General features: G+C 43.7%; 90 protein-coding genes, 2 rRNA genes and 1 other annotated feature. Of the genes, 70 read left to right on the top strand and 22 right to left on the bottom strand.

Annotated elements, in window-relative coordinates:
- Nucleotides 1–126: ribosomal RNA gene (locus tag ABVF09_RS06345) — 23S ribosomal RNA — on the top strand; the annotation flags it as partial.
- A gap of 389 nt (nucleotides 127–515) precedes the next feature.
- Nucleotides 516–631: ribosomal RNA gene (rrf, locus tag ABVF09_RS06340) — 5S ribosomal RNA — on the top strand.
- Nucleotides 632–858: 227 nt separating this feature from the next.
- On the opposite strand, the gene ABVF09_RS06335 is transcribed toward rrf, so the two are convergent.
- The gene (locus tag ABVF09_RS06335) at nucleotides 859–2,121 is read right to left on the bottom strand and encodes a BaiN/RdsA family NAD(P)/FAD-dependent oxidoreductase (protein WP_371068793.1); all 1,263 of its coding nucleotides are present in this window, start codon (nucleotides 2,119–2,121) and stop codon (nucleotides 859–861) included.
- A 281-nt stretch (nucleotides 2,122–2,402) separates the two neighbouring features.
- Here ABVF09_RS06335 and ABVF09_RS06330 point away from each other — a divergent pair, with 281 nt between their 5' ends.
- Both ABVF09_RS06330 and ABVF09_RS06325 read left to right on the top strand, forming a co-directional pair.
- Nucleotides 2,403–4,028, top strand: coding sequence for a putative polysaccharide biosynthesis protein (locus ABVF09_RS06330; protein WP_371068783.1), 1,626 nt, complete (start codon nucleotides 2,403–2,405; stop codon nucleotides 4,026–4,028).
- Nucleotides 4,029–4,044: 16 nt separating this feature from the next.
- On the top strand, nucleotides 4,045–4,770 hold the full coding sequence (locus tag ABVF09_RS06325) for a pseudouridine synthase (protein ID WP_371068782.1): 726 nt from the start codon (nucleotides 4,045–4,047) through the stop codon (nucleotides 4,768–4,770).
- A gap of 44 nt (nucleotides 4,771–4,814) precedes the next feature.
- Here the strand turns inward: ABVF09_RS06325 and ABVF09_RS06320 are convergent, their stop codons facing one another.
- Nucleotides 4,815–5,033 (bottom strand): DeoR family transcriptional regulator, encoded by a 219-nt coding sequence (locus ABVF09_RS06320; RefSeq protein ID WP_026569649.1) that lies wholly within the window; start codon nucleotides 5,031–5,033, stop codon nucleotides 4,815–4,817.
- Between the two features lie 150 nt (nucleotides 5,034–5,183).
- On the opposite strand from ABVF09_RS06320, the gene ABVF09_RS06315 reads away from it, so the two are divergent.
- From ABVF09_RS06315 to ABVF09_RS06290, 6 genes are all read left to right on the top strand, one after another.
- Nucleotides 5,184–6,209, top strand: a complete 1,026-nt coding sequence (locus tag ABVF09_RS06315) for an ion channel (RefSeq protein WP_237648697.1) — start codon at nucleotides 5,184–5,186, stop codon at nucleotides 6,207–6,209.
- 30 nt (nucleotides 6,210–6,239) lie between these two features.
- Complete coding sequence (locus tag ABVF09_RS06310) at nucleotides 6,240–7,418, top strand: MFS transporter (RefSeq protein ID WP_026569651.1); 1,179 nt, start codon at nucleotides 6,240–6,242, stop codon at nucleotides 7,416–7,418.
- Nucleotides 7,419–7,423: 5 nt separating this feature from the next.
- Nucleotides 7,424–7,975 (top strand): RNA 2',3'-cyclic phosphodiesterase, encoded by a 552-nt coding sequence (gene thpR, locus ABVF09_RS06305; protein ID WP_161993107.1) that lies wholly within the window; start codon nucleotides 7,424–7,426, stop codon nucleotides 7,973–7,975.
- Nucleotides 7,976–7,984: 9 nt separating this feature from the next.
- The gene (locus ABVF09_RS06300) at nucleotides 7,985–8,902 is read left to right on the top strand and encodes an NERD domain-containing protein (RefSeq protein ID WP_371068781.1); all 918 of its coding nucleotides are present in this window, start codon (nucleotides 7,985–7,987) and stop codon (nucleotides 8,900–8,902) included.
- Between the two features lie 275 nt (nucleotides 8,903–9,177).
- Nucleotides 9,178–10,125 (top strand): diacylglycerol/lipid kinase family protein, encoded by a 948-nt coding sequence (locus ABVF09_RS06295; protein WP_371068780.1) that lies wholly within the window; start codon nucleotides 9,178–9,180, stop codon nucleotides 10,123–10,125.
- A gap of 222 nt (nucleotides 10,126–10,347) precedes the next feature.
- Entirely contained in the window at nucleotides 10,348–11,142 is a 795-nt protein-coding gene (locus tag ABVF09_RS06290) for a phosphotransferase (protein ID WP_371068792.1), read from the top strand.
- Here ABVF09_RS06290 and ABVF09_RS06285 read toward each other — a convergent pair.
- The 3 genes from ABVF09_RS06285 to ABVF09_RS06275 form a co-directional block, all read right to left on the bottom strand.
- Nucleotides 11,132–11,419 (bottom strand): YtzH-like family protein, encoded by a 288-nt coding sequence (locus tag ABVF09_RS06285; protein WP_026569656.1) that lies wholly within the window; start codon nucleotides 11,417–11,419, stop codon nucleotides 11,132–11,134. The genes ABVF09_RS06290 and ABVF09_RS06285 overlap by 11 nt on opposite strands.
- A 217-nt stretch (nucleotides 11,420–11,636) precedes the next feature.
- Nucleotides 11,637–11,861: a transposase gene (locus ABVF09_RS06280; protein ID WP_371068791.1), complete on the bottom strand. Its 225-nt coding sequence runs from the start codon at nucleotides 11,859–11,861 to the stop codon at nucleotides 11,637–11,639.
- Nucleotides 11,862–12,408: 547 nt separating this feature from the next.
- A complete protein-coding gene (locus tag ABVF09_RS06275) occupies nucleotides 12,409–12,576 on the bottom strand; it encodes a hypothetical protein (RefSeq protein WP_155911856.1) in 168 nt (55 codons plus the stop codon).
- 263 nt (nucleotides 12,577–12,839) lie between these two features.
- Between ABVF09_RS06275 and trmB the strand changes: the two genes are divergently transcribed.
- Both trmB and ABVF09_RS06265 read left to right on the top strand, forming a co-directional pair.
- Nucleotides 12,840–13,481 carry a tRNA (guanosine(46)-N7)-methyltransferase TrmB gene (gene trmB, locus ABVF09_RS06270; RefSeq protein WP_026771045.1) on the top strand — a complete coding sequence of 214 codons (642 nt, stop codon included), beginning with the start codon at nucleotides 12,840–12,842 and terminating at the stop codon, nucleotides 13,479–13,481.
- Nucleotides 13,482–13,501: 20 nt separating this feature from the next.
- Nucleotides 13,502–14,371 carry a YtnP family quorum-quenching lactonase gene (locus ABVF09_RS06265; protein WP_026569659.1) on the top strand — a complete coding sequence of 290 codons (870 nt, stop codon included), beginning with the start codon at nucleotides 13,502–13,504 and terminating at the stop codon, nucleotides 14,369–14,371.
- A 175-nt stretch (nucleotides 14,372–14,546) separates the two neighbouring features.
- On the opposite strand, the gene ABVF09_RS06260 is transcribed toward ABVF09_RS06265, so the two are convergent.
- Entirely contained in the window at nucleotides 14,547–14,861 is a 315-nt protein-coding gene (locus tag ABVF09_RS06260; RefSeq protein WP_026569660.1) for a PepSY domain-containing protein, read from the bottom strand.
- A 182-nt stretch (nucleotides 14,862–15,043) separates the two neighbouring features.
- Between ABVF09_RS06260 and ABVF09_RS06255 the strand changes: the two genes are divergently transcribed.
- Both ABVF09_RS06255 and ABVF09_RS06250 read left to right on the top strand, forming a co-directional pair.
- Complete coding sequence (locus ABVF09_RS06255) at nucleotides 15,044–16,111, top strand: M42 family metallopeptidase (RefSeq protein ID WP_153464840.1); 1,068 nt, start codon at nucleotides 15,044–15,046, stop codon at nucleotides 16,109–16,111.
- Nucleotides 16,112–16,178: 67 nt separating this feature from the next.
- The gene (locus ABVF09_RS06250) at nucleotides 16,179–16,682 is read left to right on the top strand and encodes a DUF84 family protein (RefSeq protein WP_371068779.1); all 504 of its coding nucleotides are present in this window, start codon (nucleotides 16,179–16,181) and stop codon (nucleotides 16,680–16,682) included.
- Between the two features lie 296 nt (nucleotides 16,683–16,978).
- On the opposite strand, the gene ABVF09_RS06245 is transcribed toward ABVF09_RS06250, so the two are convergent.
- Entirely contained in the window at nucleotides 16,979–17,419 is a 441-nt protein-coding gene (locus tag ABVF09_RS06245) for a YtoQ family protein (RefSeq protein WP_026569663.1), read from the bottom strand.
- Nucleotides 17,420–17,614: 195 nt separating this feature from the next.
- Here ABVF09_RS06245 and ABVF09_RS06240 point away from each other — a divergent pair, with 195 nt between their 5' ends.
- Complete coding sequence (locus ABVF09_RS06240; protein WP_026569664.1) at nucleotides 17,615–18,124, top strand: hypothetical protein; 510 nt, start codon at nucleotides 17,615–17,617, stop codon at nucleotides 18,122–18,124.
- A gap of 78 nt (nucleotides 18,125–18,202) precedes the next feature.
- Here ABVF09_RS06240 and ABVF09_RS06235 read toward each other — a convergent pair whose 3' ends face one another.
- Nucleotides 18,203–20,458, bottom strand: coding sequence for a methyl-accepting chemotaxis protein (locus ABVF09_RS06235; RefSeq protein WP_371068778.1), 2,256 nt, complete (start codon nucleotides 20,456–20,458; stop codon nucleotides 18,203–18,205).
- 217 nt (nucleotides 20,459–20,675) lie between these two features.
- On the opposite strand from ABVF09_RS06235, the gene ABVF09_RS06230 reads away from it, so the two are divergent.
- The 9 genes from ABVF09_RS06230 (at nucleotide 20,676) to ABVF09_RS06190 (ending at nucleotide 30,460) form a co-directional block, all read left to right on the top strand.
- Nucleotides 20,676–21,692: a PTS sugar transporter subunit IIC gene (locus tag ABVF09_RS06230; protein WP_371068777.1), complete on the top strand. Its 1,017-nt coding sequence runs from the start codon at nucleotides 20,676–20,678 to the stop codon at nucleotides 21,690–21,692.
- A gap of 35 nt (nucleotides 21,693–21,727) precedes the next feature.
- Nucleotides 21,728–22,048, top strand: a complete 321-nt coding sequence (locus ABVF09_RS06225; RefSeq protein ID WP_026569667.1) for a thioredoxin family protein — start codon at nucleotides 21,728–21,730, stop codon at nucleotides 22,046–22,048.
- 165 nt (nucleotides 22,049–22,213) lie between these two features.
- Nucleotides 22,214–23,041: a DUF1444 domain-containing protein gene (locus tag ABVF09_RS06220; RefSeq protein ID WP_026569668.1), complete on the top strand. Its 828-nt coding sequence runs from the start codon at nucleotides 22,214–22,216 to the stop codon at nucleotides 23,039–23,041.
- 4 nt (nucleotides 23,042–23,045) lie between these two features.
- Complete coding sequence (gene ytpR / locus ABVF09_RS06215; protein ID WP_026569669.1) at nucleotides 23,046–23,651, top strand: YtpR family tRNA-binding protein; 606 nt, start codon at nucleotides 23,046–23,048, stop codon at nucleotides 23,649–23,651.
- 271 nt (nucleotides 23,652–23,922) lie between these two features.
- Complete coding sequence (locus ABVF09_RS06210) at nucleotides 23,923–26,364, top strand: DNA translocase FtsK (protein WP_371068776.1); 2,442 nt, start codon at nucleotides 23,923–23,925, stop codon at nucleotides 26,362–26,364.
- 285 nt (nucleotides 26,365–26,649) lie between these two features.
- Entirely contained in the window at nucleotides 26,650–27,765 is a 1,116-nt protein-coding gene (locus ABVF09_RS06205; protein ID WP_035426657.1) for a nicotinate phosphoribosyltransferase, read from the top strand.
- A gap of 126 nt (nucleotides 27,766–27,891) precedes the next feature.
- Nucleotides 27,892–29,199: a UDP-N-acetylmuramate--L-alanine ligase gene (gene murC / locus ABVF09_RS06200; RefSeq protein ID WP_026569672.1), complete on the top strand. Its 1,308-nt coding sequence runs from the start codon at nucleotides 27,892–27,894 to the stop codon at nucleotides 29,197–29,199.
- Nucleotides 29,200–29,633: 434 nt separating this feature from the next.
- Nucleotides 29,634–30,050, top strand: a complete 417-nt coding sequence (locus ABVF09_RS06195; protein WP_026569673.1) for a DUF948 domain-containing protein — start codon at nucleotides 29,634–29,636, stop codon at nucleotides 30,048–30,050.
- Between the two features lie 14 nt (nucleotides 30,051–30,064).
- On the top strand, nucleotides 30,065–30,460 hold the full coding sequence (locus ABVF09_RS06190; protein WP_081704478.1) for a YtxH domain-containing protein: 396 nt from the start codon (nucleotides 30,065–30,067) through the stop codon (nucleotides 30,458–30,460).
- 144 nt (nucleotides 30,461–30,604) lie between these two features.
- Here the strand turns inward: ABVF09_RS06190 and ABVF09_RS06185 are convergent, their stop codons facing one another.
- The gene (locus ABVF09_RS06185; RefSeq protein ID WP_371068775.1) at nucleotides 30,605–32,737 is read right to left on the bottom strand and encodes a cell division protein FtsA; all 2,133 of its coding nucleotides are present in this window, start codon (nucleotides 32,735–32,737) and stop codon (nucleotides 30,605–30,607) included.
- A gap of 170 nt (nucleotides 32,738–32,907) precedes the next feature.
- Between ABVF09_RS06185 and ABVF09_RS06180 the strand changes: the two genes are divergently transcribed.
- From ABVF09_RS06180 to motS, 4 genes are all read left to right on the top strand, one after another.
- Nucleotides 32,908–33,966 carry a bifunctional 3-deoxy-7-phosphoheptulonate synthase/chorismate mutase gene (locus ABVF09_RS06180; RefSeq protein ID WP_026569676.1) on the top strand — a complete coding sequence of 353 codons (1,059 nt, stop codon included), beginning with the start codon at nucleotides 32,908–32,910 and terminating at the stop codon, nucleotides 33,964–33,966.
- Nucleotides 33,967–34,174: 208 nt separating this feature from the next.
- Entirely contained in the window at nucleotides 34,175–35,176 is a 1,002-nt protein-coding gene (gene ccpA / locus ABVF09_RS06175) for a catabolite control protein A (protein ID WP_153464827.1), read from the top strand.
- 105 nt (nucleotides 35,177–35,281) lie between these two features.
- Nucleotides 35,282–36,106, top strand: a complete 825-nt coding sequence (gene motP, locus ABVF09_RS06170; protein ID WP_026569678.1) for a flagellar motor protein MotP — start codon at nucleotides 35,282–35,284, stop codon at nucleotides 36,104–36,106.
- Nucleotides 36,096–36,854 (top strand): flagellar motor protein MotS, encoded by a 759-nt coding sequence (gene motS, locus ABVF09_RS06165; protein WP_153464823.1) that lies wholly within the window; start codon nucleotides 36,096–36,098, stop codon nucleotides 36,852–36,854. Before motP ends, motS begins: the two co-directional genes overlap by 11 nt.
- 776 nt (nucleotides 36,855–37,630) lie before the next feature.
- Here motS and ABVF09_RS06160 read toward each other — a convergent pair.
- From ABVF09_RS06160 to ABVF09_RS06145, 4 genes are all read right to left on the bottom strand, one after another.
- Nucleotides 37,631–38,803, bottom strand: coding sequence for an acetoin utilization protein AcuC (locus ABVF09_RS06160; RefSeq protein WP_153464821.1), 1,173 nt, complete (start codon nucleotides 38,801–38,803; stop codon nucleotides 37,631–37,633).
- Nucleotides 38,800–39,447, bottom strand: a complete 648-nt coding sequence (locus ABVF09_RS06155) for an acetoin utilization AcuB family protein (RefSeq protein ID WP_026771060.1) — start codon at nucleotides 39,445–39,447, stop codon at nucleotides 38,800–38,802. The genes ABVF09_RS06160 and ABVF09_RS06155 overlap by 4 nt, the downstream gene beginning before the upstream one ends.
- A 1-nt stretch (nucleotide 39,448) precedes the next feature.
- Nucleotides 39,449–40,102 carry a GNAT family N-acetyltransferase gene (locus ABVF09_RS06150; protein WP_026771061.1) on the bottom strand — a complete coding sequence of 218 codons (654 nt, stop codon included), beginning with the start codon at nucleotides 40,100–40,102 and terminating at the stop codon, nucleotides 39,449–39,451.
- A 314-nt stretch (nucleotides 40,103–40,416) separates the two neighbouring features.
- On the bottom strand, nucleotides 40,417–43,434 hold the full coding sequence (locus ABVF09_RS06145; protein ID WP_371068774.1) for a transglycosylase domain-containing protein: 3,018 nt from the start codon (nucleotides 43,432–43,434) through the stop codon (nucleotides 40,417–40,419).
- 150 nt (nucleotides 43,435–43,584) lie between these two features.
- Nucleotides 43,585–43,793, top strand: a binding site (T-box leader).
- A 76-nt stretch (nucleotides 43,794–43,869) separates the two neighbouring features.
- Between ABVF09_RS06145 and tyrS the strand changes: the two genes are divergently transcribed.
- Nucleotides 43,870–45,141: a tyrosine--tRNA ligase gene (tyrS, locus tag ABVF09_RS06140; RefSeq protein WP_153464817.1), complete on the top strand. Its 1,272-nt coding sequence runs from the start codon at nucleotides 43,870–43,872 to the stop codon at nucleotides 45,139–45,141.
- A 902-nt stretch (nucleotides 45,142–46,043) separates the two neighbouring features.
- Here tyrS and rpsD read toward each other — a convergent pair.
- On the bottom strand, nucleotides 46,044–46,646 hold the full coding sequence (gene rpsD, locus ABVF09_RS06135) for a 30S ribosomal protein S4 (protein WP_026569685.1): 603 nt from the start codon (nucleotides 46,644–46,646) through the stop codon (nucleotides 46,044–46,046).
- Nucleotides 46,647–47,089: 443 nt separating this feature from the next.
- On the opposite strand from rpsD, the gene ABVF09_RS06130 reads away from it, so the two are divergent.
- The gene (locus ABVF09_RS06130) at nucleotides 47,090–48,964 is read left to right on the top strand and encodes a sensor domain-containing diguanylate cyclase (protein WP_371068773.1); all 1,875 of its coding nucleotides are present in this window, start codon (nucleotides 47,090–47,092) and stop codon (nucleotides 48,962–48,964) included.
- 296 nt (nucleotides 48,965–49,260) lie between these two features.
- Here the strand turns inward: ABVF09_RS06130 and ABVF09_RS06125 are convergent, their stop codons facing one another.
- On the bottom strand, nucleotides 49,261–49,740 hold the full coding sequence (locus ABVF09_RS06125) for a GAF domain-containing protein (protein WP_371068772.1): 480 nt from the start codon (nucleotides 49,738–49,740) through the stop codon (nucleotides 49,261–49,263).
- A gap of 164 nt (nucleotides 49,741–49,904) precedes the next feature.
- Between ABVF09_RS06125 and refZ the strand changes: the two genes are divergently transcribed.
- From refZ to ABVF09_RS06090, 7 genes are all read left to right on the top strand, one after another.
- Entirely contained in the window at nucleotides 49,905–50,552 is a 648-nt protein-coding gene (gene refZ / locus ABVF09_RS06120; protein WP_026569687.1) for a forespore capture DNA-binding protein RefZ, read from the top strand.
- Nucleotides 50,553–50,872: 320 nt separating this feature from the next.
- Nucleotides 50,873–52,564, top strand: a complete 1,692-nt coding sequence (gene ezrA / locus ABVF09_RS06115) for a septation ring formation regulator EzrA (RefSeq protein WP_371068771.1) — start codon at nucleotides 50,873–50,875, stop codon at nucleotides 52,562–52,564.
- A gap of 8 nt (nucleotides 52,565–52,572) precedes the next feature.
- Nucleotides 52,573–52,851, top strand: a complete 279-nt coding sequence (locus ABVF09_RS06110; protein WP_026771066.1) for a hypothetical protein — start codon at nucleotides 52,573–52,575, stop codon at nucleotides 52,849–52,851.
- An 84-nt stretch (nucleotides 52,852–52,935) separates the two neighbouring features.
- Nucleotides 52,936–54,075 (top strand): cysteine desulfurase family protein, encoded by a 1,140-nt coding sequence (locus ABVF09_RS06105; RefSeq protein WP_371068770.1) that lies wholly within the window; start codon nucleotides 52,936–52,938, stop codon nucleotides 54,073–54,075.
- Between the two features lie 5 nt (nucleotides 54,076–54,080).
- Entirely contained in the window at nucleotides 54,081–55,280 is a 1,200-nt protein-coding gene (thiI, locus tag ABVF09_RS06100) for a tRNA uracil 4-sulfurtransferase ThiI (protein WP_371068769.1), read from the top strand.
- A 744-nt stretch (nucleotides 55,281–56,024) separates the two neighbouring features.
- Nucleotides 56,025–56,219: an alpha/beta-type small acid-soluble spore protein gene (locus tag ABVF09_RS06095; protein WP_026569693.1), complete on the top strand. Its 195-nt coding sequence runs from the start codon at nucleotides 56,025–56,027 to the stop codon at nucleotides 56,217–56,219.
- A gap of 170 nt (nucleotides 56,220–56,389) precedes the next feature.
- On the top strand, nucleotides 56,390–58,003 hold the full coding sequence (locus ABVF09_RS06090) for an amidohydrolase (protein ID WP_371068768.1): 1,614 nt from the start codon (nucleotides 56,390–56,392) through the stop codon (nucleotides 58,001–58,003).
- 362 nt (nucleotides 58,004–58,365) lie between these two features.
- Here ABVF09_RS06090 and ABVF09_RS06085 read toward each other — a convergent pair whose 3' ends face one another.
- Nucleotides 58,366–59,166 carry an NAD kinase gene (locus ABVF09_RS06085; RefSeq protein WP_026569695.1) on the bottom strand — a complete coding sequence of 267 codons (801 nt, stop codon included), beginning with the start codon at nucleotides 59,164–59,166 and terminating at the stop codon, nucleotides 58,366–58,368.
- Nucleotides 59,167–59,438: 272 nt separating this feature from the next.
- Between ABVF09_RS06085 and ABVF09_RS06080 the strand changes: the two genes are divergently transcribed.
- The 6 genes from ABVF09_RS06080 to ABVF09_RS06055 all read left to right on the top strand — a co-directional run bounded on the left by ABVF09_RS06080 (nucleotide 59,439) and on the right by ABVF09_RS06055 (nucleotide 64,869).
- Entirely contained in the window at nucleotides 59,439–59,993 is a 555-nt protein-coding gene (locus ABVF09_RS06080; protein ID WP_371068767.1) for a DUF2953 domain-containing protein, read from the top strand.
- 15 nt (nucleotides 59,994–60,008) lie between these two features.
- Nucleotides 60,009–60,554: a GerW family sporulation protein gene (gene ytfJ / locus ABVF09_RS06075; protein ID WP_026569697.1), complete on the top strand. Its 546-nt coding sequence runs from the start codon at nucleotides 60,009–60,011 to the stop codon at nucleotides 60,552–60,554.
- An 80-nt stretch (nucleotides 60,555–60,634) separates the two neighbouring features.
- On the top strand, nucleotides 60,635–61,135 hold the full coding sequence (gene tpx, locus ABVF09_RS06070; RefSeq protein WP_371068766.1) for a thiol peroxidase: 501 nt from the start codon (nucleotides 60,635–60,637) through the stop codon (nucleotides 61,133–61,135).
- Between the two features lie 223 nt (nucleotides 61,136–61,358).
- The gene (locus tag ABVF09_RS06065) at nucleotides 61,359–62,345 is read left to right on the top strand and encodes a class I SAM-dependent methyltransferase (protein ID WP_371068765.1); all 987 of its coding nucleotides are present in this window, start codon (nucleotides 61,359–61,361) and stop codon (nucleotides 62,343–62,345) included.
- A gap of 145 nt (nucleotides 62,346–62,490) precedes the next feature.
- Nucleotides 62,491–63,675, top strand: coding sequence for an acetate kinase (locus tag ABVF09_RS06060; protein WP_026771071.1), 1,185 nt, complete (start codon nucleotides 62,491–62,493; stop codon nucleotides 63,673–63,675).
- Nucleotides 63,676–64,062: 387 nt separating this feature from the next.
- Nucleotides 64,063–64,869: an EcsC family protein gene (locus ABVF09_RS06055; protein WP_371068764.1), complete on the top strand. Its 807-nt coding sequence runs from the start codon at nucleotides 64,063–64,065 to the stop codon at nucleotides 64,867–64,869.
- Between the two features lie 46 nt (nucleotides 64,870–64,915).
- Here ABVF09_RS06055 and ABVF09_RS06050 read toward each other — a convergent pair whose 3' ends face one another.
- Nucleotides 64,916–65,356: a universal stress protein gene (locus tag ABVF09_RS06050; RefSeq protein WP_026569702.1), complete on the bottom strand. Its 441-nt coding sequence runs from the start codon at nucleotides 65,354–65,356 to the stop codon at nucleotides 64,916–64,918.
- A 155-nt stretch (nucleotides 65,357–65,511) separates the two neighbouring features.
- On the opposite strand from ABVF09_RS06050, the gene ABVF09_RS06045 reads away from it, so the two are divergent.
- The 3 genes from ABVF09_RS06045 (at nucleotide 65,512) to ABVF09_RS06035 (ending at nucleotide 68,222) form a co-directional block, all read left to right on the top strand.
- The gene (locus tag ABVF09_RS06045) at nucleotides 65,512–66,264 is read left to right on the top strand and encodes an SDR family oxidoreductase (protein ID WP_026569703.1); all 753 of its coding nucleotides are present in this window, start codon (nucleotides 65,512–65,514) and stop codon (nucleotides 66,262–66,264) included.
- 66 nt (nucleotides 66,265–66,330) lie between these two features.
- Nucleotides 66,331–67,452 carry an alanine dehydrogenase gene (ald, locus tag ABVF09_RS06040; RefSeq protein WP_371068763.1) on the top strand — a complete coding sequence of 374 codons (1,122 nt, stop codon included), beginning with the start codon at nucleotides 66,331–66,333 and terminating at the stop codon, nucleotides 67,450–67,452.
- A 218-nt stretch (nucleotides 67,453–67,670) separates the two neighbouring features.
- A complete protein-coding gene (locus tag ABVF09_RS06035; RefSeq protein ID WP_371068762.1) occupies nucleotides 67,671–68,222 on the top strand; it encodes a DinB family protein in 552 nt (183 codons plus the stop codon).
- Between the two features lie 188 nt (nucleotides 68,223–68,410).
- On the opposite strand, the gene ABVF09_RS06030 is transcribed toward ABVF09_RS06035, so the two are convergent.
- Nucleotides 68,411–69,505, bottom strand: a complete 1,095-nt coding sequence (locus ABVF09_RS06030) for a M24 family metallopeptidase (protein WP_153464768.1) — start codon at nucleotides 69,503–69,505, stop codon at nucleotides 68,411–68,413.
- Between the two features lie 222 nt (nucleotides 69,506–69,727).
- On the opposite strand from ABVF09_RS06030, the gene ABVF09_RS06025 reads away from it, so the two are divergent.
- The 8 genes from ABVF09_RS06025 to ABVF09_RS05990 all read left to right on the top strand — a co-directional run bounded on the left by ABVF09_RS06025 (nucleotide 69,728) and on the right by ABVF09_RS05990 (nucleotide 76,786).
- Nucleotides 69,728–70,237 carry a DUF4178 domain-containing protein gene (locus tag ABVF09_RS06025; protein ID WP_026569706.1) on the top strand — a complete coding sequence of 170 codons (510 nt, stop codon included), beginning with the start codon at nucleotides 69,728–69,730 and terminating at the stop codon, nucleotides 70,235–70,237.
- 17 nt (nucleotides 70,238–70,254) lie between these two features.
- Nucleotides 70,255–70,923: a PspA/IM30 family protein gene (locus ABVF09_RS06020; protein WP_026569707.1), complete on the top strand. Its 669-nt coding sequence runs from the start codon at nucleotides 70,255–70,257 to the stop codon at nucleotides 70,921–70,923.
- 130 nt (nucleotides 70,924–71,053) lie between these two features.
- Entirely contained in the window at nucleotides 71,054–71,707 is a 654-nt protein-coding gene (locus tag ABVF09_RS06015; RefSeq protein WP_026569708.1) for a DUF4247 domain-containing protein, read from the top strand.
- 26 nt (nucleotides 71,708–71,733) lie between these two features.
- Nucleotides 71,734–72,129: a DUF350 domain-containing protein gene (locus ABVF09_RS06010; protein ID WP_026569709.1), complete on the top strand. Its 396-nt coding sequence runs from the start codon at nucleotides 71,734–71,736 to the stop codon at nucleotides 72,127–72,129.
- A 96-nt stretch (nucleotides 72,130–72,225) separates the two neighbouring features.
- Nucleotides 72,226–73,782 (top strand): polyamine aminopropyltransferase, encoded by a 1,557-nt coding sequence (locus tag ABVF09_RS06005; RefSeq protein ID WP_026569710.1) that lies wholly within the window; start codon nucleotides 72,226–72,228, stop codon nucleotides 73,780–73,782.
- Nucleotides 73,783–73,868: 86 nt separating this feature from the next.
- Nucleotides 73,869–74,549, top strand: a complete 681-nt coding sequence (locus ABVF09_RS06000) for a metal-dependent hydrolase (RefSeq protein ID WP_026569711.1) — start codon at nucleotides 73,869–73,871, stop codon at nucleotides 74,547–74,549.
- 622 nt (nucleotides 74,550–75,171) lie between these two features.
- Nucleotides 75,172–75,399 carry a hypothetical protein gene (locus tag ABVF09_RS05995; RefSeq protein ID WP_026569712.1) on the top strand — a complete coding sequence of 76 codons (228 nt, stop codon included), beginning with the start codon at nucleotides 75,172–75,174 and terminating at the stop codon, nucleotides 75,397–75,399.
- A 73-nt stretch (nucleotides 75,400–75,472) separates the two neighbouring features.
- Nucleotides 75,473–76,786: a DRTGG domain-containing protein gene (locus tag ABVF09_RS05990; RefSeq protein ID WP_026569713.1), complete on the top strand. Its 1,314-nt coding sequence runs from the start codon at nucleotides 75,473–75,475 to the stop codon at nucleotides 76,784–76,786.
- A gap of 65 nt (nucleotides 76,787–76,851) precedes the next feature.
- Here ABVF09_RS05990 and ABVF09_RS05985 read toward each other — a convergent pair whose 3' ends face one another.
- Nucleotides 76,852–77,142 (bottom strand): YtpI family protein, encoded by a 291-nt coding sequence (locus ABVF09_RS05985; RefSeq protein WP_026569714.1) that lies wholly within the window; start codon nucleotides 77,140–77,142, stop codon nucleotides 76,852–76,854.
- A 102-nt stretch (nucleotides 77,143–77,244) separates the two neighbouring features.
- Between ABVF09_RS05985 and ABVF09_RS05980 the strand changes: the two genes are divergently transcribed.
- A complete protein-coding gene (locus tag ABVF09_RS05980; protein ID WP_026569715.1) occupies nucleotides 77,245–78,195 on the top strand; it encodes a DHH family phosphoesterase in 951 nt (316 codons plus the stop codon).
- A 64-nt stretch (nucleotides 78,196–78,259) separates the two neighbouring features.
- Here the strand turns inward: ABVF09_RS05980 and ytrI are convergent, their stop codons facing one another.
- Both ytrI and ytrH read right to left on the bottom strand, forming a co-directional pair.
- The gene (ytrI, locus tag ABVF09_RS05975; RefSeq protein ID WP_026569716.1) at nucleotides 78,260–78,763 is read right to left on the bottom strand and encodes a sporulation membrane protein YtrI; all 504 of its coding nucleotides are present in this window, start codon (nucleotides 78,761–78,763) and stop codon (nucleotides 78,260–78,262) included.
- Nucleotides 78,764–79,096 (bottom strand): sporulation membrane protein YtrH, encoded by a 333-nt coding sequence (gene ytrH, locus ABVF09_RS05970; RefSeq protein WP_026569717.1) that lies wholly within the window; start codon nucleotides 79,094–79,096, stop codon nucleotides 78,764–78,766.
- A 166-nt stretch (nucleotides 79,097–79,262) separates the two neighbouring features.
- Here ytrH and dnaE point away from each other — a divergent pair, with 166 nt between their 5' ends.
- The 8 genes from dnaE (at nucleotide 79,263) to ABVF09_RS05930 (ending at nucleotide 90,073) form a co-directional block, all read left to right on the top strand.
- The gene (gene dnaE, locus ABVF09_RS05965) at nucleotides 79,263–82,586 is read left to right on the top strand and encodes a DNA polymerase III subunit alpha (RefSeq protein ID WP_026569718.1); all 3,324 of its coding nucleotides are present in this window, start codon (nucleotides 79,263–79,265) and stop codon (nucleotides 82,584–82,586) included.
- A 144-nt stretch (nucleotides 82,587–82,730) separates the two neighbouring features.
- The gene (gene ystJ, locus ABVF09_RS05960; RefSeq protein WP_026569719.1) at nucleotides 82,731–83,969 is read left to right on the top strand and encodes an NADP-dependent malic enzyme; all 1,239 of its coding nucleotides are present in this window, start codon (nucleotides 82,731–82,733) and stop codon (nucleotides 83,967–83,969) included.
- Between the two features lie 177 nt (nucleotides 83,970–84,146).
- Nucleotides 84,147–84,764, top strand: a complete 618-nt coding sequence (locus ABVF09_RS05955) for a FadR/GntR family transcriptional regulator (protein ID WP_037328997.1) — start codon at nucleotides 84,147–84,149, stop codon at nucleotides 84,762–84,764.
- Nucleotides 84,765–84,811: 47 nt separating this feature from the next.
- A complete protein-coding gene (gene accD, locus ABVF09_RS05950; RefSeq protein ID WP_153464762.1) occupies nucleotides 84,812–85,672 on the top strand; it encodes an acetyl-CoA carboxylase, carboxyltransferase subunit beta in 861 nt (286 codons plus the stop codon).
- Entirely contained in the window at nucleotides 85,669–86,634 is a 966-nt protein-coding gene (gene accA / locus ABVF09_RS05945; RefSeq protein ID WP_026569722.1) for an acetyl-CoA carboxylase carboxyl transferase subunit alpha, read from the top strand. The genes accD and accA overlap by 4 nt, the downstream gene beginning before the upstream one ends.
- Nucleotides 86,635–86,825: 191 nt before the next feature.
- A complete protein-coding gene (pfkA, locus tag ABVF09_RS05940; RefSeq protein WP_026569723.1) occupies nucleotides 86,826–87,785 on the top strand; it encodes a 6-phosphofructokinase in 960 nt (319 codons plus the stop codon).
- A 40-nt stretch (nucleotides 87,786–87,825) separates the two neighbouring features.
- The gene (gene pyk / locus ABVF09_RS05935) at nucleotides 87,826–89,586 is read left to right on the top strand and encodes a pyruvate kinase (protein ID WP_026569724.1); all 1,761 of its coding nucleotides are present in this window, start codon (nucleotides 87,826–87,828) and stop codon (nucleotides 89,584–89,586) included.
- Nucleotides 89,587–89,680: 94 nt separating this feature from the next.
- A complete protein-coding gene (locus tag ABVF09_RS05930) occupies nucleotides 89,681–90,073 on the top strand; it encodes an FxsA family protein (RefSeq protein WP_026569725.1) in 393 nt (130 codons plus the stop codon).
- A gap of 210 nt (nucleotides 90,074–90,283) precedes the next feature.
- On the opposite strand, the gene ytvI is transcribed toward ABVF09_RS05930, so the two are convergent.
- Entirely contained in the window at nucleotides 90,284–91,390 is a 1,107-nt protein-coding gene (gene ytvI, locus ABVF09_RS05925) for a sporulation integral membrane protein YtvI (RefSeq protein ID WP_026771078.1), read from the bottom strand.
- A gap of 145 nt (nucleotides 91,391–91,535) precedes the next feature.
- Between ytvI and ABVF09_RS05920 the strand changes: the two genes are divergently transcribed.
- The 7 genes from ABVF09_RS05920 to pnpS all read left to right on the top strand — a co-directional run bounded on the left by ABVF09_RS05920 (nucleotide 91,536) and on the right by pnpS (nucleotide 99,249).
- On the top strand, nucleotides 91,536–92,006 hold the full coding sequence (locus ABVF09_RS05920) for a DUF441 domain-containing protein (RefSeq protein WP_026569727.1): 471 nt from the start codon (nucleotides 91,536–91,538) through the stop codon (nucleotides 92,004–92,006).
- Nucleotides 92,007–92,744: 738 nt separating this feature from the next.
- Nucleotides 92,745–93,860, top strand: a complete 1,116-nt coding sequence (gene citZ / locus ABVF09_RS05915; protein WP_026569729.1) for a citrate synthase — start codon at nucleotides 92,745–92,747, stop codon at nucleotides 93,858–93,860.
- Between the two features lie 114 nt (nucleotides 93,861–93,974).
- Nucleotides 93,975–95,246, top strand: a complete 1,272-nt coding sequence (gene icd, locus ABVF09_RS05910) for an NADP-dependent isocitrate dehydrogenase (protein ID WP_026569730.1) — start codon at nucleotides 93,975–93,977, stop codon at nucleotides 95,244–95,246.
- 25 nt (nucleotides 95,247–95,271) lie between these two features.
- Complete coding sequence (gene mdh, locus ABVF09_RS05905) at nucleotides 95,272–96,210, top strand: malate dehydrogenase (RefSeq protein WP_026569731.1); 939 nt, start codon at nucleotides 95,272–95,274, stop codon at nucleotides 96,208–96,210.
- 323 nt (nucleotides 96,211–96,533) lie between these two features.
- Complete coding sequence (locus tag ABVF09_RS05900) at nucleotides 96,534–97,010, top strand: MaoC/PaaZ C-terminal domain-containing protein (RefSeq protein WP_026569732.1); 477 nt, start codon at nucleotides 96,534–96,536, stop codon at nucleotides 97,008–97,010.
- 156 nt (nucleotides 97,011–97,166) lie between these two features.
- Nucleotides 97,167–97,874 (top strand): response regulator, encoded by a 708-nt coding sequence (locus tag ABVF09_RS05895; RefSeq protein WP_026569733.1) that lies wholly within the window; start codon nucleotides 97,167–97,169, stop codon nucleotides 97,872–97,874.
- Nucleotides 97,861–99,249 carry a two-component system histidine kinase PnpS gene (gene pnpS, locus ABVF09_RS05890; protein WP_153464748.1) on the top strand — a complete coding sequence of 463 codons (1,389 nt, stop codon included), beginning with the start codon at nucleotides 97,861–97,863 and terminating at the stop codon, nucleotides 99,247–99,249. The genes ABVF09_RS05895 and pnpS overlap by 14 nt, the downstream gene beginning before the upstream one ends.
- Nucleotides 99,250–99,401 lie beyond the last annotated feature (152 nt).

Raw genomic sequence — 99,401 nt, 5'->3', positions numbered from 1 at the left:
TAGATGAGACTTCCCATCATTTTAAATGAGTAAGATCCCTCAGAGACGATGAGGTTGATAGGTCCGAGGTGGAAGCGTGGTGACACGTGCAGCTGACGGATACTAATCGATCGAGGACTTAACTTAAAACAAAAAGCGTCGCGGGCTTGGTCAGATGCGACACGCATAAGCCAGTCACCGAAAAGCCCTGCTTTATGGGCTTGTAGGGGAATGACTTATGACGCGAGCATCTAGCCCGCAGAGCTGGATTAAAACAAAAAGCGGAGACGACCGTTAAGGTCCGACTGGATAAGTAAGACCGCGAAAAGGCTGGTTTTCAGCCTTGTAGAGGAATTGCTTATACAGCGAGGACCTGGGAGTCGGAGCTGGATTAAAGCACTAGCACGTGTGAAGTTCGTTGATGTCTTCCTTCTTATCTAGTTTTGAAGGTACACTTTTCTTAATTAATCACCAAGGAAGTTCTGTTAAGCCCGTTCACGCCTGTGAACAACACAGAACGACCTGCATCCTGCAGGCCTGGTGGCAATAGCGGAGAGGCCACACCTGTTCCCATGCCGAACACAGCAGTTAAGCTCTCCAGCGCCCATGGTAGTTGGGGCTTTGCCCCTGCGAGAGTAGGACGCCGCCAGGCAAACCAAACACCCATTAATGAGCTCATCCTCATTAATGGGTGTTTTCTTTGCTTCTATCACAATTTGATTTCTCTTAAGTTGTCTATCCACTGTAATACGCAAATACCTTTAAAAGGAGGAGGAAAACCAATGTTTTGCCCCTGCATTTTGGGATTCATTTTGGGATTCCACCATCCTTTAGCTATTCCTGATCTCAGCTACATCAAGACGGACAGAAGAGGAGGCATTACTTGGCCAATGCTTCCCATGCTGCATTCATTCCGGCTACTCTTCCTGTTACCATAGCAGACGTAATATTGTAGCCGCCTGTGTAACCATGGATATCCAGAATTTCACCGCTGAAATAAAGACCATGCATGAACTTAGACTGCAGGGTATTAGGTATCACCTCTTTAGTGGAGACCCCTCCGCCTGTAACAAACGCCTTCTCAATAGGCTGGGAGCCGTTTACGCTAAATCGGAATTGCTTAAGATCACTTATAAAGCGGGAAAACTTTTCCCGGGAAATATTTGCTGCACGATCTTCTAAAGAAATGTCATTCTTTTGAATTAAATAATCAAGAAAACGTTCAGGAACCAGTCCTTTGCTAACATTTTTTACAGTCTTTTTCGGATTCTCCTCCAAGTGTTTATTATAATCATCCAGCAAAATTTGAAAAGATTGATCAGGTAAAGAATCAATTTCCAATGTTACTTCCTTGTTTCCTTTTTTTAATTCCTTCACTACAAATTGCGAACATCTCAAAACCGCAGGACCGGAGACACCGAAATGCGTAAACAGCATGTCCATCCGGTGGGTGATGATCGGTTTGTTTTTATCATTCAACACAGATAAATCTACATCGCGTAATGCGAGACCTTGCAGCTTTTTCTCCTTGATAAACTTCTCGGAAGAAAGAAGGGGCACCTCTGTAGGATAGATATCGGTAATTGTGTGTCCGGCTTTCTTTGCCCATGCATAACCGTCCCCAGTACTTCCGGTATGGGGAACGGCTTTTCCTCCAACTGCTACGATGACAGCACCAGCTGTGATTTTTTCCTTGTTTTTAAGGATGATGGTGTGCTGGTTTTCGCCGTAATCAATTGCTTCCACCGGAGTGTTCGTCCTGATGGTAACGTCCAACTCCGCCAGCCGGTTGAGTAAGGCATTTACAACACTTTTAGCGGAATTGCTGACAGGGAACATGCGGCCATGGTCTTCTTCTTTCAATTTGACGCCGAGGTCTTCAAAAAAATCAATGATATCATAATTGTCAAAAACGGAAAAAGCACTGTATAAAAAACGGCCGTTCCCTGGAATATGTTTGATTACTTCTTCTTGTGGCAACCGGTTTGTGACATTGCATCGACCGCCTCCTGAAATGGCTAGCTTTTTTCCTAGTTTATTTCCTTTATCGATCAAAAGCGTGCGTGCACCGTTTTCGGCAGCAGCGATTGCAGCCATCAATCCAGACGGCCCTCCACCGATCACGACTACTTGGTAAGTCAAAATCACTTCATTCCTTCCTGTTATCTGTCTGGGTATATAGGGTAGGATTCCTTATATAGTCTTTCCCTACTATAGCATAGCATGTCGTCAGTATACGCAAAAAGTTGCTGGGTTTCCGACAGATCTGTTTTCCGGATTAACAGTAACTGCAAAGGAGGCAGCTTCATTCTGAAAACCGCTAGATTATAATAGAATGCAAAATAAAACCGCAAAATTCTGTTAGAAACCGAACGATATGATAAAATAGACTGGTTAGATAAAGGAGATGCAGGTGAATTATCATGGCTGTTAATAATATAGTACGCGGCACAATGCTTCTGACTGCCGCCACATTTATATCGAAATTTCTAGGGATGATATATGTCATCCCATTTAATGAAATTGTAGGTGCTGAAGGAGGGGCGTTATACCAGTATGCGTACATACCATATAACATCCTGATCAGCATATCGACGGTCGGTGTACCTTTGGCCGTTTCTAAATTCGTGTCGAAATACAATTCGCTCGGCGATTATCAAACTGGAAGGAAAATGTTCAAAGCAGGATTCAGCCTAATGGCGATAACTGGTTTCATCGCTTTTTTGATCATGTTCCTGGGCGCTGGAATATTGGCTAATATTTATATACCTGATGATTCAGAAGGGATTGCGGCAGCAGATGTGGCAATGGTTATCCGGATGGTGAGTTTCGCCCTGTTGGTCATCCCGGCAATGAGTATTGTCAGGGGATTTTTCCAAGGGTATGAATCAATGGGTCCTACGGCTGTATCCCAAGTAGTAGAGCAAATCGTGCGCATTATATTTTTGTTGGTGGCCGTATACTTAGTAATCGATGTGTTTGGCGGAACGACCAGATTGGCAGTTGGTTTTGCCACATTTGCAGCCTTTGTAGGGGCGATTGCGTCCTGTCTTGTTTTATGGATGTTCTGGAGAAAAAGAAAGCGTCACTTGGACAGGCAGGTTCAACAACAAGTGGAAAGCTATAATTTGCCGATGAGCAGCTTGTTTAAAGAGTTGTTCCGTTACGCTGGTCCATTTGTATTGGTAGGAATTGCAACACCGCTTTATCAATTTGTCGATTCGGTTACATTCAAACGTGGGATGGCAGCGATCGGACAAAGCGATATAGCCGATGTCGCCTTGTCGAACATCAACTTGTACGGGCATAAGCTGGTGATTATACCTGTGACACTAGCGACTGGTATGTCCTTGGCTGCCTTGCCTGCAATAACGAAGTCATTTACGGAAAAGAACCGGCAACGCATGTATCAGCAAATCAATCAATCCTTGCAAACGATCATGTTGCTGATCCTCCCTTCGATTGTTGGATTGTCTATCCTCTCTAATGAAGCATATCAGTCTTTTTATGGTACCTTCGAAATCGATTTAAATGGTTCATTGTTAGGGTGGTATGCACCGGTAGCGCTCGCTTTTGGTTTTTTCACCGTCAGTTCTTCGATATTGCAGGGGATCAACCAACAACGCTTTGCCGTAATCAGTCTTACTGCTGGATTAATGGTCAAAGTCTTTTTGAACCTCCCGTTCATCCATACGTTTGGTGCAAAAGGCGCCGTAATAGCCACCATGCTGGCAGTGGTTACTGCTGTCCTTCTCAATCTATGGAGGGTAAAACAAGCAGTGGCATTTCCGTTTAAGCAATTTATCAAACGTTCCATACTAATAGCGATCTTTACAACCATTATGGGAACAACTGTCTGGCTGGTTAAATGGGTACTGGGATTTTCTATTTCCTATCAGGATGGCCGGGCAGAGGGAGTGTTGGTGCTGATTCTTGGTGTGATTGCCGGAGCAATGGTCTATTTGTGGCTTTGTTATGAATCCACTTTACTGGAACGTGTGTTAGGGAGCAGAGTACGGGTAATTGATAAATTTTTGAAACGAAAGTAATAAAGGAGGAAACAGGATGAGGATCGACAAGCTGCTATCCAATATGGGGTATGGAAGCAGAAAAGAAGTAAAAGATCTACTGAAAAAAGGGAATGTCCGCTGTGATGATAAAGTGGTAAAGTCCCCTCAGACTCATATAGATCCGGAAAAAAGTGTGATCAGCGTATTCGGAGAAATAGTGGAATACAAAGAAGTGGTTTATTTAATGATGAATAAGCCGCCGGGTTACGTATCTGCCACAGAGGACCAACGTGATTTGACAGTGGTCGATTTATTGGAGCCGGAAGATGCTGTTTTGAATCCTTTTCCAGTAGGCAGGCTGGATAAAGATACCGAAGGGCTTTTGCTGATCACCAATGACGGCAAGCTCGCCCATCAATTGCTCTCCCCTAAAAAACATGTAGGGAAAACGTATTATGCAACCATCGAAGGGAGGGTCACAGAAGAGGATATAAAAGCTTTCCAAAAAGGGGTGACTTTGGATGATGACTATGTCACACAGCCGGCTAATCTAAACATTCTCTCCCGTGGTGAGCTATCCGAAATCGAACTAACCATCACTGAAGGCAAATACCATCAGGTTAAACGCATGTTCGAGTCGGTTGGAAAACGGGTCACCTATTTGAAACGGCTCTCGATGGGGAGCCTGATGCTTGATCCTGATTTGCAGACAGGAGAATATCGGGAACTTACGGATCAAGAATTGGCTTACTTACAAAATGAGCACATTAAAAAAAATTGACTGACGATAAAAGGTCAGCCATTTGTTTATATATCAACAATGTTTCACGAAATTTTGACTTTCTTTCTAGTGATTTTCCATCTTCCCCGATTTGGGCTCACTACCAGGCCATTGTGCTCTAGTACATGAAGGTCTCGTTGTACAGTACGATCGGTGATTCCAAATTCTTCAGCTAATTCGGTTGTGGAGACTGTCCCGTTTTCTCTTATATACAGATAAACAGCCTTTACCCGAGTCAGCATCCGGGTTGTTGATTGATTCAAAAAACCACTCCTTAACGTTCAAGTCATTAGAATTGTGGTGCAAGTGAACCTTTGAAGTTATCATAATTTTACACCTTTTTAAGTAAAAACGCTAGAATTTCAGGCCATTTTACTGATAATTCACGATATTTTCACAAAGGGGGCGATTGTTTGCTTAGAAAAATAATCTTGAAAGTCGTTGCCATCAGCAATACCATGCTGTTTGTTTCTAGTGCGTTGTTGATTCTGCTTGCTTCTGTCTTGATTGTGGTGGTGGAACCGGAAACCTTTCCGACTGTATTTGATGGTTTCTGGTGGACGATGACCACAGTAACCACTGTCGGATATGGGGACTACTCCCCTGCAACTTTTGGCGGCAGGTTGATCGCTTTGGTTTTATACATATTGGGCATCGGACTTATCGGCGTTGTCATTGGCAAAGTATTGGATGGACTTGGAAAATTCAGAAAAAACCGTGAGGAGGGTAATATCATGTTTTATGAAAAAGGGCATTATATTATCATTGGCTGGTCTCATAAAGCAAAGGCAGCTATTAAAGAAATGCGGGAAACCAATAAAGACGTAGAAATAGTAATCGTGGATGACTTGGAAAAGGCCCCGATGCTGGCGGAAAATATCCATTACATAAGAGGGAACGTATCAGGAAGCGATGTCCTGGAAAAAGCAAACATAACGGAGGCAGAGGCAGTATTGATTTTTGCAGATGAACGGGTACAAGACAAGCAGCTTGGTGACGGTAGAACGCTTTTGATTGCCACGGCCGTTGAGGCTGTCGCGCCGAATGTGCATACCATCGTAGAAGTCATGGAAGAAGCACATATCAAGAACTTTGAACACATCCAGGTAGATGAGTTTATCATTTCGCATGAGACGATTTCTTCCTTGTTTGTCCGATCTGCGTTTCGAAAAGGTATTTCGAGTGTGTATAATCAACTTCTACGCAGATCGTTTGGGGACGATTTGTTCCATGTGCCCAAGCAAAAGCACTGGAAAACATTTCGTGACGCTTTTAATGAACTACTGGAAGATGGAGCAACTCTGATTGCAGATCATACCAATTTGAGTGTCAACCGGATGCTGGATGAACAGTTACCTGAAGATGCAGAATTATATGTGATCTGCGATTTAGAAACATATGAACGAATACAACAAAAGTATTCTGGGAATAGACACTAAATAGAAAATAAATAATAGAGAGGGGATAGAATGGTACAACACGAAAAAACATATCGTTTTTTACAAGTATTCTATTTTTTCACCTTTTTTTCTAATGGTGCTTTATTTCCATTACTCGCCGTTTTCCTTGAAGAGGAAAAGGGATTGAATCATACGCAGATTGGCGTTATCGTTTCAGCAATACCTTTGGTTACTGTATTTCTCCAGCCTATTTGGGGAGCAATCAGTGACTTCACGAAAAACCCAAGAAAATTGCTATTGATTTCGGGACTTGCAGCAGGTCTGCTCGGTTTCGGATATCCGTGGTTGAATGGATATTACCCGCTAGTCTTCGGGATTATCATCATTGCTATATTCCAGTGTGCGATTATCCCGTTATCAGACAGTTTGACGCTGAATTACGTGCAAACCCATAATAAAGATTATGGGAACATCCGGTTAATGGGATCTGTCGGATTTGCTGTAGCAGCGTTCTTGCTCGGACGTTTGACGGATATGACAGATTCTATCAATTGGATTTTTTATGCCTTTTCGTTGGCAATATTGTTGGCTCTGTTAACCTTGTTTGATTTTCCGAAACGAGGACAAGGTGTGACAGTTTCTTTTCGGACAGGGCTTACCAGCTTATTTAAGCAAAAAGAGTTCAGTTTATTTTTGCTGGCCAACTTTTTAGTCTTCGGTCCCGTATTAGCCAATAATTTCTACTTCAGTACCTTTGTGCTCACTGCAGGCGGGACACTTGCAGGTGTAGGAGTCGCTTTCTTGTTGGCTGCCGGGAGCGAGGCGCCGTTTATGCGTTTTACACAGACAGTGATCAATAAAGTGGGTATTATGAATGTGCTATTGATAAGTGGCGGTGTTTCAAGTGCAAGATGGCTACTGTACTTCTTTGAGCCGCCTACCAGTGTCGTTTATGGTACGACTATCGTCCAAGGTATTTCTGTCGGCCTTTATGTACCGGCTGCGTTGATTTTTATCAGGGATATTGCCCCGACTGCCCTGCAGGCCACCGCTGTCGGTGTTTATTCTGCTGTTGGCAATGGGGTGGGGAATGCATTTTTTACATTTCTTGGTGGCATAATGATAGACGCGGGAACCATCTTCATTATGTATGGTTTTTTCTCGCTGATTACACTATTTGGACTCGGATTGCTTGTCTATATACAGCGGCTGGTCAAAACCGAGGATCTGCTTACCGTAGGAGGATGAGGTTGATGGCTGTGTCACACTATTTTATCGGAATTCCAGTGGATGATAAAATACAACAACAACTGGAGACTGTGCAAGACAGACTAAGAAGTTATCCAGATTTAGCGTATAAAAGTTGGACGAATCCGCATGACATGCACATTACCCTTAAATTTCTCGGCTCCACAGCCGATAGTACTATTGAAGAAATAAAAGACAGTTTGCAGCAAATCAAACAAAACGACTGTTTCTCCCTTGAGGTAAAAGGGATCGGTCATTTTGGAAATCCTAAAAAGCCAAGAGTTGTCTGGGCTGGTGTGGAAAAAACCAGCCCACTGGCAGCTTTGCAAAAACAGGTTGAGGAACTTTGCCAAACTTTTGGATGGTCGATGGAAAACAGACCATACCGTCCGCATATCACGCTTGCGAAAAAATGGGCGGGAACAGATAATGTAAAAAAACCTATATTAGAGGAAATCCATTTTGGAATCCTGACAGTAGAACAGGTTCATCTGTACCGAATTCATCCATCCCAAACTCCAAAATATGAAGCGATTGAAATGGTCAGCTTAAAATGAGGTGAGCGATTGGCGCAACTGGTTAAATTACAGAATTATATTTCACGTTATGAGAAGGATATTTTTCATTATCCGGGACAGTTTAGCAGGATGAAAAAGGAAAAATGGAACAAAACGTTGAACCAGTGGGAAGAAGAACGTTTTTCTTATGAACAGGAAGTAGAAAGAATCCAGCATACCGAGAAAACTTCAAAGCCGAAGTGGCGTTCTTTGTTTACCAGAAAAAACAAGCAGGAAGAAGCTTGGCCCGTGGAGAATGATAAACCGGGGCTGCCATCTACAAAAGAAGATTTGAAACACCAATTCCTCGATCGGCTGATCGCTTTTCAATTAAAGTGGGCCTCTTCTACTGTAAGTCAAATGTCATTTTTGGACAGAACTTTTTTACATGATCCCATATTGAAGTTTTTCTTGCAGCGTTTTCCTGATACTTACTTATTCATGTACGAACCTGTTTTCACGTTGAAAAATAGCACGATGGAGGGCGACGTGGTCCTTATAAAACCTCAGGGCATAGAGATTATCAATCTAGTGGAAAACCCTTCAGCAGACACAATATTTGTCAACGAAGAGCGGATGTGGGAAATCACCATTCGAGGAAACAAAGAACGAATCCTTAGCCCGATGCTATCTTTGAGAAGGACCGAACAGATTATCAAAAGCATTTTGGATTTGCACCACATCGATTTTCCCATACAAAAGACTGTGCTTTCCCGCACCAACTCGATGCTTTTTGAAAGAGAACCTTATCGTACTAGATTTATAGACAAGCACCGGTACGATGAATGGCTGCAACAACATCGACAAGAGGTTTCTCCGCTGAAGCATAAGCAATTGATAGTTTGTGATGCGCTGTTGAACCATTGCCAAACAATAGCAGTCAGGCGGAGGGAGTGGGAGGAGGACGATGGCTCCCAGCCACTATAATGTGGATAAGCAGGCTGTGGTTTGTTCTCCGATAGAATAGTTTGCTTTCCGCTTGTTTGCTGACAGTGTGATTAGTTTTTGTTATATTGCGATTGCTCATTTAAACTGAAATCCACCGAATGCAATAACTGATTATTTATGCAGCTTTGAAGTAGAATATCCAAGAAGTTGAATCATTGTTCCTATTGAAATGGAGCATTTATAAGAATCAATCCACCCGGACAAAAACAAGAACGGGTCCGTTGATTTTCAGAAAACCGAATAGGGGATAGGTAATGTATATATTTATTGTAAACACGGTATCAGCAAATGGGCGAGGACTGAAGATACTTAAGAAGCTGGAAACAGATCCGTTATTTCAGTCAAGTTATTGTAGAACATTCCGGACGGAGTACAAGGGACACGCAGAAAAGCTGGCTCAGCAGGTTGCCGAGATACATAAAGAACAAATCGAATGCGTGGTAGTCATCGGAGGGGATGGCACCTTGCATGAGGTGGTCAATGGACTCAAACATTTTAATTGGATACCCATTGGTTTCATTCCGGCGGGGAGCGGAAACGACTTTGGAAGAGGAGTGGGGATGGTTCGCGATCCACTAGCCATCTTCCGGTCGATTGTTTCAAAAAAACGCCACAAACTTTATTGGCCAGGGGTATATTTGACTGATAATCGCACACAAAAGTATTACCGCCATTTCATGAACAATATAGGATTTGGTCTGGAAGCCGAAGTTTCAGCAGCGGCCGAACAAATAAAATCAAAGAAATGGTTCTCTCTGTTAAAACTCTCAAAACTGAGCTATCCGCTCGGATTGTTTGCGGTAATCAAGAATTTTAAACCGTTACAGATAACCTTGAACTTAGAGGGAGAGAGAAAACAGTTGGACAATGTCTGGATGATGACAGTCTCGAACCATCCTTATTTCGGAGGCGGCATGAAAATCAATCCCACTGCTAAAATACAGCCCGATTCCTTATCTTTACTGACGGTGCAGAACATCACACGATGGAAACTGTTACTTTTATCTATGAGTGTCTATTGGGGAAAGCATATAAAACTAAAGGAAGTTTCCCATTTCCAGGTATCCTCTTTGACGATAGATTCAGAAATCCCCATTCATTTCCAGACAGATGGACAAGTCGGCAAGTGTAAGAGCTGCCGGATCAGCAAGGAAACCGAAACCAGGAAAATATTTGGTGCTTTTACGAAATTAACTTCTTGAAATTCACCCATTAAATGAGTTAATCTAAAATATGTCTGCTATTTAGTGTGGTTGTTGTTCAGCTTTGCATTTTACGAGCTTCTTTACGCAATCGGCGGAAGGATGACATCGGAAATAATGCTTGGCTGGAACAATGCTTTATCAATTAAACCAGCATATATACAACAATGCTTTCTGGATGGAAAAAACCAAGACGGATTTGAGGAATTGAAGGTGAAGTGGTTGGATAACATATTAGGCGATGATTGGACGATAACTCCTGCTGGCGGTTCTTCAGGAGAAGCGTATTATGCACATAGTGAACGAAAACGGCTCTTTCTGAAGCGTAACTCATCACCGTTTTTAGCAGTCTTGTCTGCAGAAGGAATCGTACCAAAACTTGTTTGGACAAAACGCATGGAAAATGGCGATGTTATCACGGCTCAGCAATGGCTGGACAGCCGGGAATTGACCCCTGAAGAAATGCAGCACCCCCGGGTTGCGAAGTTATTAAGCAGAATCCATCACTCTTCAGAATTGCTGGACATGCTCATGCGGATCGGAAAGCGTCCGATCAAGCCGGAAGATATTTTGTATGATGTCAAATCCAATATTCGGATCCATGAAGAAACGGCTACACAAATCGAGATTCATAAAGCGATGAAACATCTCGAAACCATGCTTCCTCGTGTCCAACATTTTAAGCAAGTGGTTTGTCATTGCGACATGAACCATAATAATTGGTTACTGTCTGGAGATGGCCAGCTTTATCTAATCGATTGGGATAACGCCAAAGTGGCGGATCCTGCTATGGACATAGGGATGATTTTATACTGGTACATACCCGAACATGATTGGGATGATTGGTTATCCCGTTATGGATCGGCACGGGACAACCAGTTGATAGAACGAATGTACTGGTATTTGATTGCACAGTCTGTAAGTTACATTTTATGGCACAAAGATCGAGGGGAAACTAAAAAGGCCGATCAGCGCCTACAGGAGCTTGAACGTTTGCTTAAGCGTGTCAACCAATAGTAGGTGGGTTGATGGCGTTTACCCATTGCTGCAGATTTTCCCGGTTGCTTTCAATATGGTCATCTAAATTCTGGACGAGTTCACCTTGTCTGCTGTAATCATAAATGGCAGGCAGATGTCCTTGTAAAGCGGAGTCAGTCACAGACTCTTCTGCTATCATGGATTTCACCAGACGTTGAATTTGCTGGCATTCGGCTACACTTCCGCAACATTCCTCCGAATGCTCGCTTAAGATATCGTAAAGCAAGTCCAGCTGATTTTGGACATTTTTGGTCATTGCAAGTCCCCCTTTTACTGCTATTATTTCTCGATATTTTTTATATTATGCATAACGCAAGCATGGGCAACGAAAGCAAAACCGGGCGAATTCCAAACGTTGATTGAATTCACCCGGTTTTTTTGGCTCGCTTGTTTCCTCTGCTCCGCTATTTCGTTCTATAGAGCCTTTTAAACTGCTTGCTGCCATAAAATTTTATCGGTCAAAGTCTTTGATTCTAAAGGAATCCCGTTTTAAGACTTTTACCCGATATACCCATTATGAAATGGATACATGAATGACTGTTAAATCTCTTGAACAGCTTCTTGCTTCGCTTCATGTGAATACGTGTCTTCTTATATACCTCTCGTTGAACTTCCCGGCGAGCTTCTTCCAATCCCCAATAAATCTGCCGCATAAAATGAAATCGGTCGACAATGATTAATGGATCTCCTAGTACCATGCGGACTGCCTGCTTAAATGATTTCGATAGATCCATTACGAAGATTTCCACTTTGCTGTATCACAGGAACGTAAGTGCTTTTCAATTGTCTACTTTTCAATAATCTCTTTATCCTCCATGTCCATCGTCCACCACTTTGGTTTGGAACCTTTCTCCTCCTGGATCTCCTTTGCCTCTTCTATAGCTATTGTCCGAGGAAGAAGCTTTCTTGTTTTTAGCTGTTGTTGATCAAACAATGAGTGTATTTTTTGCACAATGCAGAAATACTCATCACGACAGGGGATACCACCACATTCAGTATAGAGCCCATAAGGAGCTTATCAAGGAATACAAAAAACGGAACGAATTCTGATCCCAATCGAATTCGTTCCGTTTTTACATTGATGGCTAAGCTTTTATCCCGGCCTTGTCCTTTTAATAGCATAAGGATAATGGTGCATAGAGCTATAATCCAAAGCCTTTTTAAGAAAATCATTGTAAAAAGATAGCGCCGATCCGCACTTATCTGTCAATCCTGGTAAAGAGCAATGAACCGTTAATCGAGTGTTCAGGCTTTGTTCATCTGCGGGGAATATTTCACTTGCTTGGCTTTTACTTCCCGGTTTGCTTTTTCGTTCAATTTTTCGAAAGGGTAAATAAATAGTGCATATCCGGCAAACATGACGGAAAATACAGCCAGCACAATCGTTTCAATCATCGTGGTAAAAAATTTCAATTTTATTCACTCCTGTTAGTCCGATTAATCTCACATGTCTAATATCATATACTTGAAAGCGTTGCCAATCCAACATCTGTTTTAGTGAGTAAGGTTGGATATAACCTGCTCTGGGTCCGTCAGTAAAATTTATCTCCTAAACGATGATATATAGACTTTATTGGTTAGATTTCCTTACATATACGCAAAATTTGCGATAATCTTTCGTTTTTGTTGAAATAATGGTAAGGTTTATACGGTATAAATAGAGAGGGGTTACGACTTTGCGTTTAAGACATAAACCATGGGCAGATGATTATTTAAAAGAAAATGAAGATATTGTGGTTCATAATCCATTTGAGCAGAAAGGAAATTGGAATTCGCTTTTTCCCGACGACCAGCCGCTTCATATCGAAATCGGCACTGGCAAGGGTCAGTTTATCGCCGGCATGGCTGCTCAGCATTCAGACATAAATTTTATCGGAATTGAAAGGGCGAAAAGCATTGTTGTCAGCGCAGTGGAGAAAGTGAAGCAGGCGGAAGTGGCGAATGCAAAATTACTGAATGAAAATGCCCAGGATTTACGTGAGTTGTTTGCGGAAAATGAGGTGGACAAGATTTATTTGAACTTTTCAGATCCTTGGCCAAAAACGAAACATGAAAAAAGAAGGCTTACTTACCACACTTTTTTACAACAATATAAAGGAATTCTGAAACCTGATGGAGAAATCGTTTTAAAGACGGACAACCGCAAATTATTTGAATACTCTTTGGTGAGTTTCTCCAAGTTCGGCATGATACTGGATGAAGTTTTATTGGACTTGCATGATTATAATGATCCAGACAACGTTCAGACAGAATACGAGGAAAAGTTTTCTGGAAAAGGACAGCCGATTTATCGCTGTAAAGCATATTTTGCTTCGTGAAAAAGGGGAGTGAGAGAAAAATGGAGTCGTTGACAGTTGGGAGAGCAACATTGACATGGCTGAACGGAGGAGTCAATCACTTGGATGGCGGAGCTATGTTTGGTGTAGTTCCGAAAGCGTTATGGAGTAAAAAGTATCCTTGCAATGAAAAAAATCAAATTGAATTAAGAACAGATCCACTATTGCTCGAATTGGATGGCAAGCGTTACTTGATAGACTCTGGTATTGGCAATGGGAAATTGACAGACAAACAAATTCGCAACTTCGGCGTTGCAGAACAATCCAAGCTGGAAACTTCGCTTCATGAGTTGGGATTGTCTGTCTCCGATATAGATGCTGTTTTAATGACACACTTGCATTTTGACCACGCTTGCGGCTTGACGAAGTGGAAGGAAGACACGTTGACAGCTGTCATTCCTGACGTGCCGATATATGTCAATCATACGGAATGGGAGGAAATGAGAAATCCCAATATCCGTTCGGTAAATACTTATTGGACAGACAATTGGAAGCCAATAGAAAACCAGTTTGTCAGCTTCGAACAGAAGATAAGCATTGCTCCCGGATTGGAGATGATCCATACGGGGGGCCACAGTGACGGCCATTCGATCCTAGTATTTGAAGATGGAGAGGACATATTCATCCATATGGCTGATTTAATGCCTACCCATGCTCATCAAAACAAGCTTTGGGCACTTGCCTATGATGATTATCCGGTAACTTCTGTTCATGAGAAACAAAAATGGATGGAATATGGAATAGCGAATAACGCATGGTACACCTTTTATCACGATGCTTACTTCCGGGCACTTAGATTTGACGAGGATGGTAACCTGCAAGGTAAAGTCGAGCGGGAACGATACCCTTACCCAGGGCTTTCATTTAATTGACCTGCTAGGTATAGGACTAACACGAGGGAAATATAGAGTGTTTGTCTATGGCTTTATTCTTTGCCAAGTAATTCGTCGATTGCTATAACAAAAAAACCGAACGAGTTCGAATGCGTAGGAATTCGAATTATCGTTCGGTTCATTGACTATCACCGGCACCTTTTATATAAACGGTTTAGGCAGATTGCAACACGTCCAAAATGGAACCGGTCTCTGCGTCTACTTTAAATTCATACTGCGTACTTTCTCCATCGACAGTTCTTGTAATCCCGCCGCGATATACGGTATAAGTAAGTCCGTTCTTCTCCATTTCCTCAGGCTTCATATAAATCCATGAACCACTTATTGGACCCTGCTGTTTAAACGCTTCTTTAGCGGATTTCAAAGCTTTCTCTGGTGTAACCTTGCGTTGTTTTTCGTATTGTTGTAAAGCAAAATATCCTGCCACTGCTCCGATTCCAGCTCCGACTGCGATTCTTTTCCAATTCATAGTTAGTCACCTCAGGTTAAGATTTTAATTGTAGTATACCTGAAACAGTGAAAAATAGAAAATATTATGAAGTGATTGTCCTGTCAAAATGATTCTCTCCGTCAGCAAAGGGGTTTATCTGGAAACGATGCAAAAGTTCAGCTACAATAATCGTAGGAACTAAAAGTTGGAGGGAATACATAATGAATAATGAAACAAAGCAGTTGTTTCGCGAATTGACGGAATTGCAAGGTGCTCCTGGCAATGAACACTTGGTAAGAAAATTTATGAAACAGCAATTAGAAACATATGCGGATGAAGTCATACAAGATCGCCTGGGCGGTGTATTCGGTGTCAGGAATGGAGAAGGCCCTAAAGTGATGGTGGCTGGTCATATGGATGAGGTAGGTTTTATGGTTACCCAAATCACCAAAAACGGGATGATTCGTTTTCAAACGCTCGGTGGATGGTGGTCCCAGGTGTTGCTAGCCCAGCGAGTGCAAATCATGACGGATAACGGACCTGTTATCGGTGTGATCGGTTCGATTCCGCCACACAATTTAACGGAAGCACAGCGTAAAAAGCCGATGGAGTTGAAAAACATGCTGATAGACATCGGTGCCGATGACGAAGAGGATGTTAAACGGATTGGTGTGAAGCCCGGCCAGCAGGTTGTTCCGGTCACTCCTTTCACCCCGATGGCCAACGAAAAGAAAATCCTGGCAAAAGCATGGGATAACAGGTATGGATGCGGTTTGTCCATTGAGCTTTTGAAGGAATTGCAAGGCGAAAAATTGCCAAACCAGTTGTTTTCTGGTGCTACCGTACAGGAGGAGGTAGGTTTGCGTGGTGCTCAAGTTGCGGCAAACATGATTCAGCCCGATGTTTTTTATGCGCTTGATGCCTCTCCTGCAAATGACATGTCGGGTGATGAGAAGGAATTCGGCCAGCTTGGAAAAGGCGCGCTGTTACGGATTTTCGACCGCTCCATGATCACCCATCATGGTATGAGGGATTTTGTGCTGGATACTGCTGAGTCAAACGATATTCCTTATCAATATTTCATTTCCCAAGGTGGAACCGATGCCGGCCGTGTTCATATATCCAATGAGGGAATTCCCTCTGCAGTGGTGGGGATTTGTTCACGCTACATCCATACACATGCTTCCATCATTCATGTGGATGACTATGCAGCAGCAAAAGAATTAATCGTTAAGCTGGTAAAAACAACGGATAAAGCTGCTGTTGAACAGATTCATAAACAAGGCTGAAATTTGAGTTTGTCGCTATACAGCTGGTTATAAAGCCGCTGCGCGATTTGGAAAAGGATGACCGTTAATGAAAATGTATATAGGTTCTATGAACCCTGCAAAAATAAAAGCCGTCAAAAATGCATTTCCAGAGGCTGAAGTGGTCGAAATCGATGTAGCTTCCAAGGTTTCGCTGCAGCCCTTCTCGGATGAGGAAACAATGGAAGGGGCGGTAAACAGGGCCAGAGAATGCGCCTCCTTAAATCCTGACAGTGTCGGGATTGGCCTCGAAGGTGGAGTCATGGAGCTAAGTGGGGAGTTATTTTTATGCAATTGGGGAGCGCTGATAAACGAGAAAGGCCATACATTTCTTGCCAGCGGTGCGAGGATTCCCCTCCCGGAAGAAGTGGCTGCCCAGCTCGAAAAGGGCATCGAACTCGGGGAAGTAATGGATGAATATTCCCAGCGGAAAGACGTCCGTAAAAAGGAGGGCGCAGTCGGTATTTTTACCAATGAACTAGTCAGCAGGGAAGAAATGTTCACCCACGTGATGAAGCTGCTTAAAGGACAATATCAATTTCAACAACAATAAAAAAGAAGTAGCCGATAAAAGTATAGTGCTGTCAAAGTAAGAACCGAGCGAATCCCAACTTATAATCGGATTCGCTCGGTTTTTTAGTAGATTAATATTATATTCCGTCGTCTTCTTTAAAGGGAAGCCTGGCAAATACCGTTTTGGACAGTTGCCACCAACAACCGGTCGGAAACATGAATCTGTCATCGGGCTTACCGGTGCTGCGGTCGGTGAAAGAGAGCGCATTCCATTTGACAGACTGACTTAGAAAACTTGAACGCTGCATAGGGCCGCCCCACACTCTTAACAAGGCTTTACTCAAAAAGATAGGTAATGACGTCGAGCGCTTGATCCGTTGTTTCAACGGTGACGTTTGCTTTATTCGATAATTCTTTTAACGGGTGGATCAATGAAGCAGGACGGATGATGATGGTGGGCTTATTCAATGCAATGGCAGTACCTGCATCCATGGCCGTATTCCATTGCTTGTAGTTTTCACCAAACAGGGCGATGACGAAATCAGCTTTATTCATCCAAACTTCCGTTCTAAAATTGTTGATTGCCGAAGCCGCGTCGTCACGATAAAGCTTTCCAGGCTGCTCCCCCAGTATCTTTTCCCCGATCATATCAGAATGTTCATGATTTTCCTGAGGGCCGACGAATCGGAGGGACAGCCCTTTTTCTTTTGCTTTTTCTTTCAGTTCCGATCGCCAGTTATCGTGTATTTGGCCGGCTAAGTATACAGTGAAATCCATCCACAACATCCTTCCATCTAAATTTATTTTCATTTTACCATCGGCAGCGAATTTTTGCTTAGTACGTGCCTGCTGTTCCTTCTTTGGACAGTGGAAGTTATTTCTATCGGAAAAATTCGTCACCGTGCTTGTCAAACAGAAAAATAATAGTATGATGTAAGAGGGAAAGAAGCAACCAGATCGGGAGGAAAGAACGTGAACAAATGGAAATTTGGTCAGCTGGTCACCTCTACCTTGATAGTAGTTTTTTTGGCTGGCTGCACTTTAAAGGCTGAAAGCAAAGCGTTTGATGAAGCGGCGGATGTAACCGACAAGGTTTTTAAAACAGAAAAGCCGGACGCCAATAATGAGCTGGAAGGTTTATCTGTATACATCCCGGATGATTTGAAAATCGCTGAAAATACGAATAACAATTTGATTTTGGAAGATGGAGAGCAAACCTATATTTTATTTTATAACCGGTTTGAACCTGCTTCCAGCAAGATTAATTTTCAAGAGGCACAAGAAGCGGAAGATAGTGCGTTATTAGAATCATTTAAGGAGCAAGAAAGGTTCGGTTATATTAAAGTCTCAGAACCCGACGGCAGGGAATACGAGCTGCAAGTTGGAACAGGCAGCGTGAAAGTGACGACATTGACAACCAAAAACAATCTGGAAAAAGATGCACAAATGATGATGAAAATGGCAAGGTCTGTTTCCTATTAGAAAGCGACTGCCCCAAAAGTTATAAAAACTTCCGGGGCAGTCGCTTTTTGGTATGATTGGTATAGCTTCCGTTTTATATCAAAGGGAATCTTTGTTGATATCTTCTTCCATGTCAGCTTCTTCGTCTACGGGTTTATCAACCGATGGTTCATCTGGTAGTTCATCCGGATTTTGCTCTGTTTTATTTTCGCTCACATACGCTGCCTCTTCTTCCTCTGCAACTTTTTCATCTACATCCAATGCAGCTGCTGCTTCTTGATTATCTGACAGATAATAATCCGAGTCATCGAAATCATTATCTTTTGTTTCTGCTTCATCTTTATCTTCATCTTCATCTTCGTCATGTAAATGATCCTCATCTAAATTGAATTGACTGACTTCAGCTGCAAGTTCCTGAGAAAGCCCCTGTAAATCGACTGCAGACTGATTCACCTCTTCAATGGATTGGGCTTGTGTTTCACTTGAAGCAGCAACTTCTTCTGCTGTTGCAACTGCTTCTTCCGAAATGACGCTGATTTGCTCCATTTTTTCCCGTAAATCATTGTTGGCGCTATCTACATCCTGCAGGGAATCTTTTACTCCTTTAATTTTATCATTCATATTATAGATATGGTTTGCAATCCGGTGGAAAGCATCTTTTGTCTGACCGACTGCCGTCGACTGTTCCTGCTGGTACGTGTCAAACTTTCCTGCTTCTGTAGTCAAATTATTCATTTGGCCATGCATTGCTTTGACCAGCTGCTGAATTTCCTGTGCCTCATGCTTTGATCTCTCTGCCAGTTTGCGAACTTCGTCAGCGACTACAGCAAAACCTTTTCCACTTTCTCCAGCACGCGCTGATTCGATTGCAGCATTCAGGGCCAGCAAATTCGTACTGTCGGCTATTTCTTCAATTGCCGATACAATCGATGTAATTTGTTTGGATTGATCAGCAGCCTGTTTGACTTCTGAAGAAAGGTGTCCAGCCAGGTCAATAAAAGATGTAGACGTCCCTTCCAGGGTTTTCATGGTTTCAAGACCAGTGTTACCTTCTTTTTCAGCCAATTCCAGTGCGTGTGAAATATCTTCTGCCGCATCGTTCGTATTGGATATAGCCCCAGATACTGCTTCTATCAACTGGGAACTTTCCTCTACACGTAAAGCTTGATTTTGCGAACCAGCAGCAACCTGATTAATCGCTTCATTTACTTCTTCCGTCTGTGCCGATGACTGTTCACTTATGGCTGCAAGATTGGTTGATGAATCACTTAATACTTTGGAAGCATTGTTCACTTTTAACATCGACTGTTCCATTTTTTGAGCCATTGCATTGAAAGTTACTGCCAACTCGGCCATTTCGTCCTTCGTAGTAATTGGCACTCGATAGGCCAGATTACCATCACCGATAATTTGTGCTCCTTCTTTCAGGGAGCTGATGGAACGGCCAATCGAGCGGATAAGGATCAAGCCAATAATGCTCATCGTCAGTAAAGCAAGGACGCCCAGAATGATAAATAGTGTCGTCATGTTTTGCCGTGCACTGGCCTGATCAGCCGAAAGTTTGCTGTTAATCGCTTCTGCTTCCGTTTTCACCTTTTCAACCTGGGAAGAAACATCATCAGCTACTTTGGAGAAAGACTCGGTTATAGCAGCGGACTGTGTTTTGGTATTGGCGATTGTATTTAATGATTGCTGGTATTTCAGTAAACCGCTGCTGATTTCGGATGATTGGTCTTCACTTAATTCCGAGTCTTCAATCAAATCGGAAAAGGAACGCGTCGCTTCGGTGAGTTTTCCCTCTGCTTCTCCGTCTTTCCCTTGTTCTATGTACTCCTTCTCCAGCACTTTGATTTCCATCAAGGCACTTGCCAGTTCGGGGCTGTCTAGACCATCCACTAACTTTTCAAATTCACCAAAGGTTTCATTGATTGTTTGGAGAAGTCCTTCTTCTTCCGAGAAACCGACCATACGATACATATTGACCATAGGGTCCATTTGTTCTTTGTATTTCGCTGCATTTTCAGAAATGGCGGTAAAATTTTCTGCGATTGCCTGATAGTTTTTGTGTTCTTCAGCAAAGCTACTGGCAGAACTTTCTACATCGCTGATTGCTTTTTCCATTTCTTCTGCACTTTCCTGACCAGGTGACGCAAGGAATTGTTGTTCCTTTTGCCTAGTAAGCGCCATTTCGTATCTGATTTCGTCACTATGCATGAGTGCATTTTGTACTTCTGCTTTTTCTTCCTCCCATTGTGAATGTTTGTTCAGAAAATAACCTGCGAATACGCCGAGAAAAACAATGCTGATTACGGATAGCCCCAATATCAAGCGCACCCGATTTCGGATAGATCCCACGTATAGGCCCCCTTTTGTCTATTTCTGTGATTTGCAAGATCTGTCGTAATAGGTCATTTTGCGTAAGACAGAAATGCTACTATATGACTAATTATAGAGTTATTCGAATAGAAAGACAATTAATCTTTTGAAAATTGTCAATAAAATAAACAGAATTGTCTTGTCAGGCCAGATTGTGTAAGATGATATTTAGGAATCTTGCAAAGGAGACGGGAAAATGAAAGAGTTTTTGCGTAAAAAAGGAGTCACGCTTTCAGTCAAAGATTACTTCATAACCGCATTAAGTTATATGGCATTAGGGCTTTTTTCCTCTCTCATCATTGGAACGATCATCAACACGATCGGTGTTCAATTACATATTCATTCCCTTGAGGAAATGGGAAGCTTCGCGATGGAAACCAAAATCTGGGGAGGGGCGATCGGCACTGCGATTGCATACGGACTGAAAGCACCTCCGCTTGTTGTTTTCGCCTCTCTGTTCAGTGGTGCTTTTGGCGCAGAGTTGGGTGGACCGGCCGGGAGTTATGTTTCTGCATTGTTGGCCACCGAAATAGGAAAAATCATTTATAAGGAAACAAGGCTGGATATATTGCTTACACCTTTTTTAACCATTGCCACAGGATTTTTTACGGCCAAATTTATCGGTCCGCCAATACAGACGGCGCTTTCATGGTTTGGAGAAATTATCAACTGGTCCACCGAACAGCAGCCTTTGATTATGGGAATAATCGTTGCAGTTTTGATGGGGTGGGCACTGACCGCACCGATTTCCAGTGTGGCTATTGCTTTGATGCTGTCACTGGAAGGGCTTGCTGCTGGAGCTGCGACTGTAGGCTGTGCTGCGCAAATGGTCGGATTTGCAGTTGCCAGTTATCGTGATAACGGACTAGGCGGTTTGCTGGCACAGGGTATCGGGACATCCATGCTGCAAGTCGGGAATATAATCAGGAAGCCGATTATATTATTGCCGCCTACTATCGCTGGAGCGCTGTTGGCTCCGTTTGCGACAGTCGTTTTTTCGTTAGTCAACAATCCTTCCGGAGCTGGTATGGGAACCGCCGGTTTTGTAGGACAAATCATGACATTCGAGTCAATGGGGTTCAGTTGGGAAACTTTTTGGATTGTTCTTGGTTTACATATTGCAGGCCCGGCTGCTATAAGTTTAGTTGTTGCTGAACTGCTTAGGAAACGGGGCTGGATTCAAGCGGGAGACATGAAAATTGATTATGAATAAAAACGTGCTATCATGAAGGACGGAGGTGTCGGTTGATGGAAAAACTAGAATCGAACCAGGCTTTTTCACAGTGGAAGAACGAAAAGTCCATCTTTATGTTTTCAGCGGACTGGTGTCCTGATTGCAGGGTGATTGAGCCTTTGCTGCCGGAAATAGAAGCAGAATACGAAGAGTATACTTTTATCTATGTAGATCGGGACGAATTTATCGACTTATGTGCCGAATTGGACATTTTCGGTATTCCGAGTTTTCTAGCCTTTGATCAAGGAAAGGAAATTGGCCGTTTTGTCAGCAAGGATAGAAAAACGAAAGAAGAAATCGAGGCATTCATCGAAAAGTTACCAGGAAAACAATAAAGACTTTTTGCTGCTTTCCCAGTTAAGTTGAAACAGGGAAAGCAGCTTGTTTGTTTGCAGACTTTTTTTATGAACATTAGCAGAATGCTTTCAGTTTATTGGAGGGCTTTTTAATGCTAAAATAATGAGTGGCAGTTTTGTTTCCGGAAGGAGGAACAGACAAGAATGAAAATGACCAGTATCAAAATGAAAAAGAAATTGGAAGAAAGAATGACAAATCCAGAATGGAATACTTCCTTTAATAGAGATAAAGATACATTTCGAATTGAATGGAAACATTCCCATCAAGGGATAACCATCACCATTCCCAATATCATTGCGAAATATGAACGGCGAGGCGAAGCGGCTTTAGATGAGCTTACAGATCATATTGAAGAGGCCCTGCGGATTATGAACCAGTCGAATGAGCTGAGCGGAAAAGAAAAAAACATCTTTCCTGTCATCCGTGCCACTTCTTTTCCGAAAAAATCAAAATCCGGAAAACGAATGGTAGTGACAGAGCATACCGCAGAAACACGTATTTATTATGCGCTTGATTTGGGAAAATCTTATCAGTTGATCGACCAGACGATGTTGGAGGAGGAGGGCTGGACACAGGAACGGCTCGAAGAAGTGGCAGCCTTCAATGTGCGTTCTCTTTCAACTGATCGTAAACATGATGAAGTGGCCGGCAACGATTTTTACTTCATGGCGAGTCAGGATGGTTATGATGCAAGCAGGATTCTTAATGAGTCGCTTCTCGAAGAAATGAAAGCGAACAGTAAAGGAGAGCTGGCGGTAGCAGTTCCGCACCAGGATGTATTGATTTTTGCCGACATTCAAAATAAAATGGGGTATGATATATTGGCGCAGATGACGATGAAGTTTTTCGCCGAAGGAAGGGTGCCGATCACTTCACTGCCTTTCATGTATGAGGACAAGCACTTAGAACCGGTCTTCATCCTTGCAAAAAACAAACCGGAAAATCAGAAGAACTCAGGAGAGGATGAATAAATAAATGGATGTATTTTACAATCCGAATGGAATCGGCGATGTCTTGATTGTTCCTATAAAACAAGGAGACCGCAATCACATCAATAAGGAAACATTCGGTAAAGTCGTGAAAATCACCGATGGACAAAGCGGAGTGTTGCTGGGTTACAATATTTTCGACGCTGCTTCCCAACTGTCTTTGACAGAAACCGGGAAAATAATGCTGACAGAGGAGTTGGCGGCCGGCATACAGGATGTATTTTCTCAAAACGGGCTGAAAGAGCCTTTTGACGTGGATTTGACCCCAAAATTCGTCGTCGGTTTTGTGAAAGAAAAACAGCCTCATGAAAACGCGGATAAATTAAGTGTCTGCCAGGTGGATACAGGAGATGAAACCTTGCAAATCGTGTGCGGAGCCCCGAATATTGACCAAAATCAGAAGGTGGTTGTTGCAAAAGTAGGCGCCGTCATGCCGAGCGGTATGGAGATAAAGCCGACCCAGCTAAGAGGTGTCGATTCTTTTGGCATGATTTGTTCTCAGAAAGAGCTCGGGCTTCCGGATGCCCCCAAGGAAAAAGGGATTTATGTCCTGGATGATGATTATCAAGTTGGACAAATTTTTGAATTTTGATTTTAAGAAGGCCTTTGCCCATCCAGATATGGGCGAAGGTTTTTTATGTGTAAGGAAATGAAATCAAGGGTTGTGACATATGAACTGGTACCAGAATGTTTTCAGCATATGGGAAGTGATGAATCAACGGACCCCGATCAGCAAGTTTTCTTTATGGTTTATAGGAAGAGGGCTTGCGCTATTCTTAAATTTGATTCATTTTATTTATCCAATTTGCCGGGAAAAACTGATAGAATAGTAAAGTAACTATTTATGAGAAAGAGTGAAGTCTATGTGGGAGCAACTAAAAAGAAAATTCAAACAGATACTGGCTGATGATGAGCCAGAAACAGAATCAATACCACAGGAAACAGACAGTCATGAGAATGGCAGCACCAATCATTTACATACGAGAGTATCCTATCAATATCCCAAAAATTCTTCCTTCAAATTCCCGGTAATTCCCGATCAGCAAGGTAAAGGGGAAGGAACAAGGCCCGCGTTTGAGCGAAGAAAATCAGAGAAAAAGTACAAATCCAATGATGTCAGTGAGAAGGAACAGAATTCAGACGTAGACAGACCACTTGTTAAAAGACAGCAAAACAAGGGGCCATCAAGGGTGGAACCTTTGGAATCGAAACAACCGTTCAAACTGACCGAGGTTCCGTCCCCGATTTACGGATTTCGCCAAGCCAAAAAGGACACAGATACACCTGCTTTTTTACGAAAGCAAAAAGAGGAAGGTGCAATGAGGGCGGACGCAAGTATGGATATCGACCATAGTGATGTGCAGGATCCAGGTGTGGAGCATGGACGACCAGAAACAACAGAGTTCACGCCGCGGCATTTCGATGACAACAGCTGGGATACAAAAAATGCCGAACTGGAAAAACATTTGGAACAAAAAGATATAACCATTGCTGAGGCTGAATCACTGCGGCTAATCGAAAAAGAAAAAGAGGAGACAGACGCTGCACCGGAAAAGGTCATCGAAGATAGAAACAAGACGGTTGAACCGTCAATAGAAAAAAACCAAGCAGGAGCTTTGGAAATAATGAGTGAGGAAAAACATGAAGAGCCTGCTGAGACGAAAGCGACTGACATCAGTGACCAAGGTGGAGCTAATCCCGAAACAGTGGAGCAGCCCGCTGAACAGGAGGTATCCGAAGAGAAACTAGTGGAACATAATGTCGAAGCAGTGGAAGCGCCGGTGAGGCCTAAAAGGACACCCTTCAATGTTATCATGACGCCAAGGGATAAGCGTAATCGCTACCGGCAAGAACGGAAAGAAGAGGCGCCTGTCAAAAAGGAGACTCAAGGACCGCCGGATTATTTACTTAACGATCCAGTCCAAAAATCACAGGAAAATCGTGAGTGGGTGAATCAACAAATCGAACTGCTGGAAACGACGTTAGCTCATTTCCATGTCAAAGCAAAAGTTGTCAATGCGATGAGCGGTCCAGCTGTGACGAGATTTGAGGTTCAACCTGAGCTTGGTGTAAAGGTAAGCAAAATCAAAAATCTCAGCGATGACATAAAACTGAATATGGCTGCAAGGGATATCAGGATGGAAGCTCCTATTCCCGGTAAAAACGCCATCGGAATCGAGGTGCCTAATCCTCAGGCACAAGCGGTCGGGCTGCAGGAAATCTTTTCAGCAGAAGCTTTCCGGAACGCAGTTTCTCCGCTTTCCGTTGCACTTGGTCTTGATATAGCCGGCAAACCGATTGTCACGGACCTGCAGAAGATGCCCCATGGTCTGATTGCCGGTGCAACTGGATCAGGGAAAAGTGTCTGTATCAATACCATTTTGATTAGTCTTCTTTATAAAGCTTCCCATAAAGATGTCAGGTTTTTGTTAATCGATCCGAAGATGGTAGAGCTTGCCCCTTACAACGAACTTCCACATTTGGTTTCTCCTGTCATAACCGATGTGAAAGCTGCCACATCGGCACTGAAATGGGCTGTTAACGAAATGGAAGAGCGTTACGAGAAGTTTGTCAAAGAAGGTGTGCGGGATGTTGAACGCTATAACCAAAAAATGAAACAGCAGCAGCGGGAAGAGGAACATCTCCCCTACTTGGTTATCGTCATCGATGAGCTGGCGGATTTGATGATGGTTTCCCCGCAAGATGTGGAAGATGCGATTTGCCGGATTGCTCAGAAAGCCAGGGCTTGCGGAATGCACTTATTGCTGGCAACACAGCGTCCTTCAGTCGATGTCATAACTGGCTTGATAAAAGCCAATATTCCGACACGTATTGCGTTCAGTGTTTCATCGCAAGTAGATTCACGTACGATCATCGATACCAATGGAGCAGAAAAATTGCTCGGCAGGGGCGATATGCTCTTCTTGGAAAATGGTTCGGGTCAGTCGGTCAGAATTCAAGGTGCCTTCGTCTCGGATGAAGAAATAGAACGGGTGACGAATTATGTAAGAAAACTGGCACCGACTGACTACTTGTTTGAACAGGAACAGCTGTTAGAACAAGTGAACGTCGAAGAAGATGAGGATGAATTGTTCAACGAAGCAGTGGCATTCGTCCTTCAGCAAAACGGTGCAAGTGCTTCTTTGCTGCAACGGCGATTCAAAATCGGCTATAACCGTGCAGCACGGCTGATCGATTATATGGAATCGCATGGAATCATTTCTGAACAAAAAGGAAGCAAACCGCGGGATGTCCTGATATCCAGTGCTCAAGCCGAGGATTATCTGGAAGAATCTTATAAGTGAAACGGGGCCGGGACAAAAGCAGCGGGACCGAAATAAAAACCGATCACTTAATTGGATAAAAAGAAGTCTATCAAAGGATTATATAAATAATAACCGAACGATTCGATTAGTGTTCAGAATTCGTTCGGTTTTTGCTTTGATGGCCACCCTTTTGTCCCGACCGTCAATTCTGTCCCGGCCAGTCAGGAATCGGAAGGAAATAACTTGTCCTGAGCTTCAGCTTCTTATATGATAGAGAATGAACTATTATCATGGCTAACGACAATCTCTAAGGAGTAATTGAACATGAAAGAAATAACGCAAAAATTAAACGGCGAAATAAGCCGTTTAACGAATAAAACATTCAAATTCGATGAACGAGTCAAAGAAGGCTGGTTTTCGGCAGTCTACTTTTTAAAAACGAGGGAAATTGCCAAAAATAAAGTGCCTGACAACTATGTGACCATGCAATTTTTTCAAAAAGATCATGCTGTTTTGTGCGGTACAGATGAAGCCATCGCATTGCTGCACACCTTTGCTGATCATCCGGAGGACTTGGAAATCCACTCCTTGAAAGATGGAGATAAAATAAGCCCGTTTGAGTCGGTTTTGACGGTTACTGGGCCATATCAATATTTCGGATATTTAGAAGGCATTATTGATGGAATACTGGCCAGAAGAACGTCAGTTGCCACGAATGTATATAATGTGGTAAAAGCTGCAAGGACATCCGGCAAGCAAAAGCCTGTCGTCTTCATGGGAGACCGTGATGATCATTTCACACAACAGGCTGGAGATGGCTATGCTGCCTTTATCGGTGGATCTACAGCCCAGGCGACCCATGCCATGAATGAATGGTGGGGAAAGCAGGGAATGGGCACAATGCCTCATGCTTTGATCCAAATGTTTGAAGGGGATATCGTAGAAGCTTCTAAAGCCTATCACCAGCTCTATCCAGAAGATGACTTAATGGCACTTGTGGATTACAATAACGACGTGATAACCGATTCTTTAAAAGTTGCCCGTGAATTCGGCGAAACATTAAAAGGTGTCCGTCTTGATACATCACGGACACTCGTGGATAAATATTTCCTGCGCAATCAACATTTGATGGGCACCTTTGACCCAAGGGGCGTGAACCCTGAATTGGTCTTTGCGTTGAGACGTTCTTTGGATGAAGAGGGATTCCAGCATGTTAAAATCATGGTAAGCGGCGGTTTTACCGAAAGCAGGATAAAAGAATTTGAAGAGTTGAAGGTGCCGGTGGATATGTACGGGATCGGTGGTAGTCTGTTGAAAATCAATATTGGATTCACCGGGGATAATGTGTTGTTGAATGGCAAACCACAAGCGAAAGAGGGCAGACGCTACCGTCCAAATCCGCGCCTCGAAAAAGTAGACTTTGTCGGTCCGGACCAGTAGGATAGTTTGAAACCTATATTATCGGGGAAATCTTTGTTATCGAGCGGAATCGATAACGGTATATAGATGTACACCAATACGTACATAAAGAGATAAAATTATGACTCATTTTGGAGGTACTGTTTTATGACAACTTACCATTTCATTGGTATTAAGGGGACGGGAATGAGCGCGTTGGCACAGATCCTGAGCGATTCGGGGGAAGCTGTTCAAGGTTCTGATATAGAGAAACGGTTCTTTACCCAGGAAGCCCTTGAAAGAAAAAATATACCCATCATGCCGTTTTCAAAGGAGAATATTAAAGAAGGGTTGACCATCATCGCAGGTAATGCCTTCAAAGAGGATCACGAGGAAATTCAAGAAGCCAAGCGCCTTGGTCTTACGTATTATCGTTATCATGAATTTCTCGGGGAATGGCTGAAGCAATACACTAGTATTGCAGTCACAGGTGCTCACGGCAAAACATCGACCACCGGTCTTCTGGCACACGTACTGAAGGAAACATACCCAATTTCTTATTTAATTGGCGATGGATCGGGAATGGGGCATACAGATAGTAAATATTTTGCTTTCGAGGCTTGTGAATATCGCCGTCATTTTCTTGCTTATGAGCCAGATTATGCAATCATGACCAATATCGACTTTGATCACCCGGATTATTTTCAAAGCATCGACGACGTCATCGATGCCTTTCAGCAAATGGCTTACCAAGTCAAGAAGGGGATCATCGCCTGTGGCGATGACGAATACTTACAAAAACTGCAGGCGAAAGTGCCGGTCCTTTATTATGGACTATCGGACTCCAATGATTTTCAGGCTCAAAATATTGTAGAGACAGAAAACGGGACTTCGTTTGATGTATTTGTCCGCAACACATTTTACGACACATTTACAATCCCGGGTTATGGCAACCATCATGTGTTGAATGCGCTTGGAGTGATTGCACTTTGCCACTATGAGGACATGAAGACAGAAGATATTAAAAAAATCAGCACCTTTAGCGGCGTCAAACGCCGGTTTACGGAAAAACAGATTGGTGCCCAAGTGTTAGTGGACGACTATGCCCATCACCCTAAGGAAATTGAGGCGACAATTGAATCCGCCAGGAAGAAATATCCAAATAAGTCAGTTGTGGGTATTTTTCAGCCCCATACTTACACACGTACGCAAAAGTTCCTGCAGGAATTTGCTGATAGTTTGAAGCAGGCGGACAAGGTATTTCTTTGTGATATTTTCGGATCTGCCCGGGAAGATAATGGCAACCTGACGATCAATGATCTTCTTGAACGGGTGGATGATGCGTCTTTATTGGAGATGGATCATACAGATATACTTAAGGAGTATGAGGATAGTGTCCTGATATTCATGGGGGCAGGAGATATTCAGAAATTCCAGCAAGCCTATGAAGAAGGCCTTAAACATACGAAACAGTAATATGTTTTTTGGAGACAGGATTTTTATCACATGATATCGAATGGATAACAGGGAGAGAAAAGATTCTCCCTGTTATTTTTTTGAAAGATAGGAAAGGATAAGCAGCGGCGGGCTGTCTGGTCAAGGCGCTTTAGCTCCATCTCCGAGGCTGATTTATGCAGCACAAACTGCCGCCAGGATTTTGGTTGAAAGGTTCCGCCAAAAAAGACAGCTAGGTGTGAAGCAATGTTCAACCGTTTTTGCAGCATGCAGCATGCTGATTGCTTTCTTTCCGACGGTGCTAATAGTAAACTTTAAGGTGTTTACTTTTGTCGCTTTAGGGTATATTGTTCCCATATGAGGAAATGAATACTTCTGTTGGATTCTTATCCAGTAGGGTTTTCCTATTGCAGCAAGCATTTACCAATTACATAGGAAAAGGAGTTGAAGTTGACATGGAAAACTTACTTTATATTGCGGCTTTGATTGCGGCAATAGCTTTTGCAGTTTTAGTAGTTTATTTAGCGATGGTACTGAAGGCAGCACAGCGTACGTTGAATGACGTTGCTTCCACGTTGGAAGGACTGGAAAAACAGATGGAGGGTATTACAACTGAGAGTACGGCCTTGTTAAATAAAACGAATAAGCTTGCAGAAGATATTAATGATAAGTCTCAAAAATTAAACACTCTTGTCGACGGAGTGAAGGGTATTGGGGAATCTGTGAAAGAATTCAACAATACTATCCGCTCTGTATCCAGCAAAGTAACAGTAGTTGCCGAGCAAAACAAAGAAACAACGGCACAGGCGATGAATTGGGGTACGGTCGTCATGAATTTGTGGAAACAAAGAAAAAACAATAAAAACGTCTAACGGGAGGAATGATGATGGCGAATCAGCCAGAACAAAACCAAAATGTAAATGGGAAAGACTTTCTGATTGGTTCTATAATCGGCGGTGTGGTCGGTGCTTCTGTGGCACTACTGTTTGCTCCTAAATCTGGCAGCGAACTCCGCAGCTCATTGAATGAGAACGCTGGTTACGTGAAAGACCGTGCAAACGAGTGGAAAGACGTTGCATATGAAAAAAGCTCTGAGTGGCGGGAAAAAGCGACAGTCAAATCGCAGGATTTAACAAAGATGATGAAAGACACAACCGATTCTTTCAAAAACCGAAGAAAAAATTCCGACGAGGAAGCTGAGAAAGCAGCTGAAGAAGTAGCACGGGCAATTGAAGAAGCTGCTGATGAAATCGAAAAAGAACAAGAAGGAAGCAAAGCATAATAAGTCAGGCTGCAGCGAATGATTGATGCTGCAGCCTGACTTATTGCGTTTAACAGATGGAAAAAGCGGGTACCACTCTTTAGTTTACTTCTCTTTTAAAAGATAGTTCTGCGGTCGTCCTCCAAATTGGAGGATTTCGTGGCACTATTGGAATTGCAAGACTAACTCATCGTGAGGCGCTAATTCGTCAAAAAAAGCTGCTGGTTCTCCATTTTTGTATATGTGGAAATTTCCGGTAGCTTCTGCCAAATTCACCGTGGCGAATCGAAAAATATCCTGAAAGATAAACGGAGTGTGTGGTATTTTTTCGATGGAAAGATGGTCTCTCGGATTGATTGTGTCTTCTTCCGTCAACTCCCTGCTATTCCTGGTCACCTTTATAGCCGGCTTTTCCAATTCCAGTTTTTCCCCATTGAATGTAATGGGAAGGTAGTACTTCATTTTCAATTGCATTTTTTCCAAGATATGCTGGACAGTCGGATTTTGGCTGCTGGTGTACGTAATACTGTCTCCGTTTTTAATTTTGTCTTCCAATTGTGCCGGTCGATTGTTTTTCTGCAAATAGGCTGGTATGTTATCAAGGAAAAGCTGATTTCCATTTACGAACACAGTAAAGTCTTCTGTGCCCTCGAGCCACTCTTCCCGTCCGGCAAATAGAAGCACATCTCTAACGGTTTTCACCGTTTCCACCCTTACGGCATCCCGGTCCGTCAATTTTGTATCCAGTCCAGCTTCTATGTCGTTAACGAGGACCTTCGTTTCCATTTCTAATTCCATCCCATTTAATGACAGGTTAGTTTTCGGTATCTCGCCAAGCAGTTCGCCTACAGTTATATTTGGCGGGGACCCATCATTTCCTTTTTCAACCACCAATTTATCTCCATGCTTAATGGGAGCATCGATTCGGGCTGTCTCGTCGTTAAGCCATAAAGAAGGAGGGGTGCCGTAGCTTCCGGGAATCGTGACTTCTTTTCCGTTCACCGACACGATGGCAGCCATGCCCGGCAGCCCATATAGTTTATCGACGTTGATACCGGCAGCCAATAGACAGTCGGCAGCAGTGAGCTGTTTCATATCAAATAAGCGTACAGCTCTTTCGTTGACCGTCACACTGATGTAATGAACCGGATTTTGTTTGGCCGCTATCGCTATGCCGATTGGTGTTACAAATGCCGGACCGCCAGGAAGATTCTCCGTTTTGTTCAAAGCAGGTATTGCCTCGCTTCCTCTTATTGCCACTCGGTTTCCCGGCAGTTCCAATTTAGAAGCCAGTCTACTGGTGATTTCCGGTGTCAAACTCCCGCCGCCCACCAGCATGACAGCCTTCGGGGCGTGACTATTCAAAGTGAGGATTTCAGCTTGAATCGATTCTGCCAAGGCGTCAATTTCTCCAGAAATCGCTGTGACAACCTCTTCATAAGTAATAGTTTGTTCGAATCCCAGAATGTCCGTGATAGTAACTTCTTGTTGTTCGCTCAATTCCCGTTTCATTTGTTCCGCCTGAGGAAAATCCAAAAGGAAATGTTCACTAAGCGCTTCAGTTATTTCATCCCCTGCCTGTGGTACCATTCCATAAGCAGAGACAGTTCCGTCGTCTGTTAAAGCAATATCGCTTGTTCCGGCACCGATATCTACTAGCGCGACGTTGAGCTTTCTCATAGAAGCCGGAATCAATACGTCTATAGCCGCAATCGGCTCAAGCGTCAATGCCTGCATTTCCAGTCCTGCTCTTGTAAGAGAGGAAATCAAAGATTCAACGACGACTTTTGGCAAAAAGGTGGCGATGATTTCAACCGAAGCGGTCTTTCCCTGTTGATCGATCAAGGATCCGATCGTCTGTTCATCTAATTGGTACCTGATCACAGAGTAACCGACACAGTAATATTCCGTGCTGGTATCTTCCATGTCCTCATTAGCCAGGGCATACTGTGCCTTCTGTACGGCAGAAAGTTCTAAAAACAATATATCTTCCTTGCTCATAAGCGGCTGCTGATCAATCTCTTTGGCCACATCAGTCCTTTTTGTTTTCAGTGCCCTTCCTGCTGCTGCCACACATACACTTTTCAATGGACCGTGGCTGTCTTCCAAATGAAGCTTCACTTTTTCAATCGTTTCGGCAACCGCTACGACATCATGGATTTGTCCATCGAGCATTGCGCGTTCCTGATGCTCCTCCACATAATAATCAAGCAGCTGGTAATTTGGCCCTTTTTTCTCTAGAATCAGGCCGATTACGGTTCTTGTCCCTATATCCAGGGAGAATATTTTTTCCGTCATTGTCCGTATCCCCTTCAAGTGTTGAATAAAAAATCAAATATACGAAATTTTATAAATCTTACTAATGACAACAGGCAATATTTTAGCTATAATAATCCCTAATTATTAAAAATTAGTACATTATTATTCTATTACCTACTATTATTACATATTCAAGGGGGAGTTTGACAGTGAGTAATGAACAATTAGATCAATTGCGAAGCAAACTTGATCAAGTGAATCTAGATATTCTTGAATTAATCAACAAAAGGGCGGAGTTGGTTCAGGAAATCGGACAAATAAAGGAAAAACAAGGTGCTTATCGTTTTGATCCGGTACGGGAGCGTGCAATGCTTGACTTGATTACAGAACATAACAATGGTCCATTTGAGAACTCCACACTGGAAGCTCTATTCAAGGAGATATTTAAAGCAAGCTTGGAGTTGCAGGAGGATGATCATCGAAAAGCGTTGCTTGTTTCCAGAAAGAAGAAGCCTGAAGACACGGTTATCGATATCAATGGCGAAAAGTTCGGAGATGGCAATCGGCATTTCATTATGGGGCCTTGTGCAGTGGAAAGTTATGAACAGGTGGCGCAGGTAGCAGAAGCCGTCAAAAAGCAAGGCTTGAAGCTATTGAGAGGAGGAGCGTTCAAACCACGTACCTCCCCATATGATTTCCAGGGTCTTGGTTTGGAAGGTTTGAAAATTTTAAAAAGAGTTGCAGATGAATATGGGCTTGCTGTTGTAAGTGAAATCGTCAATCCGGCAGATATAGAGCAGGCGGTCGAGTACATCGATGTCATCCAAATCGGTGCCCGGAACATGCAAAACTTTGAATTGTTAAAAGCTGCGGGCGAGGTGAAAAAACCTGTCCTCCTTAAGCGTGGGTTGTCAGCTACGATTTCAGAGTTCATCAATGCTGCGGAATATATTATTTCCAAAGGCAACGGCGACATCATTCTATGTGAAAGAGGAATCCGTACCTATGAACGGGCGACCAGGAACACGCTGGATATTACCGCCGTTCCGATTCTTAAACAGGAAACGCACTTGCCTGTCATGGTAGACGTCACCCACTCGACCGGCCGCCGGGACTTGCTCCTTCCGGCAGCTAAAGCAGCACTTGCAATCGGATCGGACGGTGTAATGGCAGAAGTTCATCCAGATCCGGCAGTTGCGCTTTCTGATTCCGCCCAGCAGATGGATATTGAAACGTTCAATCGTTTCATGGCGGAACTGAAAAAATAATAAAATCAAGTTTCATCGCTTGGTCATATGGCCCTTGCCTGCTATTATATGGTGAGGGCTTTATTTTTTGTTTAAGCGGATACGTTTTTGTGGAAACTGGTAAAGAAGTGAGCATTTTGTTTGCAAACATTGCGGAACCTTGTAGAGTATCGTATTATTAATGAAAAGCAGTACGAGATATAGGAAGAGATATAGGAGGTTTTTACTTATGAATATTACAATATATGACGTAGCACGTGAGGCGAATGTTTCCATGGCTACTGTATCGAGGGTTGTAAACGGAAATCCGAATGTCAAGCCTGCAACCAGAAAAAAAGTGTTAAATACGATAGAGCGTCTCGGATATCGTCCGAATGCCGTAGCCAGAGGCCTGGCGAGCAAGAAAACGACCACGGTGGGCGCAATCATACCGGATATATCCAGCATCTTTTTTGCCGAACTTGCCCGCGGAATCGAAGACATTGCCACGATGTACAATTACAATATTATTTTGAGCAATTCCGACCAAAACAAAGACAAGGAACTCCATCTTATCAACACGATGCTTGAGAAACAAGTCGACGGGATTGTCTTTATGGGAGGTAAGATCACGGAAGAACATGTCCAGCAGTTCAAGACTTCCCCTGTTCCGGTTGCGCTTGCTGCGACAATTGATGAGACAGAGTCCACTCCTTCTGTCAATATTGATTATGAACAAGCTGCATATGAGGCGGCTTCTTTGTTGTTGGAGCATGGAAACGAGCATCCGGCTTTCGTGTCCGCACAGGAAGAAACGGAAATCAATACTCAAAAATTCAATGGCTATAAGCGTGCCTTGGAAGAAAAAAATGTAACCTTGAATGAAGAGTATGTTATCAAAGGGGATTATACGTATGATTCCGGTATGGAAGCCCTGGAACAGCTGATGGCCCTGGACAAAAAACCAACAAGTATTTTTGTCGCTTCAGACGAAATGGCTCTTGGCGTGATCCACGGTGCACAGGACAGAGGTTTGAAAGTACCGGAGGATTTGGAAGTCTTCGGGTTCGACAACACCCGTTTAGCAACGATGGTCCGTCCGACTCTGTCGACAATTGTTCAACCGATGTATGATATCGGTGCTGTGGCAATGCGTTTATTGACAAAATATATGAATAAAGAGGAAGTCACCGAACAGAATATCATTTTACCGCATCGAATCATTGAACGGAATTCGACCAAGTCCCAGTAATGACTTCTCCGGTGGTATATATAGAAGATTCAGTAGCCGTGTAACTGCCTTCGTTATCTTGTCAAAAAGTATGTATGGTGCATCAATTAATCGGGGAGAGAGAGTATGAAAAAAAGAGACATCCTGACTCCAGTCGGTATCACGTTGGGTTTTGTCATGCTTATGTTTGGAATTTTAGCAAGCGGTGGAAGCGGGGGAGTTCTTTCCTTCCTTCAAATTTCGTCGATTTTAATTGTCATCGGCGGATTGGCTGCAGCTATATTGATTAACTTCAATTTGGACCAGATTAAACTTACCAGGCATGTAATGAAAGAAGCTTTTACGAAAAGTGATACGAGCCTGCCAGAAATGATCCGCCTTTTCGTTCACTTGTCGGAGAGAGCGAGAAGAGATGGCCTGCTTGCTTTGGAAAATGAGCTGGAAGAAGTGGAAGATCCTTTTTTGAAAAAAGGTATCCTTCTTGCAGTGGATGGAATAGAACCTGAAGTAATCCACGATATCATGCATGCGGAAATCGTTGCTTTGGAAGAACGCCATCACAAAGGACGGCTTATTATAGAAAAGGCTGGAGAATATGCACCGGCATGGGGAATGATCGGAACTCTGATTGGACTTGTACTCATGCTCAATAATCTTCAAGATCCCGCTACACTGGGACCGAATATGGCTGTCGCTTTGTTGACGACTTTCTATGGAACCGTGCTGGCCAACTTGGTATTCATCCCGATGGCCGGAAAGCTTGAGAACAAGACGGAGGAAGAAGTCTTTCTTAAACAAATCATTATTGAAGGTGTCATCGGAGTGCAATCCGGACAAAATCCGAGAATATTGGAAGAGAAACTGGCCGCTTTTTTGTCCAATGATATGAAATACAAGACAGATGAAAAGGCGGAAGGTGCACTTTTGGGAGATTCCATTCATGAAGCTTAGAAAAAGAAGGCGGAAGGATAGGGGAGCACCGAAATGGATGGTTACATATGCAGATATGGTGACGTTGATCCTCGTTTTCTTTATCTTGTTATTTTCTATGTCTCAAATCGATTTGGAGAAATTTGAGGCGTTGGCAGAATCGTTCCGCAGCAGTAAGATTTTTGAACAATCACCGTCACCGATCCCGATGGAAAACCCTGCAGAAAATACCGATGCCAAGCAATCAGGCTTACAAATGGATGAATCGGATGAAAAAGAGGAGGAGCAAGACACTTCCGAACAGGATAAAGATTCAGCCGAGGATTTATTGCGCCAAGTGACAGCTTTTCTCGACAAAAATGATCTAAACAACGTGGTTACAGCTAGTCAGACCGAAGAAGGGGTTGTCCTTACTCTACAAGAAAAAGTCCTGTTCGATTCAGGGGAAGCAGATATTATCGAGGATGGGGAAGTGTTATTGGACAAGGTAAACATTTTGTTGAACACTATTTCCAATGACGTCAGGATAGAAGGGCACACTGACAACCGCCCAATATCGAATTATCGATTCCCGTCCAACTGGGAACTATCATCTGCAAGGGCGAGCCGGGTGGTACGTTATTTAATCGATAACGGCGATGTGGAAAAAGACCGTTTCAGTGCTGCCGGTTATGGTGATACTCGTCCGCTTGTGCCCAATGATTCTTCAGCAAACTGGGCCAAAAATCGCCGCGTGGAAATTGTGTTGCTCCAGGAAGCGGAAGAATAAGTCGAGTTGGAATGCTTTGTTATTTACGGAAACCCGAGCCCGATATACCAGGCTCGGGTTTTACTATGCCCAGAAGTCCCATGAATTCAACAATCGCCCTTTTGATATAAACTGCGAACTAACTATAACGGAAAATTCCATTACCTATTCAAAAAGGGTGTTACCCACCGCTTCGGTAGCATACTTCGCTTTCCGCGGGCACGGCCTCAGCTAACTTGGTAAAGAAAACCGCTTTACCAAGTGGATCTTCAGCTCGTGCTGTTCCCGCAGGAGTCTGCGCATGCTACCTGCGCTAAAAAGCAGGCTGATTAACGGGAAGCGTAGACTTTTTCCTTGAGAACCAACAAGCCATCTTAAAAACGTTTGTCAGGAAATGTGTACTTCTTTTCATAAAAGACAGTTGTAATTCCCACCTTTTCTCCTGTTCTTGGACTTTCTGCTTGTTTTCCTGGCAATGTCTTTTGAAGATACGGTGCATGGAGTACTTATGAATAAAAAAATTTCGAGGCGTTTCTAAACAGAAATGCTGTTCCTAGCGAAGAAAATACCTGTAGACTCCTACGGGAGGAAAGGCCTCGGTGAGATTCCGCAGAGCGCAAGCTCGAGGAAGCTCACCAGCCGCCCGCGGAAAGCGCAGGGTATTTTCGCAGCGTCGAACTCCAACTCAACAAAAATAGGAAGTCAAATAGACGCATTCAGACTATGTCGCAGTTTATATTTATTGTGAAAGCCTCTCTAGAGTATGATTGTTTTAAAATGCACCGTTTTGAAGCGTTTCAGTTATTGTTATACTGCCGCTTATTTCTGCAATATTGCAGACACTGATTAAGGGTCAAACGATTTTTTTCTGTTATTTCTTGTTTACGAGGAATCGGTTTGTACAACCCCTTTCCGTCTTGCCAATCATCAGGAAGTGAAACAGGTGACAACCTTTCCCACTTTACTTTCCAATCGGCAGGCAGTGGTCCAGTCAAAGTGTCCCCTGTCAGCATGACACTCCATAGTTGTCCCCATGCTCGGGGGACAACCCTCCAAATATCGTAACCGCCGCCCCCCAGGCCGACCCATTTACCATTACAATATTGCTCGGCAACTTCTTTTGCCAAGCTTGGAATGGCTTCAAACGTTTTCGTTGTGGAACATAGGTGGGTGAGCGGGTCATAGCAGTGGGCGTCAGCCCCATTTTGCGTGATGATGATTTCCGGCTGAAAGTACTCGGCCACTTCTTTGAAAGCGGATTCATATATAGATATAAAAGATTCATCTTCTGTAAAGGCATCAATAGGGAGATTGAACGTATATCCATAGCCGTTTTTAACCCCTCGTTCACTTGTGCTTCCCGTACCAGGAAACAAGTATCTGCCTGTTTCATGGATGGATAGCGTACACACATCCGGGTCATGATAAAAGAAGGATTGCACTCCATCTCCATGGTGGGCGTCCGTATCTACATATAAAACCCGCAATCCGTAATGTTCACGGATGTATTTGATAGCAACAGCAGCATCATTATATATACAAAAACCGGATGCCTTCCGTTTAAATCCATGATGTAGTCCTCCGCCTAAATTCAGTGCTTGAGGAGCCTGATTATTCAATACACTGTCTATGGCTGTCAGCGTGCCGCCTACCAATAGTGAAGCAGCCTCATGCATGCCGGAGAACATGGGCGTATCCTCGGTACCTAAACCAAACTGCCATGCTTCCTCTTGTTGCAATTGTCCATTTCCTGCTCGTTTGACGGCCTCGATGTACTGACGGTCGTGAACCAGTGCCAACTCATCCTCAGTAGCCAGTCTTGGTGGCACTATGTGATGATCAAACAGCCTGCCTTCCGCTTCTAAGAGTTCTTTTGTCATGACGACTCTTTGTTGGTTGAATGGGTGTTCGGCATTGAAATGATAGTCCGTATATGCGTTGGAATATATGAATAAAGGTTCTCGGATCATAAGGCAGGATCCTCTGCATCAGGTCCCAGCACTTGATAACCAGCTGCTTTTAAGTCAGCTTTGATCGGCAGCGGGTTCATGGTTTGAAAGCGAAAAACCAAAATCTTATATTGGCGATCATTTTTGTAAGGATATATCAGAACCGAAGTAATATTCACTTTTCGTTTTCCGAAAATGTTAGCCACTTCGGGTAGGATCCCTGCTCTGTCCGGTACTTTCACTTCTAATTGAGAACTTTGTACATGCGTACCGGTCAACTGAATGAGCGTGTACAGCATGTCTTTTTCCGTAACGATCCCGACAAGCTTGCTCTCACGGACCACGGGTACGCATGCAAATTCCTGTTCATAGAAGATAGCTGCTATCTCTTCTACGAAATCAAGCGGATGAACCGTCATTACAGGAGAGCTCATGATGGTGTGGATCGGATTATTCAATTCCTCCGAAATGTTATCTTTCCGAAAAATGGATGGACTGGCATCACGGACATCGCGATCCGAGACTATACCGACTACATGGTTCTCTAAATCTACTATCGGAATATGCCGGATGGGGCGCTCGTTCAATATTTTCAATGCTTCCGCTATGGTAGCCCCGGGAGTCAACGTGACCACTTCCGTTTTCATGATTTCTTCTACAAGCATGTTAGATTCCTCCCCTCAGAGAACGGTACTTTTCCCGCTGTAAAAAACGCAGCTTGTCAAACTGTTCAATCGATTTTTCCGGTACGTTTTTGCCGATTCTCACCATCAAGCAATTTGCAGGGTGGGAAACAATTTCCGGGTCATCTGTCGGAGCAGGTGTCAGTCCCCCCGCAAACATCATTTTCTCCATTACTTTTCGATAGTTCCAGACGCTTAATTTTGTTCCTTTTAAATCCCAGTGCCAGTAATATTCTGTTGAAATAATGATGAAATTCTCCATTTCTTCATCGAGCATGGAGACGCTTAAAAGATGGGACCCGATTTTGTTTCCGCGGTAGTCTGCTGCAATTTCTATGGCACCTAGCTCGATCAAATCCTCCATTTGGAACTCCGACCAGCGTTCAAGTGGGTCGGGATATAAATAGGTAACATATCCAATGATTGTATCGGCCGTCCTTGCAATAATAATACGGCCTTCCGGAAAATCAGCGATATCCTGCAGTGCGTCAAACTGCTTGTGAGCAGGACGGAAAGCATGAAGTCCTTCATGGAAATGGTAAGCTCTTAAATCAGAAGAAGGGAGTGGGCCTTCTACAATTATATTTCCCTGACTTGTTGCCACTTGCAGGGAATGACAGTTTTTTTTATGCTTCACCGTTTCACCACCTGTAAATACACTTTATATTCTCATTATACAGGAACTGCACTTGTTTAAAAACAGGAATGATAGACAAGGGCTAGGAGAAAGATGCCTCTGTTAAATGTGGTGGTATGCTTTTTCACTCCACCCTCTCTTTATCGAAAGGCTCACTCCAAAGAAATGGCTATTTTCCTTTGGCCGCAGAGGAACTAAACTTTCAGGATAGTGCCAAACTTTCCATTGAAAAATTCCAGTCTTAAAAGGAAAAGCCCCCAGCATGGTGATATCATGCTGGGGGCTTTTTGAAATCGATGGCCGCCTCATTTAGTCTATTCTTCTTGTTCCGCTAAGCCGTCTTCGTTTTTGTCTTCTTGATCATCCTGCTGATTGTTTTGATTTTCGGTCTGCTCATCGTTTTCTTGTTCGTTGTTATCTGACTGCTGTTCTCCATCATCTGAAGAAGAATCGTCCTGCTTATCCTTGTTGTCTTCCTCTTTCTTTTTTTTCTTGTCTTTTTTCTTATCAGCTTCTTTGTCCTTCGATTCATCCTTCAATTTCCCGATTTGAATCGTTTTGGAAGCAGAGGATTCCCGTCCGAAATAGTCCACTGCTTTCACCTGATACACTGCTCCTTTACTAGGAACAGTATAGGTTGAATCGGTGGTGTTTCCGATTAAACTGAACGAACCATCTTTACTTTCTGCACGGAATATTCGATAACCGACTACATCTTTGCTTGATGACTTTTTCCACTTCAGTTTTGTCCCGCTATTGGACAAGGAAGAAGGCGGCGAAGGGGCCTTTCCGTCATCAGAAATATCGGAAGAAGCACTGCTCCCTGCCGAGAAAGACACTTTATCCCAGGCTCCCCCAGCATTTCTTGGCTTCAATACAGATAAGTCACTTAACGTATCATACATGTTCACTTCGAGCCAGTCCGGATTCAAGGACACACCGTCACCGTCTGTGAATTCAGAAGGTGATTTGTCCCCGGCCTTCACGGACTTGCCGTCAACTTTAACAAAATCACCGCTAACAAGACTGTTATCTTCTTCGTCCGGTGCGAATTTGCTGTTGAATATATCAGAGCCTACCAGTCCGATATCTTTACATAAATCGGAAGGGGACATTCCGGAAGTGCGACAGAAAGAACGCTCTACAATATTGTCCGGCCTGTCGAACTTGTTGTCGGGAGCCATCAGGCTCGGATCGATCTCGGTGGCTGCGTTGACCAGTTCGGACCATAACCCGATGTTACGATTGCTGTATCCTGTACTACATGGATATTGAGCATTACAAGTCAATTCTTTCGGTGTATCATAGCCGATCCAGGTTCCCATCGTCACATTCGGGTTGGTGGCTACAAACCATGCATCCCACCAATCAACAGATGTACCTGTCTTGCCGGCCCAGTCGACGCTTCGGTTTGACAACATGGACTGCGTATAGGTAGCTGTCCCGCTGGTTAGTACATCCCGCATCATGTCTACCGTCAGATAACTGGTTTGCGGTGTGAAAACGTCCACCGGTTTGCTTTCATGCTCGTAAAGGACGTCGCCGTCTTTTGTTTCTATTTTATCGATCATATAGGCATCGACAAATTTGCCGTTGTTTCCGAAAGTGGAGAAGGCATTCACGTTTTCTTCAACGGTGACCCCTTCACCCAAGGAACCAATCGCCAGGGAAGCATTAGTATGGTCTTCTTCCGTAAGGGAGGAGAAGCCCATTTTTTCCAAATAGTTTGTTGCCGGGTCGCTGGAGACGATTTCCTGATACGTCGTGGCGGCCGGAATATTGTAAGATTTTTTCAGTGCTTCTCTTGCTGTGACAAGTCCGTGTGTAGTGCCTGTGTAGTTTTTTGGCCAATCTTTTGGAAGTTGTGGATACCTTGCATTCAAATGATGGTCAAGAACAATGGAGCCCGGCTGGATCACACCTGCTTCCATAGCTGGTCCATAGACCAATAAAGGCTTCATGGTACTTCCGTTGTTTCGCAATGTGTCCGTGGCATGGTTTACTTCTGACGTATCATAACCACGGCCGCCGAGGAAACTGATGATTTTTCCACTGCTGTTCTCAATCAGCATCCCTGCAGCCTGGACCGGTTCCATGATGGTTGTTTCTTCACCGGTTTCCGGGTCGATAACTGTCTGCGGCTTATCAGGGCCGTAATTATCGTATTCCTCGCCAATTTTTTGGAACGCATCATAGATTTTTTTATCGATGGTAGTATGAATCTTGTATCCTTTCCGCCGTAGATTGCGGTCTGCTAGAATACTATATTCCTCCTGCAGCGAGTCGTTGCTTGCAATGTCTTCTTCCGTGTATCCATCTTGCTCGGCAAGCTGTTTCATGATGATATCCTTGGCACGTTCTTCCACTTCATTGGTCAAGTAAGGATACTTGTCCAATGGAGTAGGCGTGGGTTCTGTAAAGTCAGCCGTGATATCGTAGTCGGAAGCTTTCTTGTATTCATCCTCGGTGATGTATTCAGCTTCCAGCATTCTGTTCAGGACGGTCTGCATCCGGTTCAAGCCTGGCTGAAGTGCATCTTCATCTTTTATTTCTCCTGTATTGGTAAAAGGTGTGTAGTAAGACGGACTTTGCGGAAGCCCGGCGATAAAGGCTGCCTGCGCAAGGTTGATTTCACTTGCTCCTACACCGAAAATTCCTTGTGCTGCTGTCTCAATCCCTGCAATATTGTCTCCGGATGCGTTTCTGCCAAAGGGGACAATGTTAAGATAGGCTTCCAGAATTTCATCTTTGCTAAGTGACTTTTCCAAGCGCATGGCCAGAAGTATTTCTTTCGCTTTTCTTTCAAAAGACACTTCGTTGGTTAGAATCTGGTTTTTGATTAATTGCTGGGTCAGTGTACTCCCGCCGGTTTTCACCGCTGAATTTGTCGCTTCTTGATATATTGCACGCAGAATCGCTTTTGGAACGACCCCGTTATGTGTTTCAAATTCGGAATCCTCCGTAGCGATGATGGCATCTTTCACATAATCCGATACTTTATCGAGAGTGGTTTCCTCCCGGTACAAGTCAGAGCGGATGTTTCCTAAGTATTTGTCATCAGCAAAATATAATTCCGATGTTTCTTCATAGTTATATATGTCTTCTTTCATGTTTTCTGCTGACCTTACCGGTTCATCCTTGACAAGTGAGGCAAAGTACCCAGCCCCTGTTCCACCTGCAAAAAACAATCCGATACATCCGATGATAATGAAGAAAAGAATGATATTCCAAACAACATCGTAAGTAATTCGAAAGTTTTTCTGAATCTTACCTGCCTGCCACCATTCCTTCACCTTATCTTTATATTTGACCGCAAAATTTTTTAGATTCACAGCAAAACCTCCTAAATATCAATCTATATTATAGCACAGCAGTCAACTTGCACGCAGGTTTTCCTCTATATAATATTGCATTTACCCAAAAGATATGGTATTAATGTATCATTAGTAAATAAAATGTAATATTTTCAGAACTTCTGAAAAATAAAAGCGAAGAAGGAATGAAGTAGTGGATGGTTCCCTGTGACTCAGAGAGCTGCCGGATGCTGAAAGGCAGTACAAAACCATTCCGCGAATTACGTTCTGGAGTTTCTCCTGCGAAACCAGGGGACGGCTTGCCTGGCCGTTATTGAATCAAGTGGCATTCTTTGGAATGCAACAAGGGTGGTACCGCGAACAGCTTCGTCCCTTTATTTGGGGAGGAGGTTTTTTTGTTTGTTTATGGTTTGGCATTTCCCAGACAAAATAATCGGAAAAGGAGTGTTGAGCATGGATGTTTTGGAAGATTTGCAAATGCGAGGTCTCGTGCAACAGACCACTGATGAAGAGGGGTTGAAAAAACATTTAAAGGAAAATGTCGTGACGTTATACTGCGGCTTCGATCCCACGGCGGATAGCCTTCATATTGGACATTTGCTTCCGATTACCATATTGAAGAGATTTCAGCGTTCCGGCCATCGACCAATCGCGCTAATAGGCGGCGGAACAGGAATGATCGGGGATCCGAGTGGTCGTTCCACAGAAAGAACATTAAACGAAGCAGACGTAGTAAAAGGATTCAGCGAAAAAATCAAGCAACAACTTGCAAAACTGCTTAATTTTGAAGAAGGGAACAATGCAGCAGTAGCACGCAATAATTATGAGTGGCTTTCTCAAATGACGATCATTGATTTCTTAAGGGATACCGGAAAGCATTTCGGCATCAATTACATGCTTGCCAAGGAATCAGTAGAATCACGCATCCAGAATGGAATATCATTTACTGAATTCAGTTACATGATTTTACAATCACTTGATTTTCAAAACCTTTACGAAAAAGAAAACTGTACACTGCAAATCGGCGGAAGTGATCAATGGGGAAATATCACTGCCGGGATGGAATTGATCCGCAGAACGCGTGAGGATCAGGGAACAGAGGCAAAGGTTTTCGGTTTGACGGTGCCATTGATCACCAAAGCGGACGGTACCAAATTCGGCAAAACAGCTGGAGGAGCAGTATGGCTTGATCCGGAAAAAACGTCTCCGTACGAATTTTACCAGTTTTGGATCAATACAGACGACCGTGATGTAATGAAATTCATCAAGTACTTCACATTCATGGATCAAGAGGAGTTACGGTCACTTGAAAAAGAACATGAGGCTGCTCCGGAAAAACGTACAGCCCACACAAGGTTGGCGGAAGAAATGACAGAAATGGTTCATGGCAGAGAGGCCCTTGAGCAAGCAAAACGGATTTCCGGTGCCTTGTTCAGCGGAGATATCAAGTCATTGAACGCTGATGAAATCGAACAGGGCTTCAAGGATGTACCTTCTTACAAAAGAACAAAAGAAGATGCTAATATTGTCGAACTATTGGTAGAAGCAGGCATTTCTTCTTCTAAAAGGCAGGCCAGGGAGGATGTCAAAAACGGAGCCATTTACATCAATGGCGACAGGGAGCAGGATTTAGGCAAGACCATCGGGGCTGAAGAACGCATTGATGACAGATTTACCATTATAAGAAGAGGGAAGAAAAAGTATTTTTTGATTCGCTTTCAATGATTGATTTTCCATAAACTGAAAAAAGGGATAGTGACCAAATCAAAAACCGAACGATTTCGTTCGGTTTTTGATTGGAAAAGCAAACCGTTCTATCCTTTTCTTATGAATCGTGCAACTCTCCACGCCGGCAAGGTACTTCACTTTGTGCGCGCGCGGCTTCAGCTAACTTGGCAAGGAAAACTACTCATTTCGCACTCATCCCGCTGGAGTCAACGCACTTTGACTTCGTTGGATGGAGATAGCTACTCTTCTGATGTGATTTCCGTGTTTCCTATTGCCGTCATTGGTAGAAAGCTATGCTGCATGGAAACCAGGAATATTCGGTTCTCTGTCAAATGTGGTGGTGTGATTTTTCTTCCATTTTACTCAGGCTGCAGAGGAAATAAATTCGATTTCCACGGATGAACGCCCGAGCCTCCTCGCACAGCTCGCTGCGGGGTCTCGGCCGCCCGTTTTTCCGCAGGAGTCTCGCTTATTTTCTCTGCTACGCCATTTCGCTCTATAGAGCCTTATTAACTGCTTGCTGCTATAAAATTTTATGCTTTAATCGTTCAAATTAATCGTTTAAAGTCTTTGATGCCAAAAGAATCTCGTTTTAAAACGAATACGTGTCTTCTTTATCTACCTCTGCTGGAACTTCCCGGCGAACTTCATCCAATCCCAAATAGTTCTATGATAAAATGACCTTTCACTCATATCCCTCTCTTTTTCCTTTGGTGTCTTCAACCTTTAGGGTAACAAAGAGAGAGGGAATGAGTGTGTTTTTCTGCACACTGCAGGAAAACACATCACGATAGGGGACGCCACCACATTCAGTATGAGCCGAATATTCTTATGTTTCGCCCATGAACAAAAAATCTCCCCGCCTATGAAAGGCGGGGAGATTTTTATCAAGCAAGTTATTAACGAGAGTAGAATTCAACGATAAGCGCTTCGTTGATTTCTGCTGGAAGTTCAGAACGTTCAGGGAAACGAGTGTAAGTTCCTTCCAAAGCATCTTCATTGAAAGATAGGTATTCAGGAACAAAGTTGTTTGTTTCCACAGCTTCTTTAACGATATTAAGACTTTGTGACTTTTCACGAAGACCAATCACTTGTCCTGGCTTCACTCGGTAGGAAGCAATGTCCACGCGTCCGCCATCGACGGTAACATGACCGTGGCTTACAAGCTGGCGTGCTTGTCTGCGAGTGCGGGCAAGACCCAGACGGTAAACCAGGTTATCCAAACGGGATTCGAGAAGGATCATGAAGTTTTCACCATGGATACCTTTCATTTTTCCAGCCTGGTCGAACAAGCGACGGAATTGACGTTCGTTAATTCCGTACATGAAGCGAAGCTTTTGCTTCTCTTGCAATTGAAGACCATATTCAGATAATTTGCGGCGCTGGTTGGCACCATGTTGACCTGGGGCGTAAGGACGTTTATCTAGTTCCTTGCCAGTACCAGTTAAAGAAATTCCGAGACGACGAGACTTTTTCCATACAGGACCTGTATAGCGAGCCATTGTACATCTTCTCCTTTATATATAAGATTTGCATAAAATAAGACAGTGTGTTCCCGATCGCTGCCCATTTTGTTTTCATGTACCATCGCTCCAGCAGCAGAGAGTTACACGATACACCTTACAATCTATAAGGAACAAAATGAAACAGTCGGAGGTTCACGTAGGCTACCTTTTTTACACAAAGTCCATTATAGTTTTTTTGGATAGAGAAGTCAAGGGCCGTTTGCTTGAATACAAATATTCGGAATTATTCTAGGAAATAAGTAGGAAAAGAAGGTTTAATCATATATAATTAGGATATATCTCCTATCTCCGCTTAATACGTGGAAGACATGATTATATCATATTTATAATTATTTTCGTTAACAGATAGAAGAGAACATAACATTCCAGGCGCTTCCCCATCAGTGGTAAGCAGCCCTACTAATGATAGGTGAGAATTTATGGATACCAACAATAGATTATCGAGGTGTGAATGCTGGTACCGCATGCTCGATGCTTTCATGCAAGAAAGTGCCCCTGCCATTGATGAAGTGATTGCGAAAATTTGTCAGAAAATCAAGCAATTCATACCTGTGCGATTTGCGGCCATTTTTTATTACGATCCGTGGAAAAATGGTTATAGCTTGAAAACCGATGATTCTGAGCTGGAAAAATTGACAGTGGGGACCCTCCCGGATTCTATAGCTTCGAAGGATGATTCTGTGGAAGCAGGTGATGAGGTGTTCGTTTGTCCGTCTTCTCTTCAGTCTTTGTTGCTTCCATTAAGGGATGAAGAAAAAAAGCTTGGATTTCTTTTTATAGCCACAGATGTAATTACGGATTGGTGTCGGAAGGAATGCAGGACGATAGCAGAAGAAATCTCCGGTCAACTGCGTATTATATCCAATTACATACATACTGCGAAAAACAACTACAATCACCGGATTTTATACCGGGTTACGTCATCCTTTCATGCATCCATTCATACGAAAGATGTATTGGAAGAGATTATCTCTACATTGCAGAACGTTTATCCAGGATTTGATTATTATTTATACCTGTCCCAGGAGTTTCCGGGGGCGGATGACCTGCCTACTAAAGAGTTGATTTATAATGATAATGTTACTAACCGGTTTAGTGTCCATGCTTTCCTTACCGGAGAAGTCCAATACGAACAAATAAAGGAAACCTGCGAATCGAACTTATATATTCCGCTCAAAGGCAAGCAAGGGGTATATGGCGTGTTGCAAATCTATGCTTCCACTGTGACTGCTTTCCCGGCAGAAGAAGTGGATTTTATCACCTTGTTGGCAAACGAAGCTGGAAATGCAATGGAAAATGCCCGTCTTTATCAACAGTCTAAACAATTGATTGAAGACCTGCAATTGATTAACGAAACGTCCCATACCTTGAATTCGAACTTGCGGTTAATTGAAACGACTACTTTTGTGAATCGGCAAATCAAGGATAAATTCGGTGCGGAAGAGATCGGCTTCATTCTCTTCAAGGAAGACAGCGAGGAGGAATACGAAGTCCTGGACGGAAGTACGGATTACTTTTTGTCGAGTAAAGCAAAACAGTTCCTGGGCAATACACTTGAACTGCTTAAAAAACAACATGATGCTGTGTTCATTGGTGATTTTTCCATCAAGTATCCAGACATATTTTTGCCCTATCATTCTGTTATGGCTATACCGATGATACAGTCGAAACAAATCAAAGGCGCTATTTTCGTACTCCATTCAGATGCATATTATTTCTCTTTTGAAGCATTTAAGCTTATTCAATCACTTGTTCATCATTCTACACTTGCCTTTGTCAATTCAATGCTCCGAGAACAATTGGAACACTTGGTCATTACCGATTATCTCACCAGTCTATATTCAAGAAAATATTTGGATGAACGGCTTCAGGAACACTTGGCCGAGGATGAACAAGGTGCTTTTTTGCTAATCGATATCGATGACTTTAAAAAATTCAACGACACCTATGGGCACGAGCTGGGAGATGAACTGATCATTCAAGTAGCCTCTATTATAAAAGGACACTTAGGTATAGACGATTTCGCTGCCAGATGGGGAGGCGAAGAGCTTGCCGTTTATCTTCCGAACGCTTCCATAGATGACGGCATGGACACGGCTCACCAGTTAGTCCAGCAAGTCGAGGCCTTTACAGAACCTACGGTCACGATATCAGTAGGTGTGTCCTATTGGAACAAAGGGCAGGATCAGCGTTCGGGAAACGTTTTTGACAGGGCGGACGAAGCTCTTTATCAAGCAAAGGAACTTGGGAAAAATTGCGTCGTCAAAGCCAAATGCATCGGGGAGTTAAAGTAATGCGGACAAAAGCAGAGTGACCAAAATAAAAATCGAATGATACTTCGTTAGGTTTTTGTCAGAAAAAAGCAAGCCATTCTTACCCTTGTCTTATGAATCGTGCTCCACTCCGGCAAGGTACTTCGCTTTCCGCGGGCACGGCTTCAGCTAACATAACGAAGCACGCATCAAACAGCAGGATAAAAGGAAGTTTGTTGAATATACATATAAAAACCGAGCGAATTTGATTGATATCTTGAATTCGCTCGGTTTTTGCTTTGGTGGACATGTATTTGTCCCGGTCGGACTTCTGTTTGTCAAATATGTTTTTCCAAAATCTTGCCGAATTGTTCCAAATAAAATTGATCTTCTTTATCGAATCTGTTTTTGCTTGGACTGTCGATGTCCAGTACGCCAAAAATGGCATCTTCTTTATGAAGCGGGACGACGATTTCGGATTGGCTTGCAGCATCACAGGCTATATGGCCAGGGAATTGATTTACATCGTCAACAAGCTGGGTTTTTCCTTCCTGTACAGCTGTACCGCATACTCCGTTGCCGGATTTGATTCGAACACAAGCAGGCAAACCTTGGAACGGTCCTAATACCAGTTCATTTTCCCGCCAAATGTAAAAACCGACCCAATTGACATCTGTCAAAAATTGATTGAGTAAAGCAGAGGCATTAGCAAGGTTTGCTATGACATCTGGCTCATCTTCTAGTAAAGCCTCCAACTGCTTTAACAGCAATTTATAATCCTTTTCTCTGGATCCGGAGTAATTTTTCGTTTCAAACATTGTATCCCCGCCTTTTTCTTTGCATTTTTAGACAATTAATTTGATGCACTGCGACAGTTCGCGATTATCAACAGCATCTCGACAAGATGGATGCGGTATTTGACGAGCGACTGTTGCAGGACTCTCCCCGGTTATGTCGTAAAAGACAAGAGGAGGTGGTACCAATGACGAACAATCAAACGAAACAAAAGGTGATGGAAGCTGCTTGCAGGTTATTTTATGCAAAGGGCTACCATGGCACGTCTGTACGTGATATCGCTCATTCAGCTTCGGTCAATGTTTCGTTGATCAACTATTATTTTAATAGCAAACAGGGGTTATTGGAATCGATTGTCACCAGCTATTATGAACAATACATGAATATGCTTGAGGAAACAATGACAAATACCGAAGCGCAGCCGAAAATCGATCGGCTGAAGCAAATGATTGCAACTATTATACATTATAAGCAAGAACAGCATCAATTCACTTGTTTCATTCATCGGGAATTATCCCTTGATTCCGTGTTCGTCAGAGAGATGATGGTCACTTATTTGGCAAAGGAAAATTATCTGATCAACAGCGTTTTTCAAGAAGCTTTGCGTGATTCCGGCAATACAAAATTAGATTTGCAGTTTTTATATGTGCAGTTGAAGGGCTTGCTGAACAGTCCGTATTCGTCCGCGAACGAGTGGAAAACTCTGGTGAATTGGAATCAGTCTCAAGATTTTTTTGCGAAGAAATATGTCCAGTTGATCTGTCGTTGGATCGATTATTTGTCGGAAGGCACTGGGATGGATGAAAAAAGCAAGCCTAGCATACTGTCTCGTTAAAGCGGGTGAACTCGACACCTGCTTTTTTTCTTGCTTCCATACCACCTGCAAAACTTCAAGAAAACACGTCATCCGACAACTGTTGCCACCTTGTTTGAAAAATTTGTCGTTGTGTGAATAAATTTGAAAATTAATAAACAAAAATAGCTGTTAACATGGTATCATAATAGTAATCATCATCATCAGGATGTTGCAACAAACCAAAAAGCAACTGAATGCTGCGGAGCTTGAAACAGAGAAGGAAATTGCCTTTATAACGGAAGTTTTTTCCTCTCGTTTTAATATAATCATAGTTTATTGGATTAGTCAGGAGGTTTTTTATGGCATACATAATAGGCGGTATCCTTATTTTAATCGCTTTGATCATTTTTGGACTTATTTGGCGCAAAAGAATTTATGATGAAGTCGACCGTCTGGAAGGATGGAAGATGGATATTATGAACAGGAATGTAAGTGCAGAATTATCCAGGGTGAAAGCACTGAATCTATCGGGGGAAACCCAGGAAAATTTTGAAAAATGGAAGAGTCGTTGGGATTCGATTCTTACCAGGGAACTTCCCGATATGGAAGAATACTTGTTTGATGCTGAAGAAGCCGCAGACAAGTACCGTTTTTCTGCCTCGAAGCAAAATCTGCTTCGAGTAGAGGACGCCCTGAAAGCAATTGAGTCGGACATTGAACAAATGTATGTAGAGCTGGAACAATTGCTTGACTCGGAAGAGAACAGCCGGAAAGCAATCGAAGAGTTGAACCCGAGGGTGAAAGAGCTCAGAAAATCACTTCTGCATAACCGCCATCATTTTGGTAAATCAGAGGCTCGTTTTGAAGGCGAATTGGACGAAATCAATCGGACGATCGAAAATTATCACCAGCTTACAGAAGAAGGCAACTATTTTGAGGCGCAGAACCTTGTCGAAGGTTTACGCGAACACTTGTCGGAGTTAGAAACAAAAATGGAGGAGTTTCCGGGTATTTACAAAAAATGCCGCCATACACTTCCCAATCAGTTAGATGAACTGCAAAGCGGCATTGCTGGCATGAAAAAGGATGGATACCATATCTCGCATCTGGGATTTGAAAAAGAGATTCACCAGTATAAGACTAAGCTGCAGGATTTTGCAGAACAGCTTGATAAGGGTGTGTTGGAGGAAATCGTGCCTTTTCTGGAGCATGTCGATGAACGAATGAAGGAAATGTATCAATTGCTCGAGAAAGAAGCTATTGCAAAAAATTTCATAGAAAAACAGATGCCTTCCTTCCGTCGGGATTTGGAAATGGAAGTGAAGTCTTTCGAGGATACGAGACAGGAAGTGGAAAGTCTTCAGGAGTCCTACTATTTAGAGGATACTGACTTGGAGAATCACTTAAACCTGGACAAATTGGTCAAACAATTGAAAGAAGATCTTGAAAGTATTGACCGTGGACTTGATGAACATACAGCTACACATATTGAACTCCGGGAAAAAGTGGAGGCAGCGGCCAATGAATTGGAAAAACTCAAAGCGCGTCACGAAGCGTTCAGAAGTCAGATTCAATCTTTGAGAAAAGATGAATTGGAAGCGAAAGAACTGATTCTTGAAATGCGGAAAGCACTTCAAGATACACACCGGACATTGACGAAAAGTAATATACCAGGGGTCCCGGTGTTCATTTGGGAGCTGTTCGAAGAGGCGGCAGATCGGGTGGAAGATGTTGCAGGGAAGTTGGAACAACTGCCCCTCGATATGGGAGAAGTCCAGCATTCGCTGACAGAAGCTGACAAGGCCGTATCCTCCATGACAGAGCAGACTGAAATGCTGTTGGAACAGGCGAGGCTGGTCGAACTTGTCATCCAGTATGCCAATCGATACCGGAGTAAGTATCCTTTGTTGGCAGCAAGACTTTCCGAAGCCGAGCACAGATTCCGCCAGTTTGAATATGAGTCTGCACTGGAAGAAGCGGTTCAGGCCTTGGAGGAAGTCGAGCCGGGTGCGTTAAAGAGACTCGAAGCATATAGTAAGGTACCGAGCTGATTGAACCAATGAAAATAAACTGGCTCATTGGGATACTGACTGGAACCGCCCTGCTGTTATGGGCTGCTGCAGCCTTGTTGCTCTGGGAAGATTTTCACCATGAAAATGTCAGCAAGCTTGCAGTCGACCATTCGATGGCGAAACGGATGGACAGAAAGTTTGTTGGAGCAGGTACGATTAGATATCGAAACGGTGCGATTGAAATTAAGCCAAGTGAAACGAATGTCGAAACACCTGTCATTTCAGTCGATGAATTACTTTCCGATCTGCATATTCACCACAAATAATCCCTTGCTGACAAGATTGTAGCAAGGGATTATTTGTGGTATTATAAATGATTGCATAAATAACAAAAGGGGAGGGACGTTTCCGTGATTTATTTGGACAATAGTGCCACAACAAAACCTTATCAAGAAGTTATCGATAGTTTTACCCAAGTGTCGGAAAAGTATTATGGAAATCCCTCATCGATTCATCGAACTGGCGCTGCAGCTGAAAGGCTTTTATGGAGGGCCAGGCAGCAGGCAGCAGAATTGCTTGATGTCAAAGAGGAAGAAATTGTTTTCACTTCTGGCGGTACAGAAGGGAACAATACAGCTATAAAAGGAATCGCACTTGCCCATCAAAAAAGGGGCAGGCACATTATCACTTCCTGTATCGAGCATCCATCCGTGCTTGAAGCATGCAGAGGGTTGGAGGGTCTTGGTTTTTCCGTGACCTATCTTCCAGTAAACCATCAAGGCCTTGTCGATCCTGCAGCTGTGGAAGCGGCGATAACCGAAGAAACAATTTTGATCAGCATTATGCATGTCAATAATGAACTGGGCACCATACAACCGGTTGAAGAAATCGGAAAAATTGCCAAGCAATATCCAAAATTGCATTTTCATGTGGATCATGTGCAAGGTTTTGGCAAAGTGCCTTTGCCACTAACGAACAGCGGCATTGATTTATGCACTATTTCAGGCCATAAAATACATGGCCTTAAAGGAACAGGACTACTATATGCAAAAAAGGGGACCCATCTATTTCCCTTGATGCATGGAGGGGGACAGGAACAATCGATACGTTCTGGAACAGAAAATCTGGCCGGGACTGTTTCCCTGGTAAAGGCTTTACGTCTCATTCTGGAAGAACAACAAAAGGGAAAACAACACCTTCTGGATATGAAAGAGAGGCTGTGGTCTTGCCTGGATAAGACAAAGCAGGTTTCAATCAATTCTCCCGCAGGCCATGCACCGCATATCATCAATATATCTGTTCCTGGTTTTAAACCAGAGGTCCTGATTCATGCCTTAAGCGAAAAGGGATATTATATCTCGACTAAATCAGCGTGTTCATCAAAAAATGAAGATGTCAGTGCTGTATTGGCTGCTTGCGGAATGCCGGAATCGAAAAGCAGCTCTGCATTGCGTATCAGTCTTTCTTATCATAACCAGCAGCGGGAAATCGAAGGGTTTTGTAAAGCGCTTGGCGAGACACTGCATCAATTTAGCGAAGTAATGGGGTAGATACTATGCATTATGAATATATTTTGATCCGGTATGGTGAAATTGCCTTAAAGGGCAAAAACCGGAAAATTTTCACGCAGAAATTACAAGAAAACGTACAAAGTGAATTAAAAGATATACCTGATATTAAAGTAAAGCGTCAGCGTGACCGAATGTACATTTTACTAAATGGCCAGGATCCGGAGCCGATTATCAATCGTTGTAAAACCATATTCGGCATCCACAGTTTAAGCAAGGCTATAAAGGTAGATAACGAAGAAGAACAGATTAAAAAGGCTGCTTTGTTTGCCCTTCAAGAGGCACAAGGTGTCAACACGTTTAAAGTGACGACAAAGAGGACCGACAAAAACTTTCCTGTGCGTTCGCAGCAATTCAATCAAGTACTAGGCGGTTATTTGCTTAAGAACACAGAAGGATATACAGTGGATGTTCATCAGCCCGATATGGAACTCAGAGTCGAAATCCGGCAAGACGGTACGTATATCACTTCGCAAAAGATACTTGCCGCAGGTGGCCTGCCGGTCGGGTCATCAGGGAAAACGCTGCTCCTGCTATCTGGCGGGATCGACAGTCCTGTCGCAGGTTATTTAACGATGAAACGAGGAGTTCAAGTAGAGGCTGTTCATTTTCATTCTCCGCCTTTCACGAGTGAACGTGCAAAACAAAAAGTGTTTGATTTGGCACGACAATTGACGAAATACGGTCATTCTATCCGCATACATGTTGTACCGTTTACCAAGTTGCAGCAAAAGGTGCACCAAGTGATACCACATGGTTATTCCATGACGGTCATGCGCCGGATGATGATGCGGATCAGTGAACAAATTGCCTCTAGGGAAGGTATTCTTTCCTTGACGACCGGGGAGAGTCTTGGACAGGTCGCCAGCCAAACAATGGAAAGCATGCATGCCATTAATGAAGTGACGAATTATCCGGTTCTGCGTCCACTTATCACGATGGACAAAGAGGATATAATCGATATATCTCAACAAATCGATACGTACGATATATCGATCCGCCCTTATGAAGATTGCTGTACCGTTTTTGTGCCGGATGCACCAAAAACTATGCCGCGGAAAGAAAAAGTGAATCAGTTCGAACAGGCGGAAGATTTCAGCGACTTGTTAACTGAAACATTGGAAAACATCGAAGTAGTAACAATCGACTCCCAGGCAAAAGAAGAAGAATTCGATGCTCTGTTATAAATCTCTTTCCTATTCATTTTAACCTTTAACCGTCATGGTTAGTATTAACTGCGCAGTAAATGTAATAGGAAGTTCCGTTGCCTATTCAAAAAGAGTGTGAACCCCCGCTTCGGTAGCATATTTAGCTTTATTTAGCTTTCCGCGGGCACGGCTTCAGCTAACGTGGAAAAGAAAATCACTTTACCAAGTGGATCTTCAGCTTGCGCTGTTCCGCTGGAGTCTGCGTATGCTAGCTGCGCTAAGAAGCATGCTGATTATTGTAAGCCCTAGAGACTTTTTCTTTGAGACCCAACAAGACATCTTAAAATTACTTGTCAGGAAACTTGTACTTCTCTTCATAAAAAACTGTTCGGGTACCACTAGGATTTTCTGCCTATTTTCCCGGCTATGTCTATTGATGAGACGTCAGTAGGTGTTCGGCTGCGGAAATACCTTGCGCTTTCCGCGGGCGGCTGGTGAGCTTCCTCGAGCTTGCGCTCTGCGGGATCTCACCGAGGCCTTTCCTCCGCTGGGTATTGCATTCCTGTTTATAAACTAGAGCACTAGGCATGTTCTCTTGATTCACTTGGTACTATATGAACGAATATAGGAAAGTTAGGAAGAAGCATTCAAACTATGCCGCAGTTTCTATCTTTAATTGGCCGTGAATAGTTGGTTAAAGCTGGCATATCTCCCAGTTATCTCACTGTATGGACCCCTTCCCGCCCGAGCATGCTATGGTTACAGGGAAGGAGGTGAGAAGACATGGCTAACAGCAACAACAGCAACCAGCTTCTTGTACCTGGAGTTGAACAAGCGTTGAACCAAATGAAAACTGAGATTGCTCAAGAATTCGGTGTACAACTTGGCGCCGACACAACTTCCCGTGCTAACGGTTCCGTTGGTGGAGAAATCACCAAGCGTTTGGTATCGATGGCACAACAGCAATTCCGTGGATAATCAAATAGAGAATATGGCAAAAAGGGTAGTGTGCGAGCACTACCCTTTTCATTTAGTTCTAAAACGGTTAAAATGATTTACAATTCATCATACTCCGACAATTTTCCCTGGTCGGCAGGGAATGTTTTAGTTGAACAACAAAGGAATCACAGAAAAAGGGGAAACGTATTATGGGAATTATCTGGCAAGGCGGAACGATTTATACAATGAAATCAGAAATGGATACAGTTGAAGCTGTTTTTACAGAAGAAGGAAAGATAATCGATGTCGGGACCGTTTCCGATTTACAAAGAGTTTACGAGGGAAGGATCGATAAGGTTCAAGACTTACAAGGGAATACCATGTTCCCCGGCTTTATTGACAGTCACTTACATATTATCGGCCATGGGGAAAAATTGATCCATTTGGATTTATCGGAGATGAAATCTGCCGAGGAGGTAAAAGCTGCCCTCCGCAGCCGTGTTTCCCAGCTCGAACCTGGTGAATGGTTGATCGGGGAGGGATGGAACGAAAATCACTGGGAACATCCCGTCATACTTCAAAGGGGGGAGCTGGATGAAATAAGTCCGGAAAATCCAATGATGTTGACCCGCATTTGCCGGCACGCTTTGCTAGCTAACTCGCTAGCTATGGAACGGGCTGGCATCACAAAAGAAACGGAGAATCCTCAGGGAGGTGTCATTGTAAGGGATGCTTCTGGAGAAACAACAGGTTATTTCCTTGATACTGCACAGGAATTCATTAAAAATGTCATTCCGGAAATGTCTGAGGAACATTTGACTGCTATCGTACAAACCGCAATTGATGATTTACATCGAAACGGGCTGGTTGGCGGCCATACAGAAGATTTAAATTACTACGGTGGTTTTCTAAAAACATACCATGCCTTTACGAACGGAGTGGATGGGGATAAACGAAAATTCCGCGCTCACTTACTTGTTCATCATGAGGTAATCGACGATATGGTTTCGACAGGTCTTGATTACCATAAAGGTACTGAATTCATTGAAATGGGTGCGATGAAAATTTTTTCCGACGGTGCGCTTGGCGGCAGGACAGCTTGGCTTACAGAACCTTATGAAGATGACCGGGAAAATGAAGGTATCAATATTCATACCGTAGAAAGTCTGGAAACACTGGTCCAAAAAGCGAGAGGCTACGGCATGCCTGTTGCTGTTCATGCTATTGGGGACAAGGCAGTCGAAACTGTTGCAGAAACGCTGAGAAAGTATCCTCTGGAGAATGGAAGACGTGACCGGATTATCCATGCCCAGATTGTTAACGACCGTCTGCTGGACTTACTGACAGAGCTTGATGTCGTGCTGGATATTCAACCCACCTTTGTCGCATCGGATTTCCCGTGGATTATCGAGAGGATAGGGGAACGTCGCTTGTCGCATGCATATGCTTGGAAAACCTTTCTTGAGAGGGGTATTTCTTGTGCTGCTGGTTCTGATGCTCCGATTGAGAGTATCAATCCGTTGCTGGGGATAGAAGCGGCTGTTTTGAGAAAATCGAGTGTGGACGGTGCCAGCTATCAAGAAGATGAGCGGTTGACCATGTACGAGGCAATTTCTTTATATACAAATGGCAGTGCTTATGCATCTTGCCATGAGCAGGGCCAGGGGAAAATAGCTCCAGGATATAATGCTGATTTTACTATCTTTGATCGGGATCCTTTTAAAATCAGTCCCGAGCAAATTACCACATTACAGGTCCAAAATACTGTAGTGGATGAGACAGTCGTTTATCAAAAAAATCACTGGCAGCAAGAAACGTATTAAGTAGTTTTCTCATTTGTGAATTCCAGAGGGAAACGTTGTGCCAAACCACTTGCGCTGTCCGCGTTCGTTGTTGATTGCGCGATGAGTAAATGGTGGTGTCGCCTGCGGTAACATTCACAGTCAAACAGTGGCCAACCGAAAAAGAGTGATTTCCTTGATCCATCATGGAAATCACTCTTTTTTTCTTCTCATGAAGTATTGCGCAGCTGTTCTGAGATGTCCGGAAGTCACGCTTGAAGTCCGGAGGAATAGAGGACAGCAATTTCTTCAAATTAGACGGAAAAGCGGTCCGTATGGTCATCCAATTCCATACAGACCCTTTTTTAAGTCATCACCTTAGCTTCTCCATCAGAGTACGAGAGTTATAAAAAGGTTCTTTTCACTCTGTCCCAGTATGAGTTGTTTTTTAATTTTACCGTTTTCACTATTTTATCACTCAGGGTCACCGACAAATCTTGTATATTCCGTACAGAGTAGGCCTCATTGTCGAACCCGATTATCGGATAATCGTTTCCATCCTGAATCACCTTCAACGTCAACTTTCTCGACTTGTCCAAAACAAAGGAAGACCCAAGCGTCCGGTACCGGTTATTGTTCAAGGATGCCAGTTCGGTCACTTGAAAACAAGGTGTTTTCGGATCGACGACTGCTCCGTTGGTAGATTTATTGTACCCCGTACTGCCGGTAGGAGTAGCCACAATCAAGCCATCTCCTCGGAATGTTTCAAAATGCTGGTCGTCGATATAGACATCCATCACGATCGTTTTAATCAATGTTGATCGGATACTTGCTTCATTCAAACATAGAAAGTGGGCCTGGTGGTTGACCTGAACATCGATGACCGGAAAGCGGCGAACCTCCAACTCCTCATGAAGGATAGAATTGACCATCTCATCATAATTATCGAGGTTGAAATCACAATACAAACCAGCTTCATTGGATCTGGCGATGCCTGTGTACAAGCAATCCTGGCGAAAACCAGTTTTTCTGACTGCCTGTAAAAAGGCCCCGTCTCCTCCTACACTGATGATGATATTGGCATCCTCTGACTTGTCTACAATATTGAACCCATTCTCTTTTGCAAGTTTGAATAATGGTTGGAGATTTTTTTCGAGTTCCTCTTCTTTTGGGTAGTAAAAATAAAGGTTGCGACGATTGTCCATATTGCTTCCTCCTGTCTGACTGTATAGTTATCCTTTGTTGTTCTCCATCTCACAGAGCCTTGCACCTGTGAGTAAACGCTTTATATTTATGTTATCATTCTTTTTTTCATAATCCCAGCAGGAACATAATCAACAATCCTTGTTTAATCCATAGTCATTTTGAAAATACTGGAGACGATGGAGGTGTTTGTATGGGTTGGCTGCTGTCCGCAGGTATCATCCTGTTTCTTGTCTTGTTGTCCCTTATCCTTCTCTTATGTGTGCGGGTTTACATGACGATAGATTATCAATACGAAAACGGCTCCGATTATCTTCAAATCCAGCTGGAGATATTGGGATTCCGTGTTTTTCATAAAGAACTTTACCCTTTGTCAGAAAAGAAAGGGCTGTCAAAGTCAAATGAAATGGCAAATCCAGAAAGCGAACCGGTCAAGTCGTTAAAACGAAAATGGCGCGACCTGAAGCATCACTTCCAAGTTTATCGTTCTATCCTGCCACAATTTCTCGAATTCATATCTAAAATTTCAATTCATCAATTCTCCTGGAGAACGAAGCTGGGCCTGGCAGATGCAAAAACTACGGGTTTAGCAGCTGGTGCTGGATGGGGGATTAAATATAGCTTGATTGCTTGGCTTCGTTCTCATGTCAAACAGATGCCGGTGGAAGAGATTGATATCCAGCCGTTGTTCCAACATGAGTTTCTTTCTACAGAAGCGCAGTGTATCTTTTCCTTTCGTTTAGGTAAAGCTATACGCATCATTCGACATATTATGAAGCAGGTCTCAGGTAAAACAATGAAGTCTGTGAATGAACCGGTAAATACTTAAGGAGGTTAATAATAAATGAGTGAACATCCAATTGAGGGTTTGATGACTACTGCAATGGAAAATCTGAAAGATATGGTCGATGTCAATACGATTATTGGAGATCCAGTAGAATCTCCGGATGGCAGTATGATCATAACCGTTTCCCGGGTGGGGTTCGGCTTTGCGGCAGGCGGCTCTGAATTCAAAGGACAGTCATCGGGCGGGGGAGACAACTCCGATTCCGGGGAAGGCAGTGGGATGCCGTTTGGCGGAGGAAGTGGTGGGGGAGTATCCATCACACCGATAGCATTTTTGATCGTAAATGAAAAAGGCGTACAAATGATACATCTGGATCAAAGTACCCACCTTTATGAGAAATTGTTGGATTTCGCCCCGCAAGCGATGGATAAAATCCAGGAAATGCTGAAAGGGACCTTGGGTAAGTTGGAAAAAGGAAGCGGAAAAGAAGATAAAGAAAAGGGAGAGAAAGCAGGAAAAGATAAAAAAGATAAAAAAGGAAAAGATAAGAAAAACAAAGAAGAAAGTGACGACGAGGATTCCGAAGAAAGTGATGACGAGTGATGGGATCGGTCTTTATGTTAGACATTCCATTTCAATGCCTTCATAATGGAACACGAGAATAAATGATGGAGGCTGATAGAATGGCGAATGTAACCTTTAAAGGCACCCCGATGACTCTTGGGGGGAACGAAGTGAAAGTTGGCGATACAGCACCTGATTTTAAAGTACTTGATAATGATTTGAATGAAGTCCGTTTATCTGATTACAGCGGCCAAGTACGACTGATCAGTGTCGTTCCCTCTGTAGACACCGGAGTTTGTGCAGAACAAACACAACGTTTTAATGATGCAGCGGAAAAGCTGGACAATGTCAAAGTGTTGACTGTCAGCATGGACTTGCCGTTTGCGCAGAAGCGTTGGAAACAAGCTAATGATATTCAGCACATCGACATTTTTTCCGACCATATAGATGCTGATTTTGCCCTGAATTATGGGGTGTTGATGGAGGAACTGCGCCTACTGGCCCGTTCTGTTTTTGTCATCGATTCGGACGGCAAGGTGGCATACACTGAATATGTAAGCGAAGGTACCAACCATCCTGATTATGAAAAAGCCCTTGCTGCAGTAAAAGAAACAAATTAATTTTATTTGTTGAATGAGTGAGGACTTGCCCCGAGTGACTTGTCCGGCCGGTTTGTATTTACGAGGAGCTTTGTTCTTTGTTATACATCGGCGGATCCGGCATTCGGGGCTTTTTGTGCCTGATCAGGAATGTAAAACCAATACATAGCCATATGTTTTCTCGGAACGGATGGATTTTGTTAAAATAAAAGGCTGATGAGGGTAAACGAATGGGGGAAAAGAAGTGGAACACAATAATGTGGAAAGACTATATAATTTTCTGGACGAAATCACAGAACAAATTGGTCATCAGATGGAACAACCATATTTGGACAGTCTTGCCCTGGTGCTGGAGTACTTTTTTACCGGTGAAACGGCAGAAGAGCTCAGTGAATTTGCGCTGCAGCACTTGCGTAAAAAAGCCGGCGAAGTGGAAATCAGTTCTTTCGACCGGGAGGAAATCAGAAAATCGATTCAGTTGGCTGCCTTGAAAGGGATGCAAGGTGCAACGCAGCAGCAGCATCTTATCACTCCCGATACTGTGGCGATGTTTGCGGGATATTTGGCGAATAAACTGATGAAAGGCCGAGAACAAATACGTTTATTTGATCCTGCTTGTGGTACAGGAAACTTGTTGACTGCAGTTCATAATCAACTGGAACAACAAACAGTGCCTTTTGGCAGTGAGGTCGATGCCACCCTAATCCGGATTGCATTGATGAGTGCCAATTTCCAACAAATCGACATGGAATTGTTTCATCAGGACAGTCTCCGGCCATTCTTAATGGAACCAGCAGATTTGATTGTCTCCGATTTACCGGTAGGCTATTATCCGGATGATATCATTGCCGCTGATTTCGAGCTTAAAGCAGAAGAAGGACATTCTTATGCCCATCACTTATTGATTGAACAAAGCATCAAATATACAAAGGAAGGCGGTTACCTGGTGCTGGTCATCCCGAACTTTTTGTTTGACAGTGACCAGGCATCGCAATTAAATGCCTTCTTGCAGAAAAACGCCCATATTTTCGGAATTGTGCAATTGCCGGAGAATATTTTTAAATCAGAACAAAATGCAAAGAGCATCTTTTTGCTGCAAAAAAAAGGACAAGACACCAAAGCTCCAAAAGAAGCATTAATGGCCAAACTGCCATCTTTTAAAAATGTCCAGGCAATGAATGACATTCTGGTCAAAATAAACCAGTGGTTCAAGCAAGAAGGAATTTCTTGAAAAAATATCGGCGAATAGTTTGAAAATAAAGAATTTTGGAAGGCAAGCGTTATCATTGAAACCTTGATATTGCAAACTTGATAAAGCGGTGTTTAAATGGGTAAGGGAGTATGTAAGGACGCTTGAATGAAAGGATTGAAGGATAGTGAGCAAAATATTAGCGATAAATGCAGGTAGCTCTTCTCTGAAGTTCCAATTGATCGAGATGCCAGAAGAAACAGTGATTGCAAAAGGCCTTGTCGAACGGATCGGCATCGAAAACTCTGTTTTTACATTAGAGGCTGCAGGAGAGAAGGACGAGACTACTACAGATATCCCCGACCATGAGCAGGCAGTAAAAATGCTGTTGGACAAGCTGACGGCATCCGGGGTGATCCAATCTCTAGATGAAATCGAGGGTGTTGGTCACCGGGTGGTGCACGGTGGCGAGCGTTTCAGTGATTCCGTGAAAATCACCGACGAGGTAATCAGAGAAATCGAAGAGGTGTCAGACCTGGCGCCGTTGCACAACCCGGCAAACCTTACCGGTATCCGGGCATTCCGTGAAATTCTTCCTGAAGTTCCGGCAGTTGCTGTTTTCGATACAGCTTTTCACCAGACAATGCCGGAACAATCTTATTTATATAGCCTGCCATATGAGTACTATGAAAAATACGGCATCCGAAAGTACGGATTCCATGGTACATCTCACAAGTATGTGTCTCAACGTGCAGCTGAACTGCTTGGTTTACCGCTCGAGCAGTTGCGGCTAATTTCCTGCCACTTGGGTAATGGGGCAAGTATCGCTGCCATTGAGAATGGGAAATCAATCGATACCTCGATGGGCTTCACTCCTTTAGCAGGTGTGACAATGGGTACAAGATCCGGAAACATTGACCCAGCTTTGATTCCTTATATCATGGATAAAACAGGGAAGACTGCCAATGAAGTGATGACAGTTCTGAATAAAGAAAGTGGTATGCTTGCATTATCCGGCTTCTCCAGTGACTTAAGAGACATTACGGAACGGGCCGACGATAAGGATGAGCGTGCCGAACTCGCCCTTGAAGTGTTCGCTGAAAGGATTCATAAATACCTGGGTTCTTATGCTGCAAGAATGCATGGAGTGGATGCGATCATCTTCACTGCAGGTGTTGGAGAAAACAGTACGGAGATTCGTGAACGTGTCTTGAAAGGCCTTGAATTCATGGGCGTTTACTGGGATCCATCTCTAAACAATATCAGAGGAAAAGAAGCGTTTATCAACTATCCGCATTCACCAGTTAAAGTAATCGTCATTCCGACGAATGAAGAAGTCATGATTGCGCGCGACACTGTCAGACTTGCGTAATCAAAAATAAGCGGCTGGACCGAAAATATCCACGCTAAAAAAACCGAACGGTGATTCGAATCCTTGAATTCGTACTCGTTCGGTTTTTTATGGTTAACATATCTGTGAATCACATGGAATACAGGCTCTGTACTTATTGTGGCGTCTCCTGTCGCGAGGGGGCATAAAGTGCGCAAATAGTACATCCCTTTGCGCCAAGTTCATTCGGTTCCAGAAGAATGTGAAGGCATGTCCTAGTCTTGATATTTGTATGAACTGTCAGCATGAGAATGAATAAAAGCTGCTCAGGTACTCAAATGTAGCAGTTTCATAAAGTTCTAATTATGCCACGCGCATAGTCTTGTCCCTGTGTTACGATAGAAAAAAAGCAGGGAAGAGGGGGATCGTGTGGCAGCAAGTCCGATTAATCAGGAAGTCTCCCGTTGGGAAACAAAGCTTGAATCGCAATCGGCCAATGATTTTCAACGACTTTATGATGCTTTGCAATACCATACGGTTAATCGATTGAACGAAAATCCAAAATCCGAATGGTTCCGTATTTTGGATGATTTATTGTTTCATTCACACGCCTATTTACAAGGCTCGGCACTGCAAAAGGAAGCAAGGGAAAGATTAATAGCTCAGGGAAGGATTTTTCTTCCGTCGATAAATTCGATTGAGGATATGCAAAGATTGACCATTGAACAATCTTCTTTTATTTCCGTGCAGGAAATGGCGAAGGGACGATTGTATGCCTTGGCGCAAGGAGGTGTCGCGGGTACAGGAGGCGTGCTGTTACTTGGAACGGATTTCCCCTTGCAAGTGCTTATGAATTTGCGGCTAGTCCAGTTGATTGCAATGGGATTTGGACGAGAAATTCGTCGGCCGACTGAAATGATGCTGTCACTAAAAGTTTTTCAAGCCGCCATCCTGCCAAAAAGAATGCAGTGGGAAGCATGGCAAAACCTGCTTTCCGAAACCAAGTCTGCAGCCGATTACATGTATCAGGGGAATGATGAGTTGGTAGACGAAAATTGGCTGCAGCAGCCGATAAAGCAAGTGGTGAAGTCGCTGCTTATTTTAACAGCTAGAAGAAAAGTCGTTCAAGGAGTCCCGCTGCTTGGAATAGCTGCGGGGGCTGCCTGGAATTACCGACTGGCAAGACGTGTCGGCGAGTTTTCCCTTCGATATTATCAAAAAAGGTGTATTGTATAACTGTTAAAGCCTATCCCGATAAACCTTAGGGATAGGCTTTTGTTTTTTATTCGCTTCTTACTACTAACACATCGCAGGAAGCATATCTAGTGACACTTTCGGAAACACTGCCAATTAGAAATCTTTCCACAGCGTTCATTCCGGTTGCACCGCAGATAATCAGGTCTGCCTTGTGTTTTCTGGCGATATCTTTAGCGATTTTGATTTTAGGAGATCCGTATTCTATGTCGGTAACAATATTGGTCACACCATTTCTTTCAGCTTTTTCCCGGTAACCGTTTAACAGTTCGTTCGCGTAAGTTTCTGCCCTTTCAGCCAACGAGCGGTCATAAGCTTCAGCAGTTGCGAATGTGCGATGGTCAATGACATGGGCCAGGATCAGCTGGGCGTGGTTGCGCTTGGCGATATCAACCGCTTTGTTAAAGGCGAGTTCCGCAGCTTTTGAACCGTCGACAGCCGCTACAATATGTTTGTATTCAAACTCCATAGAAAAGACTCCTTTCTACCTCTTTATTCTATTATACCATGGCCGGAACATCTCAGATAGACGGACTAAATACGTGAAGATAGAATTTTTGTTTAGGTTAAGTTAGGATAAAGATGAATTGGCCAAAAGTTTCATTGACAATGGAGGTGCAATTTATGGGACATGCACTTATAACTGCTGGAACGAAAGGATTGGGCAGAAAAGTGACAGAAGCTTTCTTGCAGGCTGGTCATCAAGTCACCGCCACTTATTGGAAAGATAAAGAGAAAGCGGAAGCATTAGCCGAGTTGCATGAAGAAGATCCTTTACATATTGTTCAAGCGGATGTAACCAGCAAAAAGGACTTGCAAGGACTAGTAAAGCAAGCGATGACTAAATACGGAACTATCGATTACTTGATCAACAATGCTGGACCTTACATATTTGAAAGAAAGAAATTAATGGACTATTCACAGGAGGAATGGGATGCTATGATGAAAGGGAATCTTGATTCTGTTTTTCATCTATTGCAACTTACCATTCCGGGGATGCGTGAGCAGAGTTTCGGCAGGGTGATCAATTACGGGTTTCAGGGAGCCAACACCGCAGCTGGATGGCTATACCGTTCTGCTTTTGCAGCAGCAAAAGTTGGTTTAGTATCTTTGACCAAATCGATTGCATATGAAGAAGCGGAATACGGAATTACTTCTAACATGGTATGCCCCGGGAATATTACAGGTGACATGAAAGAGGCCGGTATAGAGGCAAGTCGCAAAATACCCGATGAAAAGACGCCGATAGGCAGGTCGGGAACGGGAGAAGATATCGCCAGGTCCATTTTATTTCTTTGCGAGAAAGACTCCGACATGATCACAGGTTCTGTTTTTGAAGTCACAGGTGGTTTGGATGTCATTCACCGGTACCGGTGAATGGTGTTCTTACTATACATAACAAAGATTCCTGCAAGAAATGCAGACTATTTGGAGGGATGACAAATGAATATCGGGGTACCTAGAGAGATTAAAAACAATGAAAATCGAGTGGCGATGACTCCAGCAGGGGTTGTTACACTGGAAAGTGCCGGCCATCGAGTGATCGTGGAAACCGGAGCCGGGCTTGGCTCGGGATTTACCGATGAACAGTACATTGCTGCCGGTGCCGAAATCGTTCCTTCCGCCGCTGAAGCGTGGGAGCAGGAGATGGTCATGAAAGTAAAGGAACCGCTTCCAGAAGAATATGGATTTTTCTATGATGGACTAATCCTGTTCACGTATTTGCATCTGGCTCCGGAACCGGAATTGACCAAGGCGTTGATTGACAATAAAGTGGTATCCATTGCTTACGAGACAGTCCAGCTTGATAATGGGTCGCTGCCACTCTTGACTCCAATGAGCGAGGTGGCGGGACGCATGGCTTCGCAAATAGGGGCTCAATTTCTTGAAAAACCGAAGGGTGGCCGAGGAGTGCTGCTTTCGGGAATTCCAGGTGTGAGAAGAGGAAAAGTGACCATCATAGGCGGGGGTGTGGTAGGAACTAATGCTGCCAAAATTGCAGCCGGTCTTGGTGCTGACGTCACTATCATTGACTTGAATCCTGAGCGGCTCCGCCAGCTTGATGATATCTTTGGATCGAACATCAATACATTCATGTCCAACCCACTGAATATCGCGGAAGCTTTACAAGAATCGGATTTGGTCATTGGGGCTGTGCTGATCCCTGGTGCCAAAGCTCCGAAGCTTGTTAGCGAGGAAATGATCAAATCTATGCGGGAAGGCTCCGTAATCGTGGATGTCGCAATCGATCAGGGAGGCATTTTTGAAACAACTGATCGAATTACGACTCATGATAATCCTACTTATACCAGGCACGGAGTGCTGCATTATGCGGTTGCCAACATGCCCGGAGCGGTGCCGCGCACTTCGACAATAGGTCTGACGAACGTTACCGTACCTTATGCGCTACAATTGGCTAACAAAGGCTATCGGAAGGCCTGTGCAGATAACAAAGCACTCCTGAAAGGGATCAATACATTAAATGGTTTTGTTACCTACAAGGCGGTGGCAGAGGCACATAAATTGGAGTATGCTGAAGCCGAAAGCATATTACAACACAGTTGATAGATGTAATGAAGTTTTTTCGCAAAGACTTTGTTGTTTTTTATCTTCATTGGACGAGAACATCTATCAGAGAAAACCGGGACTAGGATGTTTCTTTCGATTAAAAGCCTGGATCGCTGATGATTTAGGCTTTTAATAATGGATGATGGAGGGAGGATGGCTGAATTCCCTCCCTCGTTCTTCGTTATACTACTTACAAAAGGACAGGGGGAGAAAAAATGGGGACCCGGAATAAGTTGGATCCATTGAGTCATCTGATTGATCAATATAACTATCATACGTGGTCGAATAAACGTCTGTTTGACCACTTAAGAAGTCTTCCCGAAGAAGTTATTCACAGGGAGGTGGAAAGTGTCTTCCCCACACTGGCTACGGTGCTTGTCCATGTTTATTTCACGGAAACGATATGGTTGAAAGTGATGCAGGGCAAGGCATTTGACACGATCGAAGAATATGTTGACCGCCAGTTGTTGACAAGCAGTTATGCAGAAAAGAGTCTTGAAGATATAGAATCTGATTACCAGCGGCTTGAAGCGGACTTCCGATCTTTTTTGAAGGCAACCTCTGATCCTATGCTTGAACTATCAATTCAGCATCCCACATTCGGGGAAATGGAAATTTCCATTTTTCACTTAGTTGGCCATCTTATCAATCATGCCACATATCATAGAGGAAACATTACTGCCATGTTGAGACAGTCAGGATATAAGGGTATCTCTACTGATTATGTCGTTTACCATATGAATATGAATCATCAACAAAATACTTAAGCATGCCCGTCGAAAGTGTAGAATCTTGCCGTAGTGGTAGGAAGAACGCATCAATCGTCCTTATTCAGTATATAGCCAAAAAACGGAACGGATTCGTTGAATTAGAATCCGTTCCGTTTTTGCTTTGGTGGCCATGTTTTTATCCCGGCCTTTTTAACTTCGGTGATTGTTTTATCGGTGATTTTCCTCTATTCGATTATTTGCAATGTTTTTGGATAGCTTGTTAGCAATTCCGGCCCTTTTTTAGTCAGGAACACTTCGTCTTCAATCCTGACCCCCCCCACTCCGGGTACATATATACCTGGTTCCAGGGTAAAGCTCATTCCTTCTTTCAGGGTTAAATCGTTTTCGGAAGTTAACGATGGGTATTCATGGACGTCGACACCGATCCCGTGACCGATCCGATGGGTGAAGTATTCACCATAACCTTGGCTTGCAATATGCTCTCTGGCCACTTGATCCATTTTGCCGGCTGCATTTCCGATTACTGCAGCATCAATCGCTTTTTCCTGTGCCTTCAACACGGTTTGATAGATTTTTTCCTGCTCTGGATCTATCTGTTTATATGCAACTGTTCGGGTGATGTCGGAGCAATACCCGCCAAATACGACACCAAGATCAAACAGCACCAAGTCACCTGATTCAACTTTATCCTGCCCAGGTGTTCCGTGTGGAGAGGCAGTTTTTTTGCCGGATAGTACCATGGTGGAGAAAGACATCTCCCTCACACCTTGTTTTTTCAATTCATATTCGATTTTAGCCAGGATTTCCATTTCGGAAACCCCTTCCTGGATTGCCTCCACACCTGTTTTGATACCGAAGTCCGCTAAATCGGCAGCTTGTTTGAGAATCGTATATTCTTTTTTGTCCTTGATAACGCGTAAACCAGCCAATATCTCTGTCCCATCCACAATTTCGCAGCCTGAGACTGTTTGTTGTAGGTGCTCGAACCGGGATACCGAAAAATCTTCCTTTTCAATGGCGATTGTGTCGGGAGTTTTATTTCGCTTCGTTAAATAGTCCTTGAATAATTTCCAGGGGTTATCCTGATCTTTGTATGTGAGGAAATCGCCTTTCCAGCCGGAAGCGATGGCGTCTTCTTTTTCCATTTCCGGGAGTATGAACAATGGCTCTTCATCACTACTTATGTAGACTGCCACCAGTCGTTCGTGTGGATCGGTATAATGACCGCTTAGATAATAGACATTTGCCTTGGAGGTAACCAGGGCGCTGTCGAAGTTTTGCTGTTTGAGTTTTTCTATCAACGTTTGTAATCGTTCCATGAATTTCTGCCACCTTTCTTTATCTTATATTAGTATAACAAACTAGCCCGGTATAATGACAATATTAGCGGGGAATGAAAGGCTGAAATATCTTTTTGGCAGGAACTTTGTTACCATAAGTAACAAGGAAAAGAAAATTTAATAAGAATTTGAAACCTGAGGGATATTTCATCCGTAAACAGGAATATACAAGGATTTTTCTTGGAAAGATGAGGTGAACCAGTGGGAATATTTTCGAAACTGTTTAAAAAAGAATCAAAAAAACCAGAAATAAAAGAACGGTCCGCCTTATCGATCGAGGTCGGTGATATTGTAACCTATGATCTCGTCGATTACGAGGTGGTCGGAAAAATCACCTATCGTGAGGACAGTTATGAATGGTTCGGCTACCAGCTTCTGGAGGGGAAAAACACCATATGGCTTTCTGCTGAAATGGATGAACAGTTGGAGCTTGGTATTTATCAATCGGTAAATCTTCCCGTCTCGAAACCTTTTCCGAAACAATTGACTTATCAGGATGCCGTTTACTATCTTGATGAGCAGGGAGAAGCAAGGGTGGTAGGTGAAGGCAGGAGCAGAAACATAAACGGCAGACAGATACACTATGCGGAATATTATGATGAAGACGAAGAGCATTATCTTAGCCTGGAGGACTGGGGCGGCGAAATAGAAGCAAGTTATGGGTATGAAATTGAACCTTATGAAATTAAAATCATTGCAGGTTCCATATAATAAAGGAGGACTCACCTATGTTCAAAATGTTTAAACGTGTCAGTACTATTGTAAGCTCGGAACTCAATGCCATGTTGGATAAAGCAGAAGATCCAGTGAAAATGCTGGAGCAGTTCATGCGCGACATGGAATCCGATATTCGCGAAGTGGAAAGCTCGGTTGCCAAACAAATCGCCAATGAAAAAATGTTGAAGCGGAAATACGACGATGCCCAGGCATTGGTTGATAAAAGGCAAGGTCAGGCTGAGAAAGCGATTGAAGCAGGAAACGAAGATTTGGCCCGCCGTGCGCTGGAAGATAAAAAAGATCAGCAGGAACAGGCAGATACATTAAAAGAATCGTGGGACAGGGCTCAAAATGATTCCAAAGTGCTTCGTGATAAGCTGGATGAAATGAAAAAAGAGTACCAGCAAATGAAATTGAAAAAAGATTCTCTGAAAGCCCGGGCCGAATCTGCAAAAACCCGGACCAAGATGAACCGGACGATGTCTTCAATCGGAAGTGACGAGTCGAAACGGGGATTCGAACGCATGGAGGAAAAAGTCCTGCAATTTGAAGCGGAGGCAGATACTTCTGATGACTTGTCTGCTTCAAGTAAGTCGCTTGATGATGAATTTGAAAGTTTGGAAAAGAGCGGTGTAGATGATGAATTAGCCGCCTTGAAAAAGAAACTCGGCAAGGAATAATAGTTGCCGTTACGATCAGGGGATGGAATAGACAGGTGAAGAAGTCACCAGTAAAACCCTTGTACCTGCCACAGGCTGCAAGGGTTTTTGCAGGTATTCTTCCCATTAGAAAGGAGGTACGGCTTCCATCATGCACAAACTATTTGGGGTTTGTTTGCTGTCGCTTGTTTTATTGCTGACTGCATGTGGATCTGATCTTTCCCGGCTTTCTGGCACCGAGGAAGAACCATCGGTGTCCGTAGAAGAAATACCGGAAGAACCGGATAGGCAGGAAATAGAGGAGCAGTTGAAAGCTTCTTCCAATCAGGACATCGAAGCAGTTTTTGCCAACAATTTTTATTTGCTGGATGTCATTTCAGGTGATGACGCGGAAGCGAATGTATATGCCACCAGACAATTCACGAGGGAACAGCTGGTATCACTTGTTTCCAGTATAAAGCAGCCTGATGAAACAAGTGAGGTGAAAGATGGGGAACAAATATTGATTTACCCAGATTATTTTGTCACCTTCAAGCCTAGTGAGGAAGACCAGGATGTGTTGCTGATCGAAGTGGCTTCTGACCAATTCGTGCGAAGCAATTACTCACCGAACCACTTAAATGGATTTTTTACTTTTCTACTGTTGAACAGAATGCTAGGAACTTCCAACTGGGAGAAAACACGAATGGAACAGTGCCGGAACGGCGGCTGTTATGGAGGCTATACGACGGGTGACCGCGGAGGATTGAACACGAAAAGAGGAATGTCTTCCTACCGTGGTGGTGGAGCGAGTGCTGGTAAATAAAAATTAGAGGAGGGAAAGAAATGGAAATGGGTCCGTTTGTATCGACTTTTATTTATTTCATTATTGCTATATTGGTTGTGCTGGCCGGATTGGCTGTGTTCGAAACCTTGACAAGAAAGTACCGTGATTGGGAAGAAATCGAGAATGGAAACGCTGCTGTTGCACTGTCCGTCTCTGGAAAAGTAATCGGTATTTGTATTGTGCTCGCTTTTGCCATCTATCATAGCGTCACCATTTGGGAAACGGTGATTTGGGGCGTTTACGGAGTGGTATTGCAGGTTATCGCTTATTTATTGTTTGAAGTGCTGACAAGAAAATTTTCGGTCGAAGTAAAGTTAAAAGAAAATAACACTGCAGTCGGCATTGTATCTCTGGCTGTTTCGATCGGATTAGCTTTTGTAATCGGGGCATCCATTACATAAATACCAATTGTGTCGCATGGGTCTGACTTTACGTAACAAGAAGTCAGGCCCAACTTTATTTTTGCTACAGACTATGGAAAGACGGAGTGAATCTAATTGGAACAACAAGCTGTCAGGCAAAGTAATTTTATCTACTGGGCTTCAGGAATTGTGTCGATTTGTGGAATCGTATTCGAAGTGCTGTTTGGTGCACTTGGATCTTATATCCTTGGAGATGGCGTCAAGCAGTACACATTGGTCATCTCTTTTTTCTTGACTGGAATGGGAATCGGGGCAAGCATAAGTGAAAAAGTGATGAAGCATTTATTGATTGCTTTTGTCTATATTGAATTTCTTGTCGCGTTGATCGGCGGGTTTTCCAGTTTTGCCATGTTCGGAATTACAGCTTTTTCTCCTGATGGATCCGACGCATTGTTTTTGTATATCATCACATTGACTGTCGGAGGGCTGACAGGTCTGGAATTGCCGATTTTAATCAGGAAGGCTAACGAAATCGGTGTCACCTTGAATCGTAGTACCGCCCGGGTATTGTTTTCTGATTATGCAGGAGGCTTGATAGGGGGACTTCTGTTCGTGTTTTTTCTTCGCCCGGCTTTGGGAATGGTGAAAAGTGCATTTTTTGTTGGCTGTATCAATCTTTTGGTCGCACTTGTTGTATTATGGCTTTTCCGGAAGGAGATCAGTCGCATAACCGTTCACTTTTTAGTTGGCGGCGTCATTCTGGTGGCACTTCTGCTGGGCTTCTTGTTTGGGGAGGAGATGGCGTTTACCTTTGAACAAAAACTTTATCAAGATCCTATCATTCATATGGAAGAAAGTCAGTATCAAAAAATCATTTTGACGAAAGACGGCAATGACACCCGTTTGTATTTGAACGGGGGACTGCAGCTTAGCTCTATCGATGAATACCGCTATCATGAGGTGCTTGTCCATCCCGCCATGGCACAAGCCGACAAGCATCAGAGTGTATTGATTTTAGGTGGCGGTGATGGGATTGCTGCCAAGGAGGTACTGAAATATCAGGATGTGGAAAACATAACACTGGTGGATTTAGACCCAGCAGTCGTCGAACTTGCAGAACAGGAGCCGCATTTGTTGGAATTGAACCAGGGATCGTTGCAAAATGAAAAGGTAGACATCATCCATCAGGATGCCTTTCAGTTTCTGGAAAATACAGATCGCTGGTTTGATGTGATTCTTGTTGATCTTCCCGATCCGAATGACGAGAGTTTAAATAAATTGTACACAAAAGAGTTTTATTCGCTTGTCCGGAATCATTTACGCCCTGAAGGATCTTTAATGGTGCAGGCGACCAGTCCGGTATTTGCGAGAGACGTATACTGGACCATATCCGAAACGATTGCAGCGACCGGATTGAATATAGAAAATTTCCATGTCGATGTCCCCAGTTTCGGGAATTGGGGATTCGTGATGGGAAGCCGGCAGGAAATTCATGTGAACGATTTGGGAATAAATGTGCCTGTTCGATTCCTCACTACCGACATGCTCCCTGGTTTAACTGAGTTCGGTAAGGATGAAGGCAATCCAATGGAAGCGATGGAAGGAGGAGGCGATACTTCCGAACTACAGCCGAATACGTTGATTGATCCGAATCTTATTCAAAAGTACGAAAGAGCTTGGGAAAACTATTAAAAATGATGAAAAAGGGTATAACGTTTGAATAGAGCATTTTGTCTTGCTAGGATGAAATTAACGATAAACTATGAGGAGTGAGAGAAATGAAAGTGTCTTTCCACGGTCAATCAGCTGTGAAGGTAGTGACGGAAAAACATACGATTTTTATTGATCCATTCATCACAGGAAATGGAGCATCCGACCTTGATGCAAGCAAGGTCGAAGCGGATGTCATTTTGCTGACGCATGGTCACAACGATCATGTTGGTGATACCCTCGATATCGCTAAACGGAATGATTCTCTGGTAGTGGCACCGAACGAATTGGCAAACTACTTGTCATCACGGGGGTTGAATACCCATCCAATGCATATCGGCGGTGCTCATCAGTTCGATTTTGGGAAGGTCAAACTCACGCAGGCATTTCATGGTTCTGCTTTCACGGATGAAAATGGCGAGAGCATTTACACCGGGATGCCGGCTGGAATTCTGTTGACGGTAGAGGGGAAAACGATTTATCACGCAGGTGACACAGGTCTGTTTTCCGATTTGAAATTAATCGGTGAGAGGAATGAAATAGACCTTGCATTCCTGCCGATAGGTGATAATTTCACCATGGGACCGGAAGATGCGTTGGTCGCTGCGGAATGGGTCAATGCGAAGCAGGTTGTGCCTATTCACTATAATACATTTCCATTGATTGAGCAGGACGGGGACGCATTTGCAGAGAAAGTGAAACCTGGAAAGGGCATAGCACTTAAACCGGGTCAATCGATTGATCTTTAACAGATATGATAAGAGCTTCTGCCTGATACGGCGGGGGTTCTTTTTTTATTGAAAATCATCAATTTCATTGCTCGTGGTTAATCGACGGCAGGAACAGCCTCGTAAAGCTCCTGCGCCTCCCCCTTCGAGGTCTTAAGAGGCAGGGACAACTTAAGCATGGCCATTAAAGCAAAAACCAAATCAAACTCCAAGTGCTCATCGTGTACCTAAGCGGTTTTATTCCATCCAATGGAGGCGAGGAGCGCAGACTCCGGAGGAATGGGCGCGAGCCGAAGATCCACTTGGTCAAGCGATCTTCTTGACCAAGTTGGCTGAGGCCGTGCCCGCGGCAAGCATCGACCGATAAACGATTCGTGAGAATCAACAGCAAACTTTAAAATCTCTTCTAGATTAGAAAGGACTTTTTTCAGTGGCCACTGACGAATCGTTCGGTTTTTATTTGGTCACGAGTGAAAATCACACCGCCACATGCGAAAGTGAACCAAATACGCTTGGAGAACGTCGGAGCAAACAGGAGAAGCATCGGTGAAAACAGTGAGCGACTGCGGGTTTTGCTTTTGAAGAGCATGTACCTTCTGGACGACGCATACAATAGTACAACCAAACAGATGGGGGTGAATAGGTGAAACAGTATGCATTGTTGAGAATATTGTTGGCTTGTTTCTTTTTATACGTGGCTTGGCCGGAAATCGGGAGACAGGCAGGCCCGGCTGCGGGATACTTCTGGGCGGGCTGGCTCGCGTTTTTCCTTCTTGTCGCAGGGGCAAATCTGGCTACACTTTTACAAATGACCAAGCCTCCGGTCATGGAACAAGGAAATGAGCGACGGGTGGCAACTGGTAAAAATTGAAGGCAGCGCCGAACATCTGTATAATAACAAGTAGATAAAAATTATTAGTACAGATGAAAGAATGGTGAATGGCTTGGCTACCAAACATGAACAAATCCTCGCGTTCATTGATTCACTGACAGTCGGACACAAAATTTCCGTAAGACAGATCGCAAAAGAGTTGAACGTCAGTGAAGGAACAGCTTACCGTGCTATCAAAGAAGCGGAAAACCAGGGGATGGTCAGCACGATCGAACGTGTCGGCACGATTAGAATAGAAACGAAGAAAAAAGAGAATTTTGAGCATTTAACGTTTGCAGAAATAATCAGTATTGTCGACGGCCAAGTATTAGGCGGGAGAGAAGGGCTTCACAAAACGTTGAATAAGTTTGTGATCGGTGCCATGAAACTGGATGCCATGATGCGGTACACTGAAAGAGACTCTTTGTTGATCGTCGGCAACAGGGTGGGTGCCCATGAACTGGCAATCCAGGAGGGGGCTGCCGTACTGATAACCGGTGGTTTTGATACAGATGAACATGTAAAACGGCTGGCAGATGAAAAAAAACTCCCGATTATATCGACCAGTTATGATACCTTTACCGTTGCAGCCATGATCAACAGAGCGATTTATGACCAGTTGATAAAAAAAGAAATTGTCCTTGTCGGAGATATCTATACTTCGAAAAACGAGGTCGTTTTAATGACAGCGAAGGACAAACTGGCAAAATGGTATCAATTGAATGAACAAACAACACACAGTCGCTATCCGGTTGTCGATGAAAACAATCGTGTCATCGGCATGGTGACATCCAAGGATATAATAGGAAAAGACAAGTCTATTTCTGTAGAAAAAGTGATGACCAGGAACCCGATGACTGTACAAAAGGAAACATCGTTGACTTATGCTGCCCATATGATGGTATGGGAAGGAATCGAAATCATGCCTGTTGTCGGACCCTCTCAAAAGTTGGAGGGGCTTGTTTCCAGACAGGATGTGCTAAAAGCGTTACAGCACATACAGCGACAACCTCATGTGGGAGAGACAATCGACGATCTAGTTACAAGCAGGCTGGACGTTGTGGAGGATGGGGACAGCCCGGCCATTTACCGCTCGGTGGTCACTCCACAAATGACAAACCAGCTTGGCACATTATCCTACGGTGTGTTCACTTCCTTTGTCACCGAAGCTTCGAGCAGGCTTCTGCGACAGTATAAAAAAGGCGATTTAGTAGTGGAAAATCTATCGATTTACTTTATCAAGCCGGTGCAATTGGAAAGTATGCTGGAGATTCGGCCTAGGCTGCTTGAGGCCGGAAGAAAATTCGCAAAGGTGGACATCGAAGTTTTCAACGAGAAAGTGTTAGTCGGAAAGGCCTTGTTGCTTGCCCAACTGATCGACAGATAGAGTGAGACGCCGGCCGCAGAGGGCCGGCTCCAAGCAGGCTGCTCCTGCTTCTTCATATACATATATTATCTTGAAAGCCTTTTTTGTTCTTTCCGGTAATGGCGTGCACGTTTATAACCATCCACCAATTGCATGGCACCCAGCAGGAAAAAGACAATCCCGATGTATAGGGCGAGCTGTGTCTGGTAATACAGGTATTGGTTTACACCGAAGAACACAACAAAGATGCCTAAGCAGATTTTTCCTTTGGCATTCATATACAATTGATTCAATGTATCGTTACTTCTGAGAATTGCTACCTTATAATAGACGTACAAAATTAAGGAAACCATAATGATGATAGGGAAAATTACCATGAAAAATCTACTCCTAACCTTATTTTACAACGTCTCCATTGTAGCTTTTTTTCACTCGTATTGCTAGGACTAAAATAAGATTATTCCAAAGGGAGTGTTTCGATGAAAAACAAGGAAATACTAGAAAAAATCAAGCAATACCAGACAATCATTATTCATAGGCACGTGAGGCCCGACCCGGATGCCTTCGGTTCCCAAGCCGGATTGGGCGAGTTGATCAAGCATTCTTTTCCCGAAAAAGCTGTCTATCTCGTAGGTGATGAGGACCCTTCTCTCAGTTTTTTGGCAAAAATGGATACAGTGACAGATGAATTATATGAAGCATCACTAGTCATAGTATGTGATACCGCCAACCAGGCACGGATCGCAGATCAACGTTACAAGAAAGGCAAAGAGCTGATCAAGATCGACCATCATCCTGATGTGGACCCGTATGGCGACTATGCCTGGGTGGAAACAAAGGCCAGCTCTACCAGTGAAATGATATATGAGTTGTATTTAGAAGGAAGAGATATGGGGTTTGCTTTCAATGATAAGGCGGCTCGGTTAATTTATGCAGGAATAGTAGGGGATACTGGAAGGTTCTTATTCCCGAGCGCTACCAAGAAGACCTTTCAATATGCCTCTGAACTGGTCACGTATGAGTTTGACCGGCCAAAGCTTTACGATGCTCTTTATAATACCAAACCAAATGTAGCAAGGCTGAAAGGGTATATCCTCCAGCACTTTAAAATCAGCGAGGCCGGTTTTTGCAATGTAAAAATCCCTCGGAAAACTTTGGAGGAATTTGGAGTCACCTCTCTTGAAACGAGCCAGTTCGTGGGAATCCTTGGAGACATGGAAGGAATCAAAGCATGGGCTTTCTTCGTGGAAGAGGAGGATATTATTCGTGTCCGACTTCGTTCGAAAGGACCGGTAGTGAATGAAATTGCTGCGAAATACAATGGCGGAGGCCATCCGATGGCTGCAGGTGCTACCGTAACAAACTGGGAAGAAACAGAAAACGTTATAAGTGATATGGAGAATGTGTGCGCGAGCTATAAAGTCGATTAATGGGCCGAACATCTGAAATCAGGACTACTCTTGCCATGAAGGCAGCGATGAGTCCTGATTTTATTTATGTGGAGAAATCAAGAGAAAGGTGTAATTTCAGGGTTGGAGCGATAACGAGTTGGTTGATGCTCGCTGTATAGTCGATATCCTCGACACGATAGACGGTGTTTTCGAGCGTGGAAATCAGTAATTGATCATTTTCGGACAAACTTGCGATGTCCTGGCCGACCACGCTGGCAATCTCTTCTTTTATAGCATCCTGCAACTGGTGGACAATTAGCCTGTCGAGTTTTAGTTGCTCGGCGTTGTCGATTTCGACCACAATCGACTTCACTACCACTTTTTCCTTTGTTTTTTCATCCAATTCCTTTTCGTTTTCCAACAGTGCTTCATTTTGTTTCTCCAGTTCTGCTATTTGTGATCGTAAATTCATATTATCTTCCAGCCATTTTTCATAATATTGACCGTACATATATAAGTAAATGATAAAGGCAACAATGGCGCCAAAAAATCCTCCTGCAAAAAATCGCTGCCAACTTTCTTTTTTATAATAGGGAGGTATGTGCATTTATTCTATATCCTCCTGCGTGAACCACTCGATGACGAGGATGGAAGTTTGCACGCCTCCCATGGCTGTCACAATGAGCAATACTTGCTTTACGATGTCCAGGGTGGAACCTTGAAAAATCCCCTTTTCAAAATTGGAAATGGCATCGAACGTCCCCCCGATAGCAGCTACGATAGCCCATATCCTCAATTTTCTTGCGACAGTTGTGACCGATGTCAAAGGCGGATCACCCGTGGCCAAATAACCGATACTGCCTATGATCGATCCCCCCATGATCACCCCTAAAGCGATGAAATAGCAGTGGATCAGGGAGAACACAAACCTTTCCTCCATACTCCTTTCCTCCCCTCTCAACCTTTTAACATCCGAATGACAATCGGTGTGCGGGTTCTCTTTTCAGTTTATGAGGAGAAAAGACAAGTTATGATAAGCGGTTATCATTTAATCTGGCAAACCTATCGGCTATAATAGGATAGTAAGGTAAAGGAAGGTATTATATATGGATTTCTCACATTTACAAGTGCGAAGCGGCTACAGTTTAATGAAAAGCACCATACATATAAGTCAGTTGGTGGAAAAAGCGGGAGAATTGGGTTATGAGTCTCTCGCATTGACAGATGATGCAGTGTTTCATGGGGCTGTGCCATTTTACCAGGCTTGTGTTGCCAAGGGAATCAAGCCCATTTTGGGTATGGCGGTGGAACTGGAAGACGAGCGGTTGCCCTGCATCCTGCTGGCTCAGAATAATCAGGGCTATCAACAATTGTTGAAGCTGAGCACGGCGCTTCAGTTGGAAGAGACACAGTCGACAACGATGGAACAATTGGATGGCTTTGTTGAAGATGTGACAGGGATCATTCCTATAACGAAAAACTGTCTGGAAAGCTTTCCTTTCGAACGATTGGCAGGTTTATTCAAACAGTGTCAACAATTGTTCAGTCAGGACGCCTTTTATTTGGGAATCGATTGCAGCATCGGGGAATCTGCTCACTTGGAAGATTGGAAAATGTTCAGCAAAACTACCACCATTCCGGCGGTAGCTGTTAGTAATGTACGTTATTTACGTGAAGGCGACCGCCATGCGTATGACGTTCTTCTATCAATGAGAAATGGCGAGAAATGGGCACCTGAAACAAAACACGACGATACAGCCGATTTTCTGAAATCAAAACAAGAATTGCGGAATGCGTTTCAATTCTGGCCGGAGGCACTGGAGAAAACCGGTGAAATAGCGGCTGAATGCAATGTCGAGCTTCAGCTTGACGGGAGGATGCTGCCGTCTTATCCGGTTCCCGGAGAAGGCTCGGCAGATGAATATTTAACTAAATTGTGCTATGATTTTATTTTTGATAAATACGGACATGTGTCTGAGCAGGTTAAACAACGCCTGGACTACGAGTTAGAAGTGATCAATTCGATGCAATTCAGCGATTACTTCCTAATCGTTTGGGACTTCATCCGCTTTGCCAAACAAAATGGAATCATGGTCGGGCCTGGCCGTGGATCTGCTGCAGGTTCACTTGTTGCATATGTGTTGGGGATAACGGAAGTGGATCCAGTCAAATACGACTTGCTGTTTGAACGTTTTTTGAATCCGGAACGCGTATCGATGCCCGATATCGATATCGATTTTTCCGATACCAGAAGAGAAGAAGTTATCCAATATGTAAAAAACAAGTATGGGCCTGATCATGTTGCGCAAATCATCACCTATGGAACATTTGCGGCACGTTCTCTGATCAGGGAGCTGATCAAAACATTGCAAATTGATCAACAGGATGCGGCCTTTATATTAAAGGAGATTCCGCAACATACTTCACAATCGATCAGTGACATCGTCAAGGCCAGCGAACCGATAGTGAATTATGCCAAACAGTCGCCGAAACTGCAGGTGCTGTTCAAGGTTGCATCACGGCTGGAAGGCCTGCCTCGCCATATTTCGACTCATGCTGCGGGGATAGTGATCAGTGAAGAACCGTTGGTCCGACATGTCCCGTTAATAGCTGGTCATAACGGAGTGGCATTGACACAATTTGCGATGAAGGAGTTAGAGGCAATTGGTTTGCTGAAAATGGACTTTTTAGGTTTGCGGAACTTGTCGCTGCTCGAACGAATAACCGAATCAATCGAGCGGAAGGAAAAGCTGGAAATCGACTTGAAAGATATCCCTCTGGATGATGAAGCAGCGTTTCAATTGCTACGCCGGGGACAAACCAATGGGATATTCCAATTGGAGTCGAAAGGAATGCAAAGTGTGCTGCTGGACCTGCAACCGACATCGTTTGAGGATGTTGTGGCAGTTAACGCATTGTACAGACCGGGTCCCATGCAATATATATCGGTATATGTCAACCGCAAACATAACCGCGAAAGCATAGAATACCCCCATCCTGATTTGAAGCCGATTTTGGAAAAAACATACGGAGTGCTTGTTTATCAAGAACAAATTATGCAGATTGCCAATAAAATGGCTGGATTTTCGTTGGGACAGGCAGACATTTTGCGGAGAGCTGTAAGTAAAAAACAGCATGGTATCATGCAGGAACAAGAGCAAGCTTTCCTCAAAGGGTGTCTGGCCAATGGTTATGATCAAAAAGCTGCACGCCAGATTTTTGACTGGATCGTCCGCTTTTCCAATTACGGCTTCAACCGGAGCCATGCGGTGGCATATAGTATGATTTCTTACCAGCTTGCTTATTTGAAGGCCCACTTTCCTGCTCATTTCATGGCGGAAATCATGGGTGCGGCTGCAGGACATCAGGAAAAAATCCAACTATATATAAATGAAGCCAAGCAGTTGGGAATCAAAGTGTTGCCACCTTCGATCAATAGAAGTTTCGGCAGATTCCATGTCGAGAACAGCCATATTCGTATGGGAATGTTGTCGATAAAAGGGGTAGGCGGTCAAGCAGTAAGGGAAATAGTGCAAGGAAGAAAAAACAACGGCCCCTACAAAAATCTTTTTGATTTTTGCATGCGTGTCTCTTTGAAAACCGTGAATCGTTCTGTCATAGAATCTCTTATCTTGGCAGGAGCCTTCGATGAAAGCAATGCCAACCGGGCAAGCCTGCTCGGGACAGTCGACCAGGCGATGGAGCAGGCGGAATTGTTCGGTGAGTTCGGTGACCAGCCTTCACTCTTTCAGAACAGTCTGGAATTGGATGTCACCTACAAGGAAACAGAAGACTTCTCTGATATGCAAAAACTAACCTTTGAGAAGGAAGTGCTCGGGATCTATATATCGAGTCATCCTTTGGCAAAGTACAGGGAAAAACTGAGGAGTGCAGGGTATATGCTTCTCGAAGACTCGGTGGATTTCGCGGGGAAAAACAATCTTAAAGCAGGGGCGGTCGTCCAGGAACTGAAAAAAATCAGAACCAAGCGAGGCGATCCGATGGCCTTTATGACGATGGGGGATGAAAAGGCGCAGATGGAAGCCGTCATTTTTCCAGAACTGTATCGTCAGGTCAGCCCCTGGCTGGAGGAAGAGTCTATAATCCTCGTCAAAGGAAAAGTTGAACTACGAAATGATCGTTGGCAGTGGCTCTTGTCCGAAATCCTTCCGTTCGACGAAGAACAATTGGAAGTAAGCGGCCAAAGGAGATTGTTTTTGAAAGTGGAGGAGCACAATGAAGAACAAGTTTTATCGCAAATACGAAAAGTAGCCGACATATTTCCGGGAAGCAGTCCGGTCATCATTTATCATGCGGGACGCAAAAAAACGTATCAGTTGTCAAGCAGCTACTGCATGCAGATCAACAAGAAAAGCCTGGATAACCTTTATCAATTGCTCGGTAAAGAAAACGTAGTGGTCCGGAAGTAAGGAAAGGGAATCGGCGGAGTTTCACGGTGTAATAAAGTCAACCTTTACACCGATATAGCTTTTGTTATAATAGAGTAGTTAAGTGGTCAGACCAATTTGAATCAGTTGAAAAACGGCCGGAACGATAAAAGGAGCGGATCGGAGATGTCTAATTTAAGGGATGAGGCATTACATATCCATCGGGAAAATCAAGGGAAGTTGACAACGCAGACAAAAATTCCGGTGAGAAATGCCAAAGATCTCAGTTTAGCTTATTCGCCGGGAGTGGCGGAACCTTGCAAAGAGATTTATGATCGGAAAGAAGCGGTTTACGAATACACAATGAAAGGCAATATGGTAGCCGTTGTCAGCGATGGTTCAGCAGTCCTTGGACTCGGGAATATAGGCCCGGAAGCTGCACTTCCGGTTATGGAAGGGAAATCGGTCCTGTTTAAAAGCTTTGCCGGTGTAGATTCCTTTCCGATTTGTCTTGATACCCATGATGTGGAAGAAATTATTCAAACAGTGAAACTGATGGAACCGACCTTTGGTGGAGTGAACCTGGAGGATATTGCGGCACCCAATTGTTTCATTATCGAAGAAAGATTGAAAAAAGAAACGAACATCCCGATTTTTCATGATGATCAGCATGGCACAGCGATTGTGACGGTTGCCGGTCTATTGAATGCTTTAAAATTGGTAGATAAGAAGTTTTCTGATATAAAAGTGGTGGCCAATGGGGCCGGAGCTGCCGGTATCGCAATTATCAAGCTCTTGCATAATCTCGGTGTCAGAGATATTATTATGTGTGATTCCAAAGGGGCCATCTTTGAAGGAAGAAACTATGGGATGAATGGCGTCAAAGATGAAGTAGCGAAAATCACCAATAAGGAACGCGAGGAAGGAAAGCTGGAAGAAGTCATGGCGGGAGCAGACGTGTTCATCGGTGTTTCTGTCGGTGGATTGCTTTCCAAAGAGATGGTGGAAAGTATGAATGATGATCCGATCATCTTTGCAATGGCTAATCCAGATCCCGAAATCATGCCGGAAGATGCCAAAGCTGCAGGAGCAAGGGTCATTGGTACAGGCCGGTCAGACTTTCCGAATCAGGTGAACAATGTGCTGGCGTTTCCTGGAATATTCAGAGGAGCCCTCGATGTGCGGGCGACTCGAATCAATGAAAAAATGAAAATTGCAGCTGCAGAAGCTATTGCAGCTTTGATTACTGAAGATGAGTTGAACGCTGATTATGTCATCCCTGCTCCTTTCGATTCTCGCGTAGCTCCCGCAGTGGCGGCTAGTGTAGCAAAGGCTGCTATGGAGTCCGGTGTGGCAAGGATTCAAGTGGATCCGGAGCAGGTTGCTGAAAAAACCCGCAGACTTACAATGATCGACGAAAAGTAAATAAAAGCATGCTGCAGCCTGCGCTGCGATGAGCGAAGCTCCATGTGAAAGGAAAGCCTTGGCGTCAAACACCAAGGCTCTCCTTGTTGACCTTATACGAGCTGCACGGTCCGGAAGCTTTGAACAGGGAGTTTGTTTTTTGGAAGGGGGGTTCTTATCGTTTCGAAGCCGGAGAAAATGAAGGTTTATGAAGAAGTGCTCAATGAAATCCGCGATTACATTGAGGGAAATGATTTGTCGCCGGGGGACAAGCTGCCTTCTGAAAGAGAGTTGACAGAGCATTTAGGTGCTGGCAGATCGTCCGTCAGAGAGGCACTCCGTGCTATTGAATTGCTAGGGTTAATTGAAACGAGAAGAGGAGAGGGAACCTTTTTGAAAATGTACCAACCGTATCATACAGTAGAGCTGTTGTCGTCGTTCATTTTACGGGATTCTAACACAAAACAGGATATCGTTTTGTCAAAGCGGATTATTGAAAAGGAAGCAGCCAAACTGGCGTACAGCCACCTATCCGAAGAAGAAACGAAAGAGCTGCAGCATGTCCTGGAAAGGGAGCAATTAACTGCAGAGCAGGCTCATTATCAGTTTTTCTTGATCATTTTCAATAGCGGGGAAAACTTTCTGCTGCAAAAAATATGGCACTTATTGAATGATTTTTCTTATGCAGCGGAGAATGTTTCCTATGACAAGCAATTTTATCATCTGCTTGTACATATATATATGGATGGTAAATATGAAGATATTGAAACACTTTTCAGCAGTTTGCAGCGGGAGGCAATATCAAAAGCCGAATGAAACGTGTGGAGAAGGTTTCAAACGAGAGTTAAAAGGAGGGATCATCCTTGCTTAAAGACTTTTTTAGCAAGAAAAGAAAGTATGCATCTATACCGAGAGAGGAAGCGAAGCAAGATATTCCTCAAGGCTTAATGCAGAAATGTAAAAACTGTCAAAAAATATTTTACCGAAAAGAATTGATAAAAAACTTGAATGTCTGCCCTAATTGCGGTTATCATCACCAAATGCCTGCTTATGACAGGATAGCTTCTTTATTTGATGAAGGAACGTTCGAGGAATGGGACAAAGAGTTGACATCAGCTAACCCTCTTCGTTTTCCCGATTATGAAGATAAGCTGGAGAAAGACCGCCAGAAAACAGAATTGAACGAGGCGGTCGTGACAGGAGCAGGAGAAATTGACGGAAAAAAAGCGTCTGTGGCAGTCATGGATTCAAGGTTCCGGATGGGAAGTATGGGTTCCGTCGTAGGAGAAAAAATAGCGAGAGCCATCGAGAAAGCGGGAGAGCATTCGCTTCCGTTCATCATATTTACAGCTTCGGGTGGAGCGAGAATGCAGGAAGGTGTACTCAGCCTCATGCAAATGAGCAAAACCTCTGTAGCAATCCAGCGTTTCAGTGCAGGTGGCGGTTTGATGGTTTCTATTATGACCAACCCTACCACAGGAGGGGTTTCGGCCAGCTTTGCTTCGTTGGGGGATTATAACTTTGCCGAGCCGGGGGCACTGATCGGTTTTGCAGGAAGACGAGTGATCGAACAGACAATCCGCGAGAAACTTCCGGACGATTTCCAGACGGCAGAGTTCCAATTGAAGCATGGCCAGTTGGATAAGGTGATTGCTAGACACGACATCAAGCAAACATTGTCAACTTTGCTTGATATCCATCAGGCAAGGGAGGAAAGGTCATGAAGCAGGTTTTGGAGTTTGAAAAACCAGTGGTGGAGTTACGTGAAAAAATCGCCGAATTGAAGACATATACCGAGGATAGCGAAATCGATTTAACAGATGAAATTTCTACAATGGAAAAACGCCTGGAAAATTTGGAGAACGATATTTATGAAAATCTGAAACCGTGGGACAGGGTGCAGATTGCCCGTCATTCGGAAAGACCCACGACCCTGGATTATATCGAGTTGCTCTTCACCGATTTTTTGGAATTTCATGGGGACAGGTTGTATGGCGACGACGAAGCGATGGTCGCCGGAATCGCGAAATTCGATGGCAAGCCTGTCACGGTGATCGGTCACCAGCGAGGAAAAGAAACGAAAGAAAATATCCGGCGGAATTTCGGTATGCCTCATCCTGAAGGATACAGAAAAGCACTTCGCCACATGAAACAGGCTGAGAAGTTTCACCGTCCGATCATTTGTTTTATCGACACGAAAGGGGCATATCCAGGAAAAGCAGCTGAAGAGAGAGGACAAAGTGAAGCGATTGCCAGAAACTTGATGGAAATGGCAGGTTTGCAAGTACCGATCATATGTGTCGTGATTGGAGAAGGCGGAAGCGGTGGTGCACTCGCACTGGGAGTCGGCGATAAGATCCACATGCTCGAAAATTCCACTTATTCCGTCATTTCGCCTGAGGGTGCAGCTGCATTGCTATGGAAGGACTCCGGTCAGGCTCAACGAGCTGCCGAGACGATGAAAATCACATCGTATGACTTGAAGGAATTGAATATCATTGATGAGATCATTCAGGAAGTACGTGGCGGGGCTCACCGTGATGTCAAACAACAGGCCGGGTATATCGGAAAAGTGTTGACAGATTCCTTAAATGAGTTGGGAGATCTGTCTAAGGAAGACTTGTTGGAAAAACGATGGGAAAAGTATAAACAAATTGGAGATTATGCAGAATTAGATTCCGAATAGTTTCAATGAACTTGCTGTCCCGGCGCCAGTCAGGACAGCTGTTTCTATGCCGTCATTCATTCGTCGATGGAAGTTTGGTGCGCGCATCGCCCTTTTCATGTATAATTTTATTTGCTAATATCAGTGTTTAGGATTATCTTGGAATGGGGAGAGGAATTAATAGGAATAATCATAATAAGAGGTGATAACCAATGAAGAAAATTGGAGTGCTGACAAGCGGCGGCGACTCTCCAGGAATGAACGCTGCTATTCGGGCGGTAGTCCGGAAAGCGATTTTCCATGACATGGAAGTATATGGTATCTATAACGGTTACCAAGGTTTAATAGATGGCAATATTAAAAAAATGGAAATCGGTTCAGTCGGAGATATCATCCAGCGAGGCGGGACTATCCTTTATACTGCCCGGAGTGATGAATTTCGTTCCGAGGAGGGAAGAGAGAAAGCGATCGCTCAACTGAATAAGTTCGGAATCGAGGGACTGATCGTCATTGGAGGGGATGGCTCCTTCCGCGGGGCGGAAAAGCTGACACAAAAAGGATATCCTTGTATCGGCGTGCCTGGTACGATTGATAATGACATCCCGGGGACCGACTTTACGATTGGTTTTGATACGGCATTGAACACTGTGATCGAGGCGATTGATAAAATCAGGGATACAGCGACATCGCATGAACGTACATATGTGGTAGAAGTGATGGGCCGTCATGCCGGCGATTTAGCATTATGGGCAGGACTTGCCGACGGCGCGGAAAGCATTTTGATTCCGGAACATGCAGATGACTTTGATGATGTTATTGAACGCCTGAAAAGGGGAAAAGACAGAGGTAAGAAGCATAGTATCATTGTTCTTGCCGAAGGAGTCGGTTCTGGAATGGACTTCGGGCAGCGCATCAAGGATGCAACCAATCTAGAAACAAGGGTAACCGTACTCGGCCATACACAGCGCGGTGGATCTCCCACGGCGTCAGATCGTGTCCTTGCCAGCCGACTTGGCGCCAAAGCGGTTGATTTACTGCTTGAGGGGAAAGCCGGAAGAGTAGTCGGCATCCAGGACAACAAGCTGGTGGACCATGACATTCTGGAAATATTGGATGAAGAGCATAAAGTAGATTTCAACATGTACGAGCTTTCCAAGCAACTTTCCATCTAAGAAAGAAATGACAGAAGAGGAATTGAAAGGAGGAAATCAAATGAGAAAAACAAAAATAGTAAGTACGATCGGGCCTGCTTCCGAGTCGGTAGAGATGCTGACCAAATTGATGGAGGCGGGTATGAATGTTGCCCGGTTGAACTTTTCTCATGGAGATTTCGAAGAACATGGACAACGTATCAAAAACATTAGAGAGGCCGCCGAGAAAACAGGAAAAACGGTCGCCATCCTTTTGGACACAAAAGGACCTGAAATCAGAACAGGCACATTGAAAGGCGGCGAAGCCCAGTTAACCAAGGGTGATACTGTTTATGTTTCAATGGAAGACATCGAAGGTTCTGCGGAGCGTATTTCTGTAACATATCCTGATTTAATCAATGACGTACATGTCGGTTCTAAATTATTGTTGGACGACGGTTTGATTGAACTGGAAGTACAAGAAATTCTCAAAGAAAAAAATGAGCTCAAGACAAAAGCGCTTAACTCGGGTTTGCTTAAAAACAAAAAAGGTGTCAACGTACCAAACGTAAGCGTGAATCTTCCGGGAATGACTGAAAAGGATGCCAACGATATCGAGTTCGGCATTGAACAGGGAGTAGACTTCATTGCTGCATCTTTTGTGAGACGGGCAACGGATGTTCTCGAAATTCGTGACTTGCTGGAAAAACATGATGCCGGCCATATTCAAATCATTCCTAAGATTGAAAACCAGGAAGGCGTAGACAATTTGGACCATATTCTCCAGGTCAGTGATGGGTTGATGGTCGCTCGCGGAGATTTAGGGGTTGAAATTCCTCCTGAAGAAGTGCCGCTGGTACAAAAGGACATGATCCGCAAATGTAATACTGCTGGAAAACCGGTTATCACGGCAACTCAGATGCTGGATTCCATGCAGCGTAACCCGCGGCCTACGCGGGCAGAAGCTTCTGATGTAGCTAACGCGATCTTCGACGGTTCCGATGCAATCATGCTGTCTGGAGAAACTGCAGCGGGTGATTACCCTGCGGAAGCTGTCCAGACAATGAGCAATATTGCGATGAAGGCAGAGACGGCAATTGACCACAAGGCAATCCTTGATTTGCGTTCGAAAAATAGTGATATGACCATTACTGACGCGATCAGCCAGTCAGTTAACCATTCAGCGATGAATTTGGAAGTGGATGCCATTTTGACGCCTACAGTCAGTGGACATACTGCCAGGATGATTTCGAAATATCGGCCGAAAGCACCGATTATCGCCGTGACTTTCGATGAACGGATTGAACGCAGGCTTGCGCTGGTTTGGGGTGTGCAGACAATCGTCGGACAACTGGCACATTCCACCGATGATGTACTGGATGTAGCTATCGACCGTGGAATCAATTCGGGTATGCTGCAGCGTGGCAATCGTGTCATCATCACCGCCGGTGTTCCAGTAGGTGAAAGTGGCACCACGAACTTGATGAAAGTTCACGTTATCGGAGACGTTCTTGCAAAAGGACAGGGCGTCGGTAAGGGCAGCACGTATGGAAGAGCAATTGTAGCCAAAAATGCTGCTGAAGCCTTGGAAAAAGTTAAAGAAGATGACATTCTGATAACGTATGGAACAGATAAAGACATGATGCCTGCTATTGAAAAAGCAAGCGGATTGATCACGCAGGAAGGCGGCCTTACTTCTCATGCAGCAGTAGTCGGCCTTAGTCTGGGAATCCCGGTCATCGTCGGTGTCGACAAGGCTACTGAGTTAGTGGAAGATGGAAAAGATATAACCATAGATGCCAGCAAAGGCGATATATACAAGGGACACGCCAGTGTCCTGTAGAGGAAAGATAAAGAAGAGGTTCTGTTCGGCCTCTTCTTTCTTTTAGTTGAAGAAGATAGTGAACAGGGGAATAAAAGGAGGAAGGGGATAATAAATGTTTCGCTGGATATTGTTGTTTGTATTAATTGTTCCTGCTTTGGAAATTGGCGTACTGGTATGGTCTGGTAACAGGATCGGTCCCTGGTGGGTAGTTTTCCTGATCATTCTTACCGGCGTTATTGGTGCATGGCTCGCAAAGCGGCAGGGATTGGAGACATTGGCCAGAGCAAGACAAGCCATGTCATACGGCCAGGCGCCCAGAGAAGAAATCATGGACGGCATATGTATCCTGCTTGGTGCCGCCGTGTTGCTCACACCCGGATTTATCACCGATGCAATTGGTTTCCTTTTATTGTTACCTGTTACCAGGAAACCAATTAAACGCTGGATGTTGACTATGCTGCGCCGAATGATGGACCGAGGAACCATTACCATTTTTCGCAGGTAGAACAATATACAAGTGGCAGGAACAAAAGCATAGCGACCAAAAATTATAGCCGAACGCTGGTTCGAAAACTCCATATTCGAAACGCCGCTCGGCTTTTCCTTTATAAACGACTGTTTGACTGTCACTTTACAATGATTAGTGGTAGAGACTATGTTACAGGCAAAAAGGAAGGATAGTTTGCTTTTTTCATTTATAGACTCCTCCCTAATATTACCCCTTAATAAATTCCCATAACTGTTTTAATAAGCCGCTTTTTATAAAAGTCGTCACTATCACGAGGGCGACTGGCCCTGCCATGAGTCCCCACAATCCGAAAAGTTGAAATCCAACAAACAAGCAAACAAGCATAGCCAAAGGGTCGACCCCGATGTTGGCAGACAAGATTTTCGGCTCGCTGACTTGGCGCTGTATTAGTATAATGCCATATAGTACAGCCAACCCGATGGTCAGACTGTAATTCCCTGTAAAAAAAACATACACAATCCATGGAACAAAGATAAGTCCCGTGCCCACATAAGGTAATAAATCGATAAAGGCTGTAATCAAAGCAATGGTCAGGGCATGGTCGATATTTAAAAGCAGGAGTCCCGTCCAAACTAATAAAAACGTAATGAAAATCAATAGCAGCTGTGCCTTTAAATAACCTATAAACGCCTGTCTCAAGCCAAGATACAATGTTTTGGTACTTGTGGTGAAGGGGGCAGGTAAAAAGCGAAAGAAGGCAGTCTTTAGTTTGTACCAGTCTTTGCAAATAAAAAAGGTGCCCAATAAGGAAAACAACCAAATAGAAAAATAACCTGGCAATTTGATCATTGACTGGGATATGGCCTGTAACAAGTGCTGTATAACAAGAGCGCCGGCAGCAGCGACATCCTCCCCGAGTTGCTTTAACTGTCCTGTTACCACATCCCGCTGTGAAGGTTCAAGCATATCGACAAGATTATTCATTTTTTCATAAACCGGATGCAAATAATAGGAAGCAAATTCCTCCAGAAAATGAATGAGCTCTACGAATTGTCCGGGAATCCTGGCTGCCAGAAAGCTTGTACCGTTTATCAGTTCCACAATTAAAATGGCCACCAGTCCAGAAGCCAGGACAAGAAAACCTGCCAGCACCAGCATGACCGAAGCAGTGCGCGGAAGCCTTGTCAGGCGTTCTATAAAAGAAATGACTGGATTAAGCATGATTGCTATGATAACCGCTATTATAAAAGGATAGGTATACTTGGCGACATAATACAGGATAATGGCACCGGCCAATGCACAGGCGATCACCAGAATAAAACGAAGCCATCTATATAGTAACGTAGTGCTCAAGTTTACACCTCCCGGGGATTCTTTCAATCACAGGTTGATTCTTGGCCGATTGTAATCAAGTGGATAGGAGCCATGTAACTTTTGCACCAGCCCCTGATATGATAGGATTGACAATGGTTTGGAAATGCAGAGTGGAGGTAACGGCATGTTTAATCAATCGACCATATTTTTACTCATTTTGTTTTTATTAGGATATCTTGGGAAAAACCAATCGATCATGATAGCTGTTTATGTTTTATTGGGCTTACAGCTTTTCAAGTTGGATGACAAGGTTTTTCCTTATCTTGCAGACAAAGGAATCAGCTTGGGCGTGACAGTCATTACAATCGCAGTGCTAGTTCCGATTGCCACTGGTGATATCGGCTTCCAGGATTTGCTGGCCAGCGTAAAATCCTATTATGCATGGATTGCCTTGGCGGCAGGTATATTTGTCGCTTTGATTGCCAAGAACGGTTTGGATTTATTGGCAAATGATCCGCATCTGACGACTGCATTGGTGATGGGGACCATTTTAGCTGTCGTATTTTTTCATGGAGTGGCAGTCGGTCCGTTAATAGGAGCGGGAATTGCTTACATGGTGATGAAATTGGTAGACTTTTTGCTGAAACTTGGATGAATGCTTCAGAGCCCTGTATCTTCCTGCTTGTACATTTTATTGAGGGAAGGCATCAATTATGCCAGCAGCCGGATTGTATATAACCCGGATGCTACCTGGAAACTACTTTTTACTCCCGGCTCCTGGGCGGCGTATAACCGATTCAGGAGCCGGGTTTATCATCAGCCGCGTCCGCAACTGGTTAAAAGTACAAATAAGTTGAAAAATAAACAATGAAACTGGGATTGACGGCAGCCAAACAGGTGAATTATTTGAAAAATGGACCAATTGCAGTTAGTCTATATTTATCGGGTTGTATAGATAAAAATACATAGCAAAATTTGTTCCATTCGACCAAAGGAGTTATCCTGCAGAACCACTGTTTCGACGAATTTCTGGTCAATTCGGAAAAACAACAGGACTTCTAATAGTTTGAGGAAGCAATGCAAGGGAGCTCAAACCCGAAGGTCACTTTCTTCTTATTTAGAAAAGAAAACGTTTCACTTTGTTATCTTTATTGTTTATAATTGAACATGGGGATGAATAGAAAGCATTTTCTATCAATCAAAGCTTGGAAAGTTTTGTCGCTTTCTGACCTTATACAGCAATGCTGGATTGCTGCGCCTGACAGCTCGGTATGCCGGGTTACTTTGCTTGATATCTGATTAGGTTTATGTCTGATGTCTGATATTTTCGAAAAAGCGATGATAGTCGGTCAGGTGCTGCATATGGAAAATACAGGTAAAGGAGAGAGATGCAATGTCAACAACGAAAGGGTTGGAAGGAATTGTAGCTACAGAATCATCAATCAGTTCCATTATTGATGACCAGTTGACCTACGCGGGATACAAAATTGATGATTTAGCTGAAAATTCTAGTTTTGAGGAAGTCATTTTCTTGCTTTGGAATAAGAAACTTCCTTCAAAAGACGAATTGGAACGTTTAACAAAAGATTTATTTTCTAATATGGAACTGCCTGGAGAAATCATCCAGCATTTAAAATCTTATGATCTTAGCACTGTTCATCCAATGGCAGCTTTAAGGACTGCTGTTTCGATGCTTGGTCTTTTCGATCCGGAAGCAGATGAGATGAATGAAGAAGCAAATAAGCGGAAAGCGGTCAGCTTGCAGGCGAAAATCTCGTCTGTTGTGGCAGCGTTTGCGAGAATCCGTCAGGGAAAGGATCCTGTTGCGCCGAAGCAAGGGCTGAGCTACGCAGCTAATTTTCTTTACATGCTTAACGGAGAAGAACCGAAAGATTTAGAAGTCGAAGCGGTGAACAAGGCATTGGTTCTCCATGCGGATCATGAATTGAACGCATCGACATTTACTGCCCGAGTATGTGTGGCGACATTGTCGGATGTATATTCCGGAGTCACTTCCGCAATCAGTGCGTTGAAAGGCCCCCTACATGGCGGTGCCAATGAACGCGTAATGAAAATGCTTACAGAAATAGGGGAAGTCGACAACGCTATTCCTTATATTAAAAAAATGCTGGATAATAAAGAAAAAGTCATGGGAATGGGACACCGTGTATATCGTACCGGTGATCCAAGAGCAAAGCATTTGAAAAAGATGTCTCGCGAATTGACAGAGTTGACAGGTCAGTCAAAATGGTATGAGATGTCAGTGAAAATCGAAGATTACATCAAAGAAAACAAAGGGTTGCCGGCCAACGTCGATTTTTATTCGGCTTCGGTTTACCACAGCCTGGGAATTGAACACGATTTATTCACTCCGATTTTTGCAGTGAGCAGGGTATCTGGTTGGCTCGCTCATATACTCGAGCAGTATGAAAACAATCGGCTTATCCGTCCGCGTGCGGAATACGTTGGACCAAAACATCAAACGTATAAACCGGTTGAAGAGCGCTAATCAAGAAATTTGAAGGATTCAACCAAACTAGACCAAATAGCTTGCAATAAATAAAAAAAGTTTATGATTTATGATACTATTTATCTGATTGATTAATTAAGAGGAGGTCATCTTATGGCACAAAGCGGAAAAATCACAGTAAATGACGGGGTATTGAATGTACCGGATCGCCCGGTTATTCCTTTCATTGAAGGGGATGGAACTGGCCCTGACATTTGGGCTGCAGCGAAAAGGGTCATCGAAGCAGCAGTAGAAAAAGCATATAATGGAAAAAAATCGATTGAGTGGAAGGAAGTTTTCGCTGGTCAGAAAGCTTATGACCGTTTCGGCGAGTGGCTTCCAAAAGATACACTTGACACCATTCGTGAATACAAAATTGCAATCAAAGGGCCATTGACGACCCCTGTTGGAGGAGGCATCCGTTCTCTTAATGTAGCTTTGCGACAAGAACTGGACTTATTCACTTGTTTGCGTCCTGTCCGTTATTTCGAAGGAGTACCTTCACCGGTTAAACGTCCTGAAGATACGGATATGGTTATCTTCCGGGAAAACACCGAAGATATTTATGCTGGAATTGAATGGCAAAAAGGATCGGATGAAGTCAAGAAAGTCATTGATTTCTTGAGAAATGAAATGGGAGTACATAACATCCGCTTCCCTGAAACATCCGGCATCGGAATTAAGCCGGTATCCGAAGAAGGGACGAAGCGATTGGTACGTGCGGCAATTGAGTATGCAATCAATGAAGGCCGTAAAAGTGTGACGCTTGTCCACAAAGGTAACATCATGAAGTTTACAGAAGGTGCTTTTAAAGCGTGGGGCTATGAGGTAGCACAAGAAGAATTTGGCGATAAGGTATTCACCTGGTGGGAATACGATCGCATTGTGGAAGAACAAGGTAAAGAGGCGGCAAACAAAGCACAGGAAGATGCAGAAAAAGCTGGCAAAATCATTGTCAAAGACGCCATTGCAGATATTTTCCTGCAACAGATTCTTACCCGTCCGCGTGAATTTGATGTAGTGGCAACCATGAACTTGAACGGTGACTATGTTTCTGATGCCTTGGCAGCACAAGTGGGCGGAATCGGCATTGCGCCTGGAGCCAATATCAACTATGAAACTGGTCATGCTATATTCGAGGCAACACATGGTACAGCTCCAAAGTATGCAGGACTTGATAAGGTGAACCCGTCATCAGTCATTCTGTCTGGCGTCCTGATGCTTGAACACTTAGAGTGGAGGGAAGCAGCAGAATTGATTACGAAGTCCATGGATAAGACCATAGCTTCCAAGGAAGTAACTTATGACTTCGCCAGAATGATGGACGGTGCAAAAGAAGTCAAAACTTCCGGATTTGGGGATGCATTGATCAAAAATATGGATTAACCTTTCAGAAAAGGGGTTTTGTGGCATGGGCATTAAAAGAAAAAAAGTATCTGTAATAGGCGGTGGCTTCACTGGAGCCACTACAGCCCTTATGATTGCACAAAAAGAACTGTCTGATGTCGTTTTGGTCGATATACCGGATATGGAAGATCCTACAAAAGGAAAAGCGCTTGATATGTTGGAAGCAGGCCCTGTACAAGGATTCGATGCGAAAATCACTGGTACGGCTGATTATAAAGATACGGAAGGGTCCGATCTTGTCATCATCACAGCGGGCATTGCCAGAAAACCGGGAATGAGCAGGGATGACCTGGTTAACACAAACGCGAAGATCATGAAAAGTGTTACAAAGGAAATCGTCCAGTATTCGCCGGATACTTGCATCATTGTGTTGACGAATCCCGTGGACGCGATGACATACACGGTATATAAAGAATCAGGATTTCCGAAAAACCGGGTCATTGGTCAATCCGGAGTACTTGATAGTGCGCGTTTTCGCACCTTTATAGCTGAAGAACTGAATCTGTCGGTTAAAGATATAACCGGGTTTGTTCTCGGCGGACATGGTGATGACATGGTACCATTGGTCCGTTACTCCTATGCCGGCGGGATACCGCTCGAAAAGCTGATTTCCAAGGAACGATTAGATGAAATCGTTGCTCGGACCCGGACGGGTGGCGGTGAAATCGTAAACCTTTTAGGAAATGGTAGTGCCTATTATGCGCCAGCTGCTTCCTTGACAGTGATGGCGGAAGCAATTTTGAAAGATCAGCGCCGAGTCCTGCCATCGATTGCTTATTTGGAAGGGGAATACGGTTACTCGGATTTATTTCTGGGCGTTCCCTCCATAATCGGGGGCAATGGCTTGGAAGATATCATCGAACTCGATTTACTGGATGATGAAAGAGCCGCTCTGGATAAATCGGCAGAATCTGTGAAAAAGGTTTTAGATGTTCTAAAGTAATAGAAGAAGCTTTATGGGGATACTATTCCTCATAAAGCTTTTTTAATAGATAAGAAAGTATCTATTCCAGAGATGTCTGGTCCTTCGCTTCCACATACCAGGGCTCAAGCCAATTATCTGCGTGGCAAAATACCTCCGCTTCAAAACTGTAGGGAGTCACGCACACTGCGGATCATGTTTGGCGTTGTCACAGGATACGGGGAATCCAGCCTCTATTCTTTAATAAATCGCTTGCACTTTTCATTTCTTCAATGTCCTTTCCAACGGGGGGATACTTCCGTTATAATGGAAAGAAAGCGCATACATAAAAGGAGGATGTTCCTATGTTTGCTAAAAAAAGACCTTTGGGAAAGAAAATTACCGACTTGAATGTCGGTGATTCTTATCAACATCGTTATCATTTGTCTGATCAGGACTTATTGTTGTATTTGGGAATCACCAATGACGCCAATCCGCTTTATCTCCAACATGATTACGCCTCGCAAACTCCTTATAAGCGGCCGATTGTCCCTTCAGTCGTTTTGTTCGGAGTAGTTTCTTCCATCGTTTCGATGCAACTTCCTGGACCAGGAAGCCATATTATCGAGCAACAGCTTTCTTACCCGTCACCCGTCTATCATGAAAGCAAGCTTGATTTCCATTTGCAAATTTCTTCTATAGATTATGAAAAGCATCAAATAAGAATAAGCGTTACAGGAAGGGATGCGACGGAAAAAGTGGTGCTGCGGGGTACTTTAATCGTCTGTCCTGCTTTTGAGCCTGAATCGATGATCGCTTCCTCGTTGGAAAATTTCTATTGAAAGACGATTTTGGATGGCGATTGTAAAGTTTGTAAAGAAATCTTTACAGGCGACTTTTACGATTATGAGGTTTCTTGTATTCACATACTATCCCCTTCATTGTATGATGAAAAAAGAGAATAGACATACTATATAAAGAGACAATGGGGTGTTGGGATGAATCGAAGGGTTTTAATAGTGGATGACGAGGAATCGATTGTGACTTTGTTGAAATACAACATAGAACAAGCAGGGTTTCTAACCGATATAGCTTATGACGGACAGACAGCAGTCCAAAAGGCTGTCCAGGAGAATTTCGATATGATTGTCCTGGACATCATGCTCCCTGAATTAGATGGAACGGAAGTATGCAAACTGCTCAGACAAAAACAGATCGATACACCCATACTGATGTTGACTGCCAAGGATGATGAATTTGATAAAGTCCTCGGTCTTGAATTGGGGGCCGATGATTATCTTACAAAGCCGTTCAGTCCGAAAGAAGTCGTCGCCCGGATCAAAGCGATACTGCGAAGAACGAACAAGCAGCCTGCTGAAGCGGAGTTATCTTTTCTGAAAATAGCCGACTTAGTGATTTATCCAGAACAATACGAAGCAGTTATGAAGGGAGAACCACTTTTATTTACAAGAAAAGAATTCGAACTTTTACTATATTTGGCCAAGCATAAAGGTAAGGTATTATCAAGGGATCAATTACTGAGTGCGGTATGGAATTATGATTTTGTCGGCGACACACGCATTGTAGATGTTCATGTCAGCCATTTGCGGGAGAAAATCGAGCCTGATACAAAACACCCTGTCTATATCAAAACCATCAGGGGACTGGGGTACAAAATGGAGGATCATTTAAATGGGATCGGTTAATATACGGCCCTTTCTAAGCTACCTTTTTGTGGTTGTGCTGATTTTTGCAGGAATGGCTATCATCATTCTTCCTCTTCTTGGGTTTACAGAAAGAATAATCGGCTTGTGCAGCCTTCTTGGCGGCTTGATCGTTTTTTTGGTTTTAATCATGAATATTTTTGAAAAATACATAAAACCCATTCAGTCAGCGGCCAGGGTTGCGGACGAATTAGTCCAGGGAAACTACAAGGCGAGAACCTATGTCAGCTATTTCGGAGAGGCTGGCAAGCTGAGTAATTCCATCAATGTACTGGCAAGAAGCTTGCAGCAGATCACATTACAGGAAAGAATGCAGGAAAATCAGATGAGCACCGTGATTGACAATATGGAAAGCGGGTTGATGCTGATAGACGAAAAAGGCTATGTCCACATGGTCAACCGTAAATTTTTATCTATATTTGGTTCGACCGAAAAAGAGTACCTGGGATTTCTGTATTATGATGTCCTGGACAAGGAGAAAATACATAAAGCCGTGCAAGAAGCTTTTCTTTACGAAGAAAAGGTGAAGGTCTCCTTTTCCATTTCCTCTGGCCTGGAACGAAAATCGGTAGAAGCAGTCGGCGCCCCACTTTTTAATGATAAACGGGAATTGAAAGGTGCAGTACTCGTTTTTCATGATATTACGGAGTTAAAGAGACTGGAAGAAATGCGTAAGGATTTTGTTGCGAATGTATCCCATGAGTTAAAAACACCAATCACCTCCATCAGAGGTTTCGCTGAAACCTTGTTGGAAGGAGCGATGGAAGATACAGAGCTCCGCCGGCAATTCTTGGAAATCATTTTGAAAGAAAGTGGACGTCTTCAAGCCTTGATTCATGATTTACTGGAACTGTCCAAATTGGAAAAAGATGAGTTGAGATTGGAATACAGTGAGGTGGATGTACCCTCATTGGTCCATGACTTACTGCCTGTGGTCAGCCAGCAAGCCGACAAAAAGCAGATTGAGTTGACTGTCGATCTTCCCGATCAGTTTGTAGCTGTGGTTGATGGAGAACGTTTGAAACAGGTGTTTATCAATCTGCTCAACAATGCAGTCAATTATACCCCGGAACAAGGAAAAGTGACCTTGGCCATCACAGGAGATGGCGACAAGTGGAGGATTACTGTTTCAGATACCGGAATCGGAATACCAGAAAAGGCCCAAAGCCGGATTTTTGAACGTTTTTACCGAGTCGACCGGGCTAGGAGCAGGAATACCGGTGGTACGGGGCTTGGTTTGGCGATTGTAAAGCATATTGTCGAAGCGCACAAAGGTTCGATATTTCTGGAAAGTAAAGTAAATGAAGGAACGGTATTTACGATTGAATTGCCTTTGACACCGAAGCATATGCATTAAAAAGGGAACTTATTATATCTTTTCATACTTAAAGGGGGAACGGGCTGTCCGCTTAGTCGAGATTATGACTGGCTGACAGCTTTTTCGTATCGTTCCTCTCCCCGATTTTGTATGCGTGACTCTTCAACTAAATTGGTTGTATATAGAAATCG

It is taken from the genome of Sediminibacillus sp. JSM 1682029 (assembly GCF_041366435.1).
Classification (GTDB): Bacteria; Bacillota; Bacilli; order Bacillales; family Amphibacillaceae; genus Sediminibacillus; species Sediminibacillus terrae.
The sequence above is the reverse complement of the archived record's forward strand: the minus strand, read 5'-3'. Positions and strand labels throughout refer to the sequence as shown.

Coding starts and splice junctions, on each gene's coding strand:
- ABVF09_RS06000 (WP_026569711.1), top strand. CDS start 73,869: ATGAAAGTGTCTTTCCACGGTCAATCAGCTGTGAAGGTAGTGACGGAA.
- ABVF09_RS06260 (WP_026569660.1), bottom strand. CDS start 14,861: ATGAATTGGAAAAGAATCGCAGTCGGAGCTGGAATCGGAGCAGTGGCA.
- ABVF09_RS06160 (WP_153464821.1), bottom strand. CDS start 38,803: ATGATCCGAGAACCTTTATTCATATATTCCAACGCATATACGGACTAT.
- ABVF09_RS06035 (WP_371068762.1), top strand. CDS start 67,671: ATGGGGACCCGGAATAAGTTGGATCCATTGAGTCATCTGATTGATCAA.
- ABVF09_RS05920 (WP_026569727.1), top strand. CDS start 91,536: ATGTTTAATCAATCGACCATATTTTTACTCATTTTGTTTTTATTAGGA.
- ABVF09_RS06230 (WP_371068777.1), top strand. CDS start 20,676: ATGAAAGAGTTTTTGCGTAAAAAAGGAGTCACGCTTTCAGTCAAAGAT.
- ABVF09_RS06110 (WP_026771066.1), top strand. CDS start 52,573: ATGAAAATAAACTGGCTCATTGGGATACTGACTGGAACCGCCCTGCTG.
- motP (WP_026569678.1), top strand. CDS start 35,282: ATGAAAAAAAGAGACATCCTGACTCCAGTCGGTATCACGTTGGGTTTT.
- refZ (WP_026569687.1), top strand. CDS start 49,905: ATGACGAACAATCAAACGAAACAAAAGGTGATGGAAGCTGCTTGCAGG.
- ABVF09_RS06195 (WP_026569673.1), top strand. CDS start 29,634: ATGGAAAACTTACTTTATATTGCGGCTTTGATTGCGGCAATAGCTTTT.
- ABVF09_RS06210 (WP_371068776.1), top strand. CDS start 23,923: ATGTGGGAGCAACTAAAAAGAAAATTCAAACAGATACTGGCTGATGAT.
- pfkA (WP_026569723.1), top strand. CDS start 86,826: ATGAAGAAAATTGGAGTGCTGACAAGCGGCGGCGACTCTCCAGGAATG.
- ABVF09_RS05955 (WP_037328997.1), top strand. CDS start 84,147: ATGAAGGTTTATGAAGAAGTGCTCAATGAAATCCGCGATTACATTGAG.
- ABVF09_RS06250 (WP_371068779.1), top strand. CDS start 16,179: ATGAAAATGTATATAGGTTCTATGAACCCTGCAAAAATAAAAGCCGTC.
- ABVF09_RS05985 (WP_026569714.1), bottom strand. CDS start 77,142: ATGGTAATTTTCCCTATCATCATTATGGTTTCCTTAATTTTGTACGTC.
- ABVF09_RS06325 (WP_371068782.1), top strand. CDS start 4,045: ATGAGGATCGACAAGCTGCTATCCAATATGGGGTATGGAAGCAGAAAA.
- tyrS (WP_153464817.1), top strand. CDS start 43,870: ATGGATGTTTTGGAAGATTTGCAAATGCGAGGTCTCGTGCAACAGACC.
- ABVF09_RS06265 (WP_026569659.1), top strand. CDS start 13,502: ATGGAGTCGTTGACAGTTGGGAGAGCAACATTGACATGGCTGAACGGA.
- ABVF09_RS06080 (WP_371068767.1), top strand. CDS start 59,439: ATGACGATAGATTATCAATACGAAAACGGCTCCGATTATCTTCAAATC.
- ABVF09_RS05900 (WP_026569732.1), top strand. CDS start 96,534: ATGTTTGCTAAAAAAAGACCTTTGGGAAAGAAAATTACCGACTTGAAT.
- ABVF09_RS06245 (WP_026569663.1), bottom strand. CDS start 17,419: ATGGATTTCACTGTATACTTAGCCGGCCAAATACACGATAACTGGCGA.
- ABVF09_RS06095 (WP_026569693.1), top strand. CDS start 56,025: ATGGCTAACAGCAACAACAGCAACCAGCTTCTTGTACCTGGAGTTGAA.
- ystJ (WP_026569719.1), top strand. CDS start 82,731: ATGTCTAATTTAAGGGATGAGGCATTACATATCCATCGGGAAAATCAA.
- ytrH (WP_026569717.1), bottom strand. CDS start 79,096: ATGGAGGAAAGGTTTGTGTTCTCCCTGATCCACTGCTATTTCATCGCT.
- ABVF09_RS06185 (WP_371068775.1), bottom strand. CDS start 32,737: ATGACGGAAAAAATATTCTCCCTGGATATAGGGACAAGAACCGTAATC.
- ABVF09_RS06050 (WP_026569702.1), bottom strand. CDS start 65,356: ATGGAGTTTGAATACAAACATATTGTAGCGGCTGTCGACGGTTCAAAA.
- ABVF09_RS06130 (WP_371068773.1), top strand. CDS start 47,090: ATGGATACCAACAATAGATTATCGAGGTGTGAATGCTGGTACCGCATG.
- pyk (WP_026569724.1), top strand. CDS start 87,826: ATGAGAAAAACAAAAATAGTAAGTACGATCGGGCCTGCTTCCGAGTCG.
- ABVF09_RS06190 (WP_081704478.1), top strand. CDS start 30,065: ATGGCGAATCAGCCAGAACAAAACCAAAATGTAAATGGGAAAGACTTT.
- ABVF09_RS06225 (WP_026569667.1), top strand. CDS start 21,728: ATGGAAAAACTAGAATCGAACCAGGCTTTTTCACAGTGGAAGAACGAA.
- ABVF09_RS06295 (WP_371068780.1), top strand. CDS start 9,178: ATGTATATATTTATTGTAAACACGGTATCAGCAAATGGGCGAGGACTG.
- ABVF09_RS05980 (WP_026569715.1), top strand. CDS start 77,245: ATGAAAAACAAGGAAATACTAGAAAAAATCAAGCAATACCAGACAATC.
- ABVF09_RS06010 (WP_026569709.1), top strand. CDS start 71,734: ATGGGTCCGTTTGTATCGACTTTTATTTATTTCATTATTGCTATATTG.
- mdh (WP_026569731.1), top strand. CDS start 95,272: ATGGGCATTAAAAGAAAAAAAGTATCTGTAATAGGCGGTGGCTTCACT.
- ytfJ (WP_026569697.1), top strand. CDS start 60,009: ATGAGTGAACATCCAATTGAGGGTTTGATGACTACTGCAATGGAAAAT.
- thpR (WP_161993107.1), top strand. CDS start 7,424: ATGGCTGTGTCACACTATTTTATCGGAATTCCAGTGGATGATAAAATA.
- tpx (WP_371068766.1), top strand. CDS start 60,635: ATGGCGAATGTAACCTTTAAAGGCACCCCGATGACTCTTGGGGGGAAC.
- ABVF09_RS05930 (WP_026569725.1), top strand. CDS start 89,681: ATGTTTCGCTGGATATTGTTGTTTGTATTAATTGTTCCTGCTTTGGAA.
- ABVF09_RS05895 (WP_026569733.1), top strand. CDS start 97,167: ATGAATCGAAGGGTTTTAATAGTGGATGACGAGGAATCGATTGTGACT.
- icd (WP_026569730.1), top strand. CDS start 93,975: ATGGCACAAAGCGGAAAAATCACAGTAAATGACGGGGTATTGAATGTA.
- citZ (WP_026569729.1), top strand. CDS start 92,745: ATGTCAACAACGAAAGGGTTGGAAGGAATTGTAGCTACAGAATCATCA.
- ABVF09_RS06205 (WP_035426657.1), top strand. CDS start 26,650: ATGAAAGAAATAACGCAAAAATTAAACGGCGAAATAAGCCGTTTAACG.
- ABVF09_RS06220 (WP_026569668.1), top strand. CDS start 22,214: ATGAAAATGACCAGTATCAAAATGAAAAAGAAATTGGAAGAAAGAATG.
- ABVF09_RS06045 (WP_026569703.1), top strand. CDS start 65,512: ATGGGACATGCACTTATAACTGCTGGAACGAAAGGATTGGGCAGAAAA.
- ABVF09_RS06030 (WP_153464768.1), bottom strand. CDS start 69,505: ATGGAACGATTACAAACGTTGATAGAAAAACTCAAACAGCAAAACTTC.
- ezrA (WP_371068771.1), top strand. CDS start 50,873: ATGGCATACATAATAGGCGGTATCCTTATTTTAATCGCTTTGATCATT.
- rpsD (WP_026569685.1), bottom strand. CDS start 46,646: ATGGCTCGCTATACAGGTCCTGTATGGAAAAAGTCTCGTCGTCTCGGA.
- ABVF09_RS06310 (WP_026569651.1), top strand. CDS start 6,240: ATGGTACAACACGAAAAAACATATCGTTTTTTACAAGTATTCTATTTT.
- ald (WP_371068763.1), top strand. CDS start 66,331: ATGAATATCGGGGTACCTAGAGAGATTAAAAACAATGAAAATCGAGTG.
- accA (WP_026569722.1), top strand. CDS start 85,669: ATGAAGCAGGTTTTGGAGTTTGAAAAACCAGTGGTGGAGTTACGTGAA.
- pnpS (WP_153464748.1), top strand. CDS start 97,861: ATGGGATCGGTTAATATACGGCCCTTTCTAAGCTACCTTTTTGTGGTT.
- ABVF09_RS06155 (WP_026771060.1), bottom strand. CDS start 39,447: ATGCTTGTAGAAGAAATCATGAAAACGGAAGTGGTCACGTTGACTCCC.
- ABVF09_RS06330 (WP_371068783.1), top strand. CDS start 2,403: ATGGCTGTTAATAATATAGTACGCGGCACAATGCTTCTGACTGCCGCC.
- ABVF09_RS06280 (WP_371068791.1), bottom strand. CDS start 11,861: ATGGTACTAGGAGATCCATTAATCATTGTCGACCGATTTCATTTTATG.
- ABVF09_RS06285 (WP_026569656.1), bottom strand. CDS start 11,419: ATGACCAAAAATGTCCAAAATCAGCTGGACTTGCTTTACGATATCTTA.
- ABVF09_RS06255 (WP_153464840.1), top strand. CDS start 15,044: ATGAATAATGAAACAAAGCAGTTGTTTCGCGAATTGACGGAATTGCAA.
- thiI (WP_371068769.1), top strand. CDS start 54,081: ATGCATTATGAATATATTTTGATCCGGTATGGTGAAATTGCCTTAAAG.
- ABVF09_RS06020 (WP_026569707.1), top strand. CDS start 70,255: ATGTTCAAAATGTTTAAACGTGTCAGTACTATTGTAAGCTCGGAACTC.
- ABVF09_RS06090 (WP_371068768.1), top strand. CDS start 56,390: ATGGGAATTATCTGGCAAGGCGGAACGATTTATACAATGAAATCAGAA.
- motS (WP_153464823.1), top strand. CDS start 36,096: ATGAAGCTTAGAAAAAGAAGGCGGAAGGATAGGGGAGCACCGAAATGG.
- ABVF09_RS06015 (WP_026569708.1), top strand. CDS start 71,054: ATGCACAAACTATTTGGGGTTTGTTTGCTGTCGCTTGTTTTATTGCTG.
- ABVF09_RS06125 (WP_371068772.1), bottom strand. CDS start 49,740: ATGTTTGAAACGAAAAATTACTCCGGATCCAGAGAAAAGGATTATAAA.
- ccpA (WP_153464827.1), top strand. CDS start 34,175: ATGAATATTACAATATATGACGTAGCACGTGAGGCGAATGTTTCCATG.
- ytrI (WP_026569716.1), bottom strand. CDS start 78,763: ATGCACATACCTCCCTATTATAAAAAAGAAAGTTGGCAGCGATTTTTT.
- dnaE (WP_026569718.1), top strand. CDS start 79,263: ATGGATTTCTCACATTTACAAGTGCGAAGCGGCTACAGTTTAATGAAA.
- ABVF09_RS06085 (WP_026569695.1), bottom strand. CDS start 59,166: ATGGACAATCGTCGCAACCTTTATTTTTACTACCCAAAAGAAGAGGAA.
- ytpR (WP_026569669.1), top strand. CDS start 23,046: ATGGATGTATTTTACAATCCGAATGGAATCGGCGATGTCTTGATTGTT.
- murC (WP_026569672.1), top strand. CDS start 27,892: ATGACAACTTACCATTTCATTGGTATTAAGGGGACGGGAATGAGCGCG.